Annotated in this window: 96 protein-coding genes and 3 pseudogenes (1 of these 99 cut by a window edge); 50 read left to right on the top strand and 49 right to left on the bottom strand. The window is 72.6% G+C overall.

Annotated elements, in window-relative coordinates:
- On the bottom strand, nt 1-49 hold the 5' end (the start) of the coding sequence (locus ACIQPQ_RS21115) for a hypothetical protein (RefSeq protein ID WP_401305852.1). Its footprint begins 404 nt before the window's first position; the window shows 49 of its 453 coding nt (coding positions 1-49); the start codon lies at nt 47-49; its stop codon lies beyond the left edge, outside the window.
- A 639-nt stretch (nt 50-688) separates the two neighbouring features.
- Here ACIQPQ_RS21115 and ACIQPQ_RS21110 point away from each other — a divergent pair.
- The 4 genes and pseudogenes from ACIQPQ_RS21110 (at nt 689) to ACIQPQ_RS21095 (ending at nt 6070) form a co-directional block, all read left to right on the top strand.
- The gene (locus ACIQPQ_RS21110) at nt 689-1510 is read left to right on the top strand and encodes an ArsR/SmtB family transcription factor (RefSeq protein WP_401305850.1); all 822 of its coding nucleotides are present in this window, start codon (nt 689-691) and stop codon (nt 1508-1510) included.
- Between the two features lie 739 nt (nt 1511-2249).
- Nucleotides 2250-2390, top strand: coding sequence for a DUF6928 family protein (locus ACIQPQ_RS21105; RefSeq protein ID WP_401305848.1), 141 nt, complete (start codon nt 2250-2252; stop codon nt 2388-2390).
- Nucleotides 2390-2608: pseudogene (locus ACIQPQ_RS21100) on the top strand (DUF6928 family protein). Before ACIQPQ_RS21105 ends, ACIQPQ_RS21100 begins: the two are co-directional and overlap by 1 nt.
- A gap of 516 nt (nt 2609-3124) precedes the next feature.
- Nucleotides 3125-6070, top strand: coding sequence for a hypothetical protein (locus ACIQPQ_RS21095; protein ID WP_401305846.1), 2946 nt, complete (start codon nt 3125-3127; stop codon nt 6068-6070).
- Between the two features lie 107 nt (nt 6071-6177).
- Here the strand turns inward: ACIQPQ_RS21095 and ACIQPQ_RS21090 are convergent.
- Nucleotides 6178-6800 (bottom strand): annotated as a pseudogene (locus tag ACIQPQ_RS21090) (transposase family protein); the annotation flags it as partial.
- A gap of 195 nt (nt 6801-6995) precedes the next feature.
- Nucleotides 6996-7378 (bottom strand): annotated as a pseudogene (locus ACIQPQ_RS21085) (ATP-binding protein); the annotation flags it as partial.
- Nucleotides 7379-7816: 438 nt separating this feature from the next.
- Between ACIQPQ_RS21085 and ACIQPQ_RS21080 the strand changes: the two are divergent.
- A complete protein-coding gene (locus tag ACIQPQ_RS21080) occupies nt 7817-8086 on the top strand; it encodes a hypothetical protein (protein WP_401305844.1) in 270 nt (89 codons plus the stop codon).
- Between the two features lie 6 nt (nt 8087-8092).
- On the opposite strand, the gene ACIQPQ_RS21075 is transcribed toward ACIQPQ_RS21080, so the two are convergent.
- The gene (locus tag ACIQPQ_RS21075; RefSeq protein ID WP_401305842.1) at nt 8093-8338 is read right to left on the bottom strand and encodes a hypothetical protein; all 246 of its coding nucleotides are present in this window, start codon (nt 8336-8338) and stop codon (nt 8093-8095) included.
- On the opposite strand from ACIQPQ_RS21075, the gene ACIQPQ_RS21070 reads away from it, so the two are divergent.
- Both ACIQPQ_RS21070 and ACIQPQ_RS21065 read left to right on the top strand, forming a co-directional pair.
- A complete protein-coding gene (locus ACIQPQ_RS21070; protein ID WP_401305840.1) occupies nt 8283-8642 on the top strand; it encodes a hypothetical protein in 360 nt (119 codons plus the stop codon). The two genes, ACIQPQ_RS21075 and ACIQPQ_RS21070, sit on opposite strands and share 56 nt — an antisense overlap.
- A gap of 740 nt (nt 8643-9382) precedes the next feature.
- Complete coding sequence (locus ACIQPQ_RS21065; protein WP_401305838.1) at nt 9383-9562, top strand: hypothetical protein; 180 nt, start codon at nt 9383-9385, stop codon at nt 9560-9562.
- 148 nt (nt 9563-9710) lie between these two features.
- Here the strand turns inward: ACIQPQ_RS21065 and ACIQPQ_RS21060 are convergent, their stop codons facing one another.
- Nucleotides 9711-11240 (bottom strand): helix-turn-helix domain-containing protein, encoded by a 1530-nt coding sequence (locus tag ACIQPQ_RS21060; RefSeq protein ID WP_383781924.1) that lies wholly within the window; start codon nt 11238-11240, stop codon nt 9711-9713.
- Between the two features lie 98 nt (nt 11241-11338).
- The gene (locus ACIQPQ_RS21055) at nt 11339-11539 is read right to left on the bottom strand and encodes a DUF4236 domain-containing protein (RefSeq protein WP_401305836.1); all 201 of its coding nucleotides are present in this window, start codon (nt 11537-11539) and stop codon (nt 11339-11341) included.
- 608 nt (nt 11540-12147) lie between these two features.
- On the opposite strand from ACIQPQ_RS21055, the gene acnA reads away from it, so the two are divergent.
- From acnA to ACIQPQ_RS21040, 3 genes are all read left to right on the top strand, one after another.
- Entirely contained in the window at nt 12148-14862 is a 2715-nt protein-coding gene (gene acnA, locus ACIQPQ_RS21050) for an aconitate hydratase AcnA (RefSeq protein WP_401305834.1), read from the top strand.
- Between the two features lie 227 nt (nt 14863-15089).
- Nucleotides 15090-15575 (top strand): hypothetical protein, encoded by a 486-nt coding sequence (locus ACIQPQ_RS21045; protein WP_401305832.1) that lies wholly within the window; start codon nt 15090-15092, stop codon nt 15573-15575.
- A 322-nt stretch (nt 15576-15897) separates the two neighbouring features.
- Nucleotides 15898-16683, top strand: a complete 786-nt coding sequence (locus tag ACIQPQ_RS21040; RefSeq protein WP_401305830.1) for a DUF2993 domain-containing protein — start codon at nt 15898-15900, stop codon at nt 16681-16683.
- A 113-nt stretch (nt 16684-16796) separates the two neighbouring features.
- On the opposite strand, the gene ACIQPQ_RS21035 is transcribed toward ACIQPQ_RS21040, so the two are convergent.
- Nucleotides 16797-17626 (bottom strand): IS5 family transposase gene (locus ACIQPQ_RS21035; RefSeq protein ID WP_401305916.1). Its coding sequence is split into 2 segments (ribosomal slippage): nt 16797-17294 and nt 17297-17626, totalling 828 coding nucleotides; the frame shifts between segments, so codons are not numbered across the junction.
- A 60-nt stretch (nt 17627-17686) separates the two neighbouring features.
- Nucleotides 17687-18322, bottom strand: a complete 636-nt coding sequence (locus ACIQPQ_RS21030; protein ID WP_401305828.1) for a TetR/AcrR family transcriptional regulator — start codon at nt 18320-18322, stop codon at nt 17687-17689.
- Between the two features lie 346 nt (nt 18323-18668).
- On the opposite strand from ACIQPQ_RS21030, the gene ACIQPQ_RS21025 reads away from it, so the two are divergent.
- The 5 genes from ACIQPQ_RS21025 to ACIQPQ_RS21005 all read left to right on the top strand — a co-directional run bounded on the left by ACIQPQ_RS21025 (nt 18669) and on the right by ACIQPQ_RS21005 (nt 26654).
- A complete protein-coding gene (locus ACIQPQ_RS21025; RefSeq protein ID WP_401305914.1) occupies nt 18669-19706 on the top strand; it encodes a VOC family protein in 1038 nt (345 codons plus the stop codon).
- 154 nt (nt 19707-19860) lie between these two features.
- A complete protein-coding gene (locus tag ACIQPQ_RS21020; RefSeq protein ID WP_401305826.1) occupies nt 19861-20799 on the top strand; it encodes a fumarylacetoacetate hydrolase family protein in 939 nt (312 codons plus the stop codon).
- Between the two features lie 16 nt (nt 20800-20815).
- Nucleotides 20816-22726, top strand: coding sequence for a bifunctional 3-(3-hydroxy-phenyl)propionate/3-hydroxycinnamic acid hydroxylase (locus ACIQPQ_RS21015; RefSeq protein WP_401305824.1), 1911 nt, complete (start codon nt 20816-20818; stop codon nt 22724-22726).
- Nucleotides 22723-24909, top strand: a complete 2187-nt coding sequence (locus ACIQPQ_RS21010; protein ID WP_401305822.1) for an acetoacetate--CoA ligase — start codon at nt 22723-22725, stop codon at nt 24907-24909. The genes ACIQPQ_RS21015 and ACIQPQ_RS21010 overlap by 4 nt, the downstream gene beginning before the upstream one ends.
- A 137-nt stretch (nt 24910-25046) precedes the next feature.
- Complete coding sequence (locus ACIQPQ_RS21005) at nt 25047-26654, top strand: MFS transporter (protein WP_401305820.1); 1608 nt, start codon at nt 25047-25049, stop codon at nt 26652-26654.
- 26 nt (nt 26655-26680) lie between these two features.
- Here ACIQPQ_RS21005 and ACIQPQ_RS21000 read toward each other — a convergent pair whose 3' ends face one another.
- The 3 genes from ACIQPQ_RS21000 to ACIQPQ_RS20990 form a co-directional block, all read right to left on the bottom strand.
- On the bottom strand, nt 26681-26989 hold the full coding sequence (locus ACIQPQ_RS21000; RefSeq protein ID WP_401305818.1) for a helix-turn-helix domain-containing protein: 309 nt from the start codon (nt 26987-26989) through the stop codon (nt 26681-26683).
- Nucleotides 26989-27486 (bottom strand): DUF2975 domain-containing protein, encoded by a 498-nt coding sequence (locus tag ACIQPQ_RS20995; protein WP_383777767.1) that lies wholly within the window; start codon nt 27484-27486, stop codon nt 26989-26991. The genes ACIQPQ_RS21000 and ACIQPQ_RS20995 overlap by 1 nt, the downstream gene beginning before the upstream one ends.
- Nucleotides 27487-27678: 192 nt before the next feature.
- On the bottom strand, nt 27679-31533 hold the full coding sequence (locus ACIQPQ_RS20990) for a GH92 family glycosyl hydrolase (RefSeq protein WP_401305816.1): 3855 nt from the start codon (nt 31531-31533) through the stop codon (nt 27679-27681).
- A gap of 354 nt (nt 31534-31887) precedes the next feature.
- Here ACIQPQ_RS20990 and ngcE point away from each other — a divergent pair, with 354 nt between their 5' ends.
- The 9 genes from ngcE to ACIQPQ_RS20945 all read left to right on the top strand — a co-directional run bounded on the left by ngcE (nt 31888) and on the right by ACIQPQ_RS20945 (nt 44288).
- Nucleotides 31888-33351 (top strand): N-acetylglucosamine/diacetylchitobiose ABC transporter substrate-binding protein, encoded by a 1464-nt coding sequence (gene ngcE, locus ACIQPQ_RS20985; RefSeq protein ID WP_401305814.1) that lies wholly within the window; start codon nt 31888-31890, stop codon nt 33349-33351.
- A 58-nt stretch (nt 33352-33409) separates the two neighbouring features.
- Nucleotides 33410-34336 carry a carbohydrate ABC transporter permease gene (locus tag ACIQPQ_RS20980; protein ID WP_383777768.1) on the top strand — a complete coding sequence of 309 codons (927 nt, stop codon included), beginning with the start codon at nt 33410-33412 and terminating at the stop codon, nt 34334-34336.
- Nucleotides 34337-34338: 2 nt separating this feature from the next.
- Nucleotides 34339-35304, top strand: coding sequence for a carbohydrate ABC transporter permease (locus tag ACIQPQ_RS20975; RefSeq protein ID WP_401305812.1), 966 nt, complete (start codon nt 34339-34341; stop codon nt 35302-35304).
- A 233-nt stretch (nt 35305-35537) separates the two neighbouring features.
- Nucleotides 35538-36737, top strand: a complete 1200-nt coding sequence (locus ACIQPQ_RS20970) for an ROK family transcriptional regulator (RefSeq protein ID WP_383777770.1) — start codon at nt 35538-35540, stop codon at nt 36735-36737.
- A gap of 134 nt (nt 36738-36871) precedes the next feature.
- Complete coding sequence (locus ACIQPQ_RS20965; protein WP_401305810.1) at nt 36872-37960, top strand: sugar ABC transporter substrate-binding protein; 1089 nt, start codon at nt 36872-36874, stop codon at nt 37958-37960.
- A gap of 272 nt (nt 37961-38232) precedes the next feature.
- Entirely contained in the window at nt 38233-39024 is a 792-nt protein-coding gene (locus ACIQPQ_RS20960) for an ATP-binding cassette domain-containing protein (protein ID WP_383777685.1), read from the top strand.
- On the top strand, nt 39021-40379 hold the full coding sequence (locus ACIQPQ_RS20955; RefSeq protein ID WP_401305808.1) for a sugar ABC transporter permease: 1359 nt from the start codon (nt 39021-39023) through the stop codon (nt 40377-40379). The genes ACIQPQ_RS20960 and ACIQPQ_RS20955 overlap by 4 nt, the downstream gene beginning before the upstream one ends.
- Nucleotides 40380-40696: 317 nt before the next feature.
- The gene (gene dxs, locus ACIQPQ_RS20950; protein ID WP_383777690.1) at nt 40697-42616 is read left to right on the top strand and encodes a 1-deoxy-D-xylulose-5-phosphate synthase; all 1920 of its coding nucleotides are present in this window, start codon (nt 40697-40699) and stop codon (nt 42614-42616) included.
- Between the two features lie 172 nt (nt 42617-42788).
- Nucleotides 42789-44288: an amino acid permease gene (locus ACIQPQ_RS20945; RefSeq protein WP_401305805.1), complete on the top strand. Its 1500-nt coding sequence runs from the start codon at nt 42789-42791 to the stop codon at nt 44286-44288.
- Between the two features lie 180 nt (nt 44289-44468).
- Here the strand turns inward: ACIQPQ_RS20945 and ACIQPQ_RS20940 are convergent, their stop codons facing one another.
- A complete protein-coding gene (locus ACIQPQ_RS20940; RefSeq protein WP_383777694.1) occupies nt 44469-44879 on the bottom strand; it encodes an NTP pyrophosphohydrolase in 411 nt (136 codons plus the stop codon).
- 71 nt (nt 44880-44950) lie between these two features.
- Between ACIQPQ_RS20940 and ACIQPQ_RS20935 the strand changes: the two genes are divergently transcribed.
- Nucleotides 44951-45970, top strand: a complete 1020-nt coding sequence (locus ACIQPQ_RS20935; RefSeq protein ID WP_401305803.1) for a hypothetical protein — start codon at nt 44951-44953, stop codon at nt 45968-45970.
- A gap of 79 nt (nt 45971-46049) precedes the next feature.
- Here ACIQPQ_RS20935 and ACIQPQ_RS20930 read toward each other — a convergent pair whose 3' ends face one another.
- The 5 genes from ACIQPQ_RS20930 to ACIQPQ_RS20910 all read right to left on the bottom strand — a co-directional run bounded on the left by ACIQPQ_RS20930 (nt 46050) and on the right by ACIQPQ_RS20910 (nt 52938).
- Nucleotides 46050-48179 carry a 3-hydroxyacyl-CoA dehydrogenase NAD-binding domain-containing protein gene (locus ACIQPQ_RS20930; protein WP_401305801.1) on the bottom strand — a complete coding sequence of 710 codons (2130 nt, stop codon included), beginning with the start codon at nt 48177-48179 and terminating at the stop codon, nt 46050-46052.
- Nucleotides 48176-49393: a thiolase family protein gene (locus ACIQPQ_RS20925; protein WP_401305799.1), complete on the bottom strand. Its 1218-nt coding sequence runs from the start codon at nt 49391-49393 to the stop codon at nt 48176-48178. Before ACIQPQ_RS20925 ends, ACIQPQ_RS20930 begins: the two co-directional genes overlap by 4 nt.
- A 368-nt stretch (nt 49394-49761) precedes the next feature.
- The gene (locus ACIQPQ_RS20920) at nt 49762-51069 is read right to left on the bottom strand and encodes a ribonuclease D (RefSeq protein ID WP_401305797.1); all 1308 of its coding nucleotides are present in this window, start codon (nt 51067-51069) and stop codon (nt 49762-49764) included.
- 119 nt (nt 51070-51188) lie between these two features.
- A complete protein-coding gene (locus ACIQPQ_RS20915) occupies nt 51189-51851 on the bottom strand; it encodes a response regulator transcription factor (protein ID WP_003972894.1) in 663 nt (220 codons plus the stop codon).
- A gap of 418 nt (nt 51852-52269) precedes the next feature.
- Nucleotides 52270-52938 (bottom strand): DUF3000 domain-containing protein, encoded by a 669-nt coding sequence (locus tag ACIQPQ_RS20910; RefSeq protein WP_401305794.1) that lies wholly within the window; start codon nt 52936-52938, stop codon nt 52270-52272.
- A 162-nt stretch (nt 52939-53100) separates the two neighbouring features.
- Here ACIQPQ_RS20910 and hemE point away from each other — a divergent pair, with 162 nt between their 5' ends.
- Together hemE and ACIQPQ_RS20900 are read left to right on the top strand one after the other, a co-directional pair.
- Nucleotides 53101-54168 (top strand): uroporphyrinogen decarboxylase, encoded by a 1068-nt coding sequence (gene hemE, locus ACIQPQ_RS20905; RefSeq protein WP_401305793.1) that lies wholly within the window; start codon nt 53101-53103, stop codon nt 54166-54168.
- 10 nt (nt 54169-54178) lie between these two features.
- Nucleotides 54179-55060 (top strand): methylenetetrahydrofolate reductase, encoded by an 882-nt coding sequence (locus ACIQPQ_RS20900; RefSeq protein ID WP_401305791.1) that lies wholly within the window; start codon nt 54179-54181, stop codon nt 55058-55060.
- 19 nt (nt 55061-55079) lie between these two features.
- On the opposite strand, the gene ACIQPQ_RS20895 is transcribed toward ACIQPQ_RS20900, so the two are convergent.
- Complete coding sequence (locus tag ACIQPQ_RS20895; protein ID WP_401305789.1) at nt 55080-55889, bottom strand: rhomboid family intramembrane serine protease; 810 nt, start codon at nt 55887-55889, stop codon at nt 55080-55082.
- A 130-nt stretch (nt 55890-56019) separates the two neighbouring features.
- Between ACIQPQ_RS20895 and ACIQPQ_RS20890 the strand changes: the two genes are divergently transcribed.
- Nucleotides 56020-56289: a hypothetical protein gene (locus tag ACIQPQ_RS20890; protein WP_401305787.1), complete on the top strand. Its 270-nt coding sequence runs from the start codon at nt 56020-56022 to the stop codon at nt 56287-56289.
- A gap of 85 nt (nt 56290-56374) precedes the next feature.
- On the opposite strand, the gene ACIQPQ_RS20885 is transcribed toward ACIQPQ_RS20890, so the two are convergent.
- Both ACIQPQ_RS20885 and ACIQPQ_RS20880 read right to left on the bottom strand, forming a co-directional pair.
- Nucleotides 56375-57787 (bottom strand): FAD-dependent oxidoreductase, encoded by a 1413-nt coding sequence (locus ACIQPQ_RS20885; RefSeq protein ID WP_401305785.1) that lies wholly within the window; start codon nt 57785-57787, stop codon nt 56375-56377.
- 47 nt (nt 57788-57834) lie between these two features.
- Nucleotides 57835-58797: a DUF4349 domain-containing protein gene (locus ACIQPQ_RS20880; RefSeq protein ID WP_401305783.1), complete on the bottom strand. Its 963-nt coding sequence runs from the start codon at nt 58795-58797 to the stop codon at nt 57835-57837.
- Between the two features lie 183 nt (nt 58798-58980).
- Between ACIQPQ_RS20880 and hemG the strand changes: the two genes are divergently transcribed.
- Complete coding sequence (gene hemG, locus ACIQPQ_RS20875) at nt 58981-60459, top strand: protoporphyrinogen oxidase (RefSeq protein ID WP_401305781.1); 1479 nt, start codon at nt 58981-58983, stop codon at nt 60457-60459.
- A 5-nt stretch (nt 60460-60464) separates the two neighbouring features.
- A complete protein-coding gene (gene hemQ / locus ACIQPQ_RS20870) occupies nt 60465-61196 on the top strand; it encodes a hydrogen peroxide-dependent heme synthase (RefSeq protein ID WP_401305779.1) in 732 nt (243 codons plus the stop codon).
- Between the two features lie 72 nt (nt 61197-61268).
- Here the strand turns inward: hemQ and ACIQPQ_RS20865 are convergent, their stop codons facing one another.
- Nucleotides 61269-62294 carry a helix-turn-helix transcriptional regulator gene (locus ACIQPQ_RS20865; RefSeq protein ID WP_401305777.1) on the bottom strand — a complete coding sequence of 342 codons (1026 nt, stop codon included), beginning with the start codon at nt 62292-62294 and terminating at the stop codon, nt 61269-61271.
- 93 nt (nt 62295-62387) lie between these two features.
- Between ACIQPQ_RS20865 and ACIQPQ_RS20860 the strand changes: the two genes are divergently transcribed.
- Entirely contained in the window at nt 62388-62786 is a 399-nt protein-coding gene (locus ACIQPQ_RS20860; protein ID WP_401305775.1) for a VOC family protein, read from the top strand.
- 48 nt (nt 62787-62834) lie between these two features.
- On the opposite strand, the gene ACIQPQ_RS20855 is transcribed toward ACIQPQ_RS20860, so the two are convergent.
- The 17 genes from ACIQPQ_RS20855 to zapE form a co-directional block, all read right to left on the bottom strand.
- Nucleotides 62835-63845, bottom strand: coding sequence for a PfkB family carbohydrate kinase (locus ACIQPQ_RS20855; protein WP_401305774.1), 1011 nt, complete (start codon nt 63843-63845; stop codon nt 62835-62837).
- A complete protein-coding gene (locus tag ACIQPQ_RS20850) occupies nt 63842-65332 on the bottom strand; it encodes a purine-cytosine permease family protein (RefSeq protein WP_401305772.1) in 1491 nt (496 codons plus the stop codon). The genes ACIQPQ_RS20855 and ACIQPQ_RS20850 overlap by 4 nt, the downstream gene beginning before the upstream one ends.
- A 123-nt stretch (nt 65333-65455) precedes the next feature.
- On the bottom strand, nt 65456-66460 hold the full coding sequence (locus ACIQPQ_RS20845) for an ADP-ribosylglycohydrolase family protein (RefSeq protein ID WP_401305770.1): 1005 nt from the start codon (nt 66458-66460) through the stop codon (nt 65456-65458).
- 65 nt (nt 66461-66525) lie between these two features.
- The gene (locus ACIQPQ_RS20840) at nt 66526-67245 is read right to left on the bottom strand and encodes a GntR family transcriptional regulator (protein ID WP_401305768.1); all 720 of its coding nucleotides are present in this window, start codon (nt 67243-67245) and stop codon (nt 66526-66528) included.
- Nucleotides 67246-67382: 137 nt separating this feature from the next.
- On the bottom strand, nt 67383-69011 hold the full coding sequence (locus tag ACIQPQ_RS20835) for an alpha/beta hydrolase (RefSeq protein WP_401305766.1): 1629 nt from the start codon (nt 69009-69011) through the stop codon (nt 67383-67385).
- A gap of 197 nt (nt 69012-69208) precedes the next feature.
- Nucleotides 69209-69994: a TIGR04222 domain-containing membrane protein gene (locus ACIQPQ_RS20830; protein WP_401305764.1), complete on the bottom strand. Its 786-nt coding sequence runs from the start codon at nt 69992-69994 to the stop codon at nt 69209-69211.
- A 116-nt stretch (nt 69995-70110) separates the two neighbouring features.
- Nucleotides 70111-70911 (bottom strand): DUF4142 domain-containing protein, encoded by an 801-nt coding sequence (locus tag ACIQPQ_RS20825; protein ID WP_401305762.1) that lies wholly within the window; start codon nt 70909-70911, stop codon nt 70111-70113.
- 96 nt (nt 70912-71007) lie between these two features.
- Nucleotides 71008-72405 (bottom strand): DUF692 domain-containing protein, encoded by a 1398-nt coding sequence (locus ACIQPQ_RS20820; RefSeq protein ID WP_401305760.1) that lies wholly within the window; start codon nt 72403-72405, stop codon nt 71008-71010.
- Between the two features lie 220 nt (nt 72406-72625).
- Entirely contained in the window at nt 72626-73339 is a 714-nt protein-coding gene (locus ACIQPQ_RS20815; protein ID WP_401305912.1) for a peptidyl-tRNA hydrolase, read from the bottom strand.
- A 66-nt stretch (nt 73340-73405) separates the two neighbouring features.
- On the bottom strand, nt 73406-73579 hold the full coding sequence (locus ACIQPQ_RS20810) for a hypothetical protein (RefSeq protein ID WP_401305758.1): 174 nt from the start codon (nt 73577-73579) through the stop codon (nt 73406-73408).
- A gap of 61 nt (nt 73580-73640) precedes the next feature.
- The gene (locus ACIQPQ_RS20805; protein ID WP_401305757.1) at nt 73641-74498 is read right to left on the bottom strand and encodes a polysaccharide deacetylase family protein; all 858 of its coding nucleotides are present in this window, start codon (nt 74496-74498) and stop codon (nt 73641-73643) included.
- 89 nt (nt 74499-74587) lie between these two features.
- Nucleotides 74588-75958, bottom strand: coding sequence for a PhoX family protein (locus tag ACIQPQ_RS20800; RefSeq protein WP_401305755.1), 1371 nt, complete (start codon nt 75956-75958; stop codon nt 74588-74590).
- A gap of 92 nt (nt 75959-76050) precedes the next feature.
- Complete coding sequence (locus tag ACIQPQ_RS20795; RefSeq protein WP_401305753.1) at nt 76051-77073, bottom strand: slipin family protein; 1023 nt, start codon at nt 77071-77073, stop codon at nt 76051-76053.
- Nucleotides 77074-77196: 123 nt separating this feature from the next.
- Nucleotides 77197-78717: a SulP family inorganic anion transporter gene (locus ACIQPQ_RS20790; RefSeq protein WP_401305751.1), complete on the bottom strand. Its 1521-nt coding sequence runs from the start codon at nt 78715-78717 to the stop codon at nt 77197-77199.
- On the bottom strand, nt 78714-79295 hold the full coding sequence (locus ACIQPQ_RS20785; protein ID WP_401305749.1) for a carbonic anhydrase: 582 nt from the start codon (nt 79293-79295) through the stop codon (nt 78714-78716). Before ACIQPQ_RS20785 ends, ACIQPQ_RS20790 begins: the two co-directional genes overlap by 4 nt.
- Before the next feature lie 84 nt (nt 79296-79379).
- On the bottom strand, nt 79380-79625 hold the full coding sequence (locus ACIQPQ_RS20780; RefSeq protein ID WP_383777737.1) for a hypothetical protein: 246 nt from the start codon (nt 79623-79625) through the stop codon (nt 79380-79382).
- Nucleotides 79626-80231: 606 nt separating this feature from the next.
- Nucleotides 80232-81362, bottom strand: coding sequence for a cell division protein ZapE (zapE, locus tag ACIQPQ_RS20775; RefSeq protein WP_401305747.1), 1131 nt, complete (start codon nt 81360-81362; stop codon nt 80232-80234).
- A gap of 250 nt (nt 81363-81612) precedes the next feature.
- Between zapE and ACIQPQ_RS20770 the strand changes: the two genes are divergently transcribed.
- From ACIQPQ_RS20770 to msrB, 4 genes are all read left to right on the top strand, one after another.
- Complete coding sequence (locus ACIQPQ_RS20770) at nt 81613-82455, top strand: pyrimidine reductase family protein (protein ID WP_401305745.1); 843 nt, start codon at nt 81613-81615, stop codon at nt 82453-82455.
- 197 nt (nt 82456-82652) lie between these two features.
- A complete protein-coding gene (locus ACIQPQ_RS20765; protein WP_383777743.1) occupies nt 82653-83171 on the top strand; it encodes an indole-3-glycerol phosphate synthase in 519 nt (172 codons plus the stop codon).
- Nucleotides 83172-83449: 278 nt separating this feature from the next.
- Nucleotides 83450-84838, top strand: coding sequence for a UDP-N-acetylmuramate--L-alanine ligase (gene murC, locus ACIQPQ_RS20760; RefSeq protein WP_401305744.1), 1389 nt, complete (start codon nt 83450-83452; stop codon nt 84836-84838).
- Nucleotides 84839-84872: 34 nt separating this feature from the next.
- Entirely contained in the window at nt 84873-85280 is a 408-nt protein-coding gene (gene msrB, locus ACIQPQ_RS20755) for a peptide-methionine (R)-S-oxide reductase MsrB (RefSeq protein WP_401305742.1), read from the top strand.
- Nucleotides 85281-85328: 48 nt separating this feature from the next.
- Here the strand turns inward: msrB and ACIQPQ_RS20750 are convergent, their stop codons facing one another.
- From ACIQPQ_RS20750 to ACIQPQ_RS20740, 3 genes are all read right to left on the bottom strand, one after another.
- Nucleotides 85329-86363, bottom strand: a complete 1035-nt coding sequence (locus ACIQPQ_RS20750) for a YbhN family protein (protein ID WP_401305740.1) — start codon at nt 86361-86363, stop codon at nt 85329-85331.
- Nucleotides 86364-86663: 300 nt separating this feature from the next.
- A complete protein-coding gene (locus ACIQPQ_RS20745) occupies nt 86664-88103 on the bottom strand; it encodes an ATP-binding protein (RefSeq protein ID WP_401305738.1) in 1440 nt (479 codons plus the stop codon).
- On the bottom strand, nt 88100-88789 hold the full coding sequence (locus ACIQPQ_RS20740; protein WP_401305736.1) for a response regulator transcription factor: 690 nt from the start codon (nt 88787-88789) through the stop codon (nt 88100-88102). The genes ACIQPQ_RS20745 and ACIQPQ_RS20740 overlap by 4 nt, the downstream gene beginning before the upstream one ends.
- Nucleotides 88790-89042: 253 nt before the next feature.
- Between ACIQPQ_RS20740 and ACIQPQ_RS20735 the strand changes: the two genes are divergently transcribed.
- The 6 genes from ACIQPQ_RS20735 (at nt 89043) to ACIQPQ_RS20710 (ending at nt 94533) form a co-directional block, all read left to right on the top strand.
- Nucleotides 89043-90398, top strand: a complete 1356-nt coding sequence (locus ACIQPQ_RS20735) for a ferric reductase-like transmembrane domain-containing protein (RefSeq protein ID WP_401305734.1) — start codon at nt 89043-89045, stop codon at nt 90396-90398.
- Nucleotides 90399-90408: 10 nt separating this feature from the next.
- On the top strand, nt 90409-90894 hold the full coding sequence (locus tag ACIQPQ_RS20730; RefSeq protein ID WP_401305732.1) for an FMN-binding protein: 486 nt from the start codon (nt 90409-90411) through the stop codon (nt 90892-90894).
- Between the two features lie 79 nt (nt 90895-90973).
- Nucleotides 90974-91771 carry an FAD:protein FMN transferase gene (locus ACIQPQ_RS20725; RefSeq protein ID WP_401305911.1) on the top strand — a complete coding sequence of 266 codons (798 nt, stop codon included), beginning with the start codon at nt 90974-90976 and terminating at the stop codon, nt 91769-91771.
- Between the two features lie 244 nt (nt 91772-92015).
- Complete coding sequence (locus ACIQPQ_RS20720; RefSeq protein ID WP_401305730.1) at nt 92016-93143, top strand: ABC transporter ATP-binding protein; 1128 nt, start codon at nt 92016-92018, stop codon at nt 93141-93143.
- Nucleotides 93140-93868 (top strand): ABC transporter permease, encoded by a 729-nt coding sequence (locus tag ACIQPQ_RS20715; RefSeq protein ID WP_401305728.1) that lies wholly within the window; start codon nt 93140-93142, stop codon nt 93866-93868. Before ACIQPQ_RS20720 ends, ACIQPQ_RS20715 begins: the two co-directional genes overlap by 4 nt.
- Complete coding sequence (locus ACIQPQ_RS20710; protein ID WP_383777760.1) at nt 93865-94533, top strand: ABC transporter permease; 669 nt, start codon at nt 93865-93867, stop codon at nt 94531-94533. Before ACIQPQ_RS20715 ends, ACIQPQ_RS20710 begins: the two co-directional genes overlap by 4 nt.
- A 74-nt stretch (nt 94534-94607) precedes the next feature.
- Here ACIQPQ_RS20710 and ACIQPQ_RS20705 read toward each other — a convergent pair whose 3' ends face one another.
- Genes ACIQPQ_RS20705 through ACIQPQ_RS20690 form a run of 4 tightly spaced genes read right to left on the bottom strand, consistent with a single transcriptional unit; the run spans nt 94608 to nt 99027 of the window.
- Complete coding sequence (locus tag ACIQPQ_RS20705; RefSeq protein WP_401305726.1) at nt 94608-95207, bottom strand: GTP-binding protein; 600 nt, start codon at nt 95205-95207, stop codon at nt 94608-94610.
- The gene (locus ACIQPQ_RS20700; RefSeq protein ID WP_383777763.1) at nt 95194-95634 is read right to left on the bottom strand and encodes a DUF742 domain-containing protein; all 441 of its coding nucleotides are present in this window, start codon (nt 95632-95634) and stop codon (nt 95194-95196) included. Before ACIQPQ_RS20700 ends, ACIQPQ_RS20705 begins: the two co-directional genes overlap by 14 nt.
- 37 nt (nt 95635-95671) lie before the next feature.
- Nucleotides 95672-96148 carry a roadblock/LC7 domain-containing protein gene (locus ACIQPQ_RS20695; protein ID WP_401305724.1) on the bottom strand — a complete coding sequence of 159 codons (477 nt, stop codon included), beginning with the start codon at nt 96146-96148 and terminating at the stop codon, nt 95672-95674.
- On the bottom strand, nt 96145-99027 hold the full coding sequence (locus ACIQPQ_RS20690) for an ATP-binding protein (RefSeq protein WP_401305722.1): 2883 nt from the start codon (nt 99025-99027) through the stop codon (nt 96145-96147). The genes ACIQPQ_RS20695 and ACIQPQ_RS20690 overlap by 4 nt, the downstream gene beginning before the upstream one ends.
- Nucleotides 99028-99448: 421 nt before the next feature.
- Here ACIQPQ_RS20690 and ACIQPQ_RS20685 point away from each other — a divergent pair, with 421 nt between their 5' ends.
- The 3 genes from ACIQPQ_RS20685 to ACIQPQ_RS20675 all read left to right on the top strand — a co-directional run bounded on the left by ACIQPQ_RS20685 (nt 99449) and on the right by ACIQPQ_RS20675 (nt 102984).
- Complete coding sequence (locus tag ACIQPQ_RS20685) at nt 99449-100405, top strand: ABC transporter substrate-binding protein (protein WP_401305720.1); 957 nt, start codon at nt 99449-99451, stop codon at nt 100403-100405.
- Nucleotides 100406-100424: 19 nt separating this feature from the next.
- Nucleotides 100425-102497, top strand: a complete 2073-nt coding sequence (locus tag ACIQPQ_RS20680; RefSeq protein ID WP_401305718.1) for an aromatic amino acid lyase — start codon at nt 100425-100427, stop codon at nt 102495-102497.
- Nucleotides 102498-102564: 67 nt separating this feature from the next.
- Nucleotides 102565-102984, top strand: coding sequence for an ankyrin repeat domain-containing protein (locus tag ACIQPQ_RS20675; RefSeq protein WP_401305716.1), 420 nt, complete (start codon nt 102565-102567; stop codon nt 102982-102984).
- 70 nt (nt 102985-103054) lie between these two features.
- On the opposite strand, the gene ACIQPQ_RS20670 is transcribed toward ACIQPQ_RS20675, so the two are convergent.
- Nucleotides 103055-103555: a DUF6114 domain-containing protein gene (locus ACIQPQ_RS20670; protein ID WP_401305714.1), complete on the bottom strand. Its 501-nt coding sequence runs from the start codon at nt 103553-103555 to the stop codon at nt 103055-103057.
- Entirely contained in the window at nt 103552-104235 is a 684-nt protein-coding gene (locus tag ACIQPQ_RS20665) for a DUF6230 family protein (RefSeq protein WP_383779907.1), read from the bottom strand. The genes ACIQPQ_RS20670 and ACIQPQ_RS20665 overlap by 4 nt, the downstream gene beginning before the upstream one ends.
- 637 nt (nt 104236-104872) lie before the next feature.
- Between ACIQPQ_RS20665 and ACIQPQ_RS20660 the strand changes: the two genes are divergently transcribed.
- Entirely contained in the window at nt 104873-105523 is a 651-nt protein-coding gene (locus ACIQPQ_RS20660) for a Tat pathway signal sequence domain protein (RefSeq protein WP_401305712.1), read from the top strand.
- Between the two features lie 60 nt (nt 105524-105583).
- Here the strand turns inward: ACIQPQ_RS20660 and ACIQPQ_RS20655 are convergent, their stop codons facing one another.
- Nucleotides 105584-106663 carry a lytic polysaccharide monooxygenase gene (locus tag ACIQPQ_RS20655; RefSeq protein WP_401305710.1) on the bottom strand — a complete coding sequence of 360 codons (1080 nt, stop codon included), beginning with the start codon at nt 106661-106663 and terminating at the stop codon, nt 105584-105586.
- Between the two features lie 359 nt (nt 106664-107022).
- Between ACIQPQ_RS20655 and ACIQPQ_RS20650 the strand changes: the two genes are divergently transcribed.
- A complete protein-coding gene (locus tag ACIQPQ_RS20650; RefSeq protein WP_401305708.1) occupies nt 107023-108828 on the top strand; it encodes a S8 family peptidase in 1806 nt (601 codons plus the stop codon).
- A 234-nt stretch (nt 108829-109062) separates the two neighbouring features.
- Here the strand turns inward: ACIQPQ_RS20650 and ACIQPQ_RS20645 are convergent, their stop codons facing one another.
- Complete coding sequence (locus tag ACIQPQ_RS20645) at nt 109063-109713, bottom strand: ScbR family autoregulator-binding transcription factor (protein ID WP_383779919.1); 651 nt, start codon at nt 109711-109713, stop codon at nt 109063-109065.
- Nucleotides 109714-109890: 177 nt separating this feature from the next.
- Here ACIQPQ_RS20645 and ACIQPQ_RS20640 point away from each other — a divergent pair, with 177 nt between their 5' ends.
- From ACIQPQ_RS20640 to cyc2, 4 genes are all read left to right on the top strand, one after another.
- Nucleotides 109891-110793 (top strand): ScbA/BarX family gamma-butyrolactone biosynthesis protein, encoded by a 903-nt coding sequence (locus ACIQPQ_RS20640; protein ID WP_401305706.1) that lies wholly within the window; start codon nt 109891-109893, stop codon nt 110791-110793.
- A gap of 68 nt (nt 110794-110861) precedes the next feature.
- Nucleotides 110862-111512 (top strand): ScbR family autoregulator-binding transcription factor, encoded by a 651-nt coding sequence (locus tag ACIQPQ_RS20635; RefSeq protein WP_383779925.1) that lies wholly within the window; start codon nt 110862-110864, stop codon nt 111510-111512.
- 149 nt (nt 111513-111661) lie between these two features.
- A complete protein-coding gene (locus ACIQPQ_RS20630; RefSeq protein ID WP_401305704.1) occupies nt 111662-112894 on the top strand; it encodes a damage-control phosphatase ARMT1 family protein in 1233 nt (410 codons plus the stop codon).
- 174 nt (nt 112895-113068) lie between these two features.
- Entirely contained in the window at nt 113069-115258 is a 2190-nt protein-coding gene (gene cyc2 / locus ACIQPQ_RS20625) for a germacradienol/geosmin synthase Cyc2 (protein ID WP_401305702.1), read from the top strand.
- The last annotated feature ends 85 nt before the right edge of the window (nt 115259-115343 follow it).

Here is a 115343-nt window from a genome sequence, read left to right as displayed (position 1 = left end):
GAGGGGACGAGTTCGCCTTGCCGCTGTCTTCGCTGTTGCTCCTGACCAAGTCTCCAACTCCCGCGCGCGATTGTTCTCCATGTCCAGCGGACGGAACATTGTCCTCAACTTAGATGGCTGGCCGCTGCCTTGGGAAGCGTCGTACGGCTCCTCGAGTGCCTTTGGCGCAAACTCGCCAAGCGTCGGGAGTGACAGGCGCCTAGGGGGCCGCGCACAGCGTTGACCAGGCACGAGACCGCGAACCGGAGCGCCAGCGGATTGGTTGACACCTTTTCATCCGCTGAGTACGGTCCGAGTGCTTGCGGCGGCTACCTGTGCTGGGTGTCCATTGCTTCGTGCACCGACTCCGTTGACCGCGGAGGGTGCGGTGACCCGCCGAGGGCGTGCGTACGGTCGCGTCGGATCATCGACGACACACCGGCTGACAGGGGGGCATGGAATGGCGGCCACATCACAGTTCGACGACCTTGTCGCGGATACGGTCCAGGCGGACCGGGCGAGGCTTCCCGGTTTCGGGGCGGGCACATCCTTCGACCTCTTTGTCCGGCGTGGTCGGTCACGGCCCGCATTGCTCTGAACCGGGCCTTGGCCGCCTGACGCATACGGACGCTAAGCACGCGTCCGGGCCCTGGTGGCCGGTGTCGCCACAGTGCAAGCAGCGCAAGAGTCGAGTTGAGGGGGCACCGCCTTGGTTCGTCTGCACCTCACGGTGGAGGATCTCACCCGCATCCGCTTCGCCGGTTCGCTCGGTCCCGATCTTGAATCCCGGTTCGCCGAACTCAGGTACGCGGACGCCCGTCCGGACGAGTTCGCGGAATGGCGCATGAAGGTACGGCGCAGACTGCGGAGTTCCGGTGTTCCGGGCGTGCCGATCAGCGGCTCGCCGCGGGAACCGCGGGCAGCTCCCGGCATCGACGCGCGCCGCTTCAGCTCGGTCGCGGTGAAGCCGTTCTGGGGGCGCATCCGGAACTACCTGGAACTGGAACGCGAGGCCAGGGGGCGGGCCGTTCTGTCCGGCGGCGTGGAGGCAGTCCTGAACGACTTACATCCTTCAGTGAGTTGGAGTACTCCGGTCCTTCGTGTCGACAACAACCAGGAAGGACTGAAGGCCGACCTTCTTGGCGAAGGTCTGGTCATCGCCCCGTCGCTGTTCGCGCCCGAACCGATGGTCGTCGACGCGGAGACAGGCGGACAGGGGGCGCCCGTCCTTCTCTACAACGTCTCGCCTCCGCACGACCCCGCGGCCGGACTCTGGCAGCAGCAGGAGGACGACCGTGCTGCCGCCTTGAGCGAGTTACTCGGGCAGACCCGCGCGAACGTACTCGGGTCCTTGCGGTCACCGGTGTCCATCGGTGACATATCGAGTCGGCTCGACCTTTCCCACCCTTCTGTCAGCCGCCACCTCGGTGTGCTGCGTAGGTCCGGGCTGATCGCGGCCGAACGTCGGGACAATCTGACCCTGCATCGCCTGACCCATCTTGGCGAGGCGGTTCTTGGCCGGCAGGACTGAACGGCGGACCAGTTGCCGCTCGACGCTGAGCGATCAGAGTTCACGGAGTCGTCTTCGGCGACGGCGCCCACCCGGCGCTGATGGTGCTCCAGGCGGCCGGACGTGAGGGCGGCCAGCGCCGTGGCACAGGTTCCAGGACGAACTTCCGGTGCTCGAGGACAGCGCTTATCGCGGTGGCAATCTCCTCGGTGGTGACCGTGGTGACGCCGAAGTGCGTGGGGAGGGGATGATGACGAGTGTCCTCGCGGACCGGGAGCGTATCTGGTGCCTTTCCCTGTTCCGGTCTGACGCTGACTCGTCGTCGACCACCGGCCAGGGCATGGGCCGTACAGGCAGGAGCGTGTTCCGCGCGATGGGGGACGTTCGGCCCTGGCCCTTACTCGGTCGTGACGCCGCGGCGGATCACGACTTCCGTTCGTCGCCCAGCGGCGACCCCGGTACAGAGTGTCGAAGCGTTGTTCGGACAGCGTCTGTGCCGACCCGATCGCTGAGTGGGACGGAGCAGGCGATTGGAAGGCACTGGCGTGGGTGGGGGAGTGGGGTGGCTCTGACCTGCGCTAACGTATCCAACCGCTGGCCGCTCCCGAAACTTCCGACGTTTTCGGGACGGCGGGGATGCCGCTGGTGGGGGCTAGCGTGCGTCGCATGAGAGCGAAGACGGCGCTACCGGCGTACGTGGACGGAGACGTTGCCTCGGCACTGCGGGAAGCCCGAGCCGACGGCTGGGGGAACGGCTGCGTTGATCGCCCAGGTCTTCCCGGGCTGGGGGATGAAGCCGACGGAGGGCGAGGCCCTGGGCGAATCGACGGATCCGCCCGAGCGCCTCACGTACGCGGCGAGCTTCCCGTGGGTGGCCCTGGTCTGTGATCGGCGCGCCTGATGTTCGACCGCCCGTCGGAGTTCCCGGCTCACCTCCTGGAAGCCGCCGCGGGCCGTCGCGTGATCCTGCACGCGGTGCACAGCGTCTCGGATTGACTTGCCTTCGCGGTCGGGGAGGAGGGCCGCCTCCGCCGCTCTCTGAGCCTCTCGCCGGACGGCGGCATCGTGGAGAACATCGCGGTGACCCGTTCCCCTTCGAGATGCCTAATGGGCAGGTGACCGGCCCGTGGAGTCCGACCCGGAGTGGCACGAGGAGCCGTACGCGCTGCTGTTCACCCTCTGGAACTGGGCAACGGAGCCCCCTTCAAGCCCTCTTCGGCCTCCTGGAAGGCCGGTCCTCGTCCGAGGATGTCGACCCGGACGAGATCCCGCTGCTCGGCTTCGACCTGACGGCCCGGATATGTCCCGGCGAGCCCAGGAACGGGAAGCAATCGAGGATCCGTTGGTCCTTCGTGAGGTCCACCGCCGGTGGCACGTCGAGAGCGACGACGCCGATCGAGTGTCGGCGCGACAGGCTCGGCCCGGAACGGCAAAGGGCTCCTGCGAGCCCGTTCCGCAAGGCACAAGACCCGTTCATGGGATACCAGTTGGTGCTATTTTTCCTGCACAACCCCCATGGGAGCACGACGCTGCTACTTCCCAGTTTCGAGGTGATCGGTGAATCGCACGGCCGTCGAAGCTTTCCGTCGGATGGAAGGCGCGTACGCATCGAGATCGCCAGAGGTGTCCCGGAGCGTGCAGGAGAGCCTCTCTGCTCTCGACTTCGAAGCACGCTTCCTGGCTCTCTTGGCTCTTTCAACGGTGCGGGCGTCCGGACTCCCCCACGTCAAGATCGGCAGGTCGCCCGGGCTCGGAGAGTGGATCTCGCTGCTCCGGGATCTGCGGGCTCGCCTGCTTGGCACCGATTCCGGTTCTCCGGGACAGCGCGTCGTCCAGGCAATCACCGATGCGCTGACCCTGTACGACGGGGGAATCCCTGCGGCTCCTCCGGAACTCCGGGCGACAAAGAACCTCCGTGACCACCTCAGTCATGGTGGTGCTATCCCGGAGGGGCTGTCCCCCGTCGTGGACGCCCTCGTGCGAGCGATCTCCGATGTCATTGCGGAGTGTCTGTCCGAGGCCGTGGTCACTCTCGCAGACAACGGGAGCCAGGAGTTGCAACCCGTGGTGGCCTGGGAAGACGCCAGTGTTTCTCTGTGGCCGTTCATGTACGCGAGGCCAGATGGCAGCTGGTACGTGTATGCCCGATACGCCGGAAATGGGCCTGATTATCTTGCCTTCGGGGCGGCCAACTATCGCTCTCGCCCCAGCGATACGGAACTCGTCGCCTCTTTGGATCTGTTGTTGAAATCGAAGAGCAAGCCGGAAGATCCGCGTGAGATTTTCCGGGCTGAGGTGGCGGACGATCTCAAGGCTTTCGCAGATGTTGTCGGCACACCTCCCCAGTACTTCGATCACGTCCAGGGCTTCGGCTACGAGTGGGGTAAGTCCGTCAGTGAGGGCGCCCAGCTGCGCAGAGACTACTTCCGCGTCGGCCCTGACGGGTACGAGTGGCGGGACGAGCGTGACTGGGTGCCGTATCGGGTCTACCTGCGCAAATTATCCAACTGGCCCATCGTGGCCAGCCGTCTCCGATACAAGCTGGAGGAGGTGGAGCGGCAACTTTCCGGAGAGGAAGCCGAGCAACTCGGCTGGCAACCGGACGTGGGTAGCCACCGGGAGGCCCGTGTCGAGGTTACGGAATACGACAGAGGCAACCCGCAGAAGAAGACGTTCTCTCAACTGATCGACGACGTTGACGCGGATCTCGGGGTCGAGACAGGCCAGACCCAGGTCTTCTTTGTCAACGGAGAAGCCGGCATCGGTAAGACCCGGGCAATGGTCAAGGCTGCTCTGGATCGGTCGCGGGAAGTAGAGCAGCGCCAGGAAGATAAGCCCCTGTTCCTCTATGTCAAATCAACAGGACGTGTTCTTGACGACTTGGACGCGGCCGTCAACCATGCAGTTGCGCTCACACAGAACCTTACCGCGGAACGTGTCAAGGTCCTCTGCGGAAGAGGGCTCATTGCACTTCTCATCGACGGCTTCGATGAACTCCTGGGCGGAGCGGCATATAGCGACGCGATCGACTCGCTGCAGGACTGGCTTAACGCTTTGGGTGGGCGGGGGGTGCTCGTCGTCTCAGCCCGCTCCTCCTACTACATGAATCAGTATCGATCGAGTGTGCAACGGGCAAGTAAGGTGATAAGTGCCTCGGTGCGCCACAGTATCGCCGAGGTGCTGCGGTGGACCCCGGCGGAGATCCTGTCGTTCCTGGACGACTACGGTGTATCGGCCGCCCGCTTCGAGGGCTTGCCGGCCCGAGACCAAGAGCTACTGGGGCTACCCTTCTTCGCGCGGGCCTTCGCCGAGATGTGCCGGTCGGGCGACTATGAACAATCGGACACAGAAGGTCCTTCGTTCACCGAGAAGCTCTTGAACCACTACCTGGTGCGGGAGGAACGGAAGCTGTCCTATCAGGCGGATGGCGCTTCGGGGCTCATGAACCGAGATGAACTGCGACGCACCTTCGAGCATGTAGCCGAGATCATGGTGGACGGTCGTGAAAGGGAAATTGACTCCACCGACCTGGAGTTCGCTGCTGCCACGGCCTTGGGCATCGATGACCTGGACGACCGAGAGGGCCTTCGGGAGCGCCTCCAGGTGTTGTGCGGTCTTGCCACAGATGCGGCGACGCGCGGACCCAGCAGGTTCAGATTCCAGCACGAGGTGTTCTTCGACAACTTTTTGGCCGGGATTGTCGGGAGGCATCTTCGTGCGGGTCGCTTCTCCGCCTTCCAGCGGTTGTTGGGCAGATCGGAATGGCGCACGGGCACGGTGAGTGGTGTAGTGGCAGCAGTGGATGCTGAGCTGCTGGTGGGCGCCTTGGCGGACGTGCGGCTGCCATCCGTCCAGGCCAGTGCCGCTTCCCGTGACACAACCGCCACCAATCTGGGTGCCATGTGGGCCGAGCTCATCCGCAAGACTGCCGAGATGCCTGACCGGCCAATTGTCGATGCTGCGTTCGCCGACCCGCTCGATCTCGCTCACACCAAGGTGGGTAATGCCTCCCTGGTCAACTGCCAGCTGGAGTCATTGACCCTTCCTGCTGGTACCGGATGGAAGATCCAGCTCGACCAGACGAGGGTCAAGAAGGTCACCGCTGGCGCGGATCAGTCGGACCTTTCAGGACTGCGGGGCGTACGGCACGGGGACCTGATGGAACTTCTATTTCGGCCAAGCCTTTTCTTCTACCGCCGTCCGGAGATTCTTGAGGCGCTGAACACGCGGGGCGTAGGGATCATCGATGCACCAGAGGCGTTCGGCACAGTCGTGCCGGTACCTGTGGAAGCCGCTCGCTACTACTTGAAGAACCTTGTCGAGTACGCCTCCTCGACGCTGATCCTCAAGGACAACCATCAACCAGACGAGAACCGGCTGAAGTGGACTCAGGAGTACTCAGGCGAGTGGAAGCCTTTTGTGGACAGGCTGACTTACGCCGGCCTCGCCCGCCGCGAGAAGCTCTCCGCGAAAGGCTCAAGGAAGATCAAACTGAGGTTGCAGTTCGGCGCCGCCAACATCCTTGATGAGAACTCCGACATCCCGCAGATCCAAGACTTCTGGGCGGCTGTGAAGGACTGATCAGGGGGGAGGGGGGCGAGGCACCTATCGCGCCCCAGCTCGAGACTCGGTCCTGAAGACACCATTACGTCCGGGCCGATCGGCGGCGGCCTGGACGCCGCACAGCGGGCAGAGAGGCTGTCCCACTCTCGGTGCGCCGACAGTGAGCCTTCCATCTTCGACCTGAGCTGGTCAGATACCGTGCCACCGGCACCTCGGTATCCCTTGTCGGCCCAGCGCTGGATGCCTGCCTCGGCGAGGGCGTCGACGATGCCGTGCTCGCGGGCCGCGCGGACGTCGTGGACAGCGCCGGGCAAGGCCGGTGACGCCCACAGCAACTGGCCGAAGGGGGGCGAGGACCTGCACGTTCATCCCGTGCTTCTTCTGCTTCGGAGTGGAACGGCCGGTCCGCGCCGATGCGGTCGACCGGTAGCCGCGTGCTGCCGAGGAGGAGATAGGCCTTCGTCGGCGCGGTCTGCGCCGCTTCGGCCAGACTGGGGGCGAGAGCGGCAGAAAGCTCGACGGACTCCGTGACGTAACGGTAGGCCGTCGTGGTGCCGATGCCGAACCCGGCCGCGAGCTGGGCATAGGTATGTCCCATTCGGAGATGGGCGAGGGAGAGCAGGGCCTGGCGGCCCGCGCTCAGGCGCCGCCACCGGTAGCCGATCGCGCGGCGGTGGCGCCGCAACTGCTGCCTGAGGAAGCGGAGGGCGGAACTGGGCACGTCGACCCCCGACGAATGGACAAGCACGTGAAGCTTCTGGTGGAGACGGTTCCCTTGGTCGAAAACGAGTGCCAGGGGACATGAGGAATTCCCCGCTCGCGGACAGTTGACTCCCTCGCCTCTGGGGCAGCGGAGAGGGACGACACCTCGTCCGGTGGTCGCCTCGGCGAGGCGGTGGCTGTCGCCCTGTGTGACGACGACGTGCCCGTGATGCAGGAGCTTGTCGACGGTCGCGGTGGCGAGGTTCTCGGGCATGATCTCGTCGAATCCGGACGGATGAAGGGTGCTGCTGACTGCCAGACTCCGCCGTTCGTAAGCGGCATCGACCAGACGGTAGAAGCCTTCGGCGGCGTCCGGCGGGACCGGGAGGAGTTCGATGTCGTCAACGATGATCAAATCGGTTCGGGTGATCCGGGAGATCGCCTTCGAGACGGAGTCGTCGACGCGGTGACGGCGGATCAGGGCGCTGAGGTCCTCGATGGTGAACCAGGCGACGTCGTCCCGGCGTCGACGGCCGACTGGCCGAGCGCCTCGCTGAAGTGCGACTTTCCAGTGCCGGAGGGTCCGACGGCGCAGAGGTTCTCGCGCCGCCCGACCCGTTCCAGAGTTCACAGCGCAGACTGCGTGGGGACCGGGATCGAAGACGCCTACTCGGTCCAGATGTGGAAGGACTTGCCGGTCGGGAGGCCCGGCGGGTGCGGAGGTTGGCCGCGTCGTGGCCGACGGCCTCCTCGGCCAAGAGTGCCCTCACGATCTGGGCGGGATCACAGCGTTGGGCCTTCGCGGTCGGGATGATCTCGGCCATCGCCCGGCGGATGTGCGGCAGCTTCAACCTGCGGGTCAGCGCGATCGCCTCGTCGAACGCGGCGCCGGACGTCGTGGCGACCGCGCAGGCGGGTGCTTGTATGCGAGGCTGCGTCGCGGTTGCTTGGGCAGGACTGTCGTTCATGAAACAGGTGCTCTTCCCAGGTCGGGGGCGACGTCGAGTGCCCGTCGGCCGGGATGGTGGATTTGCTGTCATGGGCGTCGGATAGGTTGCCCGGATGACTGACACGGACTCGCTGGTGCCCGTCCTTGCCGGACTCGTCGTCGACGTCGTCCGGTTCCTCGACAGCTGCGAGGACGACGAGGTGGACCCCGACTCCGCGGTGAAGATGATGGAGAGCGTGAGCTGGGTGCTCGGGCAGTTGCCGCAGGACCAGCGCGAGCGGTTCCTGACCGTGCTCGCCGACCTGGCCGAGGCCGAGCAGGACCCAGGCCGACGGGAGTTCCTGGAGAACTTCCCCTTCGCCAGCGGCCTGGTCGAGGAGTAGGACGGCTCAGGCCGAGCCGAAGCCCGACCAGGCGGAGGTACCCGGCTGCAGGCTGTGGTCCTCGCTGCGGCGGATCGGCTCGACGCGGTCGTGCTCGCCCTGGTGGCCGAGGATCGACAGCAGGTCACCGTCCGCGAACCGGCTGACCGTCGCCGCGGTCCCGAGTGCGCGGTCGACGTCGGCGGTTCTGTAGAGCTTGGAGAGCGCAACCGGGTCGGCCGTCTTCGCCCTGATCCGGCGGACACCGGTCACCGCCGCCTCGATCAGCCAGGCCGCCGCCGACCTCGCCAGTGACCTCGAACGTGGCGAGCGGCCAGAGCCCACCTGCACGGCGCAGGAGCTTGCCCTCCATTTCGCCATCCGTGACGCCGACGACCGCGATATCGAAGGCGATGCCGCCGGTGACCACGGGAGACTGCCCAACCACCGTGACGACTACGACTTCGATGCGTCTGGGGAGTTCCACCGGGCCGACTACACGGAATACCGATGGCTGAAGCGGCGGCCGCACCCGAAAACCAGCAAACGCGACCGCACCGCCATGTACGGTCAGTGAGCCCGCCGCCGAGTCAAGGGCATTCCCGGCGTCAAGGACCGTTCCTTCGACGCACTCCAGGACGCCAAGACCTGGCTCGCCCAGGCCCGGACCGACGCACGACGAGGCGAATTCGTCGATCCCCGCGACGGAGCCATCTCCCTCAAGGACTAGATTGCGACCCACTGGTGGCCCACCCAGAGCGATGACCTGTCCACCATCGAGCGGATCGAGCGGAGGGTACGCCGCCACATCGTTCCCCACCTGAGTGCCCGGCCGCTCAACGCCATCGGCACGGACGTCCTGCGGTACTGGAAGAAGAGGCTGGAGAAGGACTTCGGTCCGACCTTCATCCGTCTGGTCTGGGCACCCCTTTCCAACGTCCTCCAGGCGGCCGTCGAAGATCGTCGCCTCGGACGCGACCCATGCTGGTCCAGCACGGTCGGGCCCCGCCCGCGCCCCCCCGGCAGGGTTGAGGCGTGGCCGGCCGAACGGGCCCTGGCAGCGCGGGAGGCCCTGCCGGATCGCTACCCGCTTCTCCCTATGATCAGAGCAGGTCTCGGGTTCCGCCAAGGGGAGGGCTTGGTCTCTCAGCGGATGACATCGACTTCGAGAAGGAGATCGTGCACGTCCGGCGGCAGGTCAAAATGGTGCGAGCAAAGCTGTGTTTCGCGCTCCCGAAGAGACGCAAGGTCCGGGACCTGCCCCTGCCGGCCAGCGTGGCTTGTGCCCTCCGGCAGCACATGAAGGAATTCGCGCCGGTGCCCGTCACGCTGCCCTGGGACGACCCGACTCCGGCCCAGACTCTGGTGGAATCGGTTGTCTCCCTGGCGCGCTGGCTGGGGCACTCCGACCCGGGGTTCACGCTGCGGAAGTACTCCCGCTTCCTGCCCCGCGCCGGCGTACGGGGCAGCGCCGCCATCGACGCGATCTTCGCGTAGCTGCGGCCGTAGCCGGTAGCCAGAGCCCCTGCAGCGTGGCTCGTAGCCCGCCGCAGGCTCAAAGTCCCAGAGAGTCCCACAGCTGCCGCCGCGCCCCTCCCTGACCCGCTAAGTAGCAGGTCAGACGGTGTGCGGCGGCATCTGCACATCAGATGTCCCGGAAGATCTCGATCTGTGCCCCGATCGAGTTCAGCCGTTCCGCGAGGTCCTCGTAGCCGCGGTTGATGACGTAGACGTTGCGCAGGACCGACGTGCCGTCGGCGGCCATCATGGCGAGGAGGACGACGACGGCGGGGCGCAGGGCCGGGGGGCACATCATTTCGGCGGCGCGCCAGCGGGTGGGGCCCTCGACCAGGACGCGGTGCGGGTCGAGGAGTTGGAGGCGGCCGCCGAGGCGGTTGAGGTCGGTGAGGTAGATCGCGCGGTTGTCGTAGACCCAGTCGTGGATGAGGGTCTTGCCCTGGGCCACGGCCGCGATCGCCGCGAAGAACGGCACGTTGTCGATGTTCAGTCCGGGGAACGGCATCGGGTGGATCTTGTCGATCGGCGCCTCCAGCTTGGAGGGCCGGACGGTGAGGTCCACCAGCCGGGTGCGGCCGTTGTCCGCCGGGTACTCCGGGCTGCGGTCGTGGTCGAGGCCCATCTCCTCCAGGACCGCCAGCTCGATCTCCAGGAACTCGATCGGCACCCGGCGCACCGTCAGCTCCGACTCCGTGACCACGGCCGCGGCCAGCAGGCTCATCGCCTCGACCGGGTCCTCGGAGGGGGAGTAGTCGACGTCCACGTCGATGTCGGGCACGCCGTGCACGGTCAGCGTCGTCGTCCCGATGCCGTCGACCCGGACGCCCAGCGCCTCCAGGAAGAAGCACAGGTCCTGGACCATGTAGTTGGAGGAGGCGTTGCGGATGACGGTGCTGCCGTCGTGCCGGGCCGCGGCCAGCAGCGCGTTCTCCGTGACGGTGTCCCCGCGCTCGGTCAGCACGATCGGGCGGTCCGGGCGGACGCCCCGGTCGACGACGGCGTGGTACTGCCCCTCCGTCGCCGCGATGTCCAGCCCGAACCGGCGCAGCGCGATCATGTGCGGCTCGATGGTCCGCGTACCGAGGTCGCAGCCACCGGCGTACGGCAGCTTGAAGTTGTCCATGCGGTGCAGCAGCGGGCCGAAGAACATGATGATCGACCGGGTCCGTACGGCGGCCTCGGCGTCGATCGACGCCATGTCCAGCTCGCTCGGCGGCACGATCTCCAGGTCGACCCCGTCGTTGATCCAGCGGGCCCGGACGCCGATCGAGCTGAGTACCTCCAGAAGGCGGTACACCTCCTCGATACGGGCGACCCGGCGCAGCACCGTGCGGCCCCGGTTGAGCAGGGAGGCGCAGAGCAGCGCCACGCACGCGTTCTTGCTGGTCTTGACGTCGATGGCGCCCGACAGCCGTCGGCCGCCCACGACGCGCAGGTGCATCGGTCCCGCGTAGCCCAGCGACACGATCTCGCTGTCCAGGGCTTCACCGATTCGAGCGATCATCTCAAGGCTGATGTTCTGGTTGCCCCGCTCGATGCGGTTCACCGCACTCTGGCTGGTGCCGAGCGCCTCGGCCAGCTGCGCCTGTGTCCAGCCCCGGTGCTGCCGGGCGTCACGGATGAGCCTGCCGATGCGTACGAGGTAGTCGTCTGCCATGGGGTTGAGGCTATCTCAGATATGAGATGCCGCCTTCCGGGGGGTCCGTTCGGGTGACCGCCCGGGTGATGCCCCGTCAACGTCTCCTCGGCATCGCGTCAGCGCCGCTTGGCCTGCCGGGTGCGGCGCCAGCCGAACGGACCGGGCAGATCCATCGATGTCGTACGACGTCCGGTGCTGCTGTGGGTGTGGCGCGGGCCGTGGGAGCCGCCGCCGGTCGTGATGGACCAGGACCGCTTGTTGATGTTCAGCCGCACGCCGGGCAGGATGCGGAAGCTCTTGCGGAAGGTGAGGGGCATGGGGTCGCTTCTCCTTCGCCGGGGGCGGCGGGACGCGGTGCGCCACCGGCCGCCCTGGGGAACGCTGTCCGCCTCCGTATGCCCGCGCGCCCCGGCTTCATAGCCGCCCGGAGCCGGGGGAGTCGGTCCTTGTTCAGCCCACCGGGCCCTGCGGTGGGGGGAGTTGCGGCGGGTGTGGTGGCGGAGGGGGGTGGCGCCCTGCGGGGCACAGGTCGTACGCAGGTCGCGCATGGGCCGTGCATGGGTTCTGCGCAGGTCGCGCGTGGGTCGTGCGTGGGTCGCGCGCAGGTCGTACGTGGGTGCTGCGGCGAGGGTGCCTCGGGGTGGGGTGGGTGCGTGGACCCCCGTCGGACCGGCCCCGGCTTCGCCCTGGGGGTCGCCCCGCCCGTGGACGTGGCGCAGCGCACAGCCGCCCCCCGGGCATGACCAACCAGCCCTCATGTACTAGAGTTATCTCGACATCGAGATATCTGCCGAGGCGTACTGCGGTCGTCACGCCACGGTGAATCCACTAAGGCTTGCCTAACTTAGCCTGACCTTAGCGGATCGGCCAACCCCGCGTGGCGGCAGGATGCGGTGGAACGCGCACATCAATGAAGGAGACTGTCGTGTCGGCGAACAGCTTCGACGCCCGCAGCACGCTGCAGGTGGGCGACGAGTCGTACGAGATCTTCCGGCTGGACAAGGTCGAGGGTGCCGCCCGCCTTCCCTACAGCCTGAAGGTGCTGCTGGAGAACCTGCTCCGCACGGAGGACGGCGCGAACATCACCGCCGACCACATCCGCTCCCTCGGCACCTGGGACTCGCAGGCCCAGCCCTCCCAGGAGATCCAGTTCACGCCCGCTCGCGTGATCATGCAGGACTTCACCGGCGTGCCCTGTGTCGTCGACCTCGCCACCATGCGTGAGGCCGTCAAGGAGCTGGGCGGCGACCCGGCGAAGATCAACCCGCTGGCCCCGGCCGAGCTGGTCATCGACCACTCCGTCATCGCCGACAAGTTCGGCACCCACGACGCGTTCGCGCAGAACGTCGAGCTGGAGTACGGCCGCAACCGCGAGCGCTACCAGTTCCTGCGCTGGGGCCAGACCGCGTTCGACGAGTTCAAGGTCGTCCCGCCCGGCACCGGCATCGTCCACCAGGTGAACATCGAGCACCTGGCGCGCACGGTCATGGTCCGCAACGGCCAGGCCTACCCCGACACCCTCGTCGGCACCGACTCGCACACCACCATGGTCAACGGCCTCGGCGTCCTCGGCTGGGGCGTCGGCGGCATCGAGGCCGAGGCCGCGATGCTCGGTCAGCCGGTCTCCATGCTCATCCCGCGCGTCGTCGGCTTCAAGCTGACCGGTGAGCTGACCCCCGGCACCACCGCCACCGACCTCGTGCTGACCATCACCGAGATGCTCCGCAAGCACGGCGTCGTCGGCAAGTTCGTCGAGTTCTACGGTGAGGGCGTGGCCGCCACCTCCCTCGCCAACCGCGCCACCATCGGCAACATGTCGCCGGAGTTCGGCTCCACCGCCGCGACGTTCCCGATCGACGGCGAGACCATCAAGTACCTGAAGCTGACCGGCCGTTCCGAGCAGCAGCTCGCGCTGGTCGAGGCGTACGCCAAGGAGCAGGGCCTCTGGCTCGACCCGGCGGCCGAGCCCGACTTCTCCGAGAAGCTGGAGCTGGACCTCTCCACGGTCGTCCCGTCCATCGCCGGTCCGAAGCGCCCGCAGGACCGCATCGTCCTCGCGAACGCGGCCGAGCAGTTCAAGAGCGACGTACGCAACTACGTCGCCGACGACGACGAGGCGGGCAAGGAGTCCTTCCCGGCCTCCGACTCCCCGGCCGCCAGCAACGGCGTGCCCAGCAACCCGGTCACGGTCACCGCCCCCGACGGCTCGACCTACGAGATCGACCACGGCGCGGTGACGGTCGCGGCCATCACCTCCTGCACCAACACCTCGAACCCGTACGTCATGGTCGCCGCCGCGCTCGTCGCGAAGAAGGCCGTGGAGAAGGGCCTGACCCGCAAGCCGTGGGTCAAGACCACCCTCGCCCCGGGCTCCAAGGTCGTCACCGACTACTTCGACAAGGCCGGGCTCACCCCCTACCTCGACAAGGTCGGCTTCAACCTGGTCGGTTACGGCTGCACCACCTGCATCGGCAACTCCGGCCCGCTGCCGGACGAGGTCTCCAAGGCCGTCAACGACCACGACCTCGCCGTCACCTCGGTCCTCTCCGGCAACCGGAACTTCGAGGGCCGTATCAACCCCGACGTCAAGATGAACTACCTGGCGTCCCCGCCGCTGGTCGTCGCCTACGCGATCGCGGGCTCCATGAAGGTGGACATCACCAAGGACGCCCTCGGCACCGACCAGGACGGCAAGCCGGTCTACCTGGAGGACATCTGGCCCTCCGAGGCCGAGGTCAACGACGTCGTCGCCAACGCCATCGGCGAGGACATGTTCAACAAGTCCTACCAGGACGTCTTCGCGGGCGACGCCCAGTGGCAGGCGCTGCCGATCCCGACCGGCAACACCTTCGAGTGGGACCCGCAGTCGACGTACGTCCGCAAGCCCCCGTACTTCGAGGGCATGGCGCACGAGCCGTCCCCCGTCTCCGACATCGTCGGCGCGCGGGTGCTGGCCAAGCTGGGCGACTCGGTCACCACCGACCACATCTCCCCGGCCGGTGCCATCAAGGCCGACACCCCGGCGGGCAAGTACCTCACCGAGCACGGTGTCGAGCGCCGTGACTTCAACAGCTACGGCTCGCGCCGCGGCAACCACGAGGTCATGATCCGCGGCACGTTCGCCAACATCCGCCTGCGCAACCAGATCGCGCCGGGCACCGAGGGCGGCTACACCCGCGACTTCACCGTCGAGGGCGGCCCCGTCTCCTTCATCTACGACGCCTCGCGCAACTACATCGACCAGGGCGTCCCGCTGGCCATCCTGGCGGGCAAGGAGTACGGCTCCGGCTCGTCCCGCGACTGGGCCGCCAAGGGCACCGCGCTGCTCGGCGTCAAGGCCGTCATCGCCGAGTCGTACGAGCGCATCCACCGCTCCAACCTGATCGGCATGGGCGTGCTGCCGCTCCAGTTCCCGGAGGGCCAGTCCGCGGCCTCCCTCGGCCTGACCGGCGAGGAGACCTTCTCCTTCACCGGCGTCGAGGAGCTGAACAACGGCACCACCCCGCGCACGGTGAAGGTCACCACCGACACCGGCGTCGAGTTCGACGCGGTCGTCCGCATCGACACCCCCGGCGAGGCGGACTACTACCGCAACGGCGGCATCATGCAGTACGTGCTGCGCAGCCTGATCCGCAAGTAGCCGCGGTACGCGGCGGCACACGCCACCGCACGGGCGGGGCCCGAGGGCCGACACCCCCCTCCCCGCCCACACACCGCACCCGACAGGGCCGCACCCCCGGAACCACCGAACCGGGGGTGCGGCCCTTCGGCGTGTGCGGGGGGGCGGGGACGGGGGAGCGGGCACCGTGGGGCGAAGTGCGAGCCGGGAGGGGGCGGGCAAGGGGGGCGGGGCGACAGAATGGGGCGATGGTGGAGACGGCCCGTGGGGAGAGCGACCGCTTCGTTCTGCCGCGTGGGGCCACGGGTTTCCACCGGCCCGCGGACGGCCCGCTTCCGGCGACCGACCTGCGGGTGTTCCGCACGGCGCTGCACACCGCGGCCCGCCTCGGCGGCGGCGCGCTGACGGACGTGGAGGAACAGGCATACCCCCGTACGTTCCACACCGCCACCCTCGCGGGGCGCGCGGGCGAGAGCGTCGTGCTGTGTCACGCCCACCATCCCTGGATCGCCTTCGCGCGTACCCGACGGGACTGGTACGCCGACGAGTTCCTTCCGCCGCCGCCCTGGGCCCATGTCTTCACCGATTCGGGCCTCACCGTCCTCGGCGGGGACCTCCTCGCGGGCCCGCTGTCGTCTGCGGACACCTCGGTGCTGGGCCCGGACGAGTGGCGCCACGTCCGCTACCACGGCGTCTCCACGCTGGGCGGCGTCCTGTTCAACGCCTGGGACTGACACGGGTCGTGCTGAACGGGAGGGGCGTGCCGCGCGGGAGGGCTGTGCCGTAGGGGAGTGGTCGTGTTGTACGGCAGGGGTGGCGGCGCGGGGCCGGTGGCTTGGGGGCGGGCCACGGCCGACGTCTGACGGTCGGCGCCTTGGGCCTGCTGTGTGGGGCGTCTGGCGTGTGCTGTGGAGCACTGTCACCGTCGTCGTTATTTGCACATCCATGAGCAATCTAGTTTCCTGCACAGTGATGTGCAAATGTTGAGGGTGTGCTCGGCGTCCCTCGCGCGCCGTGAGCGCCACTCGCCCCGAACCCGCCGCAGGAGGGTCCCGTATGCCTCAGTACCGTTCCGGATCTCATGACGACGCGACCCCGGCCCCGCGCGGGGTCCGGCGGCGTCGGGGGCCCGCCGTGGTGGCCGGGCTCCTCGCCGTCGCGCTGCTCCCCGTCGCCGTGGACCGCTGGGCGGCGGCCCGGATCGAGTCGCGTACGGCGGCCGCGTTCCAGGACGGGATGGGGACGCCTCGACCGCCGCAGGTCCGCGTCCACGGATTCCCCGTGCTGACCCAGGCGGCTTCCGGCACCCTGCGGCAGGTGGACGTCACTGCGCGGGACATACCGGCCGAGGGGACGGTCCGCCCGCTGCCCGTCTCCGAACTCCGCCTCCGGATGGACGGGTTGACCAAGTCGGCGGACGACGACGAGGCGCGGGCCGAGCGCGCGGACGCCACCGCCCTGCTGTCGTACGCGGACGTGTCGGACGCCCTCGGCCTGGAGATCTCCGCGGGCGACCGTCCCGGCCGGGTCAGCGCCGTCGTCGCGCTGCCGTTCACCGGAGAGGTCACCGTGACGACGACCGTCTCGGCGCTCTCCGGGAACCGCGTCGCCTTCCGGGACTTCGAGGTCACCGGCGGCGCGCTGCCCGCCGCAGGGAACGCCCTGCTCGGCCGGGTCTTCCAGGAGCCCGTCCAGCTGCGGAACATCCCCGGCGGCCTGCGGCTGCGCTCGGTCACCACCACGGCCGACGGCCTCGCCGCCCACTTCTCGGGCCGGTCGGTCACCTTCCGGCCCGGGGGAGCGGACGGCGCCGCCACGGAGGGGGCGGCGGGAACGGTCTGAGCCGGTCCCGGTTGCTGTCCCGGTCCGGGGCTGGGACCGGCCGGAGCGAGTGCGCCAGGGCCGGGGGGGGGCTTCGGGGGAGGGGGGAGGGTGCTAGGTTCTGTCGTCAAATGTCACGCCCACATCAGGAGTGAGGCGAGGGCGACAGCTGCGTGGTAGGACTCGGCGGTCTTGTCGTAGCGGGTGGCGATGCCTCGCCACTGTTTCAGGCGGTTGAAGCACCGTTCCACGACGTTGCGGTGCTTGTAGATCTCACGGTCGAAGGCCGGCGGGCGGCCTCCGTGGCTGCCGCGCCGGGCCCGGTTGCGGACCTGGTCGGCCCGTTCGGGAATCGTGTGCGCGATGCCACGACGGCGGAGCCAGGCGCGGATCGTCTTCGAGCTGTAGCCCTTGTCGCCCAGGACGTGATCGGGCCGTACCCGGGGCCGCCCCGGTCCGGTCCGGGGCACCCTGATCGCCTCCATCACCGCGGTGAACTGGGTGCAGTCGTTGGTGTTGCCGCCCGTCACGACGAAGCCGAGCGGGCGGCCGCGGCCGTCGCAGGCCAGGTGGACTTTGCTGGTCAGACCGCCTCTGGACCGGCCGAGGGCAGGGTCGCGGAGCCCCTTTTTCGGGCCCCGGCAGCGTGCTGGTGAGCGCGGACGATGGTGGAGTCGACCGACACCAGCCAGTCGATGTCGCCCGCCGCGTCCGCCTTCGCCTGGGCAGCGTGCAGCATCCTCTCGAACGTTCCGTCCGCCGCCCACCTGCGGAAACGCGTGTGGAGCGTGGCCCACGGACCATAGCGCTCGGGTACGTCCCGCCAGGCCGTCCCGGTCCGGAACTTCCACACGATCCCGTTCAGCACCCGGCGGTCGTCCAGCCGCTTCCGCCCCCGCAACGACTCGGGCAGCAACGGCCGGACGAACTCCCACTCGGCATCCGACAGTTCATGACGACGTATCACGACACCATGATCAACCAACCGTGATCATTTGAAGACACCACCTAGGGCTGGGGGGTGTCAGGCCAGGTCGGGCAGGGGGCGCCGGGCGACCTCGTGGGCCTCGGCCGCCGGGACGCCCAGCATCCGCAGCACCATCTCCGCCAGTTCGGCGCCCGCCAGGTCCCCGTCCATCTCCGGCCGGGCGAAGCGCAGTTCGATCAGGGACAGCAGGGTGCCGCCCAGCGCGGTCAGCGCGACCGCCGGCTGTACGGCGGTGAAGCGGCCGGTGTCCGTACCGGCCTCCAGGTCGCGCAGCGCCCGCGCGGTCAGGCCGTTCTCCGTGTGCAGATAGCCGAGGCCCCGATGGCGCAGCACCTGCATCAGCTCGGGGTGCGACTCGGCCATCCGGGCGCTGAGCCGGAATCCGGCCGCGACCAGTTCCGCGGGATCGTCGATGCCGCGCAGCCGCGCGTCGAAGGAGCGCCCGAACTCCTCCAGCGCGTCCAGCACGGCCGCCTCGAACAGGTCCGCCTTGGACGCGAAGTGGTTGTAGAACGAGCCGAAGCCGACGTCCGCGCGCTCCGCGATCGTCTGGATGCTCACCCCGGTGTCCCCGGTCTCGGCCAGGATCTGCCGGGCCGCGCGCACGAGCGCGCCCCGCGTCTCGGCGCGACGCCGCTCGAACCGGTTGCTGGGCGGGGCAGGCGTAGGCATGCGGGTGAGTCTATCTGGGCCGCCAGCCGCCATCGCAGTTCTGATGACTTCATCATTTCACCCTCGTGACCTCTTGACGGCCATTGCGTCAAAGTTGATGATTTCCTCAATACGGCGATGTTGCTCGGAGGCACCCATGTCCGAATCCCGCGCCGACGCGGCCCCGGCCGCGCCGACCCGTCCCCCGTCCCCTTCCGCGCCCGGCCCCACCCCTGACCTCGACCTCACGTCCCCTGGCACCCGTCACGCCATCCCTCACGCCACGGCTCACGCCACGCCCCACCAGGACCTGCACAGCGAGCGGGGCGCCCTGCGCGGTGAGCATCCGGGCCGGTCCCGGAACCCCGTGATCAAGGTGGCCGACCTGGCGTGGCTGGAGTTCGAGAAGCCCGACCTCGACCGCGCCGAGGTCTTCGCCCGGGACTTCGGCTTCACCGTCGCCGCCCGTGGCGAGCGGGAGCTGTGGCTGCGCGGCACCTTCGCGGGCTCGCCCTGCGCGGTCGTCCGGCGGGGTCGGACCTCCCGCTTCATCGGCCCGGCCTTCCGTACGGCGGACCGGGCCGACCTCGACCGGCTGGCGCGCGCCACCGGCGGGGACGTGCGTGACGTGGACGTCCCGGGCGGCGGACGCGGCGTCGACCTGCTCGACCCGTCCGGCTTCCCGGTGCGGGTCGTGCACTGCGCGGAGGAACTTCCCGAACTCCCGGGCCAGCGGCCGCTCCCGCTCAACCACGGCACCGACCCCCGCCGCACGGGCAGCGCCCAGCGTCCGGCACGCGAGCCCGCGCGCATCCAGCGCCTCGGCCATGTCGTGCTGGAGACACGGGTGTTCGGGCGGGCCCTGGACTGGTACCTGGACACGCTCGGCCTGATCGTGTCCGACTTCCTCTTCTTCGACGGACAGCGCGACCGCGGCCCGACGATGGCGTTCCTCCGTTGCGACCAAGGGGCACTCGCGGTCGACCACCACACCCTCGCCCTGCACCTCGGGCCCGGCACCGGCTATGTCCACTCCGCCTACCAGGTCACCGACCTGGACGCGATCGCCGCCGGTGGCGAATACCTCAAGGAGCGCGGATACCGGCGCAGTTGGGGCATCGGACGGCACATCCAGGGCAGCCAGCTCTTCGACTACTGGCGCGACCCGGACCGCCTCATGCTGGAGCACTTCGCCGACGGCGACCTCTTCGCCCACGACGTCGAACCCGGCTGGGCCCCCATGTCCACCACCGGACTCGCCCAGTGGGGCCCGCCCGCCACCCGCGACTTCCTCGGCGCCTCACCCTCCCCCCGCCGCATCCGCGAGGTCGTCAGCGCCCTCCGCGGCGACAACGACCTCGACCTCGCCCGCCTGATCGGCCTGCTGAGAGCCGCCCACTCCTGACCCCCACCGCACCCTGAGGCACTTCTCGCTCGCGGCGCCGCCGGCCACGAGCCGCGCACCCCACTGACCACGATCACCGGGTACGCCCCCCTGCCCCTGCCGCTGCCGCTGCTCCGCCGCCCCACAGCCCCGCACCTCCGACGAAGGCACCGACATGAGTACGAACGTCCTGCGCACCGCCGACGGCTGGTGGGTCCGCCGCGGCGACCGAGCCGTCCCGGTCGCCACCCGCGCCGCCACCACCGCCGAACTGATCGCCGACCGCGCGGCCGTGCGCGAAGCCGCCGCGAGCGACGACCCCGGCGTCCCGGCCGACGGCCTGACCGTCCTCTCCCCGGTCACCACGCCCTGCCGGGTGGTCGCGCAGATGGTCAACTACCGCAGCCACGCCCGCGACTCGGGCTTCCCCGCCGACTTCCCGCCCGCCTTCTTCCGCAAGGCCTCCGGCTCGGTGAGCGGCCCCGGCGACCCCGTCGTCCGCCCGCCGCACGTCCGCTTCCTCGACTACGAGGTGGAACTGGGCCTGGTCCTCGGTGCCCCGCTCACCGTGGGCACCACCGTCACCGACGACGACCTCCCCTCGTACGTCGCCGGACTGGTGATCACCAACGACGTCAGCGCCCGTGACGTCCAGCTGACCCGCACCCAGTTCTACGAGAGCAAGTCGTACCCCACCTTCACCCCGACCGGACCCCACCTCGCGCTGCTCGAACCAGGCGACTTCGCCCACCTCCCCGGCCTGCGCCTGCGGTTGGCCGTCAACGGCGAGCCGCGCCAGGACCGCACCCTCGCCGACATGATCGTCCGGCCCGCGCAGGCGCTGACCCTGCTCGCCCGCTTCCAGACCCTCGACCCCGGCGACCTGCTGCTGACCGGCACCCCCGGCGGGACCGCCCTCAAGGCCCCGCCCAGAGCCGTCGAGAAGGTCGGCGCGCTGCTGCCGCCCGCGCTCAAGTGGAAGGCCTTCTTCAGGACCCAGGCCAGGAATCCGCGCTACCTCCGTACCGGGGACGTCGTCACCGCCACCATCGGCACCCCCGACGGGCGGATCGACCTCGGCGAACAGCGCACCGCCGTGACCGACGCCGATTGAACCCGGAGCGAGCCGCATGACCTCCGACGCCCCCGCAGGGCCGGGCCCCTCCCGCCCGGCCACCCCGCCCCCGAGCACCCCGGCGGCCCTCACCTCCACGGACCCCGAGGACCCCAACCGCCCCGGCGAGGACATCACCGGCCCCGGCGAGGACACCACCGGCCCCGAGGTGGTCCCCGTCGTCATCGTCGGTGCCGGACCGGTGGGCGTGACCGCCGCCCTCCTGCTGGCCCGGTACGGCGTCCGCACCGTCGTCCTGGAACGCCACCCGGAGCCCTACCCGCTCCCACGCGCCGTCGCCGCCGACGACGAGGTCTGCCGGATCCTCCAAGCCGCCGGTGTGGACAAGGAGTTCACCCGGATCAGCCGCGTCTCCCGAGGCCTGCGGCTGCTGGACGCCGCCCACCGAGTGATCGCCGAGTTCCCCCGGTCCCCGTCCGGCCGCCACGGCTTCCCGCAGACCAGCATGTTCGACCAGCCCGCACTGGAAGGGCTGCTGCGCGCCGCGCTGGCCCGCCGACCGGAGGCCGAACTCCGGACCGGCGCCGAGGTGACCGCCGTCGAGCAGGACACCGGCGGACCCGTGCGGATCACGTACCGCGACCCGCACGGCGGACAGCACCTGCTGCGTGCCGAAGCGGTCCTCGGCTGCGACGGAGCCGGGAGCCTCGTCCGCGAGACCGTCGGCGCCCGCTGGGAGGACCTGCGCTTCGAGGAGACCTGGACGGTCGTCGACATCCGGACCACCGCGCCCGTGCGCTGCTGGGAGGGCGTCGACCAGGTCTGCGACCCGCACCGCCCCGCCACCTTCATGCGGGTCGGCGAGGACCGCTACCGCTGGGAGTTCCGCCTCCCCGGAGGACCCACAGGCCCCGACCTCGACGAGACCGGCCTCCGCGCCCTCGTCACCCCCTGGACCGACCCCACCCACGGCAGCCCCGGCGGTACGGCCCACGGCAGCCCCCGCGGCACCACCCACGACAGCCCCGGCAGCGGCGAAATCCCCTACGGTTGCCCGGACTTCGAGATCCTCCGCCAGTCCCGCTACACCTTTCGCGCCCGGGTCGCCGACCGCTGGCGGCGGGGCCGGATCTTCCTGCTCGGGGACGCCGCCCACCTCACCCCGCCCTTCGTGGGCCAAGGCCTCTGCGCCGGACTGCGCGACGCCCACAACCTCGCCTGGAAACTGGCCCGCGTCCTCCGCCAGGGCGCGCACGAGGCCCTGCTGGACACCTACGAGCAGGAACGCAGGCCGCACGCCCGGCACGTCGTCCGCCTCGCCGTCGCCACCGGCTGGGCCATGACCGGCGGCCAGGACCGGGCCGCCGCGCTCCGCCGCACCGCCGTCACCGCCGCCGCCCGGATTCCCGGCGTGACCGCACGAGCGGCCCGCGACCTCAGCCCCGCCCTGCGCGCGGGCCCCCTGGTCCAGCGCCGCACCGGGCACCCGCGCGGGCTGCCCGGCACCAGCGCCCCCCAGCCCTGGGCGCGGACCGGCGCCGGGGACCGGGTCCGCCTCGACCAGCTCCTCGGGGACTTCTTCGCCGTCCTCACCGCCGTCCCCCCGACCCCCTCGCTGCGCGCCCTCGCCGCCGCGCTCGGCGCCCGGATCGTCCACGTGGCCGACACCGGGGACGACGGCACCCTCGCCGCCTGGCTCCGGGCGGGCCGGGCGGACGCCGCGCTGCTGCGCCCCGACCGCGTCGTCATGGACGTCGTCCCGCGCGGCGCCGCCGACTTCACCGGCGCCACCGCCTGGGCACCCCTGCTGACCAACGGCCGCCGCCGCACCGAGGCCCCCGCGCGGCCGGACCGCACCCCAGGCCGCGCGGGCCCCACCCCCGCCCCCCGCACCCCCGGCCCGCACCCGCCCGCCGCCATCCGCCACCGACTCCCTTCGACCGCCGCGAGGAGCAGCGCGCCATGACCGACACCGGCACCACCCCACTGACCGGCACCACCCCACCGACCGGCACCACCCCGCCCACCGACGTCACCACCCCTCCCACGGACGGCACCCCACCCACCGGCACCACCGCACACGAGACCCCCGCCCCCTCCACTCCCGCCACGCCCTCCACCTCTGCCACGCCCTCCACCCCCTCCACCGAGCCCTGCTGGTCCCCCGATCCCGAGACCGCGGCCACCAGCCGCCTCGCGGACTTCGCGCACCGCGCCGCCGCCACCTGGCGCAGGGGCCTGCCGCCCGACGACTACGCCGCCCTGCACGACTGGTCCGTCACCGACCTCGACGGCTTCTGGGGCGCTGTCTGGGAGTACTTCGACATCGACGCGGCCACCCCCTACGAGCAGGTCCTCGCCGACGACACGATGCCCGGCGCCCGCTGGTTCCCGGGCGCCACCCTCAACTACGCCCACCACGCGCTGCGTCGGCTCCCCACCGAGGGCCCCGCACTCCTCGCCCTGGACGAGACCGGCGCCTGCCGCGAGCTGTCCGCCGACGAGCTGCGCGCCCAAGTCGCCTCTGTCGCCGCCACCTTGCGCGACCTGGGCGTCGGCGCGGGGGACCGGGTCGTCGGCTACCTCCCCAACACCCCGCACGCGATCATCGCCTTCCTCGCCACCGCGAGCCTCGGCGCCGTCTGGTCCGTGTGCGGCCAGGACTACGCGCCGCGCGCCGCCGCCGACCGCTTCGCCCAGCTCGAACCGGCCGTCCTCTTCGCCGCCGACGGCTACCTCTTCAACGGCACCGTCCACGACCGCGCCGCCGCGGCCGTCGACCTGGCCCGCGCCCTGCCCACCCTGAAGGCGACCGTGCTCGTCGGGCACGTGGGCGAGCCCTGGCCCGAGCACGCCGTCCCCTCCCTCGTCGTACCGTGGGAGGACGCGGCGAGCCGCACCGAGCGACTCGACTGCGTACCCGTCCCGTTCGACCATCCGCTCTGGATCGTGTTCTCCTCCGGCACCACCGGCCTGCCCAAGGGCATCGTCCACGGCCACGGCGGAGTCCTCCTCGAACACCTCAAGACCCTCGGCCTCCAGTCCGACCTCGGCCCCGGCGACCGCCTCCTCTGGTACACGACCACCCACTGGATGATGTGGAACCTGGTCGTCTCCACCCTCCTCACCGGCGCGAGCACCTGCACCTACGACGGCAGCCCCGCCCCCTTCGCCCGCCCGGACGTCCTGTGGGAACTCGCCGCCCGCCACCGCGTCACCCTCTTCGGCACGAGCCCCCAATACCTCCTCGGCATGGCCAAGTTCGGCATCGACCCCTCGGCGCACGACCTGTCGGCGGTCCGTGCCGTCGGCTGCACAGGCTCCCCGCTGCCCGCGTCCGCCCACCCCTGGGTCCGCGACCACGTCGGCGCCCGCGTCCAGCTCGCCTCCATCAGCGGCGGCACCGACGTCGTCTCCGGCTTCGCGGGCGGCGCCCCCGTCCTGCCGGTGTGGGCGGGCGAACTCTCCGCGCCCCACCTGGGCGTGGCGCTCGCCGCGTACGACGACGAGGGCCGACCCGTACGGGACCGGCCCGGCGAACTCGTCGTCACCCGCCCCATGCCGTCGATGCCGCTGTCCTTCTGGAACGACCCCGACGGCAGCCGCTACCACGAGGCCTACTTCTCCACGTATCCCGGCGTGTGGCGGCACGGCGACCGGATCACGGTCACCGGACACGGCACGGTGATCGTCCACGGCCGCTCGGACGCCACCCTCAACCGCAACGGCGTCCGCCTCGGCAGCGCCGACCTCCACGACGTCGTCGAACGGCTGCCCGAGGTCGCGGAGGCACTCGTCGTCGGCGTCGAGGAACCCGACGGCGGCTACTGGATGCCCCTCTTCGTGGTGCCCGCCGCCGGGGCCGTCCTCGACGACACCCTGCGCGAGCGCATCCGCGAAGCCGTCCGCACTGAGGTCTCGCCGCGCCACGTCCCCGACGAGATCCGCCAGGTGCCGGGCATCCCGCACACCCGCACCGGCAAGAAACTCGAAGTACCGGTCAAACGGCTCATCCAGGGCGAACCCGCGGAGCAGGTCGTCAACCCGTCCGCCGTCGACGACCCCGCCCTCCTCGACCACTACGTCCGCCTCGGCACGGAACGCCGCGCCCGGCACCGCCCGGACCACCCCGCCGAAACCGACGCCTGACCCGGACACCCGACCAGGACACCCGACCCGGACGCCTGACACCGACCCCACGGACCACCCCGCCCGGCCCACCGGGCCCGCACCCGCCCGCCGCTCCACCGCCCCTCCCCGCCCGACCGGACCGAGGAACCACCCCCATGAGCCCCACCACCCCCCACCCCGACTCCCACCCCGACCCCGACTCCCACCCCGACCTCGACCCCGACCCCGACCGTGGGTCCCACCCCACGCCTCCCGCCGTCGTCACCGGGCGGGGCGGGACCCGCGGGGTGCTGTTCGCGATGTGCCTGGCCCTGGTCCTGGTCGTCGCCTCCGTCTCCGCGCTCAACCTCGCCCTGCCCGACCTCGGCGTCGACCTCGCCGCCACCAACGGCGAGCTGACCTGGATCGCCGACGCCTACACCGTGGCCCTGGCCGCCCTCGTCCTGCCCTTCGGGGCGATCGGCGACCGCGTCGGCCGCCGGAACGTCCTCGTCGCCGGCACCTTCGTCTTCGGCGCCGCGTCCCTGGCCGCCTCGTTCGCGGACTCCACCACCCCGCTGATCGCCTGGCGGGCCGTGATGGGCGTCGGCGCTGCGATGATCATGCCGGGCACCCTCTCCACCATCACCGCCGCCTTCCCGCCCGAACAGCGGGCCAAGGGGGTCGCCACCTGGTCGGGGTTCGCGGCGGCGGGCGCCATCGTCGGCATGCTCGCCGCGGGAGCCCTGCTGGAACAGTTCTCCTGGCGGTCCCTCTTCGTCGCCAGCGCCGCCGTCGCCCTGGTCGCCGCGGGCGCCGCCGCCCTGCTCGCCCCCGACACCAAGGACCCCGAGCCGCACCGCCCGGACGTCGCGGGCGCGGTCACCACCGCCGTCGCCATCGGCGCCCTCGTCCTCGGCATCATCGAGGGCAACGAGCGGGGATGGACGGAACCCCTGGTGATCGGCGCGTTCGTGGTCACCGTCGTCGCGTTCGCCGCGTACGCCTACCTCGGGCTGCGCACCGAACACCCGCTGCTCGACCCGGCGCTGTTCGGCATCCCCGGCTTCCGGGCGGGTGCGGTGACGGTGCTGGTCCAGTTCCTCGCCGTGTTCGGGTTCTTCTTCGTCGGCCTCCAGTACCTGCAACTCATCCTCGGCTACAGCCCCCTGAAGGCGGCCGTGGCCCTGGTCCCGGTCGCCCTCGCGGTGCTGCCGGTCTCCCAGCTGACACCCCGCCTGATGCGCCGACTCGGCATGAAGGCCGTCATGGCCACCGGCCTGCTGCTGCTCTGCGGCGGCCTGTACGTCATCTCGCTGCTCGACGCCGACTCCGGCTACCCGCCGTTCCTCGGGGGACTGGTGCTGGCGGGCCTCGGGATCGGCCTGAGCGGCGCCGCGGGCACCGCCGCCATCACCGGCTCCCTCGGCCGGGGCCGCCAGGGCGTCGCCTCCGCCATGAACGACACCACCCGCGAGGTGGGTTCGGCGGTCGGCATCGCCCTCATGGGCTCGGTCTACGGCAGCCACTACCGCTCCGCGCTGCCCGCCACCCTGGAACAGCTCCCGCCCGGAGCGGCCCACTCCGTACGCGACTCGGCCGCCGCCGGACTCCACGTCGCCGACCAGCTCGGCCCCCGTGGCGCGGAGCTGGCCGACGGAGTGAAGGACGCCTTCATGGACGGACTCTCCGCATCCCTGATCGCCGTCTGCCTGGTCGTCCTCGTCGCCGCCGTCGGCGTCCTCCTCCGCGCCCCCCACACCCTGCCCACGACGGACGACTGACCAGCCACACCCCCCCCCCGGACGGCCTAAGCCCCCGCCTCCACCCCCGCCACAACCCCCGCCCCCTGGCCCCCACCCACCGACCCCTGTCCGCCCAGCCCGCCCCCGCCGTCCTGCCCGTCCTCCCCGCCCTCCGCCACCCACCGCAGCAGATCCCCCGGCTGGCACTCCAGCACCTCGCAGAGCGCGGCCAGGGTGGAGAACCGTACGGCCTTGGCCCGGCCGTTCTTGAGGACGGCCAGGTTGGCCGGGGTGATGCCCACCCGCTCCGCGAGGTCCCCGACGGACATCTTCCGCCGGGCCAGCATCACGTCGATGTGGACGACGATCGGCATCAGATCACCCCGGCCAGCTCGGCCCGCATACGATCCGCCTCGACATCCCGCGCCACGGCCTGCGCCAGCAGCATCCGCAGCACCAGCACGATCAGCGCCACCCCCAGCACCGCCAGCGCACCCCCGCCGACCAGCAGCACACCCCCCGGCGCCACCGCCTCACCCGGCGCCAGCAGCACCCCCAGCGCACACATCAGCACCGCGCCCACGACGAAGGCGCCGATCGCGGCATGGACGTACCGGAAGGCGTCGGGGGAGAACACCGTGCCCCGCCGGACCATCGTGACCAGCCGCCACACACAGACCAGGACCACCTGCGCGGTGACGACACCCAGCACGATCGTCACCAGGAACGCGGCGGGCGGATACCCGAGATCGCCCCGCATCGCGTCCAGATCGCGGCCGAGCAGAGGCACCAGGACCGCCTGGGTGAACAGGGTCCCGCCGAACAGGGCCATCAACACCACCCGCAACGCCAGCACGGTCAGCTGCCCCATGATCTCTCCTCACCCCAGGACCATCGAATCACGATGGAAAGCTATCGAAAAACGATAGACCGCGCAAGCGGTTGCCTCCCCCCCCACACGCACCCACACAGCAGAGCGCCGCCCGAGTCCCCCCGGACGGCGCCCTGATCTCACTCCACCTCACCTCGCCTCACCTCAAGGCGAGGTCACCTCAAGCCGAGGTCACGACAGCAGCTCCACCTCCGTCACCGTCGCCGCCGCCCCGTCGAACACCAGGCGGTAGTGGGCGTACGAGCCCGGCCGGGCCACGGAGAACGCCCGTGTCTGCCGGTCCCAGCGGAAGGACTCCCCGGACCGCTTGTCGAGGTCCTTCCAGCTCTGCCCGTCGGCCGAGCCCTGGAGGACCCACCCGGTCGGGGCCTGGTCCTGCTTGCCCGAGGTCAGTGTGTACTGCACCGCCTTCTTCGCGCCGTCCACCGGCAGGGTCACCGCGCCCGACACGCTCGCCGAGGTGGCCGAGGTGTTGTCGAACAGCGCGCCCTCGCCCTGGAGGGCGTCCGACCGCGGCTCCGGCTTCTTGTCGTCCTGGGTGATCGACACGGGCGCCGCCTTCTTGCCGGTGCCCCACGAGGAGGGCCGCGAGCCCATGTCGAAGTCCAGCACCGCACCCTTCGCCAGGATGTCGTGCGGCAGCGAAGTCGACGTCCAGGTACGGCCGTTGACCTTCAGACCCTGCACGTACACGTTGCGCGCGCTGTTCTTCGGCGCCCGGACGACCAGCTTGCGGCCGTTCTCCAGCTGGATCGTCGCCTTCTTGAAGAGCGGGGAGCCCACGGCGTACTCACCGCTGCCCATCACCAGCGGGTAGAAGCCCAGCGAGGAGAAGAGGTACCAGGCCGACTGCTCCCCGTTGTCCTCGTCACCGTGGTAGCCCTGCCCGATCGAACTGCCGGTGTACAGGCGGGACAGCGCCTCGCGCACCTTCGCCTGCGCCTTCGAGGGCTGCCCGGCCGCGTCGTACATGTAGATCGCGTGGTGCGCGACCTGGTTGGAGTGGCCGTACTGGCCCATCCGCACGTCCCGCGCCTCGGTCATCTCGTGGATGACGCCGCCGTAGGAGCCCACGAACTCGGGCGAGGCGGTCTCCGGGGTGGAGAAGTACGTGTCGAGCTTCTTGCCCAGACCGTCCCGGCCGCCGTACAGGTTGGCCAGACCGCGGCTGTCCTGCGGGGCGGTGAAGGCGTAGCCCCAGCCGTTGGTCTCGGTGTAGTCGTAACCCCACACCCGCGGGTCGTACTCCGAGGACTTGACCCGCCAGTCGCCCTGCGCGTTCTTGCCCTGGAAGAACCCGGCCTGGTCGTCGAAGAGACGGACGTACTCCTGCGCCCGGTTGGTGAAGTACTCCGACTCCTCCTTGTAGCGCTTCTGGCCCGTCTCCTTGTAGAGCTTCTTGCCCATCTCGGCGATGCCGTAGTCGTTGACGTAGCCCTCCAGCGCCCACGACAGACCCTCGTGGGTCTCGGTGCTGGTGTAGCCGAGGAACGGCGACGTCGCCATGCCCTTGCGGCCCACGCCCGAGGACGGCGGCACCACGGTCGCGTTCTTCACGGCCGCGTCGTACGCCGACCTCCCGTCCAGGTCCACGCCCTTGACGTACGCGTCGGCGAACGCGACGTCCGAGGAGGTGCCGGTCATCAGGTCCGCGTAGCCGGGGGAGGACCAGCGCGAGGTCCAGCCGCCGTCCTTGTACTGCTGCACGAACCCGTCGGCCAGCTCGCCCGCCTTCGACGGCGTCAGCAGCGAGTACGCCGGCCAGGTCGTCCGATAGGTGTCCCAGAAGCCGTTGTTGACGTAGACCTTGCCGTCGACGATCTTCGCGCCGGTGTGGGTCGGGGTGTCCGGACCCGGCATCGGCGAGAACGGCGAGGCGTACTTGTACGTCGAACCGACCTTCTCGAAGCCGGAGTTGGGGTACAGGTACAGCCGGTACAGGCTGGAGTACAGCGTGGTCAGCTGGTCGGACGTGGCGCCCTCCACCTGGACCTTGCCCAGGATGGCGTCCCACTGCCGCTGCGCCTGCTTCTTCACCTTGTCGAAGGAGGTGCCCTGCGGGATCTCCTGGCGCAGGTTGTCCTTCGCCTGGTCCACGCTGATCAGCGAGGTGGCCAGCCGCAGGTTCACGGTGCGGTCGGCGCCCGCGTCGAAGCGCAGGTAGCCCTTGACGCCGCTGGACGAGCCGTCCTTGACCGGCGCGTCGAACTCGCCGTACACGAACAGCCGCGTCGCGCCCGCCGACAGCCCGGACTTGACGTCCGAGTAGCCGGTCACGATGCCGTTGTCCTTGTCGAGGGTCAGCCCGGCCTGGTCGGTGACGTTGTCGAAGAGGACGCTCGCGTCGTCGCCCGGGTAGGTGAAGCGCAGGGCGGCCGCGTGGTCCGTCGGCGCCATCTCCGTCTTCAGCCCGTTCTCGAACGTCACACCGTAGTAGTACGGGCGCGCCGTCTCGTTCTCGTGCTTGAAGGGCAGCGCCCGCGCGGTCCGCCCGGTGTCCGGGGTGTCCTTCGCGGCCGACGGCATTACCTGGAACGTCTGCCGGTCACCCATCCACGGGCTCGGCTCGTGGCTCGCGCTGAACGCCTGGATCGTCGGCAGGTTGTCCGCGTTGTTGGCGCGCGCGTAGTCGTACAGCCAGCCCAGCGAACCGGCGTTGGTCACCGGGGTCCAGAAGTTGAAGCCGTGCGGCACCGCCGTCGCCGGGAAGTTGTTGCCGCGTGAGAAGCCACCGCTGGAGTTGGTGCCGCGCGTCGTCACCGCGTAGTCCGACTTGTGCGCCTTCGGCGTCTCGGGGGCCGCCGTGCGCAGCGCCACGTCGTCCACCCAGCCCTGGAACTTGGCCGCCCCGCCGGGGGAGTCGTACGCGACGAGGATGCGGTCGACCGTCTTGCCGGCCGCCACCGAACCGATGTCCGCGAGCACGTCGTTCCACTGGTTGACGTACAGCACCTTCGACGCGCCCTGCCCCTGCGGCGTCAGCGGGAACCCGTGCTGGTCCCGCGCGCCGAGGCCGCTGAGGTAGGTGCCGTCGGTGAAGGCCAGGTCCACCGCGACGTTCGTCGCCGCGTAGTCCAGGACCTTGTCGGCCATCGCGGGGAAGATCCGGTACGCCAGCTCGGTGCGCGACCCGACGCGCACGTTCACGTCGAAGACCTTGTTGTAGGAGTAGCCGCGCCCGTCGGCGGTCTGCCGCCCCGCGTAGCGCAGCGCCTTGACGCCCGTGAAGCCCGCCCGCGCCTTCGCGGTCGGCGAACCGCTCGGCCCCCGGTCCACCGTGGTCAGCATGTCCGGCGGGACCGGGCTGCCGTCGCCCCCGGTGCCGAACCGCACGTCGGCGAGCTGGATGATGCCGCCGCCGCGGTTCTTGGTGATCTCCAGCCGGAAGTGCTTGTACGCGGCCGGGGCGGCCAGGTCGTACGTCTTCGTCTGGAACCGCTCGGCGAAGGACTCACCCGTGCGGCTGTCGACGGTCGTCCACTCCTTGCCGTCCGCCGACCCCTTCAGCGTCCAGTCCGCCGGGTCCCGCTCGGCCGCGTCGTTGGCCGAGGTGAGCGCGTACGTGGTGACCGGCGCCGCCTCCGACAGGTCGAACTCGACCCAGCCGGTGGACGCGAAGGCGAGCCACTTGCTGCTCGACTCCCCGTCGACCAGGTTCTCCTTCACCTCGCCGCCGGCCGTGTTCTCGGCACTGGCGCGGACGTCGGTGACCCGGTCGGTCACATCGCCGGGCAGCCCCGTGGCGTAACCGCCGTCGACGCCCGAGGCGCGCTTGCCGCCGCCCCGCGCCGACTCCACCGTGCTCCGCCAGTCGGGAGCGGGCTGGCCCGTCTCGAACGACGAGGCGAACTCCCGGTCCGCCTGCGGCGCCCGCTCCGGCAGCGCGACCGCCGCGCCGGGCAGTCCGACCGCCAGGGCGAGGGCGGCGCTGCCGACCACGGCCCGTCTCCAACTCCCGCGTGATCCCCGACGCGATCCTGCCGGAGACCCCCGCTCCGATCTCTGTCGAGCCCCGAAACGCTGCATCGCGAGCACCCTCCCTGCGGTTGGACAACGTTGTCTTTCTTCAGGCGCAGGAATCAGTAGGAGGTCAAGTGGCAAGTGATGTCAAGGAGGTTGACCGCACCATCCGCGCCGTACGGACGCGTATGTCCCGTATTTTTCCGTCCCGGAGGACATGGTCGTCTCATATTTCCGGCAGGTCTCAACTCGGAAAAGACCGGCGGCCAACCGTGTATTCGATCTTGCCCCCTCGGCCGGAAGTGGACTATACCTGTGCGCGATTCACCCGATCCGCACGACCCTGCTTGACCTGACCGCGGTGCCGGGAAGGATGGCCGGTTCACCGCCTGAGTCCTGTATGAAGGCGAGGACTTGAGCATGGGATTCACCACTGCGTCCGATTCGGCTGAAAACCGGGGTTCCGCGAGCGTCGACCGCCGCGCCCTGATCAAGCGCTCCGCGGCGCTCGGACTTCTCTCCACCACCACGGTCGGATTCCTCTCCGCCTGCGCCAGCAGCGGCGGCGACAGCCAGGACAAGGCGAAGACCGGAAAGAAGTCCGAGAAGAATCCGCTCGGCGTCAACGACACGGCCACGATGGAATTCGTGCTGTTCGACGGCGGATTCGGCAAGGAGTACGCCGAGGACGCGGTGAAGATCTACGAGAAGGCCTTTCCCGAGGTCTCCGTGAAGTTCTCGGCCACGCAGAAGATCCAGTCCACGCTCCAGCCCCGCTTCAACCAGGGCAACCCGCCGGACCTCATCGACAACTCCGGTGCCGAGCAGATGGACATGGGCGTCCTGGTCGGCAAGAAGCAGCTCGCCGACCTCACCCCGCTGCTGGACGCCCCGTCCTACGACGACCCGGCGAAGAAGGTCCGCGACACGCTGCGCCCCGGCATCGTCGAGATGGGCCAGTTCGACGGCGACCCGGTCTGGATCCTCTACTACGCCTACACGGTCTACGGCGTCTGGTACTCGCAGAAGGCCCTCGACTCCCTCGACGCGACGTACCCGGAGACCTGGGACGAGATGCTCGCGGTCTGCGCCAAGGCCAAGAAGAAGGGCATGGCGGGCTGGACCTACGCGGGCAAGTACCCGTACTACCTGCCCTTCTCGCTCTACCCGATGATCGGCAAGGTCGGCGGCCGGGAGGTCCTGGACGCCATCGACAACCTGGAGCCGAACGCCTGGAAGCACCCGGCGGTCAAGGCGTGTTTCGACGCCTACTACGAGCTGTACCAGAAGGGCTACGTCCTCAAGGGCACCCCCGGCCTCGACCACATCCAGTCGCAGACCGCCTGGGCCCAGGGCAAGGCCCTGTTCCTCCCGAACGGTTCCTGGGTGGAGAACGAGTCGGCCAACGTCATCCCCGCCGACTTCGGCCTCGCGGTCTCCGCGCCCACCGGCATCGACAGCTCCGACAAGCTGCCGTTCGGCACCATCTGGGCCTCCGGCGGCGAACCGTTCGTGGTGCCCGCCAAGGCGGCGAACGCCCCCGGCGGCATGGAGCAGTTGCGCATCATGCTCAGCGAGGCGTCCTCCCGGAACTTCACCGCCAAGGTCAAGTCGCTCACCGCCTACGACGGCGGCACCGACGGCATCACCCTCACCCCCGGCCTGAAGTCGGGGGTCGCCGCGCTCCAGAAGGCGGGCGACAACGTGGTGAACCCGCGCCTCCAGGACTGGTACGTGCAGCTCCAGAAGGAGAAGATCGGCGTCGCCGGACTGGGCGAGATGATGGCCGGCCGCCTCACCCCGGCCGAGGCCGTGAAGAAGATCCAGGGATTCGCCGACGAGGCCGCCAAGGACACCTCGATCAAGCATTACAAGCACCAGTGACGGAAGCCGGGCGATCCCCGTCCTTCCACCGCGCACCACCGAAAGCACCGGAGTGACGATGCAGCACGGCAAGTACCGCTTCATCGTGGGGTTCCTGGCGCTGCCCCTCGGCATCTACACGCTCTTCGTGATCTGGCCGTTCGTCCAGTCCATCTACTACTCGTTCACGGACTGGACCGGCCTCAGTCCCGAATTCACGATGGTGGGTCTGGACAACTACCGGAGAATGCTGGACGACGACATCTTCTGGAAGTCCCTCCAGCACAGTCTGGTGTTCGCCCTGGTGCTGCCGCTGGTGACGCTGGCCCTCGCCCTTTTCCTCGCCTTCATGATCAATGTCGGCGGCCGGCGGAGAAAAGGCGGCCCGGTGATCTCCGGGGTGCGCGGCTCGTCGTTCTACAAGATCGTGTACTTCTTCCCGCAGGTCCTCTCGATCGCCATCGTGGCCCTGCTGTTCGCCTTCGCCTACAACCCCGACAGCGGCGCCATCAACTCCTTCCTGCGCGGGATCGGCCTGGACGGGGTGCAACCGCTCTGGCTGGGCGATCCCGACCTCGCGCTGTGGTGCGTGATGGCGGTGCTGCTCTGGTCGACGGTCGGATTCTTCGTGGTGCTGTTCTCGGCGGGCATGGCGTCGATCCCCGCCGACCTGTACGAGGCCGCCCTGCTCGACGGGGCCGGGCGGGCCACCACCTTCTTCCGCGTGACCCTGCCGCTGCTCTGGGACACCGTGCGCTCCGGCTGGGTCTACCTCGGCATCCTCGCGCTGGGCGCCGAGTCCTTCGCGGTCGTGCAGATCATGACGACCGGGCCGGGCGGCCCCGACTACTCGACCACCGTCCTCGTCCTGTACGTCTACCAGAAGGCGTTCCGCGACGGTCAGGCCGCCTACGCCACCACCATCGGCGTCGCCCTGCTCGTCGTGACGCTGGCCTTCGCCGCCGTCGTGATGCGGCTCGGGCGGCGCGAGCGGCTGGAGTACTGAGCATGAGCATCGACAAGACCACCGAGCCGCCCCAGCCGCCGCGGCCCCCGGAGCCCGTGGCCCTCACCAAGGAGGACGCGCGGCCCGCGGACCGCTCCCCCCGGAAGGACCACGGGGACCGCAAGGGCAGCGGCACCAGGGGTGAGGGTCAGGTCCTCAACGCCTTCTCGCACGGCCTGCTCGTGCTCTGGGCGGTCATGGTCGTCCTGCCGCTGCTGTGGGCGGTGATGACCTCCTTCAAGGACGACCGCTCCATCTTCGGCTCGCCCTGGTCGCTGCCCGACCGGCTGCACTTCGACAACTGGTCGCGGGCCTGGACCGAGGCCCACATGGGCGAGTACTTCCTCAACACCGTGCTGGTGGTGGGCGGTTCGCTGATCGGCACGCTGGTGCTGGGCTCGATGGCGGCGTACGTCCTGGCCCGGTTCGACTTCCCGGGCAACCGCTTCATCTACTTCCTGTTCATCGGCGGCATGAGCTTCCCGATCATGCTCGCGCTGGTCCCGCTGTTCTATGTGGTGAACAACATGGGCCTGCTCAACACCATCCACGGGCTGATCCTGGTCTACATCGCCTACTCGCTGCCGTTCACCGTGTTCTTCCTGACGGCGTTCTTCCGCACCCTGCCCACCTCGGTCGCGGAGGCCGCCTTCGTCGACGGCGCCTCGCACAGCCGGACGTTCTTCCGGATCATGCTGCCGATGGCCAAGCCCGGCCTGGTCAGCGTCGGCATCTTCAACTTCCTGGGCCAGTGGAACCAGTACATGCTGCCGACGGTGCTCAACACCGACCCCGACAAGCGCGTCCTCACCCAGGGCCTCGTCCAGCTCGCCGTCAGCCAGGGCTACAAGGGCGACTGGTCCGGCCTCTTCGCCGGGCTGGTGATGGCGATGCTGCCGGTCCTGGCCGCGTACATCGTCTTCCAGCGGCAGGTCGTCCAGGGCCTGACGGCCGGTGCGGTGAAGTAGGCGGGGCCGCAGGCCCGGCCCGGCGCTCGTTGATCAGTTGGAGGCCCTCGGTAGCACTGCGCAGCCACCCGAACGCACGCCGTTCCACCCCGGACGAACGGCGCCGTTCAGTGTGTGCACGATCGCGATTGGTGTTCAACCTCTTGACGGGAGGCAACCCGAACAGCTCAGCTTAGAGTTCACTTGTTGGACATGGGGCCTCATCGAAGCGGCCCCGCGCGCAGGAGGTCGTCGTGGAGACTCCGGGGTCGCAGTCGTCGCTGCACCGAGCCAACCTGGAGCGCGTCGTGCGCGCCGTGCGTCTGGCCGGGTCCCTCACGCAGGCGGAGATCGCCCGGACCACCGGACTGTCGGCCGCGACCGTGTCCAACATCGTGCGGGAGCTGAAGGACGGCGGCACGGTCGAGGTCACCCCCACCTCGGCGGGGGGCCGGCGCGCGCGCAGCGTCAGTCTGAGCGGGGACGCCGGCATCGTCATCGGGGTCGACTTCGGGCACACCCACCTCCGGGTCGCGGTCGGCAACCTGGCCCACCAGGTGCTGGCCGAGGAGTCCGAGCCGCTCGACGTGGACGCCTCCTCGGCGCAGGGCTTCGACCGGGCGGAACAGCTGGTCACCCGGCTGATCGAGGCCACCGGCGTGGACCGGACGAAAATCGCCGGAGTGGGCCTCGGCGTCCCCGGCCCGATCGACCTGGAGTCCGGCACCCTGGGCTCCTCCGCCATCCTGCCCGGCTGGATCGGCACCCGGCCCGCCGAGGAGCTGCGGGGGCGGCTCGGCGTGCCCGTGCACGTGGACAACGACGCCAACCTCGGCGCCCTCGGCGAGATGGTCTGGGGCAGCGGCCGGGGCGTACGTGATCTTGCTTACATCAAGGTCGCCAGCGGCGTCGGCGCCGGTCTGGTGATCGAGGGGAAGATCTACCGGGGACCCGGCGGCACCGCAGGTGAAATAGGACATATTACACTGGACGAATCCGGCCCTGTCTGCCGCTGCGGCAACCGGGGCTGCCTGGAGACCTTCGCGGCCGCCCGCTACGTCCTGCCGCTCCTCCAGTCCAGTCACGGCACGGATCTCACGATGGAGGGTGTGGTGCGGCTCGCCAGGGACGGAGACCCTGGCTGCCGTCGGGTGATCGCCGACGTGGGCCGCCACATCGGCAGTGGAGTCGCCAATCTCTGCAACCTGCTGAACCCGAGCCGGGTGGTCCTGGGCGGTGATCTCGCCGAGGCCGGTGAGCTGGTGCTCGGTCCGATCAGGGAGTCCGTCGGCCGCTACGCGATCCCGAGCGCGGCACGTCAACTCTCCGTTCTCCCGGGGGCACTTGGCGGTCGCGCCGAGGTGCTTGGAGCGCTCGCTCTCGCCCTCAGCGAGATGGGCGATTCAACCCTTTTGGACGGCACTCTGCCGGCGATCGCACCTGCCTTCACTTAGAGAACGAATGAGGCCGTTGCCATCTCGTTAAGTATTTACTTCTTGACGTCGCACGTGCGGCCGAGTTGACTTCCAGCCACCTCGGCCGCAGCGTTGCGGCCCTGTCAGGGAGGCACACCCCAATGAACGCAACGATGCGCAGAGTCGTGATCGGCGCCACCGCCGTCACCATGGCGGTCTCGATCGCCGCTTGTGGCAAGGCCGGCGACGACGACAACGACTCGGGCAGCAGCAGCAACTCCGACAGCAAGTCGATCGGCCTGCTGCTCCCCGACAGCGTGACCGCGCGCTACGAGAAGTTCGACAAGCCGCTCTTCGAGGCCAAGGTCAAGGAGCTCTGCTCCGACTGCAACGTCGAGTACGCGAACGCCGCGGCCGACCCGGCCAAGCAGGCCCAGCAGGTCAGCAGCATGATCACCAAGGGCGTCAAGGTCATCGTGATCTCCGCCCAGGACTCGGCCGCGATCAAGTCCTCGATCCAGTCCGCCGTGGACAAGGGCATCAAGGTCATCGCGTACGACCGCCTCGCGCAGGGCCCGGTCTCCGCGTACGTCTCCTTCGACAACGTCAAGGTCGGCGAGCTCCAGGGCCAGGCCCTCCTCGACGCCCTCGGCGCCAAGGCCACGCCGAAGGCCAAGGTCGTCATGATCAACGGTGACGACGCCGACCCCAACGCCGCGCAGTTCAAGGAAGGCGCCCACAAGGCGCTCGACGGCAAGGTCGACATCGCCTACGAGCAGTCCGGCCTGTGGAAGGACACCGTCGCCGCGCAGAAGGTCTCCGCCGCCATCACCCAGCTGGGCGCGAAGAACATCGCGGGCGTCTACTCCGCCAACGACGGCATGGCCGGTGGTATCGCCAACACCCTCAAGGGCGCGAAGATCAGCGGCATCCCGCTGACCGGCCAGGACGCGGAGCTCGCGGGTATCCAGCGCATCGTCGCCGGCACCCAGTCCTCCACCGTCTACAAGGCCTTCAAGCCCGAGGCCGACGCCGCCGCCCAGCTCGCGGTCAACCTGCTGGAGGGCAAGGACATCAAGTCCCTCGCCACCCAGACCCTGACCAGCGGCTCCGGCGACAAGGTGCCCTCGCAGCTGCTGACCCCGGTGTCGGTCACCAAGGCCAACATCAAGGACACGGTCGTCGCCGACAAGCTGTACACGGTCGACGAGATCTGCACCGCCGAGTTCGCCGCCGCCTGCAAGGCCGCCGGCCTCCAGTAAGCGGTCCGCGCACCCCGCGCATCCGGTCCGGGTCCCCAGCGGGGGCCCGGACCCCGGCCGCTGAGCGGCCCCGCGAGCCCCTCCGGCGCCCGCCCCGCCCACACACCCCGCTGCGGGGCGGGCGCCGGACGGAACCGTTGCCAAGTGCGGCGGATTCGCGCATGTTCATCTTGTAAACCTTGTGCCGCGGCGCCCGGTTCCTCCCGGCCCGCGCACATCCCTCCGCGCCTGTCCCACAGCGCGGCATCCCCGCCGGTCAGGCGGCGAAGGAGATGGTTCACGTGTCCGCTACGCCCGTGCTGGCGTTGCGCGGAGTCTCCAAGCGGTTCGGTGCGGTGCAGGCACTCACCGACGTAGAGCTGGAGGTCCACGCCGGAGAAGTGGTCGCCCTGGTGGGCGACAACGGCGCAGGAAAGTCCACCCTGGTCAAGACGATCGCGGGCGTCCACCCCATCGACGAGGGCGTCATCGAGTGGGAGGGCAGGCCGGTCAGCATCAACAAGCCGAACGACGCCCAGACCCTCGGCGTCGCGACCGTCTACCAGGACCTCGCGCTCTGCGACAACCTCGACGTCGTCGGCAACCTCTACCTCGGTCGCGAGCTGCTGCACCGCGGCGTCATCGACGAGGTCACGATGGAGAAGAACGCCCGCGAGCTGCTGAGCACCCTCTCCATCCGCATCCCGAGCGTGCGCATCCCGATCGCCAGCCTCTCCGGCGGTCAGCGCCAGGTCGTCGCCATCGCGCGCGCCCTGATCGGCGACCCGAAGGTCGTCATCCTCGACGAGCCGACCGCCGCCCTCGGCGTCGAGCAGACCGCGCAGGTCCTCGACCTCGTCGAGCGGCTGCGCGAGCGCGACCTCGGCGTCATCCTCATCAGCCACAACATGGCCGACGTCAAGGCGGTCGCGGACACCGTCGCCGTCCTGCGCCTGGGCAAGAACAACGGCTCCTTCCCCGTGAAGGACACCAGCCACGAAGAGATCATCGCCGCGATCACCGGTGCCACGGACAACGCCGTGACCCGTCGTGCGGGGCGTCGCACCCCGGAGGCGGCAAAGTGAGCGACACGTCCAAGACCGTGCAGAGCGGCGACACCCCCGCCGGCGACGGCCTCAAGAAGGCCGACGGCGTCGTGGAGGACCAGGCCACCGTCGCGCCCGCCGACGACCCCACGGCCGCCCCGGTCGCCGTCGTCGACCCGCGCCTGCTGATCCGCGAGGAGGGCCTCAAGGGCTACCTCACGGAGTTCAAGCGCAAGGTCAAGGGCGGCGAGCTGGGCTCGCTGCCGGTCGTCGTGGGCCTGATCGTCATCTGGACGATCTTCCAGTTCCAGAACGACCGCTTCCTGAGCGCCGACAACCTGTCGAGCATCAGCTACTTCATGGCCGCCACCGGCATGCTCGCCATCGGCCTGGTCTTCGTGCTGCTGCTCGGCGAGATCGACCTGTCGGTGGGCTCCGTCAGCGGTCTGGCGTCCACGCTCTTCGCCGTGTTCGTGGTGGACCACACCATGAACCCCTGGCTGTCGCTCGCGCTCACCATCCTCACCGGTGTCGCCATCGGCGCCCTGCACGGCTGGTTCTTCGCCAAGATCGGCGTCCCCGCCTTCGTCGTCACCCTCGCCGGCTTCCTCGGCTGGAACGGCCTGATGCTGTGGCTGCTGGGCTCCAGCGGCACCATCAACATCCCGTCCGACTCCGGCCCGGTGCACCTGCTCGGCCAGGGCTCGTTCTTCATGGACCAGGCCATCGTCGGCGCCTACCTCCTGGCCGGTCTCGGCGTGCTCTCCCTGGCGTACGGCTCCTTCAGCGACCAGCGCCGCCGCAAGGCCGCCGGGGTGCCCTTCCGGCCCACCAGCGAGATCGTGCTGCGCGTCGGCGCCCTCGCCGTCGCCTCCTTCGCCGCCGCGGCCGTCCTGAACAACGCCTCCGGTGTCTCCAACGCCCTGGTGATCTTCCTGATCGCCCTGGTCGTCGTCGACTTCGTGCTCCGCCGGACCACCTTCGGCCGCCAGGTCTTCGCGGTCGGCGGCGGCATCGAGGCCGCCCGCCGCGCCGGTATCAACGTGCCGCTGGTCCGCATCACCGTCTTCGCCATCGCCGGTGGCTTCGCCTCGATCGGCGGTATGTTCTTCGCCGGTCAGACCGCGAGCGCCACGCTGAACGCCGGTGGCGGCAACACGCTGATGCTGGCCATCGCCGCGGCCGTCATCGGCGGCACCAGCCTCTTCGGCGGACGCGGCACCGTCTGGTCCGCCCTCCTCGGCATGCTGGTCATCCAGTCCATCCAGACCGGCCTGGACCTGCTCAACATGAACACCTCGATCCAGTACATGATCACCGGTGGTGTCCTGCTCGGCGCGGTCGTCATCGACTCCGTGTCCCGCAAGAGCCAGAAGGCCGCCGGCCGAGGCTGACCCGGGGCCCCGCGGGGCCGCCCGACCTCACGACCGTGCCCGGTACCCCTGTCGGTACCGGGCACGGTCGTCTGCGGCCACCGGCCGCTCCCGCTCGGCCCGGTCCCGGCCGCCCCCGCCCCCGGCCGTCTCCCCCTTCGGCCGTACGCGGACTCGCCCGTATGTCCGAGCCGCCGTTCACACAGTCATGTCATAGGAGACGTCCATCATGGGTACGGCCGAACCGTGACGTATGACGCAAGGGGCGGGCGCCGTCCTCCGGGGCGGAACATTAGACTCGACGAACCCGGCAACAGCTCTACTGCAAGGAGGCACGGGTGCCGCTGCTGACCCGCATCACGGGACCGCGCGATCTGGACCGGCTCAGCCCGGAGGAGCTGGACCAGCTGGCCGAGGAGATCCGCGCCTTCCTCGTCGACGCCGTCTCCAAGACCGGCGGCCACCTGGGACCCAACCTCGGCGTGGTCGAGCTGACCCTCGCCCTGCACCGCGTCTTCGAGTCCCCGAAGGACAAGGTGCTCTGGGACACCGGCCACCAGTCCTACGTGCACAAGCTGCTCACCGGCCGCCAGGACTTCTCCCGCCTGAAGATGAAGGGCGGCCTCTCCGGCTACCCCTCGCAGGCCGAGTCCGAGCACGACGTCATCGAGAACAGCCACGCCTCCACCGTGCTGGGCTGGGCCGACGGCATCGCCAAGGCCAACCAGATCCTCGACCGCGACAGCCACGTCGTCGCCGTCATCGGTGACGGCGCCCTCACCGGCGGCATGGCCTGGGAGGCGCTCAACAACATCGCCGAGGCCAAGGACCGCCCCCTCGTCATCGTCGTCAACGACAACGAGCGCTCCTACGCGCCCACCATCGGCGGCCTCGCCAACCACCTGGCGACCCTGCGCACCACCGACGGCTACGAGCGCTTCCTGGCCCGCACCAAGGACCTCCTGGACCGTACCCCGGTCGTCGGCAAGCCCCTCTACGAGACGCTGCACGGCGCGAAGAAGGGCCTCAAGGACTTCATCGCCCCGCAGGGCATGTTCGAGGACCTCGGCCTCAAGTACGTCGGCCCCATCGACGGCCACGACATCGAGGCCCTGGAGTCCGCCCTCACCCGCGCCAAGCGGTTCGGCGGCCCCGTCATCGTGCACTGCCTCACCGAGAAGGGCCGCGGCTACCAGCCCGCCCTCCAGGACGAGGCCGACCGCTTCCACGCCGTCGGCAAGATCCACCCCGACACCGGCCTGCCCATCGCCACCTCCGGCGCCGACTGGACCTCCGTCTTCGGCGAGGAGATGGTCAAACTCGGCGAGGAGCGCGCGGACCTCGTCGCCATCACCGCCGCGATGCTCCAGCCGGTCGGCCTCGACCGCTTCGCCAAGGCCTTCCCCGACCGGGTCTACGACGTCGGCATCGCCGAGCAGCACGGCGCCGTCTCCGCGGCCGGCCTCGCCCACGCGGGCGTCCACCCCGTCTTCGCGGTCTACGCCACCTTCCTCAACCGCGCCTTCGACCAGGTCCTCATGGACGTCGCCCTGCACAAGTGCGGTGTCACCTTCGTCCTGGACCGGGCCGGCGTCACCGGCACCGACGGCGCCTCCCACAACGGCATGTGGGACATGTCGATCCTCCAGGTCGTCCCCGGACTGCGGCTCGCCGCCCCGCGCGACGCCGACCAGGTCCGCGCCCAGCTCCGCGAGGCCGTCCAGGTCGACGACGCCCCGACCGTGGTCCGCTTCTCCAAGGGCGCCGTCGGCCCCGCCGTACCGGCCGTCGGACGCGTCGGCGGCATGGACGTCCTGCGCGAGCCCGGCACCGACACCCCGGATGTGCTCCTCGTCTCCGTGGGCGCCCTCGCCCCGATGTGCCTGGAGATCGCCACCCTCCTGGACCGGCAGGGCATCTCCACCACCGTCGTCGACCCGCGCTGGGTCAAGCCCGTCGACGAGGCCCTCGCCCCGCTCGCCGACCGCCACCGCGTCGTCGTCACCGTCGAGGACAACTCCCGCGTCGGCGGCGTCGGCTCCACCATCGCCCAGGCCCTGCGCGACGCCGGGGTCGACGTGCCGCTGCGCGACTTCGGCATCCCGCCGCGCTTCCTCGACCACGCCTCCCGCGCCGAGGTGATGACCGAGATCGGCCTGACCGCCCCCGACATCGCCCGCCAGGTCACCGGCCTCGTCTCCAAGCTCGACGGCCGCTTCGACAGCGCGACCCCGGAGGTCGAGGCCGCCCGCGACTGACCGACGGCCGCCCCCGGGGGCGTACGCGCCGTCCGACCCGCCGAACGGGCCGGTTCCACCGCTGACCGAGTGGTGGAACCGGCCCGTTCGTGTGACCTCGGCGTGCCGGGGCATACGCGGAGAACCCCCTCTCGATCATGTCCAGGACGACACAGCGTGGGAGGTACACCCCGTGAGCAGCACCCTCTTCCGGACGAAGAAGGTCGAGCAGTCCATCCGCGACACCGAGGAACCGGAGCACGCCCTCAAGAAGTCCCTGTCCGCGCTGGACCTGACGGTGTTCGGCGTCGGGGTCATCATCGGCACCGGCATCTTCGTGCTCACCGGCACGGTCGCCAAGAACAACGCCGGACCCGCCGTCGCCCTCGCCTTCGTGGTGGCCGGCGTCGTCTGCGCCCTCGCCGCCCTCTGCTACGCCGAGTTCGCGTCCACCGTCCCCGTGGCGGGCTCCGCGTACACCTTCTCGTACGCCTCCCTCGGCGAACTGCCCGCCTGGATCATCGGCTGGGACCTCGTCCTGGAGTTCGCGCTCGGCACGGCGGTGGTCGCGGTCGGCTGGTCCGGCTACATCGCCTCGCTCCTCGACAACGCGGGCTGGCACCTCCCCGACGCCCTCGCCGGGCGGGACGGCGCCGACGGCTTCGGCTTCGACATCCTCGCCGCCGCCCTCGTCCTGGTCCTGACCGTCATCCTCGTGCTCGGCACCAAGCTCTCCGCGCGCGTCACCTCGCTCGTCGTCGCCGTCAAGGTGACCGTCGTCCTCGTGGTGATCATCGCGGGCGCCTTCCTCGTCGACGGCGACAACTACGACCCGTTCATCCCCAAGGCGCAGGAGGTGCCCGCGGGCGACAGCCTCCAGTCCCCGCTGATCCAGCTGATGTTCGGCTGGGCCCCCTCCAACTTCGGCGTCATGGGCGTCTTCACCGCCGCCTCCGTCGTCTTCTTCGCCTTCATCGGCTTCGACGTCGTCGCCACCGCCGCCGAGGAGACCCGCAACCCGCAGCGCGACATGCCCCGCGGCATCATCGGCTCCCTCATCATCTGCACCACGCTCTATGTCGCCGTGTCGATCGTCGTCACCGGCATGCAGCACTACACCGACCTGTCGGTCACCGCGCCGCTCGCCGACGCCTTCAAGGCCACCGGGCATCCCTGGTTCGCGGGCTTCATCAGCTTCGGTGCCGCCGTCGGCCTCACCACCGTCTGCATGATCCTGCTGCTCGGCCAGACCCGCGTCTTCTTCGCGATGAGCCGCGACGGACTGCTGCCGCGCTTCTTCTCCCAGGTCCACCCCCGCTTCAAGACCCCGCACCGGCCGACCATCCTGCTCGGTGTCCTCATCGCGATCCTGGCCGGATTCACCCCCCTCAGCGAACTCGCCGAACTCGTCAACATCGGCACCCTCTTCGCGTTCGTGGTCGTCGCCATCGGCGTCATCATCCTGCGCCGCACCCGCCCCGACCTGCCCCGCGCCTTCCGCACCCCCTGGGTCCCGGCCCTGCCGATCATCTCGGTCCTGGCCTCCCTCTGGCTGATGCTCAACCTCCCCGCCGAGACCTGGCTCCGCTTCGCCGTCTGGATGGTCATCGGCGCCGTCGTCTACTTCCTCTACGGCCGCTCCCACAGCCGCCTCGGCCAAGCCGAGAAAACCCCCGCCCCCCTCGACAGCTGACCCCACCCGCAGCCCCGCCCGGCCCCGCCCGTCCCGCCCCGGCGACGACGGCGGGGCCGCGTCGTACCCGGCCCCGCGAGGACCCCCGCACCGGCCGGGACCCGCCTCTCCCGCCCCGCTCCGGCCCCGTGCCGTCCCGGCCCCGGAGACCCGTTCACCCGCCCACCGCCGCAGGCCCGCTCAGCCGCCCGCGCCCCGAGGCTCCCGTACCGCCCGAGGCCCCGTGACCTCCGCCCCCAGCTCCGTCACCCGGCGCCGCAGCTCGCGGTCGGCGGTGACGACCAGGCGGGGGCGGTCCGGGGCGGCGGCGATCAGGGTGACCATGTGGTCGTCGCCGTCGGCGGGGGCCGACTCGACGTGGACGCCCGGTACGGACGCCACGCCGCGGGCCGCGCCCTCCACCACCAGGACGATCTCCACCGGGCCGGGATGGCCGGGGAGACCGCGTGCGGCCAGGAGGTCGCGGAGGCGTTCGGCGGCGCCGCGGCGGTCCCGCCACCAGCCGTCGGGCACCGACCCGACCACGTTCGCCCCGTCCACGACCACCAGCAGCGGCCCGTTCGTCTCGTCCCCGGTGTCTGCGGCGTCCATGCGGCCAGGGTCGCACGGAGCCCCGGCCCCGCGTGGCGGCCCCCTTGCGGCGCCGACATAAAGTGAGCCGGGTGAACGGCGAATGGCTCATGCGTGGTCGCGACGGACGGCTCGGTGTCTACCTGTCGACCGGCGACGCCGTGCTGTGCCGGGTGGAGGAGGGGCCCGGCGGCCCCTGGGAGGCCACCCCGCGGAAAGCCGGCGGCGACCAGAAGCTGCACCCGGTCCTCGCCACGGGACAGGGCCCCGACGAGTACGTCCACCTCGTCAGCTGGCGGCCCACCGTGCGCGGCGAGTCGGGCCTCGTGCACTCCACCCACTTCCGGCCCCGGCTCGCGCCCCTGGACTGGCTCCCGATCGGCCACCCCGACCGCACGGGCGGCCGTACCGGCGATCCCGCGGTCGCCGTGGACGCCCAGGGCCGGGCCCACGTGTTCGTCGCGGACAGGACCGGCGGACTGAGCATGGTCGCGCAGAAGGAGAAGGGCGGCTGGGACCCCTGGCGCCGGCTCAAGGGCAGCGGTCTGCGCGACGAACCGGCCGCCGTCACCACCGAGTCCGGCCTGGTCGAGGTCTACGCGGCGGCCCCGGGCACGATCCTGCACTGGCGGCAGGAGAAGGCCGCGGCCGTGCCCGTTGCGGGGGAGCCCCTGGAGACCTCCGTCCGCCCCGGCACCCTGCGCGCCCTCGCCACCTCCGCGGAGCACACCACGCTGTTCTACACCGACGAGTCGGGCGACCTGTGCGCCTGGCGTCCCGGCGGCAAGCCCACCGCCCTGCTCACCGCGGCCGGACCCGGCCGGGTCGCCGCCGTGCGCTGCGTCCTCGACGGCCACGACTGCACCCTGCTCGCCCAGCGCGCCGCCTCCGGCCGGATCGCGTTCGCCGCCTACCCCACCGAACAGGAGTCCGCGGGCGCCTGGTGGACCGAGTCGGGCCCGCCGCTCCCGGCCGACGCGCGGATCTCCCTCGCCGTCGACGAGCACGGCGACGTCGTCGCCGCCACCCTCACCCCCGCCACCGGCCGCCTCCTCCTCACCCGCCGCAAGGACGAGCCCGGCCTCGCCCTGGAGGCCTGGCGCGAGGTCTGAGACCCCGTAACGGGGGGCCGGACGGGGAAAGGGCCCCCGCGTCGACGCGGGGGCCCTTCTCACAGCTTCACGGCACCGGTCACACCGGGACGGAGGCCACGCCCGGGGCGAGGAACTTCTTGCCGTTGACGCGCTCCGAGACACCCTCGCGGTCCAGGTACGGCGTGATGCCGCCCAGGTGGAAGGGCCAGCCCGCGCCGGTGATCAGGCACAGGTCCACGTCCTGCGCCTCGGCGACGACGCCCTCGTCGAGCATGAGCCCGATCTCCTGCGCCACCGCGTCCAGCACCCGGGCCCGCACCTGCTCCTCGGTGAGGACGGTGTCGCCCTGCTTGAGGAGGGCCGACACCTCGGGGTCCAGCTCCGGCCTGCCGCTGTCGTAGACGTAGAAGCCGCGCTTGCCCGCGTCGACGACCGCCTTGAGGTTCGGGGAGACCGTGAAGCGGTCCGGGAACGCCCGGTGGAGGGTCTCCGAGACGTGCAGGCCGATCGCCGGACCGACCAGCTCCAGCAGCACCAGCGGCGACATCGGCAGACCGAGCGGCTCGACGCCCTTCTCGGCGACCTCGACGGGAGTGCCCTCGTCGATGACGTTCTGCACCTCGCCCATGAAGCGGGTCAGCACCCGGTTGACGACGAACGCCGGGGCGTCCTTCACCAGCACCGCGGTCTTCTTCAGCTTCTTGGCGACACCGAACGCCGTGGCCAGCGAGGCGTCGTCGGTCTGCTCGCCGCGCACGATCTCCAGCAGCGGCAGCACCGCGACCGGGTTGAAGAAGTGGAAGCCGACGACCCGCTCGGGGTGCTTCAGCTTCGACGCCATCTCGGTCACCGACAGCGAGGAGGTGTTGGTGGCGAAGATGGCGTGCGCCGGGGCGACCGCCTCCACCTCCGCGAACACCTGCTGCTTGACGCCGATCTCCTCGAACACGGCCTCGATGACGAAGTCCGCGTCCGCGAAGCCCTCGGCCTTGTCCAGCACACCGGAGACCAGCGCCTTGAGGCGGTTGGCCTTGTCCTGGTTGACGCGGCCCTTGGCGAGCAGCTTGTCGATCTCGGCGTGGACGTAGCCCACGCCCTTGTCGACGCGGGCCTGGTCGATGTCGGTCAGCACGACCGGCACCTCCAGACGGCGCAGGAACAGCAGCGCGAGCTGCGAGGCCATCAGGCCCGCGCCCACGACGCCGACCTTGGTGACGGGCCGCGCGAGCGACTTGTCGGGCGCGCCCGCGGGCCGCTTGCCGCGCTTCTGCACCAGGTTGAACGCGTAGATCCCGGAGCGGAGTTCGCCGCCCATGATGAGGTCGGCGAGCGCCCGGTCCTCGGCGTCGAACCCGGCCTGGAGGTCACCGTCCTTGGCGGCGGCGATGATGTCCAGCGCGCGGTAGGCGGCCGGGGCCGCGCCGTGCACCTTGGAGTCGGCGACGAACCGGCCGCGCGCGACGGCCTGGTCCCAGGCCTCGCCGCGGTCGATCGCGGGACGCTCGACGACGATCTCGCCCTTGAGGACGGACGCCGTCCAGATCAGCGACTGCTCCAGGAAGTCCGCGCCCTCGAACAGGGCGTCGGCGATGCCCAGTTCGTGGACCTGGACGCCCTTGAGCTGCCTGTTCTGGTTGAGCGAGTTCTCGATGATCACCGAGACGGCCTTGTCGGCGCCGATCAGGTTCGGCAGCAGCGCGCAGCCGCCCCAGCCGGGCACCAGGCCGAGGAAGACCTCGGGCAATGAGAACGCGGGCAGCGCGGCGGACACCGTGCGGTAGGTGCAGTGCAGGCCGACCTCGACACCGCCGCCCATGGCCGCGCCGTTGTAGTAGGCGAAGGTCGGCACGGCCAGGCCCGCGAGGCGCTTGAAGACCTCGTGGCCGCCCTTGCCGATGGCCAGCGCGTCCTCGTGCCGCTTCAGCAGCTCGACGCCCTTGAGGTCGGCGCCGACGGCGAAGATGAACGGCTTGCCGGTGACGCCGACACCGACGACGTCCCCGGCGGCGGCCTCCTTCTCCACCTGGTCGATCGCGGTGTTCAGGTTCGCGAGGGACTGGGGGCCGAAGGTGGTCGGCTTGGTGTGGTCGTGCCCGTTGTCCAGGGTGATCAGGGCGAAGCGCCCCGCCCCCAGCGGCAGGTCGAAGTGCCGTACGTGGGCGGCGGTGACGACCTCGTCCGGGAACAGCTCGGCCGCGCCCTTCAACAGTTCGGCGGTGGTGCTCACTTGTCCCCCTCGAAGTGCGGGTTCTCCCAGATGACCGTCGCGCCCATGCCGAAGCCGACGCACATGGTGGTCAGGCCGTAGCGGACGTGCGGCTGCTCCTCGAACTGGCGGGCCAGCTGCGTCATCAGGCGGACGCCGGAGGAGGCCAGCGGGTGGCCGAACGCGATGGCGCCGCCGTACTGGTTGACGCGCGCGTCGTCGTCGGCGATGCCGTAGTGCTCCAGGAAGGCCAGGACCTGGACGGCGAACGCCTCGTTGATCTCGAAGAGGCCGATGTCGGAGATCGACAGGCCGGCCTGCGCGAGGGCCTTCTCGGTGGCCGGGATCGGGCCGTAGCCCATGACCTCCGGCTCGACGCCCGCGAAGGAGTAGCTGACCAGGCGCATCTTGACCGGCAGGCCGTTCTCGCGCGCGAAGTCCTCGGAGGCGATGAGGGAGGCGGTCGCGCCGTCGTTGAGTCCGGCCGCGTTGCCCGCGGTGACCCGGCCGTGGACGCGGAACGGGGTCTTCAGACCGGCGAGGTTCTCCAGCGTGGTGCCCGGCCGCATCGGCTCGTCGGCGGTGACCAGGCCCCAGCCGGTCTCGCCCGCCTCGGGGTTGGTGCGGCGTACGGAGACGGGGACCAGGTCGGCCTGGATCTGGCCGTTGGCGTAGGCCTTGGCGGCCTTCTCCTGGGAGCGGACCGCGTACGCGTCGGCGCGCTCCTTGGTGATCCGCGGGTACCGGTCGTGCAGGTTCTCCGCGGTCATGCCCATGAAGAGGGCGGACTCGTCGACCAGCTTCTCGCTGACGAACCGCGGGTTGGGGTCGACGCCCTCGCCCATGGGGTGACGGCCCATGTGCTCGACACCACCGGCGACGGCGACGTCGTAGGCGCCGAAGGCGACGGAACCGGCGACCGAGGTGACCGCCGTGAGGGCGCCCGCGCACATGCGGTCGATGGAGTAGCCGGGCACGGAGGTCGGCAGACCCGCCAGGATGCCGGCGGTGCGGCCGAGGGTGAGACCCTGGTCACCGATCTGCGTGGTCGCGGCGATGGCGACCTCGTCGATCTTCTTGGGGTCCAGGCCGGGGTTGCGGCGCAGCAGCTCCCGGATCGCCTTCACGACGAGGTCGTCGGCGCGGGTCTCGTGGTAGATGCCCTTCGGGCCCGCCTTGCCGAACGGGGTACGGACGCCGTCGACGAAGACGACGTCCCTGACGGTACGAGGCACGATGGCTCTCCTCCAGGGTGCGGGATGGCACTGCTGCGGCGCGCCGGCACTGAGCGCGCGCTCAGGTTCATGCTACTTGTGGGTAACGTAGCTGCACAGTCCTGCCGGTCGGAGCGGCGAATGTCACACGCCCGGCCCACCGGAAACCGGCCGTCCGCCCCTTCCGGCGCTTCCGCGCCTCCTCGTGATCTTGGCTGGATCTCGCCGCCCAGACCGCCGCAAAACCCCCGGGTGTACGAGTTTCCCCAGTTCGGCCCGCGCGGTCCGGAGGACGGCGAGGGGCCCGCCCCGCGCGGTCGGTCTCCCGAGCCGCTGAGCGGACCCCTGAGCGCTCCGCACGCCCGGCCCGCCGGACGGTCCCCGTCCCGCTACTCCGCCGTCTCCCCGCCCCCGTCGGCGCCCGCCAGGGCCGTCACCAGGGTCGGGGCGACCTGCTCGATCTGCCAGGGGCGCGCCCCCAGGGCCGTCAGGGCGGCCGTCACGGCGGGCGCGTCGGCCGGGCGGGGCGGTTCCCAGCAGACGCGGCGGACCGTGTCGGGGGAGATCAGGTTCTCCTGCGGCATGTTCAGCTCCTCGGCCAGCGCCGAGACGGCCGAGCGGGCGGCCGACAGGCGGGCGGCGGCCTCGGGGTCCTTGTCCGCCCAGGCGCGCGGCGGCGGGGGACCGGTGACCGGCTGGCCGGGCTGCGGCAGCTGGGACTCGCTCAGCGCCTTCGCCCGGTCCACCGCGGCCTGCCACTGCTCCAGCTGGCGTCGGCTGGTGCGGTGCCCGAAGCCGTTCAGCGCGCCGAGTGCGTGCGCGTCGGAGGGCAGGGCGAGCGCCGCCTCGACGATCGCCGCGTCGGACAGCACCTTGCCCGGCGACACGTCCCGCCGCTGGGCGATCCGGTCGCGGGTCTGCCACAGCTCGCGCACCACCCCGAGCTGGCGGCGGCGGCGCACCTTGTGCATGCCGGACGTACGGCGCCAGGGGTCCTTGCGGGGCTCGGGCGGCGGCGCGGCGGCGATCGCGGCGAACTCCTGGTGGGCCCAGTCGAGCTTGCCCTGCCGGTCCAGCTCCTTCTCCAGCGCGTCGCGCAGGTCGACGAGGAGTTCGACGTCGAGCGCGGCGTAGCGGAGCCAGGGTTCGGGGAGCGGGCGGGTCGACCAGTCGACGGCGGAGTGGCCCTTCTCCAGGACGTAGCCGAGGACGTTCTCGACCATCGCGCCGAGGCCGACGCGCGGGAACCCGGCCAGGCGGCCGGCCAGCTCGGTGTCGAACAGCAGGGTGGGCACCATGCCTATCTCCCGCAGGCACGGCAGGTCCTGGGTGGCGGCGTGCAGCACCCACTCGACACCGGACAGGGCCGCGCCGAGGGCGGAGAGGTCGGGGCAGGCGACGGGGTCGATCAGCGCGGTGCCCGCGCCCGCCCGGCGCAGCTGGACCAGGTAGGCCCGCTGGCCGTAGCGGTAGCCGGAGGCGCGTTCGGCGTCGACGGCGACGGGGCCGGAGCCGGCCGCGAAGGCGGCGATGACCTCGGCGAGGGTGTCCGCGTCGGCGACGACGGGGGGAATGCCCTCGCGAGGTTCGAGCAGTGGTGTCGGCGCCCCGGAAGCAGTGGTTCCGCCGTCGTCCGGAGGGGCGCCTCCGGTGGTTCGCAGTGAGCTGGCTGCTGCGGTTTCTTGGGCGTCGGTCACCTGTCAAGGGTATCCGTGTGTGGACGGCGCCCGCCGACGGAACGTTCCGTCGAGGGGCGCCGCGGGGTCGTGAACAAGTCAGGTCGGTGAGGACTCGGGACGGGCCGTCCGGCGGGCCGTCAGTGGATGATGCCGGTGCGCAGGGCGACCGCGACCATGCCGGCCCGGTCGCCCGTGCCCAGCTTGCGGGCGATGCGCGCGAGGTGGCTCTTGACGGTCAGCGCGGACAGGCCCATGGAGACGCCGATCGCCTTGTTGGACTGGCCCTCGGCGACGAGCCGGAGCACCTCCACCTCGCGGCCGGACAGCTCGCGGTAGCCGCCCGGGTGGCTCGGGGCACCCGGGGGGCGGCGGTGGAGGCGGGCGGCGGCCGCGCCGATGGGGGCGGCGCCGGGGCGGGTGGGGAGCCCGACGTTGGTGCGGGTGCCGGTGACGACGTAGCCCTTCACGCCGCCCGCGAGGGCGTTGCGCACGGCGCCGATGTCGTCGGCCGCGGAGAGGGCGAGGCCGTTGGGCCAGCCCGCGGCGCGGGTCTCGGACAGGAGGGTCAGGCCCGAACCGTCGGGCAGGTGGACGTCGGCGACGCAGATGTCGCGGGGGTTGCCGATGCGGGGACGAGCCTCCGCCACGGACGAGGCCTCGATCACGTCGCGCACACCGAGCGCCCACAGGTGGCGGGTGACGGTGGAGCGGACGCGGGGGTCGGCCACGACCACCATGGCGGTGGGCTTGTTCGGGCGGTAGGCGACCAGGCTTGCGGGCTGCTCGAGGAGAACGGACACCAGGCCTCCTGGGTGGGGGACGACGGGGGGCCGGCTCGTGGGGATGAAGCCGGGACGAACCGTGCTTTCAAGGTCACAGTCGTCTTCGGCAGCGGACCCCGGGTCCTTTAGAGAATGATCACGATCTAGTGAGTAACAATCCGTGCAATTCGGACACGCGATCGATCATCCGAAGATCGAATCGGTTTGGGTTGAATGGCCTACGGGATCGAAAGTGGCCGTATCGACAAAGAGATGGTCAATCGGTGCGGCCGATCGGGCTACGCCGCGCATATCGGGGCCGTGGGGGGAAGGGGCCGGGTCAGGATCGCCGGGGCCGCAGGGGCGCGATCGGCTCGTGCGGGGCCGGAAACGTGAAGGACCGGGCTGCGCCTCGGAAGGCGGCAACCCGGTCCTGACCGGCCGGTGCGGGGGAGTGTCAGCGTGCCTGCGGGTCCCGCCGCTGCGGGAGGGTGACGACCGAGGCGTCGCCGGGGCCCGCCGGGGGCAGCCCCGCGACCTGGGCCAGCAGATCGCTCCAGGCCGCCAGGTGCGCCGCCGTGTCCGGCACCCCGCCCAGGCCCTCGCGGGGCGTCCAGGAGGCGCGGATCTCGATCTGGGAGGACGCCGGGCGCTCGGAGAGCCCGCCGAAGTAGTGCGAACTCGCGCGCGTCACCGTGCCGCTCGGCTCGCCGCAGGTCAGCCCGCGCGTCTGGAGCGCGCCCGTCAGCCAGGACCAGCACACGTCCGGCAGCAGCGGGTCGACGGCCATCTCCGCCTCCAGCTCGGCCCGGATCAGCGTCACGAGGCGGAACGTCCCGCGCCAGGCGTCGTGCCCGGCCGGGTCGTGCAGCAGCACCAGCCGTCCGTCGGCGAGGTCCTGGTCGCCGTCCACGACGGTCGCCTCCAGCGCGTACGCGTGCGGGGCGAGGCGCTGCGGGGCCGGGGTCGGGTCGATCTCGATCTCGGGCCGCAGCCGGGCGGCCCGCAGCGCGTCGACGGCGGCCCGGAAGGGCGGCGGCCCCGACCTGCTCGCATCCCGGTCCTCCGCCTTCGCGTCGTCCATACCGCCCGTGCCGTCCGACAGTCGTCCCTGAGCCGCAGCCATGCGGGGAAGATTAAGGGGAACGGGCGCTTCGCGCAGGGCAAGACACCCGTGCGCGGACCCCGGACGGCTGCGCGCTGGGCGAACACGCGCGCGCACGCCGTGTGTGCGAGGGGCCGCCGGGGGCGATCGGGAGGGCCGCGGGGGCGTGGGAGACTTGCCGTCGTGAGCGTGAACGAGAGCCCCGCGGGCCGCCAGCCGACAGCGACGTACGACAGCGCCTTCCTGAAGGCGTGCAGGCGCGAGCCCGTGCCGCACACGCCCGTCTGGTTCATGCGGCAGGCGGGCCGTTCGCTCCCGGAGTACCGCAAGGTCCGCGAGGGCGTCCCCATGCTGGAGTCCTGCACGCGGCCCGAGCTGGTCACCGAGATCACCCTCCAGCCGGTGCGGCGGCACGGCGTGGACGCGGCGATCTACTTCAGCGACATCGTCGTCCCGCTCAAGGCGATCGGCCTCGACCTCGACATCAAGCCCGGCGTCGGCCCGGTCGTCGAGGAGCCGATCCGCACCCGCGCCGACCTCGCCCGGCTGCGCGACCTCACCCCCGAGGACGTCTCCTACGTCACCGAGGCCATCGGCCTGCTCACCGCCGAACTGGGCGCCACCCCGCTGATCGGCTTCGCGGGCGCCCCCTTCACCCTCGCGAGCTACCTCGTCGAGGGCGGCCCGTCGCGCACGTACGAGAACGCCAAGGCGATGATGTACGGCGACCCCCGGCTCTGGGCCGACCTGCTGGACCGGCTCGCCGACATCACGGCCGCCTTCCTGAAGGTGCAGATCGAGGCGGGTGCCTCCGCCGTGCAGCTCTTCGACTCCTGGGCGGGCGCCCTCGCCCCCGCCGACTACCGCCGCTCGGTGCTCCCCGCCTCCGTGAAGGTCTTCGACGCCGTCGCCGGGTACGGCGTGCCGCGCATCCACTTCGGCGTCGGCACCGGCGAGCTGCTGCGCCCGATGAGCGAGGCCGGTGCCGACGTCGTCGGCGTCGACTGGCGCGTCCCGCTGGACGAGGCGGCCCGCCGGATCGGGCCCGGCAAGGCGCTCCAGGGCAACCTGGACCCGACCGTCCTGTTCGCGGGCACCGAGGCCGTCGAGACGAAGGCCCGCGAGGTCCTCGACGCGGCGGCGGGCCTGGAGGGCCACGTCTTCAACCTCGGGCACGGCGTGATGCCGTCCACCGACCCGGACGCCCTCACCCGCCTCGTGGAGTACGTCCACACGCAGACCGCCCGCTGACCGGCGCCGCATGGACCCGCTCGGCACCGGCACGACGCCGCCCGCGACCGCGGGCGGCGCGCTGTGGGACGGCTTCTCGCTGGAGATGACCGGCAAGGACGTCGCCGGACTGGAGCGGGCCCGCGGCACGCTCCCGCCGGGCACCCGGGTCAACGTCACCTTCCTCGCGACTGAGGACCTCGGCACCCGCCTGGACGCGGCCCGCGCCGTCCGCGCGCTCGGTCTGGTCCCCGTGCCGCACATCGCCGCCCGCCGCCTCACCTCCCGCGCCGACCTGGAGCACTTCCTCGGCGGTCTGCGTGCCGCCGGGGCCTCGGCGGAGGTCTTCGCCGTCGGCGGCGACCCGGCCCGCCCGCTGGGCCCCTACCCGGACGCCCTCGCCCTGATCCGGTCCGGCCTGCTCACCGGGCACGGCGTCCGGCACGTCGGGATCTGCGGCTACCCCGAGGGGCACCCGGCGATCCCCGGCGACGTCCTGTGGGCGGCCCTGCGCGACAAGGCCGACGCGCTCGCCGAACAGGGCCTCACCGGCAGCGTCATCACCCAGTTCGGCTTCGACGCCGAACCGGTCCTCGCCTGGATCGCGGAACTCCGGCGGCAGGGCGTCACCCTGCCCGTCCGGGTCGGTGTGCCCGGCCCGGCCGGGGTGCGGCGGCTGCTGACGTACGCCACCCGGTTCGGGGTGGGCACGGGGGCCGCCGTCGCCCGCAAGTACGGCCTGTCGCTCACCCACCTCATGGGGACGGCGGGACCGGACCGGTTCCTGCGGGACCTCGCCGCCGGGTACGACCCGGACCGGCACGGCGCGGTGGGCACGCACTTCTACACCTTCGGCGGGGTCACCGCGACCGCCGAGTGGGTCGCCCGGTTCCGCGCGGGCGAGGGCGGCTGACACCCCGTCGGCGCCGCCGTCACCAGCCGGGCCGGGCCCGGCGGCCGAAGAGCAGGCCGCGCGGCTCCGGGGGCGGCGGGGTGCCCGGCTTGAGCGGCCAGGCCAGCAGCATCCCCGCCAGGAACCCCACCACGTGCGCCGCGTACGCCACCGTGCCCGCGCCCTCCGAGACGCCCTCGCCGGACGAGTACACGGCCTGGAGACCGAACCAGAAGCCCAGCACCATCCAGGCGGGCAGCCGCAGCGGCAGGAACACCAGGAACGGCACCAGCACCCACACCCGCGCCTTCGGATACAGCACCAGATAGGCGCCCAGCACCCCCGCGATCGCCCCCGAGGCGCCGATCAGCGGGTCCGTCGAGTCCGCGTTGAGCAGCGCGAAGCCGTACGACGCCGCGTAGCCGCACGCGACGTAGAACAGTGCGAAGCGGACGTGGCCCATGCGGTCCTCGATGTTGTTGCCGAAGATCAGCAGGAACAGCATGTTGCCCAGCAGGTGCAGCCAGCCGCCGTGCAGGAACATCGCGGTGAACACGCTCAGCTCCGGGGACTTCTCGTAGCCCGGCGGGCCCAGGGCGCAGCCGCCCGCGCGGGTCGCGCCGGTCGGCACCAGCTGCGGCAGCTGACCGCTGATCAGTTCCTGCGGCACGGCCGCCCAGTGGGCCAGGAACGCGTGCAGGTTGCAGGTCTGCGTCAGCGCGCTGTCGCCCGCGACCGAGCCGGCCAGGCCCGGCATGAACCAGAAGACGAGGACATTGGCGGCGATCAGCGCGTACGTCACCGTCGGGGTGCGGCGCGTCGGGTTCACGTCATGGACGGGGATGACCACAAGGAAGTACTGCCCGCGATCCGTGGGCCGAACCGGTGAACGGGCCGCGCCGCGCCCGCGTATGACTCGGCAACGCCCGCGGCCCGCAGAACGGCACCGCGGGGACGACGTGACGACGTGAGGACAGGCGATGAACGACCGGGTTGCTCCACCGATGCACGCCACGCCCGACGGCGAGGCGGAGATCGCGCTGGTGATCCGCCTCCCCTGGGAGGACGTGGCGCGGCTCGGCCAGGAGGCGGGGCGGCTCGCCTCGCAGATGCAGCGGCCGGTGACGCTGGACGAGGCGGTCAGCCACCGGCTGCGCTCCCGGCCCGCCTCCGCGGCCCACGCCAAGCCCAGCGACCCGCCCGCCACCGCGCCCGTCTCGACCCTCCCGCGGATCAGCGGCACCGGCTGACCCGGTCCGCCGGCACGGACCGGTCCGGGGCGCGCAACCCCCCTCTCGCGCGCCCCGGGCCTTCCGTACGAGTCGCCCCGCCGCTCTACGCCCCGCCGTCCCGCACCTTGGCCGCCGCCTTGCGGGCCGCGACCAGGACCGGGTCCCACACCGGGCTGAACGGAGGCGCGTAGCCGAGGTCCAGGGCCGTCATCTGTTCCACCGTCATCCCGGCCGTGAGGGCGACCGCCGCGATGTCGACGCGTTTGCCCGCGCCCTCCCGGCCGACGATCTGCACCCCCAGCAGCCGTCCCGTGCGGCGCTCGGCGAGCATCTTGACCGTCATGAGGGCGGCGTCGGGGTAGTACCCCGCCCGGCTGGTCGACTCGACGGTGACCGCCTCGAACCGCAGCCCCGCCCGCAGCGCGTCCTTCTCGCGCAGCCCGGTCCGGGCGATCTCCAGGTCGCACACCTTGCTGACGGCCGTGCCGACCACGCCGGGGAACGTGGCGTACCCGCCGCCGACGTTGGTGCCGATGACCTGCCCGTGCTTGTTGGCGTGCGTTCCGAGCGGGATGTGCCGCTCCTGGCCGGAGACCAGGTCGAGGACCTCCACGCAGTCGCCGCCCGCCCAGATGTCCTCGTGCCCGCGCACCCGCATCCCGAGGTCCGTCAGCAGCCCGCCGTGCGCGCCCAGCGGCAGCCCCGCGGCCGCGGCGAGCGCGGTCTCGGGGCGGACGCCGAGGCCGAGGACGACGACGTCCGCCGGATACTCCGCGTCCGCCGTGACCACCGCCCGGACCCGGCCGCCGTCGTCGACGCGGACCTCGGTGACCTCGGCGTCGTCGACCATGGTGATGCCCATGCCGGTCATCGCCTCGCGCACCAGGCGGCCCATGTCCGGGTCGAGGGTGGACATCGGCTCGGCGCCCCGGTTGACGACGGTCACCTCGTAGCCGCGGTGGACGAACGCCTCCGCCATCTCCACGCCGATGTAGCCCGCCCCGACGACCACCGCGCGCCGCCCGCGCGCGCGGGACAGCGAGTCGATCAGGGCCTGCCCGTCGTCCAGGGTCTGCACCCCGTGCACCCCGTCCGCGTCGGCCCCCGGCAGGTCCGGCCGCACGGGTCGCGCCCCGGTCGCGACGACCAGCTTGTCGTACGGCGTCCACGACTCGGCCCCCGAGCCGAGGTCCCGCGCCCGCACCCGCCGCCCGGCCACGTCGATCGCGGTGACCTCGGTGCGCAGCCGTACGTCGATCCCGCGCTCCCGGTGCTCCCGCGGCGTCCGCGCGATCAGGTCGTCCCGGTCGCCGACCTCCCCGCCGACCCAGTAGGGGATGCCGCAGGCCGAGTACGAGGTGAAGTGGCCGCGCTCGAACGCGACGATCTCCAGTTCGTCGGGCCCCTTGAGGCGCCGGGCCTGGGACGCGGCGGACATGCCCGCCGCGTCCCCGCCGATGACGACCAGCCGTTCCCGGCCCGAACCTCCGTCGCGTACCCGCGCGTTGTCGCTCATGCGCCCACGCTACGGGCCCGCTCCGGCACGGCGGCGCCGACGCCCGGTCAGTCCCCCTCGACCGGGCCGGCGGCGACCCGGCGGCGGCCCCGCCGCAGCCGCAGCCACACCGCCACCGCGACGGCGGCCACGACCGCGAACGGCAGCACCGCGCCGACCGCCAGCGCGACCCACCGCAGCACCGTCACGAACGCGCCCCAGCCGCCCGCGACGGCGTCCACGAACCCGGGGTCGTCGTCCTCCTCGGCGACCGTGACCGGCTTCTCCGTGAGGGTGAGGGTGATGGTGGCGAGGCTGGTGCGGTCCTTCAGGGACGCCTGGCGGGCGAGCAGCGCCTCCAGGTCGGCCTCGCGGCGGCTGAGTTCGCCCTCCAGCGTGACCACGTCGCTCAACTTCGTCGCGTCGTCCATCAGTCCGCGGATACGCGTCACGCTGAGCCGCTGCGAGGTGATCCGGCTCTCCACGTCCACCACCTGGTCGGTGACGTCCTGCGCCTTCGCGGTGCGCTCCAGGAGCTTGCCCGCGCCCTGGAGCCCGGTGAGGACGTCGTCGTAGCGGTCCACGGGCACGCGCAGCACCACGCGGGTCTGCTCGGTGCTGTCCTCGTCGCGGGTCGTGGTCTCCTCGCCGACGTAGCCGCCCGCGCCCTCGGTGGTCGTGCGGGCCCGGTCCAGGGCCTTCGGCACGTCCTTCACCTGCACGGTCAGCGAGGCGGTGCGGATGACGTGGTTCACGGGCAGCTTCGGCGCGGAGGCGGCGCCGGAACCGGCCGCGGACCGCTTCCCGTCGTCTTCGACCGCGCCCGTGTCCTGCTCCCCGGCGGCCACCCCGCCCGCCTGGGGCGCGGCCGCCTTGTCCGAGGAACTCGACGCGCCGCCGCCCCCGGCGCCGCACCCCGTCAGCGCGACGGCGGCGGCGAGCAGGACGCCCGCCAGCAGGGGCACCGGACGGACGGAACGCCCGGGACGGGCGGTGCGGGTGCGGGTGCGGGACGTGTGTGATGTGCGCATGTGGAGCTGCCCCCCTGGGTGGCGACGACTGACAGTCCTTCGACGCCCGGCCGGGCCGAGACGTTGGGGCGGAACGGTTCCGAACAGGTCACGGTCGGGACGCGGGACGGACACCGCCACGCGCGGGGCCGGGTGCGGTGGGGCCGCGGCCTGGGCGTCGGCCCGCTTTGAGAGAGTGGGGACATGAGCGCAACGGGTGAGGGCACGGGTCGGGTCGTCGTCGTGGGAGCCGGGATCGCGGGCCTGGCCGCCGCCCTCCGGCTGCTGGAGAGCGGCGCCCGCGTCACCGTCCTGGAGGCGTCCGGCCGGGTCGGCGGCAAGCTGCTGCCCGGCGAGATCGCGGGCGTCCGCGTCGACCTCGGCGCCGAGTCGATGCTGGCCCGCCGCCCCGAGGCGGTCGCCCTCGCGCGCGCGGCGGGCCTCGGCGACCGCCTCCAGCCGCCCGCCACCGCCACCGCCACCGCCGCCCTGTGGACCCGCGGCGCCCTGCGGCCCATGCCCAAGGGCCACGTCATGGGCGTCCCCGGCACCGCCGACGCGCTCGCGGGCGTCCTCTCCGACGAGGGCCTCGCCGCCATCGCCCGCGAGGCCGACCTGCCCCGTACGGAGATCGGCGAGGACGTCGCCGTGGGGGAGTTCGTCGCCGCGCGCCTCGGCCGCGAGGTCGTCGACCGCCTCGTCGAACCCCTCCTCGGCGGGGTGTACGCGGGCGACGCCTACCGCCTGTCGATGCGCTCGGCCGTCCCCCAGCTCTTCGAGGCCGCCCGCGACCACGACTCCCTCACCGGGGCCGTCCGCGCGATCCAGGCCAGGGCCGCCGCCGCCCGGCAGACCGGGCCCGTCTTCACCGGCCTCGACGGCGGCGTGGGCACCCTGCCGCTCGCCGTCGCCGACGCGGTCCGCGCGCGCGGCGGCGAGATCCGCCTCGCCACCCCCGTCCGCGCCCTGCGCCGGGTCACCGCGGCCGGCGCTCCCGGTACGGCCTGGGAGGTCGTCACCGACGACCGCGTCCTGTCCGCCGACGCCGTCGTCCTCGCCGCCCCGGCCCCCGCCGCCGCGGCCCTGCTCGCCGCCGAGTCGCCCGGCGCCGCCGCCGAACTCCGCGCCGTCGCGTACGCCTCGATGGCCCTCGTCACCCTCGCCTACCGCCGCTCCGACACCGCCGCCCTGCCCGACGGCAGCGGCTTCCTGGTGCCCCCGGTCGACGGCCGCACCATCAAGGCCTCCACCTTCGCCTCGCAGAAGTGGGGCTGGATCGGCGCCCAGGACCCGGACGTCGCCGTCCTGCGCACCTCGGTCGGCCGGTACGGCGAGACCGCGATCCTCGACCGTCCCGACGCCGACCTCGTCGAGGTCTCCCGCCAGGACCTGCGCGCCGCGACCGGCCTCGACGCCGTCCCGCTGGCCACCCGCGTCACCCGCTGGACCGACGGCCTGCCCCAGTACCCGGTCGGCCACCACGCGCGCGTCGCCCGCGTCCGCGCCCACGTGGCCCGGCTCCCCGGTCTCGCCGTGTGCGGCGCGGCCTACGACGGGGTCGGCATCCCGGCCTGCGTCGCGAGCGCGTGGGCCGCCGCCGACGGGCTGCGCGGCCACCTCGGAGCGGCCCGCGACCTCACCGCCGACCCGGTGCGGAGCCCGCACGGCGGAGCGGGAGAATGAGCCCCATGAGTGACGACGCCTCCACCACCGAGTCCGGCAGGATCCCCAACAAGGGCAAGCTGGCCAAGGACCTCAACGACACCATCCGCTACACGCTCTGGTCCGTCTTCCGGCTGAAGGACGCGCTCCCCGAGGACCGCGGCGGCTGGGCCGACGAGGTCCAGGAGCTGTTCGACCAGCTCACCGCCAAGGACGTCAAGATCCGCGGCACCTACGACGTGTCCGGGCTGCGCGCCGACGCCGACGTCATGATCTGGTGGCACGCGGAGACCAGCGACCAGCTCCAGGAGGCGTACAACCTCTTCCGCCGCACCCGGCTCGGCCGCGCCCTGGAGCCCGTCTGGTCGAACATGGCGCTGCACCGCCCCGCCGAGTTCAACCGCTCGCACATCCCGGCCTTCCTCGCCGACGAGACGCCCCGCGACTACGTCAGCGTCTACCCCTTCGTGCGCAGCTACGACTGGTACCTGCTGCCCGACGAGGACCGCCGCCGCATGCTCGCCGACCACGGCAAGATGGCCCGCGGCTACCCGGACGTGCGCGCCAACACCGTCGCCTCCTTCTCCCTCGGCGACTACGAGTGGATCCTCGCCTTCGAGGCCGACGAGCTGTACCGCATCGTCGACCTCATGCGTCACCTGCGCGCCTCCGAGGCCCGGATGCACGTCCGCGAGGAGGTCCCCTTCTACACGGGCCGCCGTAAGTCGGTCAGCGAACTGGTGTCGGGCCTGGCGTAACGGTCCGGGCCCCGGCGGCACGGTGACCGGCCCGACGGCACGGTGACCGGCCCGGCCGGTCGGGGCGGCCGGTCAGGTCCGGCGGGCGGAGGCGGCGAGGCGGTCGGCGAGCGCGGCGACGAGGCCGCGCAGTTCGTCGGGGCGCTCGACGGCGAACGGCAGGTCGAGCGAGGCGAGGACCGGCGGCAGCCAGTCGAGCCGCTCCGCCCGCAGCTCGACCCGCAGCCAGCCCCCGGCCGACGGGGCCGCGTCCGCCTCGCCTCCCTCGCCCGGCGCGGGCGGGCACTCCGTCAGGCGCGCGACGCTCGCGGGCAGCCGGGCGCGGACCTGCTCGACCGTCCCCCGCACGCGCAGCGTCACCTCGTGCCGGTACGGGGCCGTGGCGAACCTGGTGAGGACGCGCTCCGCCGGGTCCGGCCCCTCCGGCACCTCGAACGAGCCGGGCAGCGCCCGCGCGTCGGCGACACGGTCCAGCCGGAACGTCCGCTCCTCGCCGATCCGGGCGTCCTCGCCCGTGACGTACCAGCGGCCCGCGTGGGCGACGATCCCGTACGGGTGCAGGGTGCGGTCGCCGCGCCGCCCCTCGCGGTCGGTGTAGCGGAGGGCGACCGGTCGGCGGTGGCGCACCGCGTCGGCGAGGGTGAGCAGGACCTCCGCGTCCGGGGGTCCGGAGGGCGCCGTGGTGTCCGCGCCGGGCGGGCGGTCGGTGAAGGCGAGGGCCTCCTGGAGCGCGTCGAGCCGACGGGCGACGGGCCGGGGCAGCACCCGCCGGATCTTCGCCGCCGCGGTCTCACCCGCCGTACGGTCGGACGTCGTCAGCCCCGCCCGGCGGGCCGCGGCCAGACCCAGCAGCACGGCCAGCGCCTCGTCGTCGCCGAGCATGAGCGGGGGCAGACGGTATCCGGGGCCGAGCCGGTACCCGCCGTAGCGGCCGCGCACCGACTCCACGGGCACGTCCAGGTCGATCAGGTGGTCGACGTACCGCCGGACCGTGCGTCCGTCGACGCCGAGCCGGTCGGCGAGTTCGGCCACGGTGCGGGTGCCGCCGGACTGCAACAGCTCCAGCAGCGTCAGCACACGGCCGGTGGGTCGGGACATGTCCGCAGCCTAGTGCCGATACCGGACCGATTCTGTCCGCTATTTCTCCTACCGTGCGAGAGGTAACCGCCCAGCACAGCCGAGGAGCACCCCATGGACTTCGTCTCGATCCGCATCATCACCGGCGACGTGGCACGCCTCGTCGCGTTCTACGAGCGCGCCACCGGGGCGCGGGCGGTGTGGGCCACCGAGGACTTCGCCGAACTGCGCGTCGGGGGTGCCACCCTCGCGATCGCCGGCACCCGCACCGTCCCGCTGTTCGCGCCGGGGTCGGCCCGCCCGGCGGCCAACGACAGCGTCATCACCGAGTTCCTCGTCGACGACGTGGACCGCGTCCACCGCGACCTGGCCGACGTCGTGGCCGACTTCGTCACCGAGCCCACCACGATGCCCTGGGGCAACCGGTCCCTGCTGCTCCGCGACCCCGACGGCAACCTCGTCAACTTCTTCACCCCCGTCACCCCGGAGGCGGTCGCGAAGTTCGCCCGCTGAAACGGACCCGCGAGGGCGGCCGACGTCCGGCCGCCACGACCGTGACGGCTAGGCCGGGATCGCTGCGGACAGGCGGGCGGCGAGGGGGCCGTCGTCGAGGGAGGCGAGCAGTTCCTCGCGGGTCGGGCCGGTGGCGGGGCCGGTGCGGGTGACGGCGAAGGCGGCCGCCGCGTTGGCGCCCTCCGCCGCCGTGACCGGGTCCAGCCCGTGTCCGAGGAGGGCCAGGAAGGCACCCACGTGGGCGTCTCCGGCACCGTTGCTGTCCACCGCGGTCACCCGGCGGCCGGGGAGATGCCGGAGGTCCGTGCTGTCGGGGGGAAGCAGCCAGCAGCCCGCGGCGTCGGCCCGCACCAGGACCCCGGTGCGCGGGTCCAGCCGGTCGGCGAGGGCGACGGCCGCCTCCCGCGCGTCGTACAGGCCGGTCAGCAGCTGCCCCTCCCGCTGGTTGCAGCTGATCCAGTCGGACCGCTCCAGGACGGGGTCCAGGACGTCGCCGGGGATCTCGGCGACCAGCGGCCCCGGATCGAGGAGGACCCGGACGTCCGCGGGCAGCCGTTTCACCAGGGAGGCCAGCACCGGGCCGTTGCCGGGATACGCGAGCCCGTACCCGGAGACCTGCACCAGGTCGCCGGGGAGCAGGGCGGCGAGCACGGCGGCGGCGTCGGCCTCGGTCAGCCGGGCCTCCGCGCCGAGGCTGGTGGCGAAGGTGCGTTCGCCGCTGTCGTCGACGAACGCGACGCAGAAACCGGTGTCGGCCGCGGCCAGCGGCGGCAGCACCGTGCCGACGCCCTCCCGTGCCAGGTCGGCGCGGACGCGGTCGCCGAACGGGCCGGTGCCGTGCGCCCCGGCGTACACGGCCGGCAGGCCCAGGCGGCGGGCGGCGGCCAGGACGTTGAAGCCGCCGCCGGTGGCGAGGCCGCTGTCCCGGGCGACGACGTCGCCGCCGCGTTCGGGCAGCGCCGCCACCCGCATCACCAGGTCGACGATGGTGTTGCCCACGAGAACGAGCCGCCCGCCCGTGGTGCCGGTACCGGTGCCGCTCTCCTTCACCTCGCTCATGACGTCTCCCGGGCGGTCTGCGGGCGGGTGGTCGGCGCGGGGTGCTGTCCGGTCGGCTCCGGCAGGGTGCCGCCGTCGAAGCGGCGCAGTGCCGTGTAGGCGCCCGCCGCCAGGGCGAGGGTCACCAGCCAGCCCAGCCCGTTGGCGCCGATCCAGGTGCCGGAGAGCGGCCCGGAGAACCACACGTCGGTCGAGCTGGTGCCCGCCTCGGTGAACAGCAGGCCCACCACGATGGCCGCCGCCCAGGACGTCATGGCGGCCCAGGCCACGCCGCCGCGGAACCAGTAGCGGCTGGAGCGGGAGACGTCCATCAGGGCGTCGCCGTCGTAGGACCGGCGGGCGACGAGATCCACGGCGAACACGCCGATCCAGGCCGTGATGGGCACGGCGAGGAGGGTCAGGAAGGTGATGAACGGGCCGTAGAAGTCCTCGGCGATGAGGATGAAGTAGATGCCGCCCAGGAAGGTGACGACCACGTCGATGCCGACGGCGAGGGTGCGCCGGACCTTGATGCCCAGGGTGATCATGGTGAGTCCGGCCGAGTAGACGGACAGGTGGTTGGAGAGCAGCAGTCCGCCGAACGCGGCGATCAGGTAGGGGACGGACATCCACGACGGGAGCATCGCGTTGATCGCCGAGACCGGGTCGGAGGAGGCGGCGAGGCCCGGTTCGCCCGCGGCGAGCAGGGACCCCAGGGAGATCAGGACGATCAGCGGGATGCCTGCGCCGAAGGCCGAGGCCAGCACCAGCCGGCCGCCGGGGACCCCGCGGGGGAGGTAGCGGGCGTAGTCGGCTCCGGCGTTGGCCCAGCCGATGCCGGTGCCCGCGGCGATCATCCCGACGCCCACGATCATCGCGCTGAGCGGTCCGGCGGGCGCGCCGAGGACCTTGTCCCAGTCGACCGTGGCGACCAGGAAGCCGATCACGACGAGGTTGAGGACCCCGAACACGTAGGTGGCCCACCTGTTGATCCACATGATCGTGGCGTGCCCGAGACCGCTGATCAGCAGGGTCAGCGCGATGAACGTCAGCAGGCACAGCACGGTGAGCACGGTGTTGCGCCGTATGCCGAACACGACGTCGATGAGCGCCAGCAGGGTGAAGGCGGCCGTGGTGGTGTTGATGGTCTCCCAGCCCAGGCGGCTGAGCCAGGTGACGAGCGTCGGGCCCGTGTTGCCGCGTACGCCGAACACCGCCCGCGAGAGGGTGAGTGCCGGGGCGCCGCCGCGCTTGCCCGCGATGCTCAACGCGCCCACCAGGGCGAACGAGCCGAAGGAGCCGAGCAGGGCGACGAGCGCGGCCTGCCAGAAGTTCAGGCCCCGGAAGCTGACCAGGGCCGCGCCGAGCGGAAGGCCGAGGATGCTGATGTTCGCGGCGAACCAGGTCCAGAACATCTGTCCGGCGTGGCCGTGCCGTTCGGCGTCCGGGACGGGCTCGATGCCCCGGGTCTCGACGGTGCCGACGCGGTCGTTCGGTGAAGCCTCCATGGTCGTACCCGTTCTCTCTGGTGCGTCTTTCTCTCCGTGCTACGGCGAAAGCGGTTCCGTCAGGGGGGTGGGGAGGTGTCCGAGGGGGGTGGGGACGTGTCCGAGTGGGGGTGGGGAAGGGGTTCAGCGTGTCCCGGCGCGCAGGGTGAGCAGGGCGTCGGCCACCGGCTCCAGGTCGAGGCCGTTGACCGAGCGGAGGGTGGCGAGGGCGTCGGCGGGCAGCGCGGAGGCGCCGCGCAGGGCCCCTCCGACGGCACCGGCGACGGCGCCGATGGTGTCGCAGTCCCCGCCGAGGTTCGCCGCGAGGAGGCAGGCCCGCCACGGGTCCCCGTCGGCGAGGGCGAGCACGGCGAAGGCCGCGGGCACCGACTCCTGGCTGGCGACGCTGGTGCCGACCAGGTCGCACACCTGGTCCAGGGCCCGCTGTTCGGGCTGGTCCCGCACCAGGTCCACGGCCCAGGCGATACGGGTGGCGATGTCCGCCCCGGCGACCCAGTGCCCGCGCTCGGCCCCGGCGGCGGCCGCGGTGACCGCCGCGTCGACGACGTCCCGGAGGTCCCCGCCGTCCACGCCCCGGCTGACGGCCGCGGCGACGGCCGCGGCGGAGGCGATGCCGAGGGAGGTGTCATGGGTGACCTGGCACGCCGCCGCCACCCCGTCGAGGAAGCGGTCGAGCGGGGCGGGGGAGCAGGCGATGCCGACGGGGGTGATCCGCATGGCGGCCCCGTTCGTGGCACCGGCCTTGCCCGCCTCCTCCACCGGGACGCCCCGCGACACCGCTTCGAGCGCCGCCTTGGTGGACGGGCCGAGCAGGTCGAGCGACCCCTTGGCCTTCATCTCCCGTTCCCAGGCCAGGAGTTCCTTCGCGAGCCGCAGGGGGTCGATCCGGCCGCCGGACTCGGTGAGCAGCCGGGCCACGATGAGCGCCTGGTCGGTGTCGTCCGTGACCGCGCCCGCGGGCATGCCGGCGCTCACCGGATTGTCCGGGGGGGCGGGCTCGAAACCGGAGACGGTGCCGAACCGCGCGACGATCGACGGGCGGGACAGGAGCTGGGTGGGCATGCCGAGGGCGTCGCCCAGGGCCAGGCCGTACAGGGCGCCGACCGCGCGGTCGTGCTCGTCTTTCATGCGTGCTTCCCGTGGGTGGGTGTGAGGGGGGTGCGTGCGAGGGGCGTGCGGGGCGGTGGGCCGGGTCATTGCGGGGGCTCCCCGAAACCGAGGTGCAGCTCGAAGCGGGCGGGGTCGAGCAGGCTCCTGACCTGCTCCACGATCCGGCCGTCCGCGCCGCGGCCGACCCTGCGGGTGGCGAGCCACGGTTCGCCCGCCCGCCGCCGCAGCAGGGCGGCGTCGTCGTCGGACAGCGGCCGTACCGAGGCCCACTCCTCCCCGTGGGTGGCGCGCAGCCCGACCGCGGCCAGGGTTCTGGTCAGCGAGTCGTCCACGAGCCCCCGCGCCGGGACGTCCGCCAGGGCGGCGACCAGGGGGACCCGGCTGCGCTCCAGCGCGACGGGGGTGCCGTCCGGCAGGACGCGCAGCCGGTCGAGGATCAGGAACTCGGTCTCCTCGCCGAGCCCCAGTTCACGGGCCGGCCCGGCGTCGGCCCCCGTGTCCAGGCGGAGCGTCTCGGTGGTGACGCGGGCGCCCTGGTCGGCGAGGGCCCGGGTCCAGCCGAGCCGGTTGTCCAGGACACCGCCGTCGAAGGTGACGAAGGAGCCCACCCCCGCGTGCGTGGAGATCAGTCCCTGCTTGCTGAGTTCGTCCAGGGCCTGCCGGACGGTGGTCCGGCTGACCTCGAAGCGCCGGGTGAGCGCGTGTTCGCCGGGCAGTCTGCTGCCCGGTTCCAGGGCACCGCTGCGGATCTCGCGGGCCAGGACCTGTGCGACACCTTGATGCTTGAGAACCTGTTTAGGCATGTCCAGGACGGTGCCACACATGTCCAGTCCTGTCTAGACTCCCGACGAAGGTCGTATGGCGTCCGTGTGACGGTCGTACGGCACGGAGAAGCGCCTCGACCCGCACGTGGGGTCGAGGCGCTTCTCGTCGCGTTCCGTCAGGAGGCGCGCGGGGGCGCCGCCCGCTCCTTCGCCCGCGGGGCGGTCGGCTCCGGCTCCGGGCGCGGTGCGCAGGCCGCGCGCCGTCCCGGCAGACGGCCCTCCAGCAGGTACGTCTCCAGGTGGCCGTTGACGCAGGCGTTGGGTCCGCCCGCGATGCCGTGGGTGCCCGCGTCCCGCTCGGTCACCAGCACCGACCCGCTGAGCCGCCGGTGCAGCTCCAGGGCGCCGTCGTAGGGGGCCGCCGCGTCCCGTTCGGCCGAGAGGATCAGCGTCGGCGGCAGCTCGCCCGGACCGGTCCGCACGTCCAGCGGCCGCTGCCGGGGCGCCTTCCAGTACGCGCAGGGCAGGTTCGCCCACACGTTGTCCCAGGTCTCGAACGGGGCGACGCGCGCGAGGCGGGTGTTGTCGCGGTCCCACACCCGGAAGTCGGTCGGCCAGGGCCCGTCGTTGCACTCCACGGCCGTGTAGACGGCGTTCGCGTTCTCCGCCTCCGCGGCGGCCTCCCGCACCGGCGCGGCCAGCCCCACCAGCAGCTCCGGATCGCCCTTCAGGTACGCCGACAGCGCCTCCGCGCGGGACGGCCAGTAGTCGTCGTAGTACCCGGCCTGGAGGAACGTCCCCTGCAACTGGGCCGGGCCCACCTCGCCGCCCGCGGGCTCGGCGGCGAGCCGCTCGGCCGCCCGGTCGTACGCGGCCTGCACCGCCTCGGCGGTCGCGCCCAGCCCGTACGTGCCGTCGTGCCGGGCCACCCACTCCCGGAAGTCCTCCCAGCGGCTCTCGAACGCGGCCGACTGGTCGAGGTTGTTGCGGTACCAGATCTGCGCGGGGTCCGGGTTCACCGCCGCGTCGAACACCATCCGCCGCACGTGCGAGGGGAACAGGGTGGCGTACAGCGCGCCGAAGTAGGTGCCGTACGACGCCCCCATGAACGTCAGCCGGTCCTCGCCCAGCGCCGCCCGGACGACGTCGAGGTCACGGGCGTTGTTCAGGGACGTGTAGTGCCGCAGAGCCTCACCCGCCCGCTTCGCGCAGCCCTCCGCGTACGCCTCGGCGCGCGCGACCCGCTCCTGCTTGTACGCGGCCGTGGGGTGGACCGGCGCGGGCGCGGGGCCCTTGAAGAACTCCTTCGGGTCCTGGCAGGACAGCGGCGCGGACCGGCCGACGCCGCGCGGCTCGTAGCCGACCAGGTCGTACGCGGCCCCGAGGCGCTTCCACTGCGGCAGCACGCCGATCAGCGGGAAGTACAGGCCGGAGGCGCCCGGCCCGCCCGGGTTGAAGACCAGCGCGCCCTGCCGGGGCACCCGGCGCTTGCTGTTGTGCGGGTCGCGCTGGGTGGCCGCCGCCCGGCTCACCGTCAGCCGGATCTGCCGGCCGTCGGGATCGGCGTAGTCGAGCGGGACGGAGACCGTGCCGCACTGCATGGCGCCCGGAAGTTCCTCCGCCTCGGCGCAGGCCCCGAACGCGATGCCCTCCTCGGCGGCGCGTCCGGCGGCGACGGCGACCCCGGACGCGAGGACAGAGGCGGCCGGGGCGCGGGAGGTGTCCGGCGCCCCCTCGGCCGGGGTGGCGGTCAGGGTGGACAGGAGCAGGGCTCCTGCCGCCGAGTAGCGGGCGGCGGCTCTCATCGCGTGTCCCTTCGGTGCGCGGCAGCGACAGAAGGGATGTTTGGGGCGCCCGGGGGGCGAGGCAAGCACCAGCGCGCCGTGTCGGCGCCGATGCCCCTGTGCGCCCCCTGGACACGCCGGGGGCGCCGGGGGCGGGGAGCGTCGGGCGGGTCCGGGGTGCCCGTCGGGGCTCGGCGTGTGCCGGGTCCGCCGGGGGCTCAGCCGTCCCGGTGGGCGAACGCCGCGCGGAGTTCGGGTTCGGGGAGGGCGCGGACTCCGTGGACGGCGACGGAGACCAGCCCGGTCCGCTCGTCCGCGCCCCCACCGCGCGCTCCGGTGGCCTCGGCGGTCCGCCGGGCGAGCGCGTCCAGCAGCCGCTGACCGGCGGGGGAGGCCCAGTGGGCGTAGGGGTGCGCCTCGACGCGGGCCAGCGCCAGACAGCTCAGGGTGAGGGCGAGCGGCAGCCCGAACCAGGCCGCGACCAGGGCGTGCGGCAGGTTCCCGGCGACCGGCATGAGCAGGGCCGCGGCCCCCAGGACGAGGACCACCCCGGTGGCGACCCGCACCTGCCGGACCCCCGAGGCCACCGTCGTACGGGACCCGGTCGGCACGGCCAGACCGGCGCCGACCAGCCGCTCCGCGAGGCCGCGCACGGCGTCGGCGGTGGCCGCGGCGGCGCGGACCGGGGCGACGCGGGACTGGCCGTCCGGTCCGATGGCACCGATCACCGACCGCTCGATGTCGTCGCGTCCGCGCGGGTCGACGACGGTCGCCCAGCCGGTGTGCGCGAGGAGCAGCCGCCGCTGCCGGGCCATGGAGACCAGGGTCAGTTCGGCGACCCGGCCGGGGCCGCCCGCGAGGAACGCCGCCTCGTAGAGCGTGAGGTCGTGTCCGCGCCCGGCGTGCGGGTCGACGCCCGCCGCCCGGACCGCGGCCAGGCACAGCCGGGTGCACGCGATTCCGGCGACGGCCCAGGCGGGCAGCAGGAGCAGCATCCAGAACATTCCGTCCTTGTACGCCGGACTCCCCGCTCGGCGCCATGGACCGTCCACGGTACGGACGGAGTACCGCGGCGCTGTGACGTGCCGCGCGCCTCCGGTGACGGACCGCGGGCGCCCGTTCAGGAGCCGTCGGTGTCCGGGGTGTCCGGCGGGGGAGCCGTGGCGGCGGGCGGCAGGGAGTAGCTCGGCGGGTCCGTGGTCAGCGGCACCACGGCCCCCGGATCGGTCACCGGGCCGGTGGGGGCGGCCGACGAGGGCGCCGGGGCCGCGCTGCCCGCCGCCAGCTCCCGCGCGAGGGCCGCGAAGTCGACGTACCCGGTGGCCTCCAGGACCCGGATGTGGTCCAGGACGGTGGTGTTGGCGTCGTCCGCGAGATTGCGCACCAGCGCGTTCTGCGTGCTCGCCCGCACCTGGGCGACGACCGTGAACACCCGCCCGTGCGCCAGCCGCAGCACGTTGGCGAACGCGCGGTCGTACGCAGTGCCCCGCGCCGCGTCCAACTCCCGCAGCCACTCCCGCTGCTGCGGGTTCGGCTCGTTCGGCAGGGCGAGCCCGAGCCGCGCCGCGACGTCCCGCACCCGCTCGTCCAGGAAGGCGTGCCCCTCGACCAGGTGCCGCCCCGCGGTCCGTACGGCCTCGGTGGTGCCCTTCTCCTGGGCCTGCCGCCCGGCGGGCAGCTCCCACAGCCCGGCCAGCCGCACCTTGGTGACGAAGTCCCGGTCCAGCCCGGACAGCGGGCCGAACTGCGTCGACACGGTCTCGGCGCCGAGCACGTCCGGGCCGGTGACGCCCGGTTCCTGCCGCGGGTGGTGGAAGAACAGCGGACCGAGCAGCGCGACGACGGTCAGCGCCAGGCCCGTGACGATGATCCCGGTGCCGGTGAAGATGCCTCTGCCCCTGATCGGGGGTCGCGGTCGCATGATGCCTCCTGCACACGGCACCGCACACGTGTGCGTCTCGGGTGCGGGACTGGCATGCTACTGCGCCGCCGGTCCCGCGCCGCGAGCCGCCCTCGCTCACCTGCGGATCAGCGACCGGCCCACCTGTCCGACCCGGCCCAGCCGGGACCCCGGCCGCGGGGCCGGGCCCGAGCGGTCCAGCCACCAGCGGCGCAGCTCGCGCCGGGCGCGGCCCTCCGCGAGGTCGCCGTGCAGCAGCAGCCGCCCGGCGAAGTCGAGGGCGTCCTGCCGGTACCCGCCGCGCATCGGGTTGCCCTGGGCGTACGCGAGGAACGCGGCCCGGTACCCGCCGCCCAGGATCAGCGGCAGCTCGGGGGCGACCTTCGCCACCACGTCGGCCCGCTTGGCGGCCAGCGCCCGCGCCTGCACCCCGAGCCGCACCCGGTCGAAGCCCTCCGGGACGGGCGTCCCCGCGACCAGCGCCGACAGCAGCGCGGCCTGCGCCACCCCGAGCCGCTGCCGGACGGCGGCGTCACGGGCGTCGGCGACGGAGCCGGGCGCGGGGTGGGATGCGGGGTCCGCTACAGCTATGGGCTCCGGTACGGCGGTCGCCTCCGCCGCGGGGCCGCTCGCGGTCACCGTCCCGGCCGCGGCAGGCATGACCCCCGCGGGCGTCGCCGTCCGCGTCCGTGCCCCCCGCTCCACCGCCTCCCGGATCGACACCAGCTCCCGCTCCAGCTCGCCCGGCTCCGGGAAGTTCTCGTCGCGCTCCAGCAGGACGCCGGGCGGGGCGACACGGGAGGTGAGGTCGGTGAGGATGTCGAGGACGGGCCGGGGCACCGGGTGGGCGTGGCTGTCGTGCCAGACGCCGTCCCGTTCGAAGCCGCCCGCGACATGGACGTACGCGATGGCCTCCAGGGGCAGTTCGGCGAGCGCCTTGGACGGGTCCTCGCCGCGGTTGACGTGGTTCGTGTGCAGGTTGGCCACGTCGATGAGGAGGCGGACGCCGGTGCGGTCGGCCAGCTCGTACAGGAACTGGCCCTCGGTCAGCTCCTCGCCGGGCCAGGCGAGGAGGGCCGCGATGTTCTCCACGGCCAGCGGCACGGGCAGCGCCGCCTGCGCGAGACGCACGTTGGCGCAGAGCACGTCCAGGGCGTCGCGGGTGCGGGGCACGGGCAGCAGGTGCCCGGCCTCCAGGCGCGGGGTGGCGGTGAGCGGGCCGCCCGCGCGGACGAACGCGATGTGCTCGGTGACCAGCGGCGAGCCGAGCGCCTCGGCCCGCTCCGCGAGCGCCGTCAGCCGCGCCTCGTCGGGCCGGTCGGCGCCGCCGAGGCCGAGCGAGACACCGTGCGGCACGACGGTGACCCCGCGCTCGCGCAGCCGGAGCAGGGACTCCGGGAGGTGGCCGGGGCAGACGTTCTCGGCCACGGCCTCGACCCAGTCGATGCCGGGCATGCGTTCCACGGCGTCCGCGATCTCCGGCCGCCAGCCGATCCCCGTTCCCAGTCGCGCCATGGTGGTCCCCTCCTCCGTCGCCGTCCCCCGCCGCGGTGACGGGGATATGACCCCGTCGTCCCGGCCCGAACCGCGCGCGGCCGTCCTTCAGAGCAACATTTGAGGTTCGGCGACACCCGGAACACGGGCCGTGCGGCACCAGGAGGTACGGTCCCGGCGGACATCCGTCTCACCCGACGGACCGACCCGAAACGGACCCGGCCACTCCGCCGGGCCGGGCTCAGCGGGCCCGCAGCGCCGGATGGTCGGCGACGACGGTGCAGCTGCCGGGGGCGATCTCGGTGAAACCGGCGTCCCGGACCAAGGGCAGGCCGCTCGTGGTCAGCTCGCGCCAGTGGCCGGGGGCGGCGGTGCGGACGGCGAGCGGGAAGCCCGCCTCGCGCCAGGCCGTGCGCTCCTCGTCCGTCAGCTCCCACCAGGCGAGCTGCGCGCCGTGCCCGGCCTGCGCCATCGCCTTGCCCGCGGACATCTCCACGTCCGGGCTCAGCCACAGCACGGGCAGCACGCCCGGATCGGCGGGCGCGGGCGGTTCGGGGTCGTCGAGGTCGGTGCCGGACACCTGGAGCTTCGCCAGCTCCTTCGGCCAGCCGTCCAGCGGGATCGGCGGGAAGACGCGGACCTCCGCCGCCTTCCCGGTCACGGTGATCCCGGGCAGCTCAGCGGCCTTGCGCCACTCTGCGCCCCGCGCCCGGCGGACCACCTTGCGGATACGGGCGTCCTGCCAGTCGCGCACGGCCGCGGCCCACTCCCCGTCGCCGAGCGCGCGCGGGTCGCTCAGCAGGACGAGGACGGCACGGGCGGCCGTCTCCAGGGCGTCGGTACGGGCGGGCGGCGCGGCCTTCTCCAGCCGGACGACCAGCGGCAGCACGAACTGCGGGGCCTCGTCACGGGGGTTCGGCTCGGTCTGGAACGGGCTCTCACTCACCTGGCGCAGGGTACGTGACCAGGCGCGCGGCCGACGAGGGCGGACCGGCGGGCCCGCGTGGGCCGGGGTGCGCGGTCAGCCGGAGCAGGCGGTGCGCTCGGCCTCCCGCCACGCGCAGACGGGGCACAGCGTGATGCCCCGGTGCGACTCGGGGTACTCCGTCGGCTCACGGCACAGCACACACTCCGCGTACGGCGTGGCGGTGCCGCTCGGGCTGTCGGGGCCGCTCGGGTGGTCGGTGTCGGTCATGCGTCCAGCGTACGAGAGGCCGCCCGGCCCGCCCCCGGCCCGCCCTCGGCTCACCTCCGGCTCACTTCGCGCCGCGCGCCGCGCCGATCAGCTCGGAGACTTTCACGAACCGGTAGCCCTGGCGGCGCAGTTCCGGCACCACCGCCCGCACCACCCGCTCGGTCGTCGGGGCCGCGCTGCGGGTGCAGTGCATGACCACCACGGAGCCCGGCCGCACCCCGTCCAGCACCTGGCGGGTCACGGCGTCCGCGTCGGTGGCGAAGGCGTCGCCGCTCACCACGTCCCACTGCACCGCGGTCACCCCGGTCCCGCTCACCGCGCGCAGCGCCGCACGGTCGTAGCAGCCGCCCGGGAAGCGGAAGTACGGCATCGGGTCGGGGACCCCGGCCGCGCGGAACGCGGCGTACGCGCGCTCCACGTCCGCCCGCATCCGCTCCGGCGGCACGGTCGGCAGGCCGTAGCAGTCGGCGGTGAAGGCGTGGTGGCTGTACGAGTGGTTGGCGACCTCGAAGAGCGGGTCCCGGCCGACGGCGCGGGCCTGGTCCGGGTACTCCTCGGCCCAGCGGCCCGTCATGAACACGGTGGCCGGCACCTTCAGCGCGCGCAGCGCCGCGATCAGCCCCGGATTGTCGAACCGTTCCCCGGCCGCGGCCCGCGCCCCCTGGTCGGAGGTCATGTCGGCGTCGAAGGTGAGCGCGACGGTCCGCTCGGCGGTGCGGGGCGCGCGGGCGAAGACCGGGGTGAGACCGGCCGGGCCCGGGGCGAGCGTCGGTGGCCCGGCGGGCGGCGCCGACGACGACGGCGCCGCCGGGGCCGGGCGGGCGGCGGGCGGGGCCGGTGCGGTGCCGCACGCGGTGAGTGCGGCACCCAGGACGGCCGGGACACAGACGGTGAGCAGACGGCGCGCGGAAGTGATCACCGTGTGACGCTATGAGCGGCGAAGTGCCGTTCATGCGTTGATATGCCTGCCGGGGGGCGCGTCTCACCCGCCCGGCGCAGCGCGTCCGCTCACTGCCGGTGCCAGGGGCCCGTCACCGCGAACGTGGTGCCGGGGGTGTAGCAGTTGACGTACATCGTGCGGCCGTCGGGGGAGAAGGTGACGCCCGCGAACTCGCCCCACTCCGGGTCCTCGGGAGTGCCGAGGTTCTGCCGGCCGCGCGCCAGGGCGTACACCTCGCCGGTCCGGGTCACGCCGTAGACGTGCTGGGCGCCGTTGCCGTCCTCGCAGACCATCAGGCCGCCGGACGGGGCGAGACAGATGTTGTCGGGGGACTCGCCGGGCAGCTGCACGTCGGTGTCCGGGCCGAAGACGATCACCAGGGTGAGGCGGCGGCGCTCGGGGTCGTAGCGCCAGATCTGCCCGTAGTGGTCGGCCGCCGAGCCCTCCGCGCCGCGCGCGAACGACGACACGAAGTACACCGACCGGCCGCCCCAGTAGCAGCCCTCCAGCTTCTGGGCGTGGGTGATGCCCTTCGGGCCGAAGTCCTGGAACCGGATCGCGGTCCGCGCGGCCAGCGGGTCCGGTACGTCGACCCACTCGACGCCGTCGAAGTGCGCGCCCGTCTCCTGGACCGCCGACAGGTCCGGCACCCCCGGCACCCGCATCGCCTGGAGGCGCCCGCCCGCGCGCAGCGAGCCGACCCCGCCGAGCGGCTCGCGCGGCAGGAACCGGTAGAACAGGCCGAACGGTTTCTGGAAGGCGTCCTCCGTCTCGTAGACGATCCCGCGGCGCGGGTCGACGGCGATCGCCTCGTGCTGGAAGCGGCCCATCGCGGTGAGCGGCACCGCGCCCGTGCGGCGGGGGTCGACGGGGTCCACCTCGAAGATGAAGCCGTGGTCCTTCGTGTAGCCGCTGGTGCCCGCCTTGTCCTCGGTCTCCTCGCAGGTCAGCCAGGTGCGCCAGGGGGTGGGGCCGCCCGCGCAGTTGACGGCCGTACCGGCGATCCCGACCCGCTCGTCGAGCACGTCGCCGCGGGAGCCGAGGGTGAGGACCGTGCAGCCGCCCTTGCCCGCCGGGTCGTAGGTCAGGCCCTCGACGGTGGGGACGGGGATCGGCGCGGTGGGCCGGTTCTCGTGGTTGCGGACGAGGTGGACCCGGCCGCGGTGGCCGGGCAGGGCGGTCATGCCGTCGTGGTTCGACGGGACGCGGCCCTCACCGGAGCGCAGCGGGTCGCCCTCGCGGGAGAGGACCGTGTACCGGAAGCCCTCCGGCAGGTCGAGCAGGCCCTTCGGGTCGGGCACGAGGGGGCCGTAGCCGGTGCGGCCGAGGTGGTCGGGTGCGGCCGAGGCCGGGAACAGCTCGGCGAGCGCCCCGGAGAAGGCGATGCCCGCTCCGAGGGCACCGGAGCGGGCGAGGAGCTGACGACGGGACGTGGTCATGGGGGGAAACCTTCCTGCTGGCGGACAGGTGCGGTGACCCCGCCGTGTCTATCACCCCCGGCGCGTCCCGTGAACCACACGTGCCCCGCCCGTCACGGAGCGTTGTCCGGATACGCACCGTCCACGGAGGCGGCGTTCCGGGCGGCGGGGTCGCCGTCGAGGCCGGGGCCGAGGCCGGAGCCGGGGGCGGAGTCGGGGCCGCGGGGGGCCGATCCGTCGGAGGCCGTGCCGTCGGAGACCTGACCGGTGGACGGCGGTGGCTGCGGGCCCGTCGGCGGGGCGGGCTGTTCGACCGCCGGGGCAACCGGTGGCGTCGGTGGCGTAGCCGGTGCCGGCTGCGGGGCCGCCGGGGCGGGCTGCTGGGCGCGTTCCAGGAAGCGCAGGAGTTCCACCGGGAAGGGCAGCACGAGGGTGGAGTTCTTCTCGGCGGCCACGGCGACCACGGTCTGGAGCAGCCGCAGCTGGAGCGCCGACGGCGTGTCCTCCATCTGCTGGGCGGCCTCGGCGAGCTTCTTCGACGCCTGGAGTTCGGCGTCGGCGTTGATGATCCGGGCCCGTCGCTCACGGTCCGCCTCGGCCTGCCGGGCCATGGACCGCTTCATCGTGTCGGGCAGCGACACGTCCTTGATCTCGACCCGGTCGATCTGCACGCCCCAGCCCACCGCCGGGCTGTCGATCATCAGCTCCAGTCCCTGGTTCAGCTTCTCCCGGTCGGAGAGCAGATCGTCCAGTTCGCTCTTGCCGATGATCGAACGCAGCGAGGTCTGGGCCATCTGCGCGACGGCGAACCGGTAGTCCTCGACGTTCACGATCGCCGCGTGCGGGTCGACCACCTTGAAGTAGACGACCGCGTCGACCCGTACGGTCACGTTGTCCCGTGTGATGCCCTCCTGGGCGGGCACGGGCATCGTCACGATCTGGAGGTTGACCCGGCGCATCCGGTCCACAGCCGGGATGACCAGGGTGAAACCGGGCCGGCGCACCTCGCCGACCACCCGGCCGAGCCGGAAGACCAGCCCGCGTTCGTACTGCTTGATCACCCGGGCGCCCGCCACGACGTACACGGCCCCCGCGGCGCCGACCGCCGCGGCCGCTGCCAGCAGCTCCTCGACCATCACGACCTCCTCGGGAGAGGTCCGAAAAGCCTGTTGTCCTCAACGATATGCCCGCCGCCCGTCCCCCGGACCCGTCCGGGGGAGGGAATCGGCGGCGGGCCGGGGCCCGCCGCCGGGGCCGGATCAGGGGGACGTGCCCGCCGCGGCCGGGGGCACCGGGGTGACCGGAGCGACCGGGGTGACCTTCACCGGGTCGGTCCCGGCCGCGCTGTGCCGCTGCGCCCAGGACTCCAGGGCCGTACGGCAGGCGTGGTCGAGGTGGTGCAGGCCCGACAGGTCCAGTTCGACCGGGCGGTCCTGCGGAAGGGCCTCCAGGCTGTCGAGGATGCGCGGCAGCCGCAGGAAGGTCGCGTTGCCCGACAGGTACGCCTGGACCGGACCGGCGCCCTTGTCGACGACGTCGAGCCGGATGTGCGAGGCGTCCCAGGCGGTCTTCGTGATGGCCAGCACCAGGCCGATGAGCACGCCCTCGAACATGCTCACCACGACGATCGACACCGCGGTGACGACGAGGATCAGCGCCTCGCCCCGGTGCGTCCGCCACAGCTCGACGACGGCCCCGACCTTGATCAGCTTGGCGCCCGCGTGCACGAGGACGCCCGCCAGGGCGGGGATCGGTATGTAGGCGAGGAGGTCCGGGAAGAGCGCCGCGAAGAGCAGCAGCCACACGCCGTGCATCACCCGCGAGGCCTTGGTGCGGGCGCCCGCCTGCACGTTGGCCGCGCTGCGCACGATCACCGCTGTCATCGGGAGCGCGCCGAGCACCCCGCAGACGGTGTTGCCCGCGCCCTGCGCCAGCAGTTCACGGTCGTACTCGGTGCGCGGACCGTCGTGCATGCGGTCCACCGCCGCCGCGCTGAACAGCGACTCGGCCGACGCGATCAGGGTGAACGCGACGATCGTGCCGAGCAGTCCGATCCCGGCGAGGCCGCCGAACGCGTCCAGCGACGGCGGCTGGACGGAGTCGATCAGGCCCCGCACCTCGACCGTGGCCACCGGCAGGTCGAGGGCGACGACGGCGAAGGTGGCGAGGCCGACCGCGGCGAGCGGACCCGGCACCGTCCGCGCCCGTGCCGGGAGCCGCGGCCACAGCACCAGCAGGACGACGGTCCCGGCGCCGACGGCGAGCGAGGAGAGCGCCGCGGTGCTGCCGAAGGCGTCCACGAGAGCCTCCGGCAGCCCGAAGATCTTCTCCGGGCCGGTGTCCGGCGCCTTGGCGCCGACGAGCGCGTAGATCTGTCCGGCGATCAGCACCAGGCCGATCCCGGCGAGCATGCCCTCGACGACCGAGACGGAGATCGCCCGGAAGTAACGGCCCAGCCGGAGCGCGCCCATGGCCATCTGGAGCAGGCCGGTCACGAGGACGATCACCCCGAGGGCGGGCAGGCCGAACTCCTGCACCGCCTCGAAGACCAGCACGGTGAGCCCGGCCGCCGGGCCGGACACCTGGAGGCTGCTGCCCCGCATCAGACCGGTGACGATGCCGCCCACGATGCCGGTGACCAGGCCGAGTTCGGCCGGTACCCCGGAGGCGACGGCCACGCCGACGCAGAGCGGCAGCGCGACCAGGAAGACGACGAGGGACGCGGCGAAGTCCTGCTTTATGTAGGGGTACTTGGCCGTGGTGGCCGCTCGGGTGCTCACAGCGCCTCGAAGAGGTCGCCGTCGGCCCGGTGTTCGCGCACGGCACCGGTGTGCACCTCGTAGTACCAGCCGCGCAGCCGCAGTCGGCCGTCGGCCAGCCGCTTCTCCACGCACGGGTACGAGCGCAGCCGCAGCAACTGGGCCAGGACGTGGTGCTGGACCGCCTCGGCGACGGTCGGGTCGCCGGGGTCGGTGGACTCCGGTTCGTCGGCGGCGTGCGTCAGCCAGGCGCGTACGGCGGGGACGGCGTCGAGGTCGTCGCCGCGCACCAGGGCGCCGACGGCGCCGCAGTGCGAGTGGCCGCAGACCACGATGTCCCGGACGCCGAGCACCTCGACGGCGTACTCGACGGTGGCGGTCTCGCCGGTCGGCGGCACGCTGTCGTAGGGCGGGACGATGTTGCCCGCGGTGCGCAGCTCGAAGAGCTGGCCGGGGCGGGCGCCCGTGATCAGGGCGGGCACGACCCGCGAGTCGGAGCAGGTGATGAACAGGACCTCGGGCGACTGGCCGGCGGCCAGCCCGGCGAACTCCTCAGGGCGCCGGCCGAAGGCACGGGCGTGATCGATGAGGGGCTGCATGGCGTGATGATTCCTCCTGGCGCGCAGTGGGGGCGCGTCGGACGGGCAGGACAGGTGGGGGAACTGCGCTGGGGCCGTGCTCGCTCAGCAGCGGAAGACCTGAAGTGCCGCCGGGGAGTGGGCCGTCGAGGGTCTCGACAGGGAGTGCGGGCCGCTCGGCCGGGCGAGCCGCGGCGCGGTCGCCGGGTCCTGGGCGGAGCGGGCCCGTTCTGACTGCGGGGGTGCCTGGTCGGCGGTGGCCGTGGCGCGGACCCGGTCGCGGATGCGCAGGGGGTCGGCGGGTTCCCCGGAACGGTCGCAGGGAGGAGTGAGGGCGATCTCGTCGCGCACGGGCCTGCCGGACGGGATGGTTCCGGGATAAGCCTTGGCCTCTGCATGACGGGCCGTGTGCGCGTGTGCGAAGGAAGACGGAAGTGCGAAGAACGGGAGTGCGAGCAGGGCGGCGACGAGGAACGAAACCGTGCTCCGGGTGGTCCTACCTCGGAACATGCGCCCCCCTTCCCCCTGTGCACGCCTCTAAGGCGGACCAACGGTTGGTCAATTGCTGGTCAAGAAACAAGGTAACCCCACGAGGTTCTTTGCAGGGTTAACTCGGCGTTTCGGGAGGAAGTGCGCCCTAAAAGCGAGGGGTGCTTGGCGCGAACAAATCCCTGGCCGGGATGGGTGGGACGGCTGGGACGGCACCCGCCGAACCGGCCGCCGCTCCGGGCGAGCCGCCGGGTGGACAGACGTGTGGGTGGTCACCCGTTCCGGTGGGTGGGCCGGGGCGCGGGCGGTGCTTGCCACTGTGGCGGGGCGGCGGTTGGGCCGTTGCGGTGCCTGCGGGCCGTGCTGGGGCGGGGGTTGGGTCCGTGGCGTGCGGGTGGGCCTCGGTGGGGCGGGGGTTGAGCCCCCGCCCCGTGGGCGGCCCCTGCGGGAGCGGGGGTTGAGGTCCTGTCAGGTGGTGGGTTCCGTGAGGCGGCGGGCGTCGCGGGCCAGGGCCGTGAGGCGGGAGATCGCGCGGAAGTACTTCTTGCGGTACCCGCCGTTCAGCATCTCCTCGCTGAACAGCTCGTCGAACGGGCGGCCCGAGGCGAGGACGGGCACCTCGCGGTCGTAGAGCCGGTCCGCGAGGACCACCAGCCGCAGCGCGGTCGACTGGTCCGGCACCGGCCGCACATCGGTGAGGCAGACGGCGGTCAGGCCGTCGGTGAGCGCGCCGTAGCGGCTCGGGTGGACCTTGGCCAGGTGGTCCAGCAGGTGCGGGAAGTCGTCCAGCGAGGCGCCCTTCGTGGCGTACGCCGCCTTCGTCACCTGCTCGTCGGAGTACGGCGCCGGGGCCTCGGGCAGCCCGCGGTGGCGGTAGTCCTCGCCGTCGATGCGCAGCGAGCGGAAGTGCGCCGACAGACCCTGGATCTCGCGCAGGAAGTCCACCGACGCGAACCGGCCCTCGCCCAGCTTGCCGGGCAGCGTGTTCGAGGTGGCGGCGAGCGCCACGCCCGCCTCGACCAGGCGGCCGAGGAGCGTGGAGACCAGCACCGTGTCACCGGGGTCGTCCAGTTCGAACTCGTCGATGCAGAGCAGGCGGTGGCCGGACAGGGTGCGCACCGTCTGCTGGAAGCCGAGGGCGCCCACCAGGTTGGTCAGCTCGACGAACGTGCCGAACGCCTTGAGCGCGGGCTCGGCGGGGGTGGCGTGCCAGAGGGAGGCGAGCAGGTGGGTCTTGCCGACGCCGTAGCCGCCGTCGAGATACACGCCGCGCGGGCCCGCCGGGACCTTCGGCGCCTTCGCCCGGCCCAGGCCGAGGAAGCCCCGCCGGGCCGCGCCGCCCGCCGGAGCGGCGCCCAGCCCGGCCGCGAAGCCCTCCAGGACCCGCACCGCCTCGGTCTGGCTCGGCTGGTTCGGGTCCGGCAGATAGGTGTCGAAGCGCACCGAGTCGAACCGGGGCGGCGGCACCATCTCGGCGACCAGCCGGTCGGCGGGGACCTGCGGGGCGCGGGCACAGAGCGAGACGGGTACCGCGTCGGCTATCGGTCCGGAGCCGGACGGCGAGGACGAAGCGGGCGAGGCGGGCGAGGAGGACGACACGGTTCCCCATGCTAGGGCCTGTCTGACAATTCCCGTCTGCCGCGCGACGCCATGCACGCCCTCCGGGCGACGACGGGAAGGGGCAGACCTGCCCCAGGCGCTGGCCGGACCGGGCCGGACCCGCGGGGCGGTCGGGGCCGGGGGAGGGGGGCGGTGCGGAGGCGGCGCGGCCCCGGCCCGCGGGTGGCCCCGCTGCCGGCGGGCCGGGAAAGAACGGGCAGGTCGTGGGGGGCGTGCCAGACTGCGGGGCATGCGACGGCTGTTTCCTGTGAGTGAGCGGACGGTGGCGGAGCGGCCCGGCGGGGGAGGTGGAGCGGGTGGCCCGGACTCCGGGCCGCGGCAGTGGGGTCTGGACGAGATCGCCGACGCCTACGCCTACCCGGAGCCCGCGGCGGCCGGTGCGTCCCGGCCGTGGCTGCGCGCCAACATGGTCTCCTCGCTCGACGGTGCCGCCCAGCACGAGGGCCGCTCGCAGCCCCTCTCCTCCGCCACCGACATGCGGATCTTCGGCACCCTGCGCGCCCTCGCCGACGTGGTGATCGCGGGCGCGGAGACGGTACGGCAGGAGGGGTACCGTCCGGCCCGCGCGCGGGCCGAGTTCGCGGACCGGCGGGCGGCGGCCGGGCAGGGCCCCGCGCCCGCCGTGGCGGTGGTCAGCGCGAGCCTCGACCTCGACTTCTCCCTGCCGCTCTACACCTCCCCGCTGGTGCCGACCCTCGTCCTCACCGGCTCCGCCGCGCCCGCCGACCGGGTGGCCGCCGCGGAGAAGGCGGGCGCCCGGGTGCTGGTCGCCGGGGACGGCACGGGCGTCGACCCCGCGCGCGCCGTACGGGTCCTCGCCGGCCTGGGGCACACCCGGCTGCTCACCGAGGGCGGCCCCCGGCTGCTCGGGCAGTTCGTCGCGGCCGGGGTCCTCGACGAACTCTGTCTCACCCTCGCGCCGATGCTGGCTGCGGGCGACGCCCAGCGCATCGCGGGCGGTCCCGCGGTGGCGGTGCCCCGCCGGTTCGGGCTGCTCTCCCTGCTGGAGGAGGAAGGATTCCTCTACGCCCGCTACGGCCGGGTCCCGTCCGACGACGCGCCGCGTGTGTGACCCGTGGGGGGAGGGAAGGCGGGAGCGACACCCGAGATCCCGAATTCGGCGGAATCTCCCGTTCCGGTTTGCTTCGGGTGGGCAGGATAGGACTCGCAGACCCCGTGCGAGCACGGGGAAAAATGGTTTCCGCAGGGCCGCGAGGGCCCACGGAGGACTGAGGGCCACGGGGGTCCTCGAAGGAGAATGGGGCGCTGGTGTTCACAAGCGTTTTGATGATCGAGAAGGCCCTTACGTCGGCGGACGTGGAGTTCGTCACGACCTTGCACAGTGACGAGCCGGTCTCCTTCCACGTGCTGCTGCAACCACGGGGCGACCAGGCGGACCGCCTGTTGCGGGCCATCGACGACGTCGCCCTCGGCGAACTCGACGAGGCCGCGAGAGAGGGCGAGACACCCGAGGGCGAGGAGGCGAAGGGGTTCGGCGTGCGCGCGCTGGAGGTCTCCCTCCAGGCCCTGCACGCCGCGGGCAGCGAGGCGGTCGGGCGGCTGGTCGAGGACCACCCGCTGGACGCGCTGAAGACGCTGGTTGACGAGTCGGGCGCGGACGAGGTCATCGTCCTCACCGACCCGCACTACGTCGAGGAGTTCTTCCACCGCGACTGGGCCTCCCGCGCCCGGCACAAGGTCGGCGTGCCGGTGCTGAAGCTGTTCTCCCACGCCAAGGACGGCGAGCCGGGCGGCGACCGCGTCGCCGACGAGGGCGCTGGGAGCTGAGCGGGCAGCGGGACGCCGGGCCCTGACGGGTCCGCGCGGGGGCGCCGGGTCGCCGACCGGGAGAAGGGTCGGCGGCGGGCGCCGCGCCACGCGGACACGGGACGTCCTGCCCCGGCCCGGTGGCCGCTCGGGCGGTCCCCGCGCCGGGGCCCGCCCGAGCGGGCCGTTGCGTCGCCCCCGGCGGGAGACGTGATCCGTCCGTCCCCTGCCGGGTCCTCCCGGCCGTACGCAATAGGCTGGGGGCTCCTCACCCCGTTCCGCTTCTTGGGAGTACTCACATGGCACCCGGCCTCCCCGCCACGATGGACCGACCGCACTTCATCGGGATCGGTGGCGCCGGAATGTCCGGGATCGCCAAGATCCTGGCGCAGCGCGGCGCGAAGGTGGCGGGCTCCGACGCCAAGGAGTCGGAGACGGCCGAGGCGCTGCGGGCGCTCGGCGCGACCGTGCACATCGGGCACGCAGCCGAGCACCTCGCGGACGACGCCTCCTGTGTCGTGGTCTCCTCCGCGATCCGCCCGGACAACCCCGAGCTGGCCCGCGCCGCCGAGCTGGGCATCCCGGTGGTCCACCGTTCGGACGCGTTGGCCCGTCTGATGGACGGCCTGCGGCCGATCGCGGTGGCCGGCACCCACGGCAAGACCACCACCACGTCCATGCTGGCGGTGTCGCTGTCCTCGCTCGGCCGGGAGCCCTCGTACGCCATCGGCGGCGACCTGGACGCGCCCGGCTCCAACGCGCTGCACGGCGACGGCGAGATCTTCGTCGCCGAGGCCGACGAGTCCGACCGCAGCTTCCACAAGTACGCCCCGGAAGTCGCCATCGTCCTCAACGTGGAACTCGACCACCACGCCAACTACGCGTCCATGGACGAGATCTACGCCTCCTTCGAGACCTTCGCCGCGAAGATCGTGCCCGGCGGCACGCTGGTGATCTCCGCCGACCACGAGGGCGCCCGCGAGCTGACCCGCCGCGTCGAGGGCGTGCGGACGGTGACGTACGGCGAGTCCGCCGACGCCGACGTACGGGTCCTGTCGGTCGAGGCGCAGGGCCTCAGGAGCCGGGTGACGGTCCTGCTGGACGGCGCGGAGCTGACGTTCACGGTCTCCGTGCCCGGCCGCCACTACGCGCACAACGCGGTCGCCGCCCTCGCCGCCGGAGTCGCCCTCGGCGTCCCCGCCGCCGAACTGGCCCCGGCGCTCGCCTCGTACACCGGCGTCAAGCGCCGTCTCCAGCTCAAGGGCGAGGCCGCGGGCGTCCAGGTCGTGGACTCCTACGCGCACCACCCCACCGAGATGACCGCCGACCTGGAGGCCATGCGCGCGGCCGTCGGCGACGCCCGCATCCTCGTCGTCTTCCAGCCCCACCTGTTCTCCCGCACCCAGGAGCTGGGCACCGAGATGGGGCAGTCGCTGGCCCTCGCGGACGCCTCGGTCGTCCTCGACATCTACCCGGCCCGCGAAGACCCGGTCCCCGGTGTCACCAGCGCGCTGATCATCGACGCGGCGCGCGCCGCGGGCGCCGACGTCACGGCCGTCCACGACAAGGACACCGTGCCGGAGATCGTCGCGGGAATGGCGGGACCCGGTGATCTCGTTCTCACCATGGGCGCGGGCGACGTGACCGACCTGGGCCCGAGGATTCTGGACCGTCTCGCACAGAAGTGATCCGGAAGTCACCGGACGGAAGGAGTTGGCCTCCATGGCGTACGACGTCGAAAAGCCCGACGAGCAGTGGCGGGCGGAGCTGGACCCGGCGGAGTACGCCGTGCTGCGCCAGGCCGGGACCGAACCCGCCTTCCGGGGCGAGTACACCGACACCAAGACGACGGGGGTCTACTCCTGCCGGGCCTGCGGTGCCGAACTGTTCACCTCCGACACCAAGTTCGACTCGCACTGCGGCTGGCCGTCCTTCTTCGACCCGAAGGACACCGACGCGGTCGAACTCATCGCGGACCGCTCCCACGGCATGGTCCGCACCGAGGTCCGCTGTTCCCGCTGCGGCTCCCACCTCGGCCATGTCTTCGAGGGCGAGGGCTACCCCACGCCCACGGACCAGCGGTACTGCATCAACAGCATCTCCCTGCGTCTGACGCCCACGGAGGAGTGAGGCGGCGCCCCCCGACGGGGGCCTGTCGCGGTGGCCGTCGGCCCTGGTTCAGAGCATCCTGCGCTGCACCAGGGCCGACAGGACCAGCATGCCGGGGAGCAGGGGCACCCAGACCGTCAGGACGCGGTAGCCGATGACGGTGGCGGTGGCCAGGGCGAGCGGGCTGCCGTAGCCCGCCAGGATCAGGACGAGCGCCGCGTCGACGGGGCCGATGCCGCCGGGGGCGGGGACGGCGCCCGCCGCCGTACCGGCCGCCAGGAACGCGAAGACCATCTGCGGCCAGGTCAGGGGCACCCCCAGCGCGCTGCCCACCGACGCGACCACGTAGGCCTGGAGCAGCGGGGCCGCCATCGCGCCGCCCCACAGGGGCAGGAAGCGGCTCGGGCGGGTGTGCAGGTGGCGGGCGTCGGTCAGCGCCGTACGGACGAAGTCGCGGGCCGGGCGGCGCAGGCGGCGCAGCAGGAGCAGCACCACCGCGGCCGCCGCCGGGGCGAGGAGCACGCCCGCGGCGATCAGGAACAGGGTCCGGCCGTCGGGCAGCAGCCGGGGCGGCGGCAGCGCGGCGGGCGCCACCAGCACGAACGCCAGGATCAGCGGCGTCTTCGCCACGGCCCGGACCAGGGAGTACAGGGCGATCGAGGCCGTCGCGCGGGGCAGCGGCACGCCCTGGCGGGTGAGGAAGCGGACCGTCACGGCGTGGGCGCCGATGCTCGCGGGCAGCAGATGGTTCGCGGCGCCCGCCGCGACCTGGGAGGCGACCAGCGCGCCCTTGGGCAGCCGGTCGGGGAGCGCGCCCTGCCGGACACACGCGGCGGCGACCCAGCCGAGCGCGGTGAAGACCAGACCGGCCAGCAGCCACCAGGGGTCGGCCGCGGTGAGGCGGGCGGCACCCTCGTACACGGCGTGCCGGTCCAGGGCCGCCCAGACGGCGAGGGCCAGCAGGGGGAGCAGGCTCAGGACGCGGCGGACGACGACGGCGTCCAGCGGGCCGCGCGCGGCGGCGGGCGGCGGGGCGGGGCACGGGGGGCGGTCGTCCGCGCGGGGGAGCGGGGTGGCGGGACCGTCGAGCGGCAGCAGAGACACGGCGCACGTCGTCCTTCCGCGTCACGTCCGCCGCTCGGCGGGTGACGGATCGGGGGCGATGCAGGGCGTACGGGGGCGGGAGACGCGGGGTGGCGGAGCGGGGAGGGGTCGGGGCAAACGTTCCCCGTCGGTGTGACGCCGTGGTGTCCGGCAGCCGACGGGGTGCGGGCGGCGGGGCGACCGCGGTGCTGTCGCTGGGGAATGTCTGCCCGCCCGGTCCGCCCCTCATCCCGCCCGCCGGTACGGCCCTGCCCCGCGGGCGCTCCGGCCGACCGTCGCGGCGGCCCGCCCGGCGGGGTGTCACCGGGCGCGGCGTACCGGCAGGGTGACCGTGAAGACCGTTCCGGCCGGGGACGTGATCAGGGTGAGCGTGCCGCCGTGGGCCTCGATCAGGGAGCGGGCCACCGCGAGGCCCAGCCCGCTGCCGCCCCGGTCGCGGCTGCGGGCCTTGTCGACCCGGTAGAAGCGGTCGAAGACCCGGTCGCGGTCCTCGGCCGGGATGCCGGGCCCCTCGTCGGCGACCTCGACGCGCGCGGCGTCCGCGGTGACCGACACCCCGATCCGTACCGGCGTCCCGGCGGGCGTGTGCACGGCCGCGTTGGTGAGGAGGTTGTCCAGGACCTGGCGGACCCGCTGCGGGTCGAGGGAGAGCCGGACCGGGCCGGGACCCGGCGCCACGGTCAGGGGATGCCCCGGATGCCCCGCCCGGAACGCGTCGGCCGCCTGCTCCACCAGCTCCGCCAGATCCGCCTCCTCCGCGCGCAGCGGCGCCTCCACCTCCGCCGCGTCCAGCCGCGCCAGCAGCAGCAGATCGTCCAGCAGGAACCCCATCCGGGCCGCCTCCGCCCGCAGCCGGGCCAGATGCCGGTCCCGTTCCTGCGGCTCGTTGGCGGCGGCGTACTGGAAGAGGTCCGCGTAGCCGCGTACCGACATCAGCGGGGTGCGCAGCTCGTGCGAGGCGTCCGCGACGAAGCGGCGCAGCCGCAGCTCGGCCTCCGCGCGGACCGCGAGCGAGTCGTCGATGTGCTCCAGCATCGTGTTGAACGCCGTACGGAGTTCCTCGACCTCGGGGCCGCCGCCCGGCCCGTCCGCCCGCAGGTGCAGCCGGGACGCCGACTCGGTGAGGTCGTGGGAGGCGATGCCGTGCGCCGTGGACGCCATGTCGCTCAGCGGCTTCAGGCCGCGCCGCAGCAGCGCCCGCCCCGCCACCACCAGCGCCGCCAGCGCCAGCCCGAACGCCACCACCTGGACGGCGACCAGCCGCCCGATCGTCTTCTGGATGTCGTGCATGGGCGCCGCGCTGACGAGCACCACGCCCGGCTCCACCTCGCAGGCCCGCAACTGGTACATGCCCTTGCCGTGCAGCTTCACCGTGCGCAGCAGATCGGTGTCGGGCGACCGGGCCATGCTCCGCGCCAGCGCGGTCAGCGGCGCGACGTCCGCCGGGGTGTCGGACGGCCTGCGCAGCACCGCCGTGTCCGCCCACACGTCGTACACGGCCGAGAACCAGCCGTAGTACGGCTTCTGCGTCACCGTGCCGTTGGTCGCCGCGTCCTTGGACTGCACGCTCTGCACGACCTTCATCTGGTAGCCGAGCTGGTGCTCCAGGTAGTCCCGCATGTACGTCGTCAGCGCCGTGCCGACGACCGCGAACACCACCAGCGACAGCGCGCCCAGCCCCAGCGCCAGCCGCGTGCCGAGCCGCAGCCTGCGGTACGCCGCCCAGGTCCGGCGGATCACTCGGCCGCCTGCCGGATCACGTACCCGAAGCCGCGCACCGTCTGGATCAGGGGTGCGCCCGTCGCGTCCAGCTTGCGGCGCAGCCGGCTCACCACCAGTTCCACCACGTTGGACCGGCCGCCGAAGCCGTACTCCCACACGTGGTCCAGGATCTGCGCCTTGGTGAGGACCGTCGGCGACTTGCGCATCAGATAGCGCAGCACCTCGTACTCGGTCGGCGTCAGCGTCAGCAGGGACTCGCCGCGCCGCACCTCGCGGGTGTCCTCGTCCATCGACAGGTCCGCGACCCGCAGCACCGACCGCTGGAACGCGGGCCCCGCGCTGCGCCGCAGCACCGTGCGCAGCCGGGCCATCAGCTCCTCCACCGCGAACGGCTTGACGAGGTAGTCGTCCCCGCCGCGGGTCAGCCCCGCCACCCGGTCCGCGACGCCGTCGCGGGCGGTCAGGAACACCACCGGCACCATCGTCCCCGAGCGGCGCAGCCGGTCCAGCACCCCGAAGCCGTCCAGGTCGGGCAGCATCAGGTCGAGGACCACGATGTCGGGCCGGAACTCGGCGGCGCGCCGCAGCGCCTGCTCACCGGTGTTCGCGGTGACCGCCTCCCAGCCTTCGTAGCGGGCGACGGTCGCCACCAGGTCGGCGATCGGCAGGTCGTCGTCCACGACGAGCAGGCGTACTTTGTCCACCCGCCCATAGTGCGCCACCCGCCCCGCCCGGCGAGAGGCGCAGGTCACACCGGCCGCGATCGATATCCTCTTGAAAGTCGTACGACAGGGGATCGACAGCTCCGGACGGCGAAGCTCTGAAGCCTGAGGTCTCTGTCCGAGGTCTCCGTCCCCGGGTCCGGGTGCCCGAGGTCCGCACGCCGAGGTCGCCGTGCCGGGCCGGCAGCCGACGACCGGGACGGGGCACGCGGGCCCGATCAAGGAGAGTCCGTCCGTGACGACCGTCCATCCGCGCTCCGCGCCGCCCGCGCCCCCGGGCCCCGCCCCGGGACCGCGGCCCCGCGTCCTGGCCCGCACCGTGCTGTACGCCCTGCTCGCCGCCAACGCGACCGCCGTGACCCTGTTCGCCGTCCAGGCGGGCTTCGCCTCGAACGCGCTGGTCGTCATCGGCCGTTTCGCCGGGCTCTACGCCTCCCTGCTGATGGCGTTCCAGCTGCTGCTGGTGGCCCGGCTGCCCTGGCTGGACCGCCGCATCGGCATGGACCGGTTGACGAGCTGGCACCGCTGGACCGGCTTCGGTCTGCTCTGGACGCTCGTCGGGCACGCCGTGTTCATCACGCTCGGCTACGCGCAGTCCTCGTCGCTGGACCCGGTGAGCCAGCTCGTCGACCTCGCCGAGACCGTCGACGGCGTGCTCCGCGCGATCGTCGCGACCGGCATCATCCTCGTCGTCGGCGCGGTCTCCGCCCGCTGGGCCCGGCGTCGGCTCGCCTACGAGACCTGGCACTTCATCCACCTCTACACCTACGTCGCCGTGGTGCTGGCCTTCACCCACCAGGTCGCCGCCGGCACCACGTTCACCTCGTCGCCCGCCGCCACCGCCTACTGGAACGTCGTGTGGGGCGGCGCCCTCGGCGCGGTCCTCGTCGGCCGGGCCGGGCTGCCGCTGTGGCGGAACTGGCGGCACCGGCTGCGCGTCGAGGCGGTCGTCCCCGAGTCCGACCAGGTCGTCTCCGTGTACGTCACCGGCCGCGACCTGGACCGGCTGCCCGCCGCCGCGGGCCAGTTCTTCCTGTGGCGCTTCCTCACCCGCGACCGCTGGTGGCAGGCGAACCCGTTCTCGCTGTCCGCCGCGCCCGACGGCCGCGGCCTGCGCCTGACCGTCAAGGCGGCGGGCGAGGGCTCCGCGAGCCTGCGCCACCTCAAGCCCGGCACCCGCGTGTTCGCGGAGGGCCCCTACGGCGCGTTCACCGCCCTGCACCGCACCCGCCCGGACGCCGTCCTCATCGCGGGCGGTGTCGGCGTCACCCCGGTCCGGGCCCTGCTGGAGGAGGTCGACGGGCACGCCGTCGTCGTCTACCGGGTGGCCTCCGACCGGGACGCCGTCCTCCACGGCGAACTGCGCGACCTCGCCCGCGCCAGGGGCGCCGAGCTGCACCTCGTCACCGGGCCCGCCGTGCCCGACCTGCTGGCCCCGGCCGAACTGGCCCGGCTGGTCCCGGACATCGCCGGACGGGACGTCTTCCTGTGCGGGCCGCCGCCGATGATGGACGCCGTCCTCGGCAGCCTGCGCGCCCTGGACGTGCCCAAGGCGCAGATCCACTTCGAACGCTTCAGCCTGGCGGGATGAGAGGAACACCGTGAAGCGAGCCATACCTGTCCTGGTGCTGAGCGTCGTCGGGCTGGTGCCCGTCTGGCGGTACGAGGCGTCCACCTCGTCCGGCTCGTCGGAGGCGTCGGCCTCGGCGCCGCCCGCCGCCGCCGGGGTGGTGACACCGTCCCCCGCGGGCCCGGGGACCCCCGACCCCACCGGCTCCACCGGGACGTCGGGGACACCGGCGCCCGAGGGGTCCGCGGCGGCGGCCGAGGTCGTCGTACGGGGGAGTCTCGTCCCCACCGAGAAGGGCGACGTCCAGGTCCAGGTGACGTTCGAGGGCGACACGATCACCGCCGTGAAGATGCTCCGCCAGCCCGACCATCCGCAGACCACGGCCGCCGTGCCGCAGTTGATCGAGGAGACCCTCCAGGCGCAGAGCGCCGACGTGGACACGGTGTCCGGGGCCACCCTCACCAGCGACGGCTATCGGACGTCCCTCCAGGCCGCCATCGACGCCAAGGGGGCCTGAGGTGGCGTCGGGGACGCAGGTGGTGGCGGGGACGGAGGCCGCGTCGGGGACGGCTGAGAGGACGCCCGGGGCGGCGGGGCTGCGGCGGGTCGAGCAGGTCATGGGGTTTCCGGTCTCGCTGCGGGTCGACGATCCGGGGGCCGGTGCGGACGTCGGGGCGGCCGCCGACGCCGTGTTCGCGTGGCTGCGCGAGGCCGACGAGCGGTTCAGCCCGTTCAAGCCCGGCAGCGAGGTGTCCCGCTACGGGCGGGGCGACCTGCCCGCGGCGCGGGTCGGCGCCGACCTCGCCGAGATCCTCCGGCTGTGCGAGCACTACCGGGCGGCCACCGGCGGGGCCTTCGACGCCTGGCTGCCGGGGCGGGGCTTCGACCCCTGCGCGGTCGTCAAGGGGTGGGCCGTGCAGCGGGCGGCCGGACTGCTCGACGCCGCCGGGGCGCGGCGGTACTGCCTCAACGCCGGGGGTGACGTCGTCGTGGCGGGCGGGCCGTGGCGGATCGGGGTGCGGCATCCCGAGGCGGCCGATCGGCTGTGCGCGGTGGTGGAGTTGGGGGAGGAATGTGAGAGGGGTGGGGAGATTGCCGCGGTGGAGGGCGCGGGCGGTGTGGGAGGTGCGGTGGGGTTGCGGGCCGTGGCGACGTCCGCGCGGTACGAGCGGGGGGATCACATCCTCGACGCGCGGAGCGGGCGGGCGGCGACCGAGCTGGTGAGCGTGACGGTGGTGGCGCCGACGCTGACCGAGGCGGACGCGGTGGCCACGGCGGCGTTCGCGATGGGCGCGGCGGGGGTGGAGTGGGCCGCGGGGGTGGCGGGGTGCGAGGTGTTCGCGGTGGACGCGGGGCTGCGGGTGCGGCGCAGTGCGGGGTTTCCGGGCGGGTAGTCGCCCCCGCCGCCCCTTCCCGTCCCGAATCCGGGGGCTGGCGCCCCCAGGCCCCCGCTTCGGCCCTGGACGGGCCTCGTCCTCAAACGCCGGACGGGCTGAAAGGGGGCGCGGAAAGTTGTGTGTCCGGGCGGCCCGTCAAAACTGCCGCAACACTGGGCGTCTACACTCTCCCCCCAAACGCCCGAAACCAACATGACCGGGAGCGGGCGGAATCGGCCAGACCCGAGGGGTATTCGGCGCTTTGATACGGATAGATTCAGTCACCAAGCGATACCCGGACGGCACGGTGGCGGTCGATCGGCTCTCCCTGGAGATACCGGACCGCTCGATCACCGTCCTGGTCGGTCCCTCGGGATGCGGCAAGACGACCACGCTCCGCATGATCAACCGGATGGTCGAGCCCTCCGAGGGCGCCATCCTGATCGACGGCGTGGACAGCAGGCAGCAGCCGGTCAACACGCTGCGGCGGTCCATGGGATACGTCATCCAGAACGCGGGGCTCTTCCAGCACCGCACGATCCTCGACAACATCGCCACCGTGCCCCGCCTCCTCGGCTGGAGCAAGGAGAAGTCCCGTGCGCGGGCGCGTGAGTTGATGGAGCGGGTCGGGCTCGACCCCGCGCTCGCCAAGCGGTACCCCTACCAGCTCTCCGGCGGCCAGCAGCAGCGCGTCGGCGTGGCACGGGCCCTGGCCAGCGACCCGCCCGTCCTGCTGATGGACGAGCCGTTCTCCGCCGTCGACCCCGTCGTGCGCAAGGGACTCCAGGACGAACTGCTGCGCCTCCAGGCCGAGTTGGGCAAGACGATCGTCTTCGTCACGCATGACATCGACGAGGCCGTCAAGATCGGCACCATGGTCGCCGTGCTGCGCACCGGCGGACGGCTCGCCCAGTTCGCGCCGCCCGCCGAACTGCTGTCGAACCCGGCCGACGCCTTCGTCGAGGACTTCCTCGGCGCCGACCGCGGCATCCGGCGGCTGTCCTTCTTCAGCTCCGCCGGACTCGACCTGCTCACCGCGCCGATCGTCGCCGTCGACGCCACCGCCGAGCAGATCGCCCGCCGCGCCGCCGACGCGCCCTACGTCCTGGTGACCGGCGTCGACGGCAGGCCGCTCGGCTGGAGCGAGCCCGACGACCTCACCGCGGGCCGCGTCGACACCGGCCGACTCCTGCCGTACGGACGGCCGTTCGTCGCCGGGGAGGACTCCCTGCGGGCCGCCCTCGACTGCGCCGTCCTGTCGCCCACCGGCTGGGCGGTCGCCGTGGACGGCGAGGGACGCGCGGCCGGCGTCGTCTCCCAGCAGAGCATCGCGGAGGCCATCCGGGGCGCCCACGAGAAGAGCGTGAGCGCGCCGAAGGCCCTGCGATGAACCGCTTCTTCGACATCCCGAGCGACCTCCAGCACACCTGGTGGGGCCTGATCGGCCTGCATCTGCGCGAGGCGCTGCTGCCGGTCCTGGCCGGGCTGCTGCTCGCCCTGCCGCTGGGCCAGCTCTGTGTGCGGCTGCGCTGGCTGTACCCGCCGGTGCTGTGGATCACCACGATCCTCTACGCGATCCCGTCGCTGGCGTTCTTCGTCGTCCTCATCGACTACACCGGCCAGACCGAGCTGACGGTGATGATCCCGCTCACCGTCTACAGCCTGGTCGTGCTGGTCCCGGCGATCGTCGACGCCGTGCGCTCGGTGCCGCAGGAGACCCTCGACGCGGCCGCCGCCATGGGCTTCGGACCCGTACGCCGCTATCTCCAGGTCCAGTTGCCGATCGCGGTGCCCGCCCTCATCGCCGGACTGCGGGTCGCCACCGTCTCCAGCATCAGCCTGGTCAGCGTCGGCACCCTCATCGGCAACCAGGGCGCCCTCGGCAACCTGCTGCACGACGCCACCATCTACAACCGGCCCGAACTCGCCTGGAACGCCGTCCTCACCATGGGCGTCCTCGCGATGCTCGCCGACGCCGCGCTCGTCCTCCTGCGGGTCCTGCTGACCCCCTGGATGCCGAGCGGCAGCGCGAAGCGGCGCGCCTCCAGGGCCGCGGCCCGCGCGCAGCGGCCCGAACCGGCGGCCGAGCCCGCCCTGAAGGAGGCCGTGCGGTGAACGTACTGAACTTCGTGCAGTCCTTCTTCAGCGACGGCGCCCACTGGTCCGGCTACGACGGCATCCCCGCCCGCCTCGGCGAGCACGTCGGCTACACCCTCCAGGCGCTCGCCTACGCCGCCCTCATCGGCCTGCCCGTCGGCCTGCTCACCGGGCACTACGGGCGCGGCGGCAACGCCCTCTCCCTGATCGCCACCGCCGGGCGCGCCCTGCCCACCTTCGGTCTGCTCGTCCTGATGACGATGCTCATCGGGTTCGGCACGCTGCCGGTGATGATCCCCCTGGTCGTCCTCGCCGTACCGCCGATCCTCGTCACCACCTACGAGGCGATGCGCTCCGTCGACCCGTCCCCGGTGGACGCGGCGCGCGGCATGGGCATGGGGGAGACGCGCATCCTCTTCCAGGTCGAACTGCCCGTCGCGCTCCCGCTGGTGCTGGGCGGGCTGCGCTCGGCGGCCATCCAGATCGTCTCGACGGCGACGATCGCCGCATACGTCAGTCTCGGCGGCCTCGGCCGGTACATCGTCGACGGCCTCTACCAGCGCGACTACGAGAAGGTCGTGGGCGGCGCCACCCTCACCGCGGCCATGGCCCTGGCCACCCTCGCGCTGTTCTGGGGCATCACCCGGCTCACCGTGTCGCGGGGGGTGCGGGCGGGCGCCTGAGCGGTACGGCGCGCCGGCCACCAGGACAGAGGGCCCGTTCCCCCGGCCGGGGGAACGGGCCCTCACGTCGTCGCTCAGCCCTCCGAGCGGGCCAGCGCCTGCTCCAGCACGACCAGCAGCGCGTCCCGGACCGAGCCGCGCTCGCGCGCGTCGAAGACCAGCACCGGGACGCCCTCCGACACGTCGAGCGCCCAGCGGACCTCCTCCAGGGTGTGCCGCACGGACCCGTCGAAGGCGTTCACGGCGACCGCGAACGGGATCTGCTTGTGCTCGAAGTAGTCCACGGCGGCGTAGCAGTCGTCGAGGCGGCGGGTGTCGACGATGACGAGACCGCCCACCGCGCCCTCGACGAGGTCGTCCCACATGAACCCGAACCGCTCCTGCCCCGGCGTGCCGAACAGGTACAGCTTCAGGGTCGGGTCGATGGTGATGCAGCCGAAGTCCATCGCCACGGTGGTGGTGGTCTTCGACGGGGTGTGGCTGAGGTCGTCCACACCCGCCGCCACCTCGGTGATGGACGCCTCGGTGGTCAGCGGCTCGATCTCGGAGATCGAGCCCACGGCGGTGGTCTTGCCCACGCCGAAGCCGCCCGCGATGACCAGTTTCACCGGCAGCGGCGGCCGCACGGCGGCCTGCCCGGCCGGGCGGCCGACGAGCGGTTCAGTCGGAGTCACGGAGTACCCCCCGGGAGTCGGGGATGGCCCGCAGGCCATCGATAACCCTGCGCAGGACGGACGCGTCATGGGTGACGCCGGAGTCGGGCACGTGCACCGACAACTGCCCGGCAGCGCGCAGGTCCTCGGCGAGGACCCGCACCACGTTCAGGTGGAGCCGCAGCCGCGCCGCGATCTCCGCGATCGACTGCGGGACGCGGCACGCGGCGACGATGTCGTGCTGTTCGAAGGAGAGCCGGCCGAGCGCGGCGAGCCCGTCGGTGGTCGCCACCAGCTGGGTCTCCACCGGCATCGGCCGGCCCGACGTCTCCTCGTCCGCGCCGGCCACCCGGCCGGCGGTGACAAGGAAGGGCCGCACGGCGGACGCCGGTCCGACGGGGACGACGCCGTCCTCACCTGCGCCGTGCGGGGTACGGCCGTCCGCCATCGGTGGTCGGTTTCCTCTCTGGACCGGCGACGGGCGCTCAGCGCGACCTGGTGACGCCGACGCTGTTCTTCAGCTCCAGCACGAGCTGAGGATTGAGCGCGGACCCGGCCCGGTTGGCGAACACGGTCATCTCGTAGGCGATGTTGCCCAGCTTGGCCTCCTTGTCGGTGACGACGCCGAGGACGGCGCCGCTGCCGATCGCGGAGACCAGGACATGGCCGCCCTCCAGGTCGATGATGACCTTGTTGAGGCCGCCCAGACCGTAGTTGCCGGAGGCGCCCGCGGCCAGGCTGGTGATGCCGGAGACGATCGCGGCCAGCCGCTCGGAGTCGGCGTGCTCGCGGAGTTCGGAGACGGCGATCAACAGGCCGTCCGAGGACACCGCGATGGCGTCCACCACCCCTGCGGTCTCGGTGGCGAATCGGTTGAGCAGCCAGGTGAAGTCGGCTGCTGCGGCCCGCAGATCGGTCGGCGCGGCGTCTCCCGCGGGAGTCTCACCTGTCGACGTGCTCACTGCTCGGCTCCTTCCGGAAGGTGGTTCTGGTGGTGCGGGGTGGTGCGGTCCCCCTGGGACGGGTCCCGCTCGGGTGGGGCGTTCCGGTCGGGTGGGGCGTTCCGGTCCTGCTCGGTGGTGCGGTCCTGCGGGGCGCTCCGGGTCTCGGGGCGCCCGTCGGCCGGGCGGGGGTGTTCGCCGGTGTCGCGGTGCGCGCGCGCCACGGCCGCCTCGAACTCGTCCAGCGCGTCCCGGACGGCGTCCGCGTCGGCGGGACGGGGCGCCGCCCGGCGCGCGGCCTGCTGGGCCTCCGCCTCCGCGGTGGTGCGCAGCGTCGCCCCCCGGACCCGGCGCCGCAGCGGACGGGCGCCGTCCGGGGCCGGTGCGTCGGGACGAGGCCGGTCGGCGGCGGGCGGCGCGGCGGGCACCGCGCCGTACGGCGCGCCGACGGGCGGCTCCGCGGACGCGGCCACGGGGTGCGGGGCGGGTTCGGGCGGTCCGGCGGTGGCGGCCGTGTCCGGGGCCCGGTCGCGGGCCGCCGTGATCTCCGTGTCCGTACGGTCGTGCGCCGGGCGTTCGTCGGCGCGCGGGCCGGGGACCGGCGCGGCCTCGGCGGGGGCCGCCGTCTCCCGGCGGGGCACCCGGCGCGGGAGCGGTCCGGCGGGACCGGCGTCCGGGTCCTCGGCCGTCGCCCAGGCCGGTACGGAGGCCGCCCTGGAGGGGCCGCTCGCGGCGGGCGCGGGCGCCGGTGCGGGTGCGACCGGGGAGGCCGGGGAGGCTGGGAGGGACGGGGCCGGGGCCGCGGGGGCGGGGAGCGGACCGGCCGCGGCCGGGGTGCCCTTGGTGAGGGTGGTGGCGGTGACCGGGGTCCTGCCCTGCGGGGCGGTCCCGCTCAGCGTCAGCAGCAGCGAGGACGGGATGGAGATCTCCGCCGTGACACCGCCGCCCGGGGTCCGGGTGAGGGAGACGTCCACGTTCCAGCGGCGGGCCAGCGCGCCCACCACGAACAGGCCCAGCACCTTGGTCGGCACCAGGTCGAGGCGCTCGCGGCGCACCAGGCGGGCGTTCTCCTCGGCGAGCCGTTCCGGGCTCATGCCCAGGCCCTGGTCGGCGACGGTGATCGTCGCGCCGTCGTCGCCGGGGCGGACCCGGACCTCCACGGGGCTGTCCGCCGGGGAGAACGACACGGCGTTCTCCAGGAGTTCGGCGATCATCAGCGTGAGGTCACCGATGATGTCGGGCTCCACCACGGCCTCGGTCCCGGCGTACAGCTGCACGCGCCGGAAGCCCTCGATCTGGCCGAGCGCGGCCCGCACCACGTTGGTGAGCGCGGTCGGACCGGAGTCGAGGACGGTCTCGCGGATGCCCGCCAGCAGCATCAGGCTGTCGGCGTTGCGGCGCAGCCGGACCGCGATGTGGTCGATGGAGTAGAGGCGTTCCAGCAGCGCCGGGTCGGTCTCACCGCGCTCGACGGCGTCGATCAGCGCGAGTTGACGGGTCGTCAGGTTGCTGACGCGGCGGCCCACGTTGCCGAACATCTCGGCCACGTTGCGCCTGCTGAGCACCTGGCGCTCCAGCAGCGCGGCGGCCGTCGTCTGGACGTTGTTGAACGCCTCGGCGAGGGCACCGATCTCGTCGTCGGCGGTGACCGGGAGTTCGCGCAGCCGGGGCGGGCCGCTCTCCTCCGCGTCGTCGTCGGCGACGCGGGCCAGCTCGCGCCCGGCGACGTCGGCGACCTCCTGCGCGGCTCCGGTGAGCGCCCGTACCGGCCGGATCACGGAGCGGCGGACCACGGCGGACAGCGCGATCCACTCGGCGAAGCCGAGCAGCGCCAGCGCGAGCAGCAGACCCGCGCGCCACACCGCGCTGGAGGCCACGTCGTCGGCCCGGTCGCCGATCTGCGAGATCAGCGAGCGGGTGATCCACAGCCGGGTCTCGGCCTGCTCCTCGTAGTGCGTGTACGAGTCCAGCGCCGCCCGCAGCGACGCCCGGATCTCGCCCCGCGTATCGGCCTGCAACTCGCCGGGGTCGACGGCGAGTTCCGCGTAGTGCTGGCTGATCAGGGCCTGCGCCGCGTTGTGTTCGATGCCGCGGAGCTTGTCGGCCTGCTTCTCGTCGGCGAACTCGGCGAAGCGGTCGGCCTGGTAGGTGTACAGCCGCAGGGAGCCGACGGCGCCGGTGAACTCGATCAGCGCGTTGCTGTCACCGGTCCGCGCCGAGAACACCCCGGTCTCGAAGGCGCCGTGCGCCGCGTCGGCCCGCAGCAGCGAGTCGAGCAGGTTGCCGGTGAAAGTCGACGCCAGCGAGGCGTTGCGGTCCAGGGCGAGACCGTCGATCAGGCCCTCGGCGGCACCGCTGTAGGCCGGGTCGATGTTCTGGGCGGGCAGGTAGGACTGCTCGATCGTGTCCCGCAGCCCGGTGAGGCCCTCGATCTCGCGCAGCGCCTGCGCCTCGGTCCCCGGCAGCCGGTCGCCGAACGCGGAGCGCACCTTGCCGACCTGCCGGTCGGTCTTCAGCTGGGCCGCGCGGTAGGCGTCCGCGGAGGGCGTGCCCCCGTCGAACGCCGCCTCGTGCCGCACGGAGAGCAGGACGGCCTGCTGGTGCTCGGCCTGGACGTCGGCGACGAGCTGGGCGACCTGGGCGCTGGCGCGGACCAGGTGCGAGGCCTCCTCGGCGCCGGACGCCTCGTCGAGGAGGTCGACGATCAGGTAGGAGAGCAGCAGGGCGATCACCGCCAGCGGGACGCCCACCAGGATGTTCAGCTTGCGCCGGAACGGCCAGCGGTCGATGACACCGCGCAGGCCCCGGCGGGCGGTGGAGGCCGCCGACGCCCGGGACTCCCCCTGCTCGTGCGACGGCGTGAGCCGGGGAGAGCGCGCGTCCACCTCGGTCGTGGACACCAGGCCTCCTTCATGCATGAGGACGTGCGCGACGGGGCGTCGCACGCTTATGTCCGATTGTGATCGACGTGTCAGCCGCTCTGCTCGGACGGGCGACAGCATCACCGGTGATGCGTCACGGCACCCGAGCGGCCCCCGCGCACGGCTGTGACCGACGTCAACTGCGGCGAGACTATCGCCTCTTCGATCGAGCGAGCGTGGCCCTACGTCAAGAATCCATTACAAAGCGCGCCCTTCCCGGCCGGGCGCAGGCGCTTTCACCTTCCGTTCTCCCGCCAGGAACGAACACAACCGCCCGTTCATGAAAGGAATCGGTAACACAACGGCACTTGACTGTTGCAGAACGGGATGGATTGGATCAGGAACAGCGTTCGTTCTTCGTGCGTGCTTGTTCCCAATCTCCGAGCCCGGATCGGCAACCGTGACTTCCAACGCCCAGAGCAGCAGGTCCTTCAGGAACCACCCCGGAGCGGCGGCCCTCGCGCTCGCCGCCATCACGGCCCTGCTGGCGGGGTGCTCGTCGTCCGACGACGGCTCCGACCCGCTCGCCGAGGACAAGGCCGACGGCGGGACCGTCGTCGTCGGCTCCAACAACTTCGCCGAGAGCATCCTGCTCGCCGACATCTACGGCGAAGCCCTCAAGGCCAAGGGCATCAAGGTGTCCTACAAGCCGAACATCGGCAGCCGCGAGACCACGTACGGCCTGCTCAAGAACGGTTCCATCACCGTTCTGCCGGAGTACAACGGCTCGCTCCTCGCCTATCTCGACGCCAAGGCCGAGCAGAAGTCCCTCGCCGACGTCAACGCGGCGGCGAAGGCCAAGCTCGACTCCAAGCTGACCCTGCTGGAGTCCTCGCCCGCCGAGGACAAGGACTCCGTCTCGGTCAACGCCGAGACCGCGAAGAAGTACAACCTCACGGCCGAGTCGAGCCTCGCCGACCTCAAGGACATCGCCCCCGACCTGGTCCTCGGCGGCTCGCCCGAGTTCCAGACCCGCAAGCAGGGCATGGTCGGCCTGGAGGAGGTCTACGGCCTGAAGTTCAAGTCGTTCAAGGCCCTCGACGCCGGTGGTCCGCTGACCCAGGCGGCGCTGAAGAAGAACACCGTCCAGGCGGCCGACATCTTCACGACCGACCCGACCATCGTCAAGGAGAAGTTCGTGGTCCTCAAGGACCCCGAGAACCTCTTCGGCTTCGCCAACGTGACCCCGCTGGTCTACAAGAGCGACCTCCCCCAGGAGGGCGTGGACGCGCTCAACGCGGTCTCCGCCAAGCTCGACACCAAGGCCCTCCTCGACCTCGACGCGCAGGTCCAGCTGGAGAGCAAGGACCCGCTGGACGTGGCCAAGGCGTGGCTGAAGTCGGCCGGCCTCGCCTGACCGGCTCCCCCTGCGCACGGTGGACACGCCCGCACGCCGGATCGTCCTGAACGGCACCGCCCTCACCGTCGCCGAGCTGATCGCGCTCGTCGACGGCGAGGGCGTGCCCGTGGTCGACCCCGCGGCGCGCGAGCGGGCCGTGCGGTCCTGGCACACCGGACAGCGCCTCGCCGCCGCCGGGCGGCTGTACGGCCGCGGCACCGGCGTGGGCGCCCACCGCGGGGTCGCCGTCGAGGACGGGGACGAGGCCGCGCACGGCCTGCGGCTGCTGCGCAGCCACGCGGGCGGCGCGGGCGCCCTGCTGCCCGACCGGCAGGTCCGGGCGATGCTCGCGGTCCGCGTCAACCAGCTCCTGGCCGGTGGCTCCGGCATCCACCCCGACTTCGTCGACGCCCTCGCCGAGGCCCTTCGCCTGGGCGTCCACCCCGCCGTCAACGAGTACGGCGGCATCGGCACCGGCGACCTGACCGCCCTCGCCCAGACCGGCCTCACCCTCCTCGGCGAACGCCCCTGGCTCCCGTACACCGCCGACCACCCCGCCGCCGCCCCCTCGCCGGGTCCCTCCGCACCCGCTGCGGCCCCACCGGTCGTGGCGGTCCTCCCGGCGTCCCCGGACGCCACCGGCCCCGGCGCGGGAGTCCCGGTGGTGGTGGCCGCGGCGCCGCCGGGTGGCGCGTCGCGTACGGCCGGGGGGCCGGGCGAGGTGTCGCGGGCGGGGGCTGACGAGCCGGCGCGCAGGGCTGCCGGGTCCGGTGACTCCCCGCGTACGGGCGCAGGGCCCGGTGACCCGTCCCGTGTCTCCGGGATGCCGCCGGACGTCCCGCCCCGCACGGACCTGGCGCCCTCGCCCGGCCGGAGCCCCGAGTCCGGTGCGGGCCGCCCGGCCCCGGCCGGGGTCCCCGAGCCCGCCCCGACACCGCTGATGGGCATACCCGCGCCCGCCGCCCCGCCCCTGAGCGCGATACCGTCGCCCGCCGCGCCGCCCGAGGCGGGCGCGTCGCGTACGCGGCCGGGTGCGCGGCCGGGTGCGCCGTCCGGCTTCGGCTCCGTGCCGGTGGGGGAGCGGCCCGGGGGCGTTGCTCCGCCTGGGCCCGGGGGTGTTGCTCCGCCCGCCGGGGCGTGGGAGGGGGCGGCCCCCGCCGGGCAGGCCCTGCCCCGGCCCGTCACGTTGCGGGCGGGCGACGCGCTCGCGCTGCTGAGCAGCAACGCCCTCGCGCTGGGGCAGGCCGCGCTCGCCGGATTCCGGCTGGGACAGCTGCTGCGGGCCGGGCACGCCGTCGCCGCGCTGTCGCTGGCCGCGGTGTCCGGCGCGGCCGAGGCGTACGCCGCTCCCGTGCACGCCCTGCGGCCGTACCGGGGCGCGGCCCGCGCGGCCGGTGAGGTACGGCGGCTGCTCGGGCTGCCCGACCGGCCCGCCGTACCGGGCCGCCGTATCCAGGACCCGTTCGGCTTCCGGGCCTTCCCGCAGGTGCACGGGTGCGCCCTCGACGCCGCCGACCGGCTGCGCGAGGTCGTCGAGGTGGAGATCAACTGCCCCTCGGAGAACCCCCTGATGGACCCCGGCGGGACCGCCGCCTACCACCACGGAGGCTTCTTCGCCGCGCCGCTCGGCCTCGCCCTGGAGACGGCGAACCTCGCCCTGCTCCAGACCGCGCAGCTCTCCGCCGCCCGGCTCACCGCGCTCGGCGACCCCGCCCTCACCGGGCTGACCGCGTTCCTCGCCACCGGCCCGGCCAGCAGCTCGGGCACGATGATCCTGGAGTACACGTCCCACTCGGCGCTCGCCGAGGTACGGGCGGGGGCCGCGCCCGCCTCCACCGGGCACGCCGTCCTCTCCCACGGTCTGGAGGAGGCGGCCAGCTTCGCGGGCCAGTCCGCCCGCCAGACCCTGCGCGCGACGGAGGCGTACGTCACCGTCCTCGCCTGCGAACTCGTCGCCGCCGTACGGGCGTTGCGCATGCACCCGGTATGCCCCGACGTGCCCGCCTTCACGGTGGCCGCCGCCGCCCTCCCGGACGGCACCGAGGACCGCCCGCTCACCGGGGACGTCCTCGCCGCCGCCGAACTCCTGCCGGTGCTCGCGGAGTTGTGAGCGCGACGACGGTGCAGGGCGGGAAATCCCGCGCAGGCGGGGGCGGTCCGGGTCTAGGGTCCCGCCCGTGAACCGAAGACGGCACAAGAAGCTCGCCCCGCTGCTGCACACGGCCGTGCTGCGGGGACAAGGACGCCTGGTGGCCAGCGTGCTGGCGGCGGGGGCCGACCCGGCGGCGCCCGACCGGGACGGCACCACCCCGCTCTACCTGGCCGCCGTGCAGGGCGACGCCGCCGTGGTGCGGCGGCTGCTGTCGGCCGGGGCCCCGCCCGACGCGGAGAGCGCGGGCCCCGGCGCCGACGGCACCCCGCTCTGCGCGGCCGCCTGCTGGGGCCACACCCGGACGGTCACCGTGCTGCTCGCCCATGGCGCCGACCCCGGCCTGCGCGAGGACGGAGGCACGGGCCGTACCCCGCTGGAGTGGGCCGAGGCGGGGCCGCACCCCGGCACCGTCGCCGTCCTGCGGGCGGCGGGGGCGACGGCGTAGCGGGGTACTCCCGGCCCGGAGACCCGCCCCGTTCAGGAGGGCACGCCCCGTTCAGGCGGGCACTCGGCGTTCAGGCGGTCCCGTGGGCCTTCGTCAGCGACGGTCCCTCCGGCGCACCGCCCTCGTCCACCGCAGCCTTCCCGTCCACCGCGTCGTCCTCGGCGTCGTCCTCGGCGTCGGCGGTGGGCGTCGCGCGTCCGGCCCGGCGGCGTGCGCGCCGGACGCGGCGCGACTCCTGGTCGGGCAGCCAGCCGAAGGCCAGGCTGCTGCCGACGACCCCGAGCACCAGCCCGACGAGGAAGCCGCCGAGGTTCGAGGTGAGCCAGGTGCCGAGGGAGAGCAGGACCCCCACGATCGAGTAGAAGAGACGCTGCGTCGGGTTGAAGAGGATCAGCAGGCCGATCAGCACCATGAGCGTCGGCAGCAGATAGCCCGCCAGGCCCTGGGCGCCGATGTGCAGGATCACCGGCAGCGGCGCCTTCATGGTCAGCAGGATCTCCGCCCCGCCCAGCGCGAGCAGCAGACCGCCGGGGAAGGGGCGGCGCGCGCTCCACCGCCGGAACCGGTTCACCGCGGGCAGCCCTCGCCCCCGAACCGCATGTGCAGGCCCGGAAGCTTGAACACGGCTGCGGTGGCGGCGTAGTTGTGCTGGTACAGGTTGTTGATGACGACCTTGTCGGCCTGCTGGCCGTAGACACCGGGCAGGCCGCGGGTGTCGACCTTGTCGAAGGTGCTGGCGTCGCGGCCGATCTCGATGTTGTTGAACGCCGCGTCGCCGGTGATGTCGTCGGAGTCGATGGCGAGGTTCTCCACCGCGACCTTGGTTCCCTTGTCCCCGGCGGTGAGGACGAGCTGGACGCCGCCGAGGTCGACGCTCTGGCACAGGTTGGTCAGCTTGCCCGACTTCACCACCGAGGTGACGACGAGGACCTGGCCGCCGGTGTCGCCCTCGTTGGGGCTGTTCTCGATCATGTGGTCCAACGAGCCGAACTGGGCGAACCCGTCGCCCTCCAGCTTGTCCGCGGTGACCACGAAGGGCATGCCGGAGATCGCGAACTGCACGCCCAGGGCACCCTGGGCGGTGAGGACGGCGAGCCCCGCCACGACCACGGTCGCGGGCACCGCCAGCACGGCCGCCCGGCGCAGCCGGACCCGGCCGCGCCGGTCCGGTGCGCCGGGCGGCGGGCTCTCGGGCCGCGGGTGGTCCGGTGTGTGCTCGGCGGACGACGTGACGTCCGGGGACGAGGCCATGTCTGCTCCCAGGGGATGGTCGTGCGGGTGGGCTCTTGTCCGTACCCGTCGTCCTGGCGCGGACGGCGAAGGCGCCGGTCACGACCCCTCGCGGACTCCCGGAGGACGCAAGGGCTTTCTCGTTACGCGGCAGTAGCCTTCTCGGAAGTTACCGATGGTTACACCACAGGGTCAAGGGAGGTGTGGAAAAACGGTGTCCGTCCGGTGCGACCCCGGTGGGCAGGGCGTCCGCGCGTTCTTCGCATATATCTGTTGGACCGTCAATTTAACTACTCTGTATTGACGTTGACGGAATCTCAGGTCTACAACTCTCGTGGCTCACTCCGAATCCGTGGCGCCGGATTCGCAGCGCGGCGTCTTCCTGCCGCGCCTTCCCGGACCCGGTCCGGCCGCCGCACCCCGACGGCCGGACTCCAGCTCAGTACGGGTACAGCCGCCCGCGCATCCAGCACGGGCTTTCTGCCGCCTCCACCACGGCGTCCCGCACGGCCGGACCTCCCTGCCGGCCCGCCCCGGCGCGCCCGCGCGGCCGGTCCGTCACGTACGGAGAAGGCGTCACGGGCCGGCCCCCGGCGGACGCACACGCGTCCGCCGACTCCCCTCGCACCGCCCCCACTTGAGAAAACGAGGCACCCGCATGCGCACTCGTCGTCCTCTCCTCGCCCTCGCCGCCGTCCCCGCCGCGTTCGCCGCGTTCGCGGTGGCCGCCGCCGGACCGGCCTCCGCCGCCGGCCCCGTGGTCCTCACCACCGTCAACGGTGACGTGGCCGTCGGAACCGTCCTCAACGCGTCCCTGGCCGCGGGCACCACGGCCACCCTCTACTCCACCGCCACCGGCACCAGCGGCGTCACCTGCGCCTCCTCCGGGTTCAGCGCCACCGTCACCGCCAACCCCACCGCCCCCGGCACGGCCACCGAGTCGCTCACCGCCCACTCCTTCGGCAGCTGCACCACCAACGTCCTCGGCGTGCTCGGCGTCAACAGCATCACCGTCAACAACCTGCCCTACGGCGCGGCCGTCTCCTCGGCGGGCACCCTCACCGTCACCCCGGCGGCGGGCTCGACCATCCAGACCACGGTCGTGCTGCGCACCCTGCTCGGCACCATCAACTGCGTCTACCGGGCGCCGAGTCTGACCGGCGTGGCCGACAACACCGACAACAGCATCGCCTTCACCAACCAGCAGTTCACCAAGGCGTCCGGCTCGTCGCTCTGTTTCGCCAACGGCTTCTTCACCGCCAAGTACGCCCCGGTGAACGACGCGGGCGCGGCCGTCACCGTGAACTGACCCGCACCAGGGGCCGGTTGCGCCGCCCAGGGCCTGTCGCGTGCCGTGGGCGGCGCCCGCTCAGCGCCGCCGCAGGCGCGTCCACAGCGCGGCGGCGCCCGTGAGGGCCAGCACCGCGGCGGCGCCCGCGATCAGCGGCGTGTTCGGACCGGAACCGGCGCCGGTCGCCGCCACCGGGGTGCTCGCGGGCGTCGCCGCGGCGGGCACCCCGGAGGCCGCCGCCCGGTCCGGCGCGGCGGACGTCCCCGTCGCGGACGGGCTCGGCGACGCCTTCGCGGACGGCGAGGTCCTCGCCGGGGCCGGGGAGGCCGCGGCCGTCGTCCGTGCCGCCGACGGAGCGGGCGCCGGGGCCGCCGCGCCCGCCGCCCGGCCGGGGAACTCGACGTCCACGCAGGAGTAGTACGTGTCCGGCGTGCTGCTGTTCTGCCAGACCACGTACAGGAGCTGACGTCCCGTCCGGTCGGCGGGCAGCTTCGCCGTGAACCGGTAGGCGCCGCCGGTCAGCGCCGGGTCACGGACCTGCGCGAACGGCCGCTCCGGAAGATCCGACCAGGTCAGCGGCTCGGTCGGGTCGTATCCGGGCTTCGTCAGATACAGCCGGAACGTGCCCGTGTGCGGGATCGTCGAGGCGTACGTCATCCGCAGCGTCCCGCCCGGTGCCAGGCGGGTCGTGGGCCAGTCGGCGCGGGCGAGGTCGAGCCCCCGGTAGGCCGCGAGACCGCCGCTGCACAGCCGCCCGTCGGGGATCACCTGCCGGTCCCGGCCGTTCACGTCCGGCACCCGCAGGTTGTCCCAGGCCGTGAACGGCGCCCCGTTGGCGGCGACCGCCGCCCGGCAGGCCGCGGACCGGGACGGCGTCCCGCCGTCGGGCGAGCAGCCGTACACCCGGCTGACCGGATCGCTGGGCGCCCCGTGCGCCTGCGCCGGGACGGCGCCCCACCACCCCAGCAGGAGCGGGCCCAGCACGACGGCCGACAGCGCCGCGGCCCGCCGCGCGCGCCGCCGGGACCCGCCGCCGTCCGGCGCGCGGTCGGCGGAGGGGAGACGCGGGCCGGAGAGGCGCGGCGCCGTCCCGCCCGTGGTGCGGCGTTCGGGGCAACCATGGTCTGGACCAGGGCGGTTGGGGGTCGTGCGGCGCATCGGGGACGTCTCCTCGGCAGGCGCGGTTACGGACTCACCGTTCAGTACGGACCTGTCGTCCAGGGTGTTCAACGCGCCACCGCGGCACGCTCGTTCGCGGCAATTCGGGGCATTCGCACGCCGTTTCGGGCCGCCGAGGGGGGTGTTCCGGCCGGATCGAGGGTTTCCCCCGTATCCCGTTGGCGATTTCTTTGCCTATCGTTCCTGCTCAGCCGACCCACAGGTAACCCCGCAGGGGCCGGCCCCGCGCCCTGGCCGGCCATCGCGTCTGCTCGATTCACCCCCCGCCGCTTCGATGAAGAAGCGAATCGACTGCTGCTCCGCGCCCCCCGCGGAGCCGGCGACGAAAGGCACGCCCCTTGCGTACCTCCCCTGCCCTCAGACGGAACCTCATATCCGTCGCCGCCCTCTCCGCGGCCCTCCTCACCGCCGCCACGACCGCCTCGGTCGCCGCCGCCCCCGACGGCGCGCCCCGGAGCACCGCCCCCACCGTCCCCACCGCCCAGACCGAGGCCGCGCCCGGCACCCCGGCCGAGCGCCTCATCGTCGGCTACAAGTCCGGTGCCAGCGAGGCGAAGTCGAACCCGGCCGCCGAGGCCGACGCCGCCGCCAAGGCCGAACAGACCGGCACCGACGTCGACTTCGCGCGCCGCCTCGGCACCGGCGCCGCCCTCGTCGACCTCGGCGAGCGGGCCACCGGCGCCGACGTCGCGGACGTCGTGGCCAGCTACCAGGCCGACCCGCAGGTCGCCTACGTCGTCCCGGACCGCCTCAACACGCCGCAGGCCGACCCGAACGACACCGAGTACACCAAGCAGTGGGACCTCTTCGAGTCCACGGCCGGTATGAACGTCCCCGGTGCCTGGTCCAAGGCCACCGGCGCGGGCGTCACCGTCGCCGTCATCGACACCGGCTACGTCACCCACAGCGACCTCGCGGCGAACATCGTCGCGGGCTACGACTTCATCGGCGACACCGCCGTCTCCGTCGACGGCAACGGCCGCGACAACAACCCGGCCGACCCGGGCGACTGGTCGAACGCCAACGACTGCGGCACCGGCCGCAAGGCCGCGCCGTCGTCCTGGCACGGCACCCACGTGGCGGGCACCATCGCCGCCGCCACCGGCAACGGCAAGGGCATCGCCGGTATCGCCCACGGCGCGAAGATCTCCCCGGTCCGCGTCCTCGGCAAGTGCGGCGGCTACGACTCCGACATCATCGACGCCATCACCTGGGCCTCCGGCGGCACCGTCTCCGGTGTGCCCGCCAACGCCAACACGGCCAAGGTCATCAACATGAGCCTCGGCGGCGACGGCGCGTGCACCTCGGCCACCCAGACCGCGATCAACGCGGCCGTCGGCCGCGGCACCACCGTCGTCGTCGCGTCCGGCAACGACGACGAGAACGTCTCCGGGCACTCGCCCGGCAACTGCGCCAACGTGATCTCGGTCGCCGCCACCAACCGCGCCGGCGCCAAGGCGTACTACTCCAACTACGGTTCCCTGGTGGACATCTCGGCGCCCGGCGGCGAGACCGCCGTCAGCGGCAACGGCATCCTGTCGACGCTGAACTCCGGCACCAAGACGCCGGTGGCCGAGAACTACACGTACTACCAGGGCACCAGCATGGCCACCCCGCACATCGCGGGCCTCGCCGCCCTGCTGAAGTCGGCGAACCCCGCGCTGACCCCGGCCCAGATCGAGTCCGCGATCAAGGCCAACGCCCGTCCGCTGCCCGGCGCCTGCTCCGGCGGCTGCGGCGCGGGTCTGGCGGACGCGGCCAAGACGGTGGCCGCGGTCACCGGCGGCGGCTCCACCGGCGCCACCTTCGCCAGCACCGGTGCCCTCGCGATCCCGGACAACGGCGCCGCCGTCGAGTCCCCGATCACTGTGACCGGCCGTACCGGCAACGCCCCCTCGGCGCTCCCGGTCGGCGTGGACATCACCCACACCTACCGCGGTGACCTGGTCGTCGACCTGATCGCCCCGGACGGCACGGCCTACCGGCTGAAGGCGGCCAGCTCCTCGGACTCCGCGGACAACATCGTCACCACCTACTCGGTGAACGCCTCCGCCGAGGCGGCCAACGGCACCTGGAAGCTGCGCGTGCAGGACACCGCCGCCCAGGACACCGGCCGGATCAATGGCTGGAACCTGACCTTCTAGGGCACGGCGCCTTCCGGGGCGCGGCACTCTCCGGAGTGCGACGCGGAGCACGCCTCCGCGGCACGAACGGGCGGGTCGGCCGGTGTGGATGGACACCGGCCGGCCCGCCGCCCGTCTTCCGCCCGCCGCCCGTCTTCCGCCCGTCGTCCGGCGCCCACCCGGCGGCGTCCCGGTCACGCGGGCCACCTGGCGCCCGCCCCCGGCCGCGAGGCCGGCCCCGCAGAGCCGACCCGCCTACGACGCCGCCCGCTCCTCCAGCGACGCGAGCACCCGGGCGCCCCGGTCGGCGCGGGCGTCCAGGCCCGGCAGCAGACCCGGCACCGCGATGCTGGGCAGGATGTGCGCCCACATCACCGACAGCCGGTCCGCGAGATCGGCGCGGTCGGTCAGCGCCCGCGACATCAGCTGTATGCCGGTGAACGACCCCACCAGCAGCTCCACCGTCTCCCGCGGCTTCACCGTCGGCAGCAGCTCGCCCCGCTCCCGCGCCAGCTCCAGCAGCCCCGTGAGCCGCTGCGCCCACTGCCGGAACGGCTCGCCGTGGTCCACACCCGACGGCGTCTCCTGGTCCACCGCCAGCCGCACACTGCCGCGCAGCAGGGCGTTCCCCAGCAGCCGGTGCCCCACCACGAACGTCATGTCGACTATCTCCTGCACCTTGCAGGGCTGTGAGGGGACCGCGCCGAACGGCACCTGCTCGTCGAGCACCGCCTGGGCCAGCGACTCCTTCGACGCGAAGTGGAAGTACAGGGCGCCTTTGGTGACCTCCGCGCGCTCCAGGACCATGGCGATCGTGGTGGACGCGTAGCCGTGCTCGTCGAAGACCGCACCGGCGGCTTCCAGGATCGCCCGGCGCGTCCTGATCGCGCGCTCCTGTTTCGCCATAAGAGCCCCTCCACGGCACCGAGTCGGCCGTCCCCGCGAGCGCCGCGGGTCCGGCCCGATCATAGGATGCCGTCGACTGATCGCATTGAAAACAAACCGGTCGGCTCGTACTCTAACGCTCACCGGAGTGCGGGTCCGACGTCGGCCGTCGCCTTCGGGGACCGTAGGGAGCAAGAGATGACTCGATCGCGGCAGTTCGCCGGAGCCCCGTCCCTGACCGCGACTGTGCCGCGCCAGCTCGTGCACCGCGCCGCCGTCGCGGAGACGTTCCTGACCGACTGGCGGCGCACCGGCGACGACCGGTTCACGGTCTCCGCGCAGTGGCCGCGCGCGCACGGATTACACGTGTCCCCGGACTGGACCGCCTACGACCCGCTCCTGGTCGTGGAGACGATCCGGCAGGCCGGGACGCTCATCTCGCACACCGAGTACGACGTGCCCCTTGACCAGCAGTTCGTCCTCCAGGAGTTCCAGGTCGACACGGAGGCGGACGGTCTGGGCGTCGGCCCGCTGCCCGCCGAGCCCGAGGTGGAGCTCGTCTTCACCGACGTCCAGTACCGCGGCCGCCGCCCCGCCGGAGCCCGCTACGCCGCGTACGTGCTGCGCGACGGGAAGCGGGTGGCGACCGCCGACGTGGCCTTCACCTGCGTCAGCGGGCCCGTCTACCGACGGCTGCGCGGCGGGCGCACCGCGGAGACCGTGACCGCCGTCCCGGTGCCGGACGGGGTCCCCGCCGAGGCCGTCGGCCGCGCGCTGCCCACGGACGTCGTCCTGGCGCCGACGGACCGGACGGACCGCTGGCAGCTCCGTGTACATACCGCACACCCCGTTTTCTTTGACCATCCGCTGGACCATGTTCCAGGCATGCTGCTGCTGGAGTCCGCCCGCCAGGCGGCCCGGCTCAGCCTGCCCGCCGAGCACCCAACAGGGGCCTACCACGCCGTATTTCACCGGTACGGCGAGCTGGACGCCCCCATCTGGATCGAGGTCAGGGGCGGTTCCGCCACCGAGGTCCAAGTCATCGGACTCCAGGGGGAGTCCACCGTCTTCGAATGCCGGGTCGGTACCGCCCTTCCGTGAACTGTTGTTTACTGGGGGTGAGAAACAAACGGCATGACCCGTTCTCTTTAGGCCCCAGGAGTCAGTCGATGGTGAGGCAGTTACGCGCGGAACAGACCCGCGCGACGATCATCACGGCCGCAGCCGACCTGTTCGACCGGCACGGCTACGAGTCGACCAGCCTGAGCGACATCGTCGAGCACGCCCATGTCACCAAGGGCGCGCTCTACTTCCACTTCGCGGCCAAGGAAGATCTGGCGCACGCCATCATGGAGCTCCAGTCGCAGGCCTCACGCCGCGTCGCCGGGGAGATAGACGAGCGGGGCTGCGCCTCGCTCGAAGCCGTGATGCGCCTGACCTTCGGCCTCACCCGGCTGTCGGTCGAGGGACCGATCGCCCGCGCGGGGCTGCGGCTGGCCACCGGAGGCGTGCCCGTGCGCGCGCCGGTGCCGCATCCCTTCACCGAGTGGATGGACCTCATCACCCGCCGCCTGGTCGCCGCCGTCCGCGAGTCCGACATCCATCCGGACGTCGACGTGGACGTCGTCGCCCACTCGCTGGTCTGCTTCTTCGTCGGCACCCGCGTGGTGGGCCGCTCCCGCGAGCCCAGCGCACGGCTGCCGCGCCGGATGGCCGAAATGTGGGTGGTCCTCATCCGCGGCCTGGTCCCGGTCCCGCGCCGCCCCCGCTACCTCAGCCTCGCGGCCCGCCTGGAACGGGAGGTCATGGCGACGATGTAGCGGCGTACGACGGGGAACCGGACGACGCGCGGGCGGGGCGCCCGGGGCCGCGCGCGTGCCCGGGGCCGCGGCGGGGGCGTCCGGTGCGTCGGCAGGGCCGCCGGGGCGGAGGCGGGGGAGCGGCGCGCCCCCGCGATAGCGTGACCGGCATGCCCGACACCCCCGGCCCGCCCGCACCTGCCGACCCCGCACCGCCCGCCGCCCCCGCCCCGCCTCCCGTGCTCCTCGGGAACGAGCCCGGCTCCTTCCCCCACGGCGTACTGGCCGAGCGGCACCCCGCGATCGTCCGGCAGGTCGCGGACGCCTTCCCGTACGGGCCCGACGTGCGGCGCGCCCTCGACGCGCTCCTGGCGAACTGCGCGGAAGGCGTCATCGAGGACCTTCCCGACGACGCCCCCGACCGGGCCCGCTGGCACACCTGGGGCCTCGACACCGCCGTGGGCCGGTCCTGGTCCGACGTGCCGTGGCTGTGGTCGGAGAGCTACTTCTACCGGCAACTCCTGCAAGCGGTCGGCTATTTCACGGACGGCGGCCCCTGGCAGGGCATCGACCCCTTCCGCCCCTTCAAGCAGGCCGAACTGGACAGCCCCGAGACCGACGAGGAACTCGCCGCGCTCGACGCCCTCGCCGACCGCACCCCGGCGGAGCGCGGCCGGGCACTGCTGCACGGCTCCCTCTGGGGCAACCGCGCCGACCTCGGCTTCCGCCTCTCCGACGCCGACGCCCACGAACGGGCCGCCGTCCCCGCGCTCGTCGCCGACGACAGCGACACCCTGTGGGCGCTGCTCGCCGCGCCCGGCGCGGCCACCGGCACGGTGTGCCTGGTCGCCGACAACGCGGGCCGCGAACTCGTCCCCGACCTGCTCCTCGCCGACCACCTGCTCACCCACGGCCTCGCCGCCCGCGTCGTCCTGTACGTCAAGCCGTACCCGTACTACGTCTCCGACGCCACGACCACCGACGTCGTCGATGCCCTGCGCCGCCTGACCGCCGCGCCGGGCGCCGCCGCCGACCACGGGCGCCGCCTGTGGGCCGCGAGCGCCGACGGCCGCCTCGCCGTCCGCGTCCACCCCTTCGCCGCCGCGCCCCTGCCGTACGCCGACATGCCCGCCGACCTGCGCGCCGAGTTCGCCGCCGCCGGCCTCACCCTCGTCAAGGGCGACCTCAACTACCGCCGCCTGGTGGGCGACCGCCGCTGGCCGCCCACGACGCCCTTCGCGCGGACGACGGCGTACTTCCCCGGCCCCGTCGCCACCCTGCGCACCCTCAAGTCGGACGTGATCACGGGGCTGTCGGCCGGGACCGAGGCCGCGCTCGTCGCCGCCGAGGGACAGCGCTGGCGCACGGACGGCACCCGCGCGCTGATCCAGGTCCGGACCTGAGGGACCGACCGTCCGCCCACGCCACCCGACGGCGTCCTCTTCGGCGCCGTTCGGGGGCCCCGCGGTGGCGCCGGACGTCACCCGATCCGCAAGGATTCGACCCGGATTCACGCGATGGTGTGATCATGTGCCGCGCCGCGGATGGGCCTTGAGGGCCGCGGGTAGGGCCCGGCCATGACCCAGCCGTTCGAACTCCCGCACTTCTACATGCCGTATCCCGCGCGGCTCAACCCGCACGTCGACGAGGCCCGCGCCCACTCGACGCAGTGGGCACGCGAGATGGGCATGCTGGAGGGGTCCGGGATCTGGGAGCAGGCCGACCTCGACGCGCACGACTACGGCCTGCTCTGCGCCTACACCCACCCCGACTGCGACGGACCCGCCCTGTCGCTGATCACCGACTGGTACGTGTGGGTGTTCTTCTTCGACGACCACTTCCTCGACATGTTCAAGCGCACCCCGGACCGCGCCGCGGGCAAGGCGCACCTCGACCGGCTCCCGCTGTTCATGCCGCTCGACCCGTCGACGCCGATGCCCGCGCCGGAGAACCCGGTCGAGGCCGGGCTCGCCGACCTGTGGACGCGCACGGTGCCCGCGATGTCCGCGGACTGGCGGCGCCGCTTCGCCGTCGCCACCGAGCACCTGCTCAACGAGTCGATGTGGGAGCTGTCCAACATCAACGAGGGGCGGGTCGCCAACCCCGTCGAGTACATCGAGATGCGCCGCAAGGTCGGCGGCGCCCCCTGGTCGGCCGGGCTCGTCGAGTACGCCACCGCCGAAGTCCCCGCCTCCGTGGCCGAGTCGAGGCCGCTGCGGGTGCTGATGGAGACCTTCTCCGACGGCGTCCACCTCCGCAACGACCTCTTCTCCTACCAGCGCGAGGTCGAGGACGAGGGCGAACTCAGCAACGGCGTCCTGGTGTTGGAGAAGTTCTTCGGCTGCTCCACCCAGGAGGCCGCCGAGACCGTCAACGACATCCTCACCTCCCGCCTCCACCAGTTCGAGCACACCGCGCTCACCGAGGTCCCCGCCGTCGCCCTCGAACAGGGCCTGCGGCCCGACGAGATCGCCGCCGTCGCCGCCTACACCAAGGGACTCCAGGACTGGCAGTCCGGCGGCCACGAATGGCACCTGCGCTCCAGCCGCTACATGAACAAGGGCGCCGCCCCGCAGCCCTCCTGGCAGAAGCTCACCGGCCCCGGCACCTCCGCGGCCGACGTCGGCGCCCTCCTCGCCTCCGCCGCCGCCGAACGTCTGCGCGCCTACACGCACGTGCCGTTCCAGAAGGTCGGCCCCTCCCTGCTGCCCGACTTCCACATGCCGTTCCAGGTCGAGCTGAGCCCCCACCTGGAGGGCGCCCGCACCCGGCTGCTGGAGTGGACGCACCGCACGGGCATCCTGGAGGAGGGCGTCTGGGACGAGGACAAACTCGCCGCCTACGACCTCCCCCTGTGCTCGGCCGGACTCGACCCCGACGCCACCCCCGACCAGCTCGACCTCAGCTCCCGCTGGCTCGCCTGGGGCACCTACGGCGACGACTACTACCCCCTCGTCTACGGCCACCGGCGCGACCTCGCCGCCGCCCGCCTCACCACCGCCCGGCTCTCCGCCTGCATGCCCCTGGACCCCGACGGCGACGAGGCGCCCGTCGTCCCCGCCAACGCCATGGAACGCGGCCTGATCGACCTCTGGGCGCTCACTACCGCCGGGATGACGCCCGAGCAGCGGCGCACCCTGCGCACCGCGGTCGACGCGATGACCGAGAGCTGGGTGTGGGAGCTGGCCAACCAGATCCAGAACCGCGTCCCCGACCCGGTCGACTACCTGGAGATGCGCCGCGCCACCTTCGGCTCCGACCTCACCCTCAGCATGTGCCGGATGGGCCACGGGCCCGCGATCCCGCCCGAGGTGTACGCCAGCGGACCAGTGCGCTCCCTGGAGAACGCGGCCATCGACTACGCCTGCCTCCTCAACGACGTCTTCTCGTACCAGAAGGAGATCGAGTACGAGGGCGAGATCCACAACGCGATCCTCGTCGTGCAGAACTTCTTCGGCTGCGACTACCCGACCGGCCTCGGCATCGTCCACGACCTCATGACCCAGCGCATGCAGCAGTTCGAGCACGTCACCGCCCACGAACTGCCCGTCCTCTACGACGACTTCGACCTGTCGGACGAGGCGCGCGCGGCGATGGGCCGGTACGTGACCGACCTGGAGAACTGGCTCGCCGGAATCCTCAACTGGCACCGCGAGGTGGACCGTTACAAGGCCGAGTGGCTCGGCGGACGCGCCCACGGCTTCCTCCCGGACCGCGCCCCCACGGCCACGCTCCTGCCGGCGGTCCCGTCCCTGAGCCTCGGCTGAGACCCGGCCGGGGACCCGGCGCGTACCGCGTCCGGGCCCCCGGCAGTCTCACTCGTTCGTGGCTCGTGGCCCTCCGGCCGCCCGG

The organism is Streptomyces sp. NPDC091281, assembly GCF_044757425.1.
Lineage (GTDB): Bacteria > Actinomycetota > Actinomycetes > Streptomycetales > Streptomycetaceae > Streptomyces.
This window is presented reverse-complemented; position numbering and strand designations above follow the sequence as displayed.

What these genes read in the sequence shown, in the direction of transcription:
- ACIQPQ_RS20655 (WP_401305710.1), bottom strand. Translation starts at nt 106,663, where the DNA reads ATGCGCCGCACGACCCCCAACCGCCCTGGTCCAGACCATGGTTGCCCC.
- ACIQPQ_RS20835 (WP_401305766.1), bottom strand. Translation starts at nt 69,011, where the DNA reads ATGAGAGCCGCCGCCCGCTACTCGGCGGCAGGAGCCCTGCTCCTGTCC.
- ACIQPQ_RS20880 (WP_401305783.1), bottom strand. Translation starts at nt 58,797, where the DNA reads ATGCGCACATCACACACGTCCCGCACCCGCACCCGCACCGCCCGTCCC.
- ACIQPQ_RS20635 (WP_383779925.1), top strand. Translation starts at nt 110,862, where the DNA reads ATGGTGAGGCAGTTACGCGCGGAACAGACCCGCGCGACGATCATCACG.
- ACIQPQ_RS21020 (WP_401305826.1), top strand. Translation starts at nt 19,861, where the DNA reads ATGAGTACGAACGTCCTGCGCACCGCCGACGGCTGGTGGGTCCGCCGC.
- ACIQPQ_RS21010 (WP_401305822.1), top strand. Translation starts at nt 22,723, where the DNA reads ATGACCGACACCGGCACCACCCCACTGACCGGCACCACCCCACCGACC.
- ACIQPQ_RS20900 (WP_401305791.1), top strand. Translation starts at nt 54,179, where the DNA reads ATGGACCCGCTCGGCACCGGCACGACGCCGCCCGCGACCGCGGGCGGC.
- ACIQPQ_RS20715 (WP_401305728.1), top strand. Translation starts at nt 93,140, where the DNA reads ATGAACCGCTTCTTCGACATCCCGAGCGACCTCCAGCACACCTGGTGG.
- ACIQPQ_RS20770 (WP_401305745.1), top strand. Translation starts at nt 81,613, where the DNA reads ATGCGACGGCTGTTTCCTGTGAGTGAGCGGACGGTGGCGGAGCGGCCC.
- ACIQPQ_RS21045 (WP_401305832.1), top strand. Translation starts at nt 15,090, where the DNA reads ATGGTGGAGACGGCCCGTGGGGAGAGCGACCGCTTCGTTCTGCCGCGT.
- ACIQPQ_RS20855 (WP_401305774.1), bottom strand. Translation starts at nt 63,845, where the DNA reads ATGAGCGAGGTGAAGGAGAGCGGCACCGGTACCGGCACCACGGGCGGG.
- ACIQPQ_RS20995 (WP_383777767.1), bottom strand. Translation starts at nt 27,486, where the DNA reads ATGGGGCAGCTGACCGTGCTGGCGTTGCGGGTGGTGTTGATGGCCCTG.
- ACIQPQ_RS20990 (WP_401305816.1), bottom strand. Translation starts at nt 31,533, where the DNA reads ATGCAGCGTTTCGGGGCTCGACAGAGATCGGAGCGGGGGTCTCCGGCA.
- ACIQPQ_RS20800 (WP_401305755.1), bottom strand. Translation starts at nt 75,958, where the DNA reads ATGACCACGTCCCGTCGTCAGCTCCTCGCCCGCTCCGGTGCCCTCGGA.
- ACIQPQ_RS20640 (WP_401305706.1), top strand. Translation starts at nt 109,891, where the DNA reads ATGACTCGATCGCGGCAGTTCGCCGGAGCCCCGTCCCTGACCGCGACT.
- ACIQPQ_RS20810 (WP_401305758.1), bottom strand. Translation starts at nt 73,579, where the DNA reads ATGACCGACACCGACCACCCGAGCGGCCCCGACAGCCCGAGCGGCACC.
- ACIQPQ_RS21040 (WP_401305830.1), top strand. Translation starts at nt 15,898, where the DNA reads ATGCCTCAGTACCGTTCCGGATCTCATGACGACGCGACCCCGGCCCCG.
- ACIQPQ_RS20975 (WP_401305812.1), top strand. Translation starts at nt 34,339, where the DNA reads ATGAGCATCGACAAGACCACCGAGCCGCCCCAGCCGCCGCGGCCCCCG.
- hemG (WP_401305781.1), top strand. Translation starts at nt 58,981, where the DNA reads ATGAGCGCAACGGGTGAGGGCACGGGTCGGGTCGTCGTCGTGGGAGCC.
- hemQ (WP_401305779.1), top strand. Translation starts at nt 60,465, where the DNA reads ATGAGTGACGACGCCTCCACCACCGAGTCCGGCAGGATCCCCAACAAG.
- ACIQPQ_RS20840 (WP_401305768.1), bottom strand. Translation starts at nt 67,245, where the DNA reads ATGCCTAAACAGGTTCTCAAGCATCAAGGTGTCGCACAGGTCCTGGCC.
- ACIQPQ_RS20630 (WP_401305704.1), top strand. Translation starts at nt 111,662, where the DNA reads ATGCCCGACACCCCCGGCCCGCCCGCACCTGCCGACCCCGCACCGCCC.
- ACIQPQ_RS20980 (WP_383777768.1), top strand. Translation starts at nt 33,410, where the DNA reads ATGCAGCACGGCAAGTACCGCTTCATCGTGGGGTTCCTGGCGCTGCCC.
- ACIQPQ_RS20665 (WP_383779907.1), bottom strand. Translation starts at nt 104,235, where the DNA reads ATGGCCTCGTCCCCGGACGTCACGTCGTCCGCCGAGCACACACCGGAC.
- ACIQPQ_RS20890 (WP_401305787.1), top strand. Translation starts at nt 56,020, where the DNA reads ATGAACGACCGGGTTGCTCCACCGATGCACGCCACGCCCGACGGCGAG.
- ACIQPQ_RS20785 (WP_401305749.1), bottom strand. Translation starts at nt 79,295, where the DNA reads ATGCAGCCCCTCATCGATCACGCCCGTGCCTTCGGCCGGCGCCCTGAG.
- murC (WP_401305744.1), top strand. Translation starts at nt 83,450, where the DNA reads ATGGCACCCGGCCTCCCCGCCACGATGGACCGACCGCACTTCATCGGG.
- ngcE (WP_401305814.1), top strand. Translation starts at nt 31,888, where the DNA reads ATGGGATTCACCACTGCGTCCGATTCGGCTGAAAACCGGGGTTCCGCG.
- ACIQPQ_RS21080 (WP_401305844.1), top strand. Translation starts at nt 7,817, where the DNA reads ATGACTGACACGGACTCGCTGGTGCCCGTCCTTGCCGGACTCGTCGTC.
- cyc2 (WP_401305702.1), top strand. Translation starts at nt 113,069, where the DNA reads ATGACCCAGCCGTTCGAACTCCCGCACTTCTACATGCCGTATCCCGCG.
- ACIQPQ_RS20910 (WP_401305794.1), bottom strand. Translation starts at nt 52,938, where the DNA reads ATGGCTGCGGCTCAGGGACGACTGTCGGACGGCACGGGCGGTATGGAC.
- ACIQPQ_RS20845 (WP_401305770.1), bottom strand. Translation starts at nt 66,460, where the DNA reads ATGAAAGACGAGCACGACCGCGCGGTCGGCGCCCTGTACGGCCTGGCC.
- ACIQPQ_RS20965 (WP_401305810.1), top strand. Translation starts at nt 36,872, where the DNA reads ATGCGCAGAGTCGTGATCGGCGCCACCGCCGTCACCATGGCGGTCTCG.
- ACIQPQ_RS20960 (WP_383777685.1), top strand. Translation starts at nt 38,233, where the DNA reads ATGGTTCACGTGTCCGCTACGCCCGTGCTGGCGTTGCGCGGAGTCTCC.
- ACIQPQ_RS20860 (WP_401305775.1), top strand. Translation starts at nt 62,388, where the DNA reads ATGGACTTCGTCTCGATCCGCATCATCACCGGCGACGTGGCACGCCTC.
- ACIQPQ_RS21055 (WP_401305836.1), bottom strand. Translation starts at nt 11,539, where the DNA reads ATGCCCCTCACCTTCCGCAAGAGCTTCCGCATCCTGCCCGGCGTGCGG.
- ACIQPQ_RS20825 (WP_401305762.1), bottom strand. Translation starts at nt 70,911, where the DNA reads ATGCGACCGCGACCCCCGATCAGGGGCAGAGGCATCTTCACCGGCACC.
- ACIQPQ_RS20885 (WP_401305785.1), bottom strand. Translation starts at nt 57,787, where the DNA reads ATGAGCGACAACGCGCGGGTACGCGACGGAGGTTCGGGCCGGGAACGG.
- ACIQPQ_RS21005 (WP_401305820.1), top strand. Translation starts at nt 25,047, where the DNA reads ATGAGCCCCACCACCCCCCACCCCGACTCCCACCCCGACCCCGACTCC.
- ACIQPQ_RS20700 (WP_383777763.1), bottom strand. Translation starts at nt 95,634, where the DNA reads ATGGCGGACGGCCGTACCCCGCACGGCGCAGGTGAGGACGGCGTCGTC.
- ACIQPQ_RS21015 (WP_401305824.1), top strand. Translation starts at nt 20,816, where the DNA reads ATGACCTCCGACGCCCCCGCAGGGCCGGGCCCCTCCCGCCCGGCCACC.
- ACIQPQ_RS20660 (WP_401305712.1), top strand. Translation starts at nt 104,873, where the DNA reads ATGCGCACTCGTCGTCCTCTCCTCGCCCTCGCCGCCGTCCCCGCCGCG.
- ACIQPQ_RS20820 (WP_401305760.1), bottom strand. Translation starts at nt 72,405, where the DNA reads ATGGCGCGACTGGGAACGGGGATCGGCTGGCGGCCGGAGATCGCGGAC.
- ACIQPQ_RS20850 (WP_401305772.1), bottom strand. Translation starts at nt 65,332, where the DNA reads ATGGAGGCTTCACCGAACGACCGCGTCGGCACCGTCGAGACCCGGGGC.
- ACIQPQ_RS21030 (WP_401305828.1), bottom strand. Translation starts at nt 18,322, where the DNA reads ATGCCTACGCCTGCCCCGCCCAGCAACCGGTTCGAGCGGCGTCGCGCC.
- msrB (WP_401305742.1), top strand. Translation starts at nt 84,873, where the DNA reads ATGGCGTACGACGTCGAAAAGCCCGACGAGCAGTGGCGGGCGGAGCTG.
- ACIQPQ_RS21060 (WP_383781924.1), bottom strand. Translation starts at nt 11,240, where the DNA reads ATGGCAGACGACTACCTCGTACGCATCGGCAGGCTCATCCGTGACGCC.
- ACIQPQ_RS21000 (WP_401305818.1), bottom strand. Translation starts at nt 26,989, where the DNA reads ATGCCGATCGTCGTCCACATCGACGTGATGCTGGCCCGGCGGAAGATG.
- ACIQPQ_RS20940 (WP_383777694.1), bottom strand. Translation starts at nt 44,879, where the DNA reads ATGGACGCCGCAGACACCGGGGACGAGACGAACGGGCCGCTGCTGGTG.
- ACIQPQ_RS20645 (WP_383779919.1), bottom strand. Translation starts at nt 109,713, where the DNA reads ATGGCGAAACAGGAGCGCGCGATCAGGACGCGCCGGGCGATCCTGGAA.
- ACIQPQ_RS20865 (WP_401305777.1), bottom strand. Translation starts at nt 62,294, where the DNA reads ATGTCCCGACCCACCGGCCGTGTGCTGACGCTGCTGGAGCTGTTGCAG.
- ACIQPQ_RS20795 (WP_401305753.1), bottom strand. Translation starts at nt 77,073, where the DNA reads ATGGTCGAGGAGCTGCTGGCAGCGGCCGCGGCGGTCGGCGCCGCGGGG.
- ACIQPQ_RS20830 (WP_401305764.1), bottom strand. Translation starts at nt 69,994, where the DNA reads ATGTTCTGGATGCTGCTCCTGCTGCCCGCCTGGGCCGTCGCCGGAATC.